Origin of the sequence: Klebsiella sp. I138, assembly GCF_051131765.1 — a bacterium.
Classification (GTDB): Bacteria; Pseudomonadota; Gammaproteobacteria; order Enterobacterales; family Enterobacteriaceae; genus Klebsiella.
Genome location: NZ_CP180447.1, coordinates 285466 through 400808 on the forward strand (window position 1 = coordinate 285466; position 115343 = coordinate 400808).

90 protein-coding genes, 1 tRNA gene and 3 pseudogenes (2 of these 94 only partly in view) are annotated in these 115343 nt (G+C 54.7%); 52 read left to right on the forward strand and 42 right to left on the reverse strand.

The window, feature by feature from the left end; all coding sequences use genetic code 11:
• From nrdB to ubiG, 3 genes are all read right to left on the reverse strand, one after another.
• On the reverse strand, positions 1-143 hold the beginning of the coding sequence (nrdB, locus tag ACMYSK_RS01335) for a class Ia ribonucleoside-diphosphate reductase subunit beta (protein ID WP_434639611.1). It extends 988 nt beyond the left edge of the window; 143 of the gene's 1131 nt are visible here — the first part of the coding sequence; its start codon is at positions 141-143; its stop codon lies off the left edge, out of view.
• A gap of 102 nt (positions 144-245) precedes the next feature.
• Positions 246-2531 (reverse strand): class 1a ribonucleoside-diphosphate reductase subunit alpha, encoded by a 2286-nt coding sequence (nrdA, locus tag ACMYSK_RS01340; protein ID WP_434639614.1) that lies wholly within the window; start codon positions 2529-2531, stop codon positions 246-248.
• A gap of 356 nt (positions 2532-2887) precedes the next feature.
• Positions 2888-3616: a bifunctional 2-polyprenyl-6-hydroxyphenol methylase/3-demethylubiquinol 3-O-methyltransferase UbiG gene (ubiG, locus tag ACMYSK_RS01345; RefSeq protein WP_434639617.1), complete on the reverse strand. Its 729-nt coding sequence runs from the start codon at positions 3614-3616 to the stop codon at positions 2888-2890.
• A 234-nt stretch (positions 3617-3850) separates the two neighbouring features.
• Here ubiG and gyrA point away from each other — a divergent pair, with 234 nt between their 5' ends.
• A complete protein-coding gene (gene gyrA, locus ACMYSK_RS01350; protein WP_434639618.1) occupies positions 3851-6490 on the forward strand; it encodes a DNA topoisomerase (ATP-hydrolyzing) subunit A in 2640 nt (879 codons plus the stop codon).
• Between the two features lie 168 nt (positions 6491-6658).
• Positions 6659-9511 carry a two-component system sensor histidine kinase RcsC gene (gene rcsC, locus ACMYSK_RS01355; RefSeq protein WP_434639621.1) on the forward strand — a complete coding sequence of 951 codons (2853 nt, stop codon included), beginning with the start codon at positions 6659-6661 and terminating at the stop codon, positions 9509-9511.
• An 81-nt stretch (positions 9512-9592) separates the two neighbouring features.
• Here rcsC and rcsB read toward each other — a convergent pair whose 3' ends face one another.
• The gene (gene rcsB, locus ACMYSK_RS01360) at positions 9593-10243 is read right to left on the reverse strand and encodes a response regulator transcription factor RcsB (RefSeq protein ID WP_002913007.1); all 651 of its coding nucleotides are present in this window, start codon (positions 10241-10243) and stop codon (positions 9593-9595) included.
• A 16-nt stretch (positions 10244-10259) separates the two neighbouring features.
• Positions 10260-12917, reverse strand: a complete 2658-nt coding sequence (gene rcsD / locus ACMYSK_RS01365) for a phosphotransferase RcsD (RefSeq protein ID WP_434639625.1) — start codon at positions 12915-12917, stop codon at positions 10260-10262.
• Positions 12918-13699: 782 nt separating this feature from the next.
• Between rcsD and ompK36 the strand changes: the two genes are divergently transcribed.
• The 6 genes from ompK36 to mgtE all read left to right on the forward strand — a co-directional run bounded on the left by ompK36 (position 13700) and on the right by mgtE (position 21034).
• Positions 13700-14791 (forward strand): porin OmpK36, encoded by a 1092-nt coding sequence (ompK36, locus tag ACMYSK_RS01370; RefSeq protein WP_434639627.1) that lies wholly within the window; start codon positions 13700-13702, stop codon positions 14789-14791.
• 104 nt (positions 14792-14895) lie between these two features.
• Positions 14896-15948: an FAD:protein FMN transferase ApbE gene (apbE, locus tag ACMYSK_RS01375; RefSeq protein ID WP_434639629.1), complete on the forward strand. Its 1053-nt coding sequence runs from the start codon at positions 14896-14898 to the stop codon at positions 15946-15948.
• Positions 15949-16020: 72 nt separating this feature from the next.
• Positions 16021-17085, forward strand: coding sequence for a bifunctional DNA-binding transcriptional regulator/O6-methylguanine-DNA methyltransferase Ada (ada, locus tag ACMYSK_RS01380; RefSeq protein ID WP_434639631.1), 1065 nt, complete (start codon positions 16021-16023; stop codon positions 17083-17085).
• Positions 17085-17741, forward strand: a complete 657-nt coding sequence (alkB, locus tag ACMYSK_RS01385; RefSeq protein WP_434643741.1) for a DNA oxidative demethylase AlkB — start codon at positions 17085-17087, stop codon at positions 17739-17741. Before ada ends, alkB begins: the two co-directional genes overlap by 1 nt.
• Before the next feature lie 69 nt (positions 17742-17810).
• Complete coding sequence (locus tag ACMYSK_RS01390) at positions 17811-19454, forward strand: multidrug ABC transporter permease/ATP-binding protein (protein ID WP_434639633.1); 1644 nt, start codon at positions 17811-17813, stop codon at positions 19452-19454.
• Between the two features lie 143 nt (positions 19455-19597).
• Positions 19598-21034 carry a magnesium transporter gene (gene mgtE, locus ACMYSK_RS01395; RefSeq protein WP_434639635.1) on the forward strand — a complete coding sequence of 479 codons (1437 nt, stop codon included), beginning with the start codon at positions 19598-19600 and terminating at the stop codon, positions 21032-21034.
• On the opposite strand, the gene ACMYSK_RS01400 is transcribed toward mgtE, so the two are convergent.
• The gene (locus ACMYSK_RS01400) at positions 20997-22244 is read right to left on the reverse strand and encodes a SulP family inorganic anion transporter (RefSeq protein WP_434639637.1); all 1248 of its coding nucleotides are present in this window, start codon (positions 22242-22244) and stop codon (positions 20997-20999) included. The genes mgtE and ACMYSK_RS01400 overlap by 38 nt on opposite strands.
• A 274-nt stretch (positions 22245-22518) precedes the next feature.
• On the opposite strand from ACMYSK_RS01400, the gene mqo reads away from it, so the two are divergent.
• Positions 22519-24150, forward strand: a complete 1632-nt coding sequence (mqo, locus tag ACMYSK_RS01405) for a malate dehydrogenase (quinone) (RefSeq protein WP_434639639.1) — start codon at positions 22519-22521, stop codon at positions 24148-24150.
• A 62-nt stretch (positions 24151-24212) separates the two neighbouring features.
• Here mqo and eco read toward each other — a convergent pair whose 3' ends face one another.
• The gene (gene eco / locus ACMYSK_RS01410) at positions 24213-24704 is read right to left on the reverse strand and encodes a serine protease inhibitor ecotin (protein WP_434639641.1); all 492 of its coding nucleotides are present in this window, start codon (positions 24702-24704) and stop codon (positions 24213-24215) included.
• A 368-nt stretch (positions 24705-25072) separates the two neighbouring features.
• Here eco and ACMYSK_RS01415 point away from each other — a divergent pair, with 368 nt between their 5' ends.
• Positions 25073-25495: a hypothetical protein gene (locus tag ACMYSK_RS01415; protein ID WP_434639643.1), complete on the forward strand. Its 423-nt coding sequence runs from the start codon at positions 25073-25075 to the stop codon at positions 25493-25495.
• A gap of 44 nt (positions 25496-25539) precedes the next feature.
• Here ACMYSK_RS01415 and ACMYSK_RS01420 read toward each other — a convergent pair whose 3' ends face one another.
• Entirely contained in the window at positions 25540-26649 is a 1110-nt protein-coding gene (locus tag ACMYSK_RS01420; protein ID WP_434639644.1) for an AI-2E family transporter, read from the reverse strand.
• A 553-nt stretch (positions 26650-27202) separates the two neighbouring features.
• On the opposite strand from ACMYSK_RS01420, the gene ACMYSK_RS01425 reads away from it, so the two are divergent.
• Together ACMYSK_RS01425 and ACMYSK_RS01430 are read left to right on the forward strand one after the other, a co-directional pair.
• Positions 27203-27523: a hypothetical protein gene (locus tag ACMYSK_RS01425; protein ID WP_434639646.1), complete on the forward strand. Its 321-nt coding sequence runs from the start codon at positions 27203-27205 to the stop codon at positions 27521-27523.
• Positions 27524-28122: 599 nt separating this feature from the next.
• Entirely contained in the window at positions 28123-28776 is a 654-nt protein-coding gene (locus ACMYSK_RS01430; protein ID WP_434639648.1) for a hypothetical protein, read from the forward strand.
• Between the two features lie 382 nt (positions 28777-29158).
• On the opposite strand, the gene ACMYSK_RS01435 is transcribed toward ACMYSK_RS01430, so the two are convergent.
• From ACMYSK_RS01435 to ACMYSK_RS01445, 3 genes are all read right to left on the reverse strand, one after another.
• Positions 29159-29235 (reverse strand) — tRNA-Pro (locus ACMYSK_RS01435).
• Positions 29236-29311: 76 nt separating this feature from the next.
• The gene (yejM, locus tag ACMYSK_RS01440; protein WP_434639650.1) at positions 29312-31072 is read right to left on the reverse strand and encodes an LPS biosynthesis-modulating metalloenzyme YejM; all 1761 of its coding nucleotides are present in this window, start codon (positions 31070-31072) and stop codon (positions 29312-29314) included.
• Between the two features lie 19 nt (positions 31073-31091).
• Positions 31092-31319 carry a YejL family protein gene (locus ACMYSK_RS01445; RefSeq protein ID WP_015583825.1) on the reverse strand — a complete coding sequence of 76 codons (228 nt, stop codon included), beginning with the start codon at positions 31317-31319 and terminating at the stop codon, positions 31092-31094.
• A gap of 189 nt (positions 31320-31508) precedes the next feature.
• Between ACMYSK_RS01445 and yejK the strand changes: the two genes are divergently transcribed.
• Positions 31509-32516 (forward strand): nucleoid-associated protein YejK, encoded by a 1008-nt coding sequence (yejK, locus tag ACMYSK_RS01450; RefSeq protein WP_434639652.1) that lies wholly within the window; start codon positions 31509-31511, stop codon positions 32514-32516.
• Between the two features lie 63 nt (positions 32517-32579).
• Here the strand turns inward: yejK and ACMYSK_RS01455 are convergent, their stop codons facing one another.
• Positions 32580-33344, reverse strand: a complete 765-nt coding sequence (locus ACMYSK_RS01455; protein ID WP_434639654.1) for a DeoR/GlpR family DNA-binding transcription regulator — start codon at positions 33342-33344, stop codon at positions 32580-32582.
• Between the two features lie 82 nt (positions 33345-33426).
• On the opposite strand from ACMYSK_RS01455, the gene ACMYSK_RS01460 reads away from it, so the two are divergent.
• Positions 33427-34026: an NUDIX domain-containing protein gene (locus ACMYSK_RS01460; protein ID WP_434639656.1), complete on the forward strand. Its 600-nt coding sequence runs from the start codon at positions 33427-33429 to the stop codon at positions 34024-34026.
• A gap of 17 nt (positions 34027-34043) precedes the next feature.
• Here ACMYSK_RS01460 and ACMYSK_RS01465 read toward each other — a convergent pair whose 3' ends face one another.
• The gene (locus tag ACMYSK_RS01465) at positions 34044-35357 is read right to left on the reverse strand and encodes a serine hydrolase domain-containing protein (protein WP_434639658.1); all 1314 of its coding nucleotides are present in this window, start codon (positions 35355-35357) and stop codon (positions 34044-34046) included.
• Positions 35358-35463: 106 nt separating this feature from the next.
• On the opposite strand from ACMYSK_RS01465, the gene ACMYSK_RS01470 reads away from it, so the two are divergent.
• On the forward strand, positions 35464-36354 hold the full coding sequence (locus ACMYSK_RS01470) for a LysR family transcriptional regulator (RefSeq protein WP_434639659.1): 891 nt from the start codon (positions 35464-35466) through the stop codon (positions 36352-36354).
• Between the two features lie 57 nt (positions 36355-36411).
• Here ACMYSK_RS01470 and rplY read toward each other — a convergent pair whose 3' ends face one another.
• Together rplY and ACMYSK_RS01480 are read right to left on the reverse strand one after the other, a co-directional pair.
• Positions 36412-36696, reverse strand: coding sequence for a 50S ribosomal protein L25 (gene rplY / locus ACMYSK_RS01475; RefSeq protein WP_434639661.1), 285 nt, complete (start codon positions 36694-36696; stop codon positions 36412-36414).
• A 137-nt stretch (positions 36697-36833) separates the two neighbouring features.
• On the reverse strand, positions 36834-38591 hold the full coding sequence (locus ACMYSK_RS01480; RefSeq protein ID WP_434639663.1) for a DEAD/DEAH box helicase: 1758 nt from the start codon (positions 38589-38591) through the stop codon (positions 36834-36836).
• Between the two features lie 147 nt (positions 38592-38738).
• Between ACMYSK_RS01480 and rsuA the strand changes: the two genes are divergently transcribed.
• The 3 genes from rsuA (at position 38739) to ACMYSK_RS01495 (ending at position 41328) form a co-directional block, all read left to right on the forward strand.
• A complete protein-coding gene (rsuA, locus tag ACMYSK_RS01485; RefSeq protein WP_434639664.1) occupies positions 38739-39458 on the forward strand; it encodes a 16S rRNA pseudouridine(516) synthase RsuA in 720 nt (239 codons plus the stop codon).
• Positions 39455-40651 carry a Bcr/CflA family multidrug efflux MFS transporter gene (locus ACMYSK_RS01490; protein ID WP_434639666.1) on the forward strand — a complete coding sequence of 399 codons (1197 nt, stop codon included), beginning with the start codon at positions 39455-39457 and terminating at the stop codon, positions 40649-40651. Before rsuA ends, ACMYSK_RS01490 begins: the two co-directional genes overlap by 4 nt.
• A gap of 332 nt (positions 40652-40983) precedes the next feature.
• Entirely contained in the window at positions 40984-41328 is a 345-nt protein-coding gene (locus ACMYSK_RS01495; RefSeq protein WP_434639668.1) for a YejG family protein, read from the forward strand.
• Positions 41329-41331: 3 nt separating this feature from the next.
• Here the strand turns inward: ACMYSK_RS01495 and yejF are convergent, their stop codons facing one another.
• The 9 genes from yejF to ACMYSK_RS01540 form a co-directional block, all read right to left on the reverse strand.
• Positions 41332-42921, reverse strand: coding sequence for a microcin C ABC transporter ATP-binding protein YejF (gene yejF / locus ACMYSK_RS01500; RefSeq protein ID WP_434639670.1), 1590 nt, complete (start codon positions 42919-42921; stop codon positions 41332-41334).
• A gap of 1 nt (position 42922) precedes the next feature.
• Positions 42923-43948 carry a microcin C ABC transporter permease gene (locus ACMYSK_RS01505; protein WP_434639672.1) on the reverse strand — a complete coding sequence of 342 codons (1026 nt, stop codon included), beginning with the start codon at positions 43946-43948 and terminating at the stop codon, positions 42923-42925.
• Positions 43948-45042 (reverse strand): microcin C ABC transporter permease YejB, encoded by a 1095-nt coding sequence (locus tag ACMYSK_RS01510; RefSeq protein ID WP_434639673.1) that lies wholly within the window; start codon positions 45040-45042, stop codon positions 43948-43950. Before ACMYSK_RS01510 ends, ACMYSK_RS01505 begins: the two co-directional genes overlap by 1 nt.
• Before the next feature lie 9 nt (positions 45043-45051).
• Positions 45052-46857, reverse strand: a complete 1806-nt coding sequence (locus ACMYSK_RS01515) for an extracellular solute-binding protein (protein ID WP_434639675.1) — start codon at positions 46855-46857, stop codon at positions 45052-45054.
• 42 nt (positions 46858-46899) lie between these two features.
• The gene (locus ACMYSK_RS01520) at positions 46900-48465 is read right to left on the reverse strand and encodes a cyclic di-GMP phosphodiesterase (RefSeq protein WP_434639677.1); all 1566 of its coding nucleotides are present in this window, start codon (positions 48463-48465) and stop codon (positions 46900-46902) included.
• Positions 48466-48649: 184 nt separating this feature from the next.
• Positions 48650-49222: a bifunctional murein DD-endopeptidase/murein LD-carboxypeptidase gene (mepS, locus tag ACMYSK_RS01525; protein ID WP_434639679.1), complete on the reverse strand. Its 573-nt coding sequence runs from the start codon at positions 49220-49222 to the stop codon at positions 48650-48652.
• Positions 49223-49648: 426 nt separating this feature from the next.
• Positions 49649-50356 (reverse strand): phosphatase PAP2 family protein, encoded by a 708-nt coding sequence (locus tag ACMYSK_RS01530; RefSeq protein WP_434639681.1) that lies wholly within the window; start codon positions 50354-50356, stop codon positions 49649-49651.
• A gap of 42 nt (positions 50357-50398) precedes the next feature.
• A complete protein-coding gene (locus tag ACMYSK_RS01535; protein ID WP_434639682.1) occupies positions 50399-51376 on the reverse strand; it encodes a CobW family GTP-binding protein in 978 nt (325 codons plus the stop codon).
• A gap of 121 nt (positions 51377-51497) precedes the next feature.
• The gene (locus ACMYSK_RS01540; protein WP_434639683.1) at positions 51498-52964 is read right to left on the reverse strand and encodes a mannitol dehydrogenase family protein; all 1467 of its coding nucleotides are present in this window, start codon (positions 52962-52964) and stop codon (positions 51498-51500) included.
• A gap of 206 nt (positions 52965-53170) precedes the next feature.
• Between ACMYSK_RS01540 and uxuA the strand changes: the two genes are divergently transcribed.
• A complete protein-coding gene (gene uxuA, locus ACMYSK_RS01545) occupies positions 53171-54361 on the forward strand; it encodes a mannonate dehydratase (RefSeq protein ID WP_434639685.1) in 1191 nt (396 codons plus the stop codon).
• Between the two features lie 109 nt (positions 54362-54470).
• Here uxuA and yeiP read toward each other — a convergent pair whose 3' ends face one another.
• A complete protein-coding gene (gene yeiP, locus ACMYSK_RS01550; RefSeq protein ID WP_039079953.1) occupies positions 54471-55043 on the reverse strand; it encodes an elongation factor P-like protein YeiP in 573 nt (190 codons plus the stop codon).
• Positions 55044-55192: 149 nt separating this feature from the next.
• Here yeiP and ACMYSK_RS01555 point away from each other — a divergent pair, with 149 nt between their 5' ends.
• Positions 55193-55447 (forward strand): YkgJ family cysteine cluster protein, encoded by a 255-nt coding sequence (locus ACMYSK_RS01555; RefSeq protein ID WP_434639687.1) that lies wholly within the window; start codon positions 55193-55195, stop codon positions 55445-55447.
• 89 nt (positions 55448-55536) lie between these two features.
• On the opposite strand, the gene betA is transcribed toward ACMYSK_RS01555, so the two are convergent.
• From betA to speB, 4 genes are all read right to left on the reverse strand, one after another.
• Positions 55537-57225 (reverse strand): choline dehydrogenase, encoded by a 1689-nt coding sequence (gene betA, locus ACMYSK_RS01560; protein ID WP_434639689.1) that lies wholly within the window; start codon positions 57223-57225, stop codon positions 55537-55539.
• 36 nt (positions 57226-57261) lie between these two features.
• The gene (locus tag ACMYSK_RS01565) at positions 57262-58770 is read right to left on the reverse strand and encodes a purine-cytosine permease family protein (RefSeq protein WP_434639690.1); all 1509 of its coding nucleotides are present in this window, start codon (positions 58768-58770) and stop codon (positions 57262-57264) included.
• 131 nt (positions 58771-58901) lie between these two features.
• Complete coding sequence (locus ACMYSK_RS01570; RefSeq protein WP_434639692.1) at positions 58902-60413, reverse strand: aldehyde dehydrogenase family protein; 1512 nt, start codon at positions 60411-60413, stop codon at positions 58902-58904.
• An 84-nt stretch (positions 60414-60497) separates the two neighbouring features.
• A complete protein-coding gene (speB, locus tag ACMYSK_RS01575; protein ID WP_434639693.1) occupies positions 60498-61475 on the reverse strand; it encodes an agmatinase in 978 nt (325 codons plus the stop codon).
• Positions 61476-61627: 152 nt separating this feature from the next.
• On the opposite strand from speB, the gene ACMYSK_RS01580 reads away from it, so the two are divergent.
• On the forward strand, positions 61628-62539 hold the full coding sequence (locus ACMYSK_RS01580; RefSeq protein ID WP_434639695.1) for a LysR family transcriptional regulator: 912 nt from the start codon (positions 61628-61630) through the stop codon (positions 62537-62539).
• Positions 62540-62766: 227 nt separating this feature from the next.
• Positions 62767-62946 (forward strand): annotated as a pseudogene (locus tag ACMYSK_RS01585) (YkgJ family cysteine cluster protein); the annotation flags it as partial.
• On the opposite strand, the gene setB reads toward ACMYSK_RS01585, so the two are convergent.
• Positions 62943-64124, reverse strand: a complete 1182-nt coding sequence (gene setB / locus ACMYSK_RS01590; RefSeq protein WP_434639697.1) for a sugar efflux transporter SetB — start codon at positions 64122-64124, stop codon at positions 62943-62945. The pseudogene ACMYSK_RS01585 and the gene setB overlap by 4 nt on opposite strands.
• A 331-nt stretch (positions 64125-64455) precedes the next feature.
• On the opposite strand from setB, the gene fruB reads away from it, so the two are divergent.
• From fruB to fruA, 3 genes are read left to right on the forward strand one after another with little or no spacing between them, the layout of a single operon-like run.
• The gene (fruB, locus tag ACMYSK_RS01595; protein WP_434639699.1) at positions 64456-65586 is read left to right on the forward strand and encodes a fused PTS fructose transporter subunit IIA/HPr protein; all 1131 of its coding nucleotides are present in this window, start codon (positions 64456-64458) and stop codon (positions 65584-65586) included.
• The gene (gene fruK / locus ACMYSK_RS01600; RefSeq protein WP_123755161.1) at positions 65587-66525 is read left to right on the forward strand and encodes a 1-phosphofructokinase; all 939 of its coding nucleotides are present in this window, start codon (positions 65587-65589) and stop codon (positions 66523-66525) included. It abuts the gene before it with no gap.
• 16 nt (positions 66526-66541) lie between these two features.
• Complete coding sequence (fruA, locus tag ACMYSK_RS01605) at positions 66542-68233, forward strand: PTS fructose transporter subunit IIBC (protein ID WP_434639701.1); 1692 nt, start codon at positions 66542-66544, stop codon at positions 68231-68233.
• 98 nt (positions 68234-68331) lie between these two features.
• Here the strand turns inward: fruA and nfo are convergent, their stop codons facing one another.
• Together nfo and ACMYSK_RS01615 are read right to left on the reverse strand one after the other, a co-directional pair.
• Positions 68332-69189, reverse strand: a complete 858-nt coding sequence (nfo, locus tag ACMYSK_RS01610) for a deoxyribonuclease IV (RefSeq protein WP_434639703.1) — start codon at positions 69187-69189, stop codon at positions 68332-68334.
• 93 nt (positions 69190-69282) lie between these two features.
• Positions 69283-70332 (reverse strand): YeiH family protein, encoded by a 1050-nt coding sequence (locus ACMYSK_RS01615; RefSeq protein WP_434639705.1) that lies wholly within the window; start codon positions 70330-70332, stop codon positions 69283-69285.
• Positions 70333-70614: 282 nt separating this feature from the next.
• On the opposite strand from ACMYSK_RS01615, the gene yieE reads away from it, so the two are divergent.
• The 4 genes from yieE to ACMYSK_RS01635 all read left to right on the forward strand — a co-directional run bounded on the left by yieE (position 70615) and on the right by ACMYSK_RS01635 (position 77337).
• Positions 70615-71481, forward strand: a complete 867-nt coding sequence (yieE, locus tag ACMYSK_RS01620) for a DNA-binding transcriptional regulator YeiE (RefSeq protein WP_434639707.1) — start codon at positions 70615-70617, stop codon at positions 71479-71481.
• Between the two features lie 191 nt (positions 71482-71672).
• A complete protein-coding gene (gene lysP / locus ACMYSK_RS01625; RefSeq protein WP_434639709.1) occupies positions 71673-73142 on the forward strand; it encodes a lysine-specific permease in 1470 nt (489 codons plus the stop codon).
• Between the two features lie 312 nt (positions 73143-73454).
• Positions 73455-75428 (forward strand): catecholate siderophore receptor CirA, encoded by a 1974-nt coding sequence (gene cirA / locus ACMYSK_RS01630; RefSeq protein ID WP_434639711.1) that lies wholly within the window; start codon positions 73455-73457, stop codon positions 75426-75428.
• Between the two features lie 385 nt (positions 75429-75813).
• A complete protein-coding gene (locus ACMYSK_RS01635) occupies positions 75814-77337 on the forward strand; it encodes an EAL domain-containing protein (protein ID WP_434639713.1) in 1524 nt (507 codons plus the stop codon).
• An 81-nt stretch (positions 77338-77418) separates the two neighbouring features.
• Here the strand turns inward: ACMYSK_RS01635 and fghA are convergent, their stop codons facing one another.
• Positions 77419-78255 carry an S-formylglutathione hydrolase gene (fghA, locus tag ACMYSK_RS01640; protein ID WP_434639715.1) on the reverse strand — a complete coding sequence of 279 codons (837 nt, stop codon included), beginning with the start codon at positions 78253-78255 and terminating at the stop codon, positions 77419-77421.
• Between the two features lie 368 nt (positions 78256-78623).
• Between fghA and folE the strand changes: the two genes are divergently transcribed.
• The 6 genes from folE (at position 78624) to mglC (ending at position 85662) form a co-directional block, all read left to right on the forward strand.
• The gene (gene folE / locus ACMYSK_RS01645) at positions 78624-79292 is read left to right on the forward strand and encodes a GTP cyclohydrolase I FolE (RefSeq protein ID WP_434583854.1); all 669 of its coding nucleotides are present in this window, start codon (positions 78624-78626) and stop codon (positions 79290-79292) included.
• Between the two features lie 17 nt (positions 79293-79309).
• On the forward strand, positions 79310-80467 hold the full coding sequence (gene yeiB, locus ACMYSK_RS01650) for a DUF418 domain-containing protein YeiB (RefSeq protein ID WP_434639717.1): 1158 nt from the start codon (positions 79310-79312) through the stop codon (positions 80465-80467).
• A 155-nt stretch (positions 80468-80622) separates the two neighbouring features.
• Entirely contained in the window at positions 80623-81645 is a 1023-nt protein-coding gene (gene galS / locus ACMYSK_RS01655; RefSeq protein WP_434639719.1) for an HTH-type transcriptional regulator GalS, read from the forward strand.
• 293 nt (positions 81646-81938) lie between these two features.
• Entirely contained in the window at positions 81939-82937 is a 999-nt protein-coding gene (mglB, locus tag ACMYSK_RS01660) for a galactose/glucose ABC transporter substrate-binding protein MglB (protein WP_434639721.1), read from the forward strand.
• 178 nt (positions 82938-83115) lie between these two features.
• On the forward strand, positions 83116-84636 hold the full coding sequence (gene mglA / locus ACMYSK_RS01665) for a galactose/methyl galactoside ABC transporter ATP-binding protein MglA (RefSeq protein WP_434639723.1): 1521 nt from the start codon (positions 83116-83118) through the stop codon (positions 84634-84636).
• Between the two features lie 15 nt (positions 84637-84651).
• Entirely contained in the window at positions 84652-85662 is a 1011-nt protein-coding gene (gene mglC / locus ACMYSK_RS01670; protein WP_434639725.1) for a galactose/methyl galactoside ABC transporter permease MglC, read from the forward strand.
• 86 nt (positions 85663-85748) lie between these two features.
• On the opposite strand, the gene sanA is transcribed toward mglC, so the two are convergent.
• The 5 genes from sanA to ACMYSK_RS01695 form a co-directional block, all read right to left on the reverse strand.
• Positions 85749-86462 carry an outer membrane permeability protein SanA gene (gene sanA / locus ACMYSK_RS01675; RefSeq protein WP_434639727.1) on the reverse strand — a complete coding sequence of 238 codons (714 nt, stop codon included), beginning with the start codon at positions 86460-86462 and terminating at the stop codon, positions 85749-85751.
• A 124-nt stretch (positions 86463-86586) separates the two neighbouring features.
• Positions 86587-87471 carry a cytidine deaminase gene (cdd, locus tag ACMYSK_RS01680; RefSeq protein WP_434639729.1) on the reverse strand — a complete coding sequence of 295 codons (885 nt, stop codon included), beginning with the start codon at positions 87469-87471 and terminating at the stop codon, positions 86587-86589.
• 127 nt (positions 87472-87598) lie between these two features.
• Positions 87599-88294 carry a CidB/LrgB family autolysis modulator gene (locus ACMYSK_RS01685; protein WP_434639730.1) on the reverse strand — a complete coding sequence of 232 codons (696 nt, stop codon included), beginning with the start codon at positions 88292-88294 and terminating at the stop codon, positions 87599-87601.
• Positions 88284-88691 carry a CidA/LrgA family protein gene (locus ACMYSK_RS01690; protein ID WP_434639732.1) on the reverse strand — a complete coding sequence of 136 codons (408 nt, stop codon included), beginning with the start codon at positions 88689-88691 and terminating at the stop codon, positions 88284-88286. Before ACMYSK_RS01690 ends, ACMYSK_RS01685 begins: the two co-directional genes overlap by 11 nt.
• A 127-nt stretch (positions 88692-88818) precedes the next feature.
• Complete coding sequence (locus ACMYSK_RS01695; RefSeq protein ID WP_434639733.1) at positions 88819-89730, reverse strand: LysR substrate-binding domain-containing protein; 912 nt, start codon at positions 89728-89730, stop codon at positions 88819-88821.
• Positions 89731-89855: 125 nt separating this feature from the next.
• On the opposite strand from ACMYSK_RS01695, the gene mhbT reads away from it, so the two are divergent.
• The 10 genes and pseudogenes from mhbT to ACMYSK_RS01745 all read left to right on the forward strand — a co-directional run bounded on the left by mhbT (position 89856) and on the right by ACMYSK_RS01745 (position 102165).
• Positions 89856-91214 (forward strand): 3-hydroxybenzoate transporter MhbT, encoded by a 1359-nt coding sequence (gene mhbT / locus ACMYSK_RS01700; RefSeq protein WP_434639735.1) that lies wholly within the window; start codon positions 89856-89858, stop codon positions 91212-91214.
• 11 nt (positions 91215-91225) lie between these two features.
• Positions 91226-92263, forward strand: coding sequence for a gentisate 1,2-dioxygenase (gtdA, locus tag ACMYSK_RS01705; RefSeq protein WP_434639737.1), 1038 nt, complete (start codon positions 91226-91228; stop codon positions 92261-92263).
• A gap of 17 nt (positions 92264-92280) precedes the next feature.
• Positions 92281-92979: a fumarylacetoacetate hydrolase family protein gene (locus ACMYSK_RS01710; RefSeq protein ID WP_434639739.1), complete on the forward strand. Its 699-nt coding sequence runs from the start codon at positions 92281-92283 to the stop codon at positions 92977-92979.
• An 8-nt stretch (positions 92980-92987) separates the two neighbouring features.
• On the forward strand, positions 92988-93632 hold the full coding sequence (maiA, locus tag ACMYSK_RS01715) for a maleylacetoacetate isomerase (protein WP_434639741.1): 645 nt from the start codon (positions 92988-92990) through the stop codon (positions 93630-93632).
• Positions 93633-93642: 10 nt separating this feature from the next.
• Positions 93643-94835, forward strand: a pseudogene (locus tag ACMYSK_RS01720) (3-hydroxybenzoate 6-monooxygenase).
• Positions 94836-94929: 94 nt separating this feature from the next.
• Complete coding sequence (dusC, locus tag ACMYSK_RS01725; RefSeq protein ID WP_434639743.1) at positions 94930-95862, forward strand: tRNA dihydrouridine(16) synthase DusC; 933 nt, start codon at positions 94930-94932, stop codon at positions 95860-95862.
• A gap of 353 nt (positions 95863-96215) precedes the next feature.
• A complete protein-coding gene (locus tag ACMYSK_RS01730) occupies positions 96216-97580 on the forward strand; it encodes a carbohydrate porin (RefSeq protein ID WP_434639747.1) in 1365 nt (454 codons plus the stop codon).
• A gap of 177 nt (positions 97581-97757) precedes the next feature.
• Complete coding sequence (gene bglG, locus ACMYSK_RS01735; protein WP_434639749.1) at positions 97758-98591, forward strand: transcriptional antiterminator BglG; 834 nt, start codon at positions 97758-97760, stop codon at positions 98589-98591.
• Between the two features lie 194 nt (positions 98592-98785).
• Positions 98786-100755, forward strand: a pseudogene (bglF, locus tag ACMYSK_RS01740) (PTS beta-glucoside transporter subunit IIABC).
• A gap of 15 nt (positions 100756-100770) precedes the next feature.
• Positions 100771-102165, forward strand: a complete 1395-nt coding sequence (locus tag ACMYSK_RS01745) for a glycoside hydrolase family 1 protein (protein ID WP_434639750.1) — start codon at positions 100771-100773, stop codon at positions 102163-102165.
• A 71-nt stretch (positions 102166-102236) separates the two neighbouring features.
• On the opposite strand, the gene ACMYSK_RS01750 is transcribed toward ACMYSK_RS01745, so the two are convergent.
• On the reverse strand, positions 102237-102971 hold the full coding sequence (locus ACMYSK_RS01750; protein ID WP_434639752.1) for a class I SAM-dependent methyltransferase: 735 nt from the start codon (positions 102969-102971) through the stop codon (positions 102237-102239).
• A 123-nt stretch (positions 102972-103094) separates the two neighbouring features.
• Here ACMYSK_RS01750 and mdtQ point away from each other — a divergent pair, with 123 nt between their 5' ends.
• Positions 103095-104540, forward strand: a complete 1446-nt coding sequence (mdtQ, locus tag ACMYSK_RS01755) for a multidrug resistance outer membrane protein MdtQ (protein ID WP_434639753.1) — start codon at positions 103095-103097, stop codon at positions 104538-104540.
• 62 nt (positions 104541-104602) lie between these two features.
• On the opposite strand, the gene ACMYSK_RS01760 is transcribed toward mdtQ, so the two are convergent.
• Positions 104603-105172, reverse strand: a complete 570-nt coding sequence (locus ACMYSK_RS01760; RefSeq protein WP_434639755.1) for a DedA family protein — start codon at positions 105170-105172, stop codon at positions 104603-104605.
• 373 nt (positions 105173-105545) lie between these two features.
• Between ACMYSK_RS01760 and ACMYSK_RS01765 the strand changes: the two genes are divergently transcribed.
• Both ACMYSK_RS01765 and pbpG read left to right on the forward strand, forming a co-directional pair.
• The gene (locus tag ACMYSK_RS01765) at positions 105546-106133 is read left to right on the forward strand and encodes a Yip1 family protein (RefSeq protein ID WP_434639756.1); all 588 of its coding nucleotides are present in this window, start codon (positions 105546-105548) and stop codon (positions 106131-106133) included.
• Between the two features lie 234 nt (positions 106134-106367).
• Positions 106368-107315 (forward strand): D-alanyl-D-alanine endopeptidase, encoded by a 948-nt coding sequence (gene pbpG / locus ACMYSK_RS01770; protein WP_015583849.1) that lies wholly within the window; start codon positions 106368-106370, stop codon positions 107313-107315.
• Between the two features lie 40 nt (positions 107316-107355).
• Here the strand turns inward: pbpG and ACMYSK_RS01775 are convergent, their stop codons facing one another.
• A complete protein-coding gene (locus ACMYSK_RS01775) occupies positions 107356-107910 on the reverse strand; it encodes a GNAT family N-acetyltransferase (RefSeq protein ID WP_434639758.1) in 555 nt (184 codons plus the stop codon).
• An 85-nt stretch (positions 107911-107995) separates the two neighbouring features.
• Entirely contained in the window at positions 107996-109741 is a 1746-nt protein-coding gene (gene dld / locus ACMYSK_RS01780) for a D-lactate dehydrogenase (RefSeq protein ID WP_434639759.1), read from the reverse strand.
• A 194-nt stretch (positions 109742-109935) separates the two neighbouring features.
• On the opposite strand from dld, the gene bglX reads away from it, so the two are divergent.
• The 4 genes from bglX to ACMYSK_RS01800 all read left to right on the forward strand — a co-directional run.
• The gene (gene bglX, locus ACMYSK_RS01785) at positions 109936-112233 is read left to right on the forward strand and encodes a beta-glucosidase BglX (protein ID WP_434639760.1); all 2298 of its coding nucleotides are present in this window, start codon (positions 109936-109938) and stop codon (positions 112231-112233) included.
• A 201-nt stretch (positions 112234-112434) separates the two neighbouring features.
• The gene (gene osmF / locus ACMYSK_RS01790) at positions 112435-113352 is read left to right on the forward strand and encodes a glycine betaine ABC transporter substrate-binding protein OsmF (protein WP_434639762.1); all 918 of its coding nucleotides are present in this window, start codon (positions 112435-112437) and stop codon (positions 113350-113352) included.
• A gap of 7 nt (positions 113353-113359) precedes the next feature.
• Complete coding sequence (locus tag ACMYSK_RS01795) at positions 113360-114517, forward strand: ABC transporter permease (protein ID WP_434639763.1); 1158 nt, start codon at positions 113360-113362, stop codon at positions 114515-114517.
• Positions 114510-115343 carry the 5' portion of an ABC transporter ATP-binding protein gene (locus ACMYSK_RS01800; RefSeq protein ID WP_434639765.1) on the forward strand. The gene runs 114 nt beyond the window's last position, so only the first 834 of its 948 coding nucleotides appear in the window; the start codon lies at positions 114510-114512; the stop codon falls past the right edge of the window. The genes ACMYSK_RS01795 and ACMYSK_RS01800 overlap by 8 nt, the downstream gene beginning before the upstream one ends.

Here is a 115343-nt window from a genome sequence, read left to right on the forward strand (position 1 = left end):
AAGAAAGAGAGCTGCTTTTCGATCAGCTTTTCGAAGATGTCATATTTTTGCTGATCGTAGCGGGCAACGTTAACCGGTTGGCCAAAAAACATCGGCTCAAGCAGCTGATTGTTTTTTGTCTGTGAAAAAGTGGTATAGGCCATTGCAGAGAGTCCTGTTGAGATTTTATTGCCCGGCGGCACAGCGCTTACCGGGACTACAAAACCGTAGGCCGGGTAAGCAAAGCGCCACCCGGCAAAAAAAACTTAAATCTTACATGCACCGCTTTCGCAGCCGTCGTCCTGGATGGACGGCGCCAGATCGTCCTGGGCATCTTCCGCGCCATCACGGGTGTTGTGATAGTACAGAGTTTTTACGCCGAATTTATAGGCATTGAGCAAGTCTTTCAGCAACTGCTGCATTGGCACTTTACCTGACGGGAAACGCGTCGGGTCATAGTTGGTGTTGGCCGAAATCGACTGGTCGATAAACTTCTGCATGACGCCAACCAGCTGGAGGTAGCCGTCATTGTTCGGCATTTCCCACAGCAGCTCGTAGTTACCCTGCAGTTTTTCGTAGTCCGGTACGACCTGACGCAAAATACCGTCTTTCGAGGCTTTAATGCTGACATGACCGCGCGGCGGCTCAATACCGTTGGTGGCGTTAGAGATCTGCGATGAGGTCTCAGACGGCATCAGAGCAGAGAGCGTAGAGTTGCGCAGGCCGTGCGTCTTAATCGACTCACGCAGCCCTTCCCAATCGTAATGCAGCGGTTCGTTGACGATAGCATCGAGATCTTTTTTATAGGTATCGATCGGCAGGACGCCCTGCGCATAGGTAGTTTCGTTGAACCACGGGCACGCGCCCTGTTCAATCGCCAGCTGGTTTGAGGCTTTCAGCAGGTAGTACTGAATGGCCTCAAAGGTTTTATGCGTCAGGTTGTTGGCGCTGCCGTCAGAGTAGCGTTTACCGTGCTTCGCCAGGTAGTAGGCGAAGTTGATCACGCCAATACCCAGCGTACGACGGCCCATTGCGCCGCGTTTAGCCGCCAGAATCGGGTAGTCCTGATAATCCAGCAGCGCATCCAGCGCGCGAACCGCCAGGACCGCCAGTTCTTCCAGTTCGTCGAGGCTCTCAATGGCACCAAGGTTAAAGGCGGACAGCGTACAGAGCGCAATTTCGCCGTTTTCGTCGTTGACGTCATCCAGCGGTTTGGTCGGCAGGGCGATTTCCAGACACAGGTTGGACTGGCGAACCGGTGCCACAACCGGGTCAAACGGGCTATGGGTGTTGCAGTGGTCAACGTTCTGGATGTAGATACGCCCGGTAGAGGCGCGTTCCTGCATCATCAGGGAGAACAGCTCAACCGCTTTGATCCGCTGTTTGCGAATGCTGTCGTCTTTTTCGTACTGGGTGTACAGGCGCTCAAATTCGTCCTGGTTGGCGAAGAAGGCATCGTACAGCCCTGGAACGTCTGATGGGCTGAACAGGGTGATGTCTTCACCTTTCAGCAGACGGGTGTACATCAGTTTGTTGATTTGTACGCCGTAGTCCATGTGACGAACGCGGTTGGCGTCGGTGCCACGGTTGTTTTTCAACACCAGCAGGCTTTCAACTTCCAGATGCCACATCGGGTAAAACAGCGTGGCTGCACCGCCGCGCACGCCGCCCTGTGAGCAGGACTTCACCGCCGTCTGGAAGTGCTTATAGAACGGGATACAGCCGGTGTGGAATGCTTCACCACCGCGGATTGGGCTGCCCAGCGCACGGATGCGGCCGGCGTTAATCCCGATGCCTGCGCGCTGGGAAACGTATTTCACGATGGCGCTGGAGGTGGCGTTGATGGAGTCGAGGCTATCGCCGCACTCGATCAGCACGCAGGAGCTGAACTGGCGGGTTGGGGTGCGCACGCCGGACATAATCGGCGTCGGCAGCGAGATTTTAAACGTGGAGACGGCATCATAAAAACGCTTGATGTAGTCCAGACGTGTCTCACGCGGGTAGTTTGAGAACAGGCACGCGGCAACCAGGATGTAGAGGAACTGGGCGCTCTCATAAATTTCACCGGTCACACGGTTCTGTACCAGATATTTGCCTTCCAGCTGCTTAACGGCGGCATAGGAGAAGCTCATATCGCGATCGTGGACAATGAACGAGTCCATCTGCTTGAACTCTTCTTCCGTGTAGTCTTCCAGCAGATGAGTATCGTATTTGCCGTTTTTAACCATTCTGGTGACGTGATCGTACAGCGCTGGCGGTTCAAACTGGCCGTAGGCTTTTTTACGCAGATGGAAGATGGCCAGGCGCGCGGCGAGATACTGGTAATCCGGCGCATCGCGGGAGATCAGGTCCGCGGCAGCCTTAATGATTGTTTCGTGGATATCGGCAGTTTTGATGCCGTCGTAGAACTGAATGTGGGAGCGCAGTTCTACCTGAGAAATCGAAACGTTATTCAGTCCTTCTGCCGCCCAATCCAGTACGCGATGGATTTTATCGAGATTGATGCGCTCGGTGCTACCGTCACGCTTTGTCACCAGCAGACTCTGATTCATGTGGATTATACCTGTCCGTGAGAGAAAATATCCCCCGCTTATCCACAGAACGTCGTTGTGACTAACTCTGTGGATAAATACTATATGTAGGGGGTTGTAGATAAAAAGAACGCTATATGGTGAGTATTTTAGTAAGGATTCTTTTGAGTACAAGGGTTGATTTTGACGTTAACTTGAGGTTGCGGAAGCGTAATGATCGCGAAGTCCACGTCGCATAAGGCCTGGCGGAGATGTCAATAAACTGGAAAATAAAAATGAAAATTTGATCGAGTGCTGATTTCTTCGACGGATGTAAAAATTACGCGGCTTGATGCCGCGCAATCATCAGATAATCCTCATACGAAAAACAGCTGACGTTAAGCGTTTTTTGCCGTTGTATGTAACATGTAGTTAACATCTACGCCCGGCGCCAGCTTGAAGGTATTCGTCAGCGGATTGTAGTGCAGGCCGATAATATGCTGCTCTTTCAGCGTTGTCTGATCAACCCAGCCGATAAGCTCCGCCGGCTTGATGAATTTTTTCACATCATGGGTCCCTTTTGGCACCATCTTCATCACGTACTCAGCGCCAACTACCGCCATCAGCCACGCTTTACCGTTGCGGTTAATGGTGGAGAAGAACACCTGGCCGCCGGGTTTCACCAGACGGGCACAGGCGTGAACTACCGATTGCGGGTCCGGCACGTGTTCCAGCATCTCCATGCAGGTCACCACATCGTACTGCCCGGCGTGCTTCGCCGCGTGCTCTTCTACCGTCTCCTGGACATACTCCACCTGCACGCCGCTTTCCAGCGCGTGCAGTTTCGCCACCTGCAGCGGTTCAAAGCCCATATCGAGCCCGGTTACCGTAGCGCCTTCGCGCGCCATGCTCTCGGCAAGGATGCCGCCGCCGCAGCCAACGTCGAGTACCTTTTTACCAAACAGGCCACCGGAGCGCTCCGCAATATAGCCAAGACGCAGCGGATTGATGCGATGTAAGGGTTTAAACTCGCCCTCTAAGTCCCACCAGCGCGAGGCGACGGCTTCAAATTTAGCAATTTCATTATGATCAACGTTGTGGGCCACCGGCTGTTTTTCGGCATTCATGGGCGCTTTGACTCCTTTTCTGTTCAGACCGGCGAGTATATCAGCAGACCGGCATGAATAAACCGTCTATGCCCGTCGCCTTTCGCGCTAACCCGATTACGCTTATCGGGACGCCGGTATTTTCCGCCACGATGCAACGCGAAATTCATTGGGTATAGATTTACCCGTATCACCGTGGCTGTGTTATAATTTGCGACCTTTGAATCCGGGATACAGTAGAGGGATAGCGGTTAGATGAGCGACCTTGCGAGAGAAATTACACCGGTCAACATTGAGGAAGAGCTTAAGAGCTCGTATCTGGATTATGCGATGTCGGTCATTGTTGGCCGTGCGCTTCCGGATGTCCGAGATGGCCTGAAACCGGTACACCGTCGCGTACTTTACGCCATGAACGTATTGGGCAATGACTGGAACAAAGCCTATAAAAAATCCGCCCGTGTCGTGGGTGACGTAATCGGTAAATACCACCCTCATGGTGATACCGCCGTTTATGACACCATTGTACGTATGGCGCAGCCATTCTCCTTACGTTATATGCTGGTCGATGGCCAGGGTAACTTCGGTTCTGTCGATGGCGACTCCGCCGCAGCGATGCGTTATACGGAAATCCGTATGTCGAAAATCGCTCACGAGCTGATGGCCGACCTCGAAAAAGAGACGGTTGATTTCGTTGATAACTATGACGGCACGGAGAGAATCCCTGACGTCATGCCGACGAAAATCCCTAACCTGCTGGTAAACGGTTCGTCCGGTATTGCCGTCGGGATGGCAACCAACATTCCGCCGCATAACCTGACGGAAGTGATTAACGGCTGCCTGGCTTATATCGACGATGAGGACATCTCCGTCGAAGGTCTGATGGAACATATCCCAGGTCCTGACTTCCCGACCGCCGCCATTATTAATGGCCGTCGCGGCATTGAGGAAGCCTACCGCACCGGCCGTGGCAAAATTTATATTCGCGCCCGCGCTGAGGTAGAAACCGACGCTAAAACCGGCCGCGAAACCATCATCGTGCATGAAATTCCTTATCAGGTGAACAAAGCTCGCCTGATCGAGAAAATGGCCGAGCTGGTGAAAGAGAAGCGTCTGGAAGGGATCAGCGCGCTGCGTGATGAGTCTGATAAAGACGGCATGCGCATCGTTATTGAGATCAAGCGTGATGCGGTGGGTGAAGTGGTTCTTAACAACCTCTACTCGCTGACTCAGCTGCAGACCTCTTTCGGCATTAACATGGTTGCTCTGCACCATGGTCAGCCGAAGATCATGAACCTGAAAGATATTCTTTCTGCGTTTGTGCGTCACCGCCGTGAGGTAGTGACCCGCCGGACTATTTTCGAGCTGCGTAAAGCCCGCGACCGTGCGCATATCCTTGAAGCTCTGGCGATTGCGCTGGCCAACATCGACCCGATCATTGAACTTATCCGCCGCGCGCCAACGCCTGCGGAAGCGAAAGCCGGGCTGGTTTCCAGACCCTGGGATCTGGGCAACGTGGCGCCGATGCTGGAACGCGCCGGTGATGATGCCGCTCGTCCGGAGTGGTTGGATCCAGAGTTCGGCGTACGCGACGGTCAATACTATCTGACCGAACAGCAGGCCCAGGCTATCCTGGATCTGCGTTTGCAGAAGCTGACCGGCCTTGAGCATGAAAAACTGCTCGACGAGTACAAAGAGCTGCTGGAACAGATTGCTGAGCTGCTGCATATCCTCGGCAGCGCCGATCGCCTGATGGAAGTGATCCGTGAAGAACTGGAAGCCATGCGCGAGCAGTTTGGCGACCAGCGTCGTACCGAAATCACCGCCAACACCGCAGATATCAACATCGAAGATCTGATCAACCAGGAAGATGTGGTGGTCACCCTGTCTCATCAGGGCTATGTGAAGTATCAGCCGCTGACCGACTATGAAGCACAGCGTCGTGGTGGCAAAGGTAAATCAGCCGCACGTATTAAAGAAGAAGACTTTATTGACCGCCTGCTGGTGGCCAATACCCATGACACGATCCTCTGCTTCTCCAGCCGTGGTCGCCTGTACTGGATGAAGGTCTATCAGCTGCCGGAAGCAAGCCGCGGTGCTCGTGGGCGTCCAATCGTCAACCTGCTGCCGCTGGAAGCCAACGAACGCATCACGGCGATTCTGCCGGTACGCGAATACGAAGAAGGTGTGAACGTCTTTATGGCAACCGCGAGCGGTACCGTGAAGAAAACCGCGCTGACCGAGTTCAGCCGTCCGCGTTCGGCGGGTATTATTGCCGTTAACCTGAACGAAGGCGATGAGCTGATTGGCGTTGACCTGACTAACGGTAACGATGAAGCGATGCTGTTCTCGGCCGCCGGTAAAGTGGTGCGCTTTAAAGAGAGCGCGGTCCGTGCCATGGGCCGTACCGCAACCGGCGTTCGCGGCATCAAGCTGGCGGGTGAAGATAAAGTGGTTTCGCTGATCATTCCTCGCGGCGAAGGCGCTATTCTGACCGTCACGCAGAATGGCTACGGTAAACGTACGGCGGCGGAAGAGTATCCGACCAAGTCCCGTGCGACGCAGGGTGTTATCTCCATCAAGGTCACCGAGCGTAACGGTTCCGTCGTCGGCGCCGTGCAGGTTGATGATTGCGATCAGATTATGATGATCACCGATGCCGGTACGCTGGTTCGTACTCGCGTGTCGGAAGTCAGCATCGTCGGTCGTAACACTCAGGGCGTTATTCTGATCCGTACCGCGGAAGATGAAAACGTCGTGGGTCTGCAGCGCGTTGCTGAGCCGGTTGATGACGAAGAGCTGGATGCCATCGACGGCAGCGTAGCGGAAGGCGACGACGAGATCGCGCCGGAAACTGACGCAGACGCGGATGATGACATTGCCGAAGATGACGAATAATCTGCGGTAGCTCGACGAAAAGGGCCGGGATATCTCCCGGCCTTTTTTATTGGTCCGCGTATCTGCCTACGCTGTGTGAAATCCAGAGAGTATAACGTTGCGACGAAACGTGTTTACCGCTACCTTAACCCCATTCTGTTGAGTCCCTGACGGCCGAGTATCGCCACATTGAAATATCTTGCCTCTTTTCATACCACGCTAAAGGTTTCACGCTACCTGTTCAGAGCGCTGGCGGTACTGCTCTGGATGCTGATCGCTTTCGTCTCCGTGTTCTATATCGTCAATGCGCTGCACGACAGAGAGTCAGAAATTCGCCAGGAGTTTAACCTCAACGCCGACCAGGCGCAGCGCTACATCCAGCGGACTGCGGATGTGATTAAAGAGCTGAAATACGTCGCGGGGAACCGTACTGCCAGCGGGGGCGAGGGAGGGGATTCTCCGGTTCCGAATGGCAACATCGCCGTTCCTGATTTCGAGCCGCTGTATCCTGATTCCGATTGCGGGACGATGAGCACCACCTGGCGTAATTCTCTACAGTCGCTGGCGTGGTTTATGCGCTACTGGCGGGATAACTTTTCCGCGGCGTACGATCTCAACCGCATCTTTCTCATCGGCAGCGATAATTTATGTATGGCTAACTTTGGCCTGCGCGAAATGCCGCTGGAGCGCGATCAGGCGCTGAAAGTGCTGCACCAGCGCATCGAACAGTATCGCGATGCGCCGCAAAACGAACGCGGGAGCAACCTGTTCTGGATAAGCCAGGGCGTGCGTCCGGGCGTGGGATATTTTTATGCGCTGACGCCGGTGTATATGGCAAACCGCCTGCAGGCGATGCTGGGGATTGAGCAGACCATTCGTATGGAGAGCTTCTTTACGCCCGGCAGTCTGCCGATGAGCGTCACGATCCTCGATGATAACGGTCAGCCGCTCATTTCTCTTGCCGGGCAGGACAATAAAATAAAAAGCGAAGCCCGCTGGATGCAGGAGCGTATCTGGTTTGGCTATACCGCCGGTTTCCGCGAGCTGGCGTTGAAGAAGAGCCTCCCGCCGTCGTCGCTCAGCATTGTGTACTCAGTCTCGGTCGATCAGGTGCTCGAGCGCATCCGAATGCTGATTATCAACGCGATTGTGCTGAATATTCTGACCGGGGTGATTCTGTTCGCGCTGGCGCGGATGTATGAGCGGCGGATCTTTATCCCGGCGGAAAATGATGCCCAGCGGCTGGAAGAGCACGAACAATTCAACCGCAAGATAGTCGCGTCGGCTCCGGTCGGGATTTGCATCCTGCGTACCCTCGATGGCACCAATATTCTGAGTAACGAACTGGCGCACAACTACCTCAACATGCTGACCCATGAAGACAGGCAGCGCTTAACGCAGATTATTTGCGGCCAACAGGTCAACTTTGTGGATGTCTTGACCAGTAATAACACTAACCTGCAAATCAGCTTCGTGCATTCGCGCTATCGCAATGAAAACGTCGCCATTTGCGTGCTGGTGGACGTCAGCGCTCGCGTCAAAATGGAAGAATCATTGCAGGAAATGGCCCAGGCCGCAGAGCAGGCCAGCCAGTCAAAATCGATGTTCCTCGCGACCGTCAGCCATGAACTGCGCACGCCGCTGTACGGCATAATTGGCAACCTTGATTTATTGCAAACCAAAGAGCTACCCAAGGGCGTCGACAGGCTGGTCACGGCGATGAATAACTCGTCGAGCCTGCTGCTGAAGATTATCAGCGATATTCTTGATTTCTCGAAAATCGAATCCGAGCAGTTGAAAATCGAGCCCGGTGAGTTCTCACCCCGTGAGGTGATGAACCATATCTCCGCCAACTATTTGCCGCTGGTGGTGCGTAAGCAGCTGGGGCTTTACTGCTTTATTGAGCCTGATGTTCCGCAACTGATGACCGGCGACCCAATGCGGTTGCAGCAGGTTATTTCTAACCTGTTGAGCAACGCTATCAAATTTACCGACACCGGCTGTATTGTCCTGCACGTGCAGTGCGCGGGAGATTACCTGCAGATTAGCGTGCGTGATACCGGCGAAGGGATCCCGGCAAAAGAGGTGGTGCGCCTGTTTGACCCGTTCTTCCAGGTCGGGACCGGCGTGCAGCGCAACTTCCAGGGCACCGGTCTGGGGCTGGCGATATGTGAAAAGCTCATCAGTATGATGGATGGCGATATTGCCGTCGAAACCGAGCCGGGAATGGGCAGCCGTTTCACCATTCGTATTCCGCTGTATGGCGTGCAAAACCGGTCGCCGCTGGCGATCGATGGTCTGGCGGACAAATGCTGCTGGCTGGCCATTCGCAATACTTCCCTGGCGCTGTTTGTTGAATCGCTGCTCAATTATCACGGGCTTCGCACGCAAATCTATGACGGACGCCAGCCGGGGGAAGATGATATTTTGCTGACGGATGATGAACCGGATATCCGCTGGCAGGGGAGTGCAGCGGTGATTTTCTGCCGCCGGCATATCGGTATTCCGCTGGAACGCGCGCCTGGGGAATGGATCCACAGCGTGACGACGCCGCACGAGCTGTTGCCGCTGCTGGGACGTATTTTCCGTATTGCGGTAACGGCCACCGAACACGGACCTGCGCTCGCCGCTCCGGAAACCCAGGTCGCCAGCAATGACGATATGATGATCCTGGTGGTGGACGATCATCCGATTAACCGTCGACTGCTGGCGGACCAGCTCGGCTCGCTGGGATATCAGTGCGTGACGGCAAACGATGGGGTTGATGCGCTGACCGTGCTAAGCAAACAGCATATCGATATTGTGCTGAGCGATGTCAACATGCCGAATATGGATGGCTACCGCCTGACCCAGCGCATTCGCGAGCTGGGCATGACCCTGCCGGTTATCGGGGTGACCGCCAACGCCCTGGCGGAGGAGAAACAGCGCTGTCTGGAATCGGGGATGGATAACTGTCTGTCTAAGCCGGTGACTCTCGATATTATCAAACAGACGCTGGCGGTATACGCTGCGCGAGTGCGCAAAGAAAGAGAATCGAGCTGAGGATGAGCAGCGGCGCGGGCGCGTCGGCTGCTTTACTTGCCCGGATAAGGCGCGCTGGCGCCGTCACCCGGGCAGGAGGCGTTACTCTTTGTCGGTGGCGCTAAGAGAAACGGAAGACAGATAGTTCAGCAGGGCGATATCATTTTCCACGCCGAGCTTCATCATCGCCGATTTCTTTTGGCTGCTGATGGTTTTAATGCTGCGGTTCAGCTTTTTGGCAATTTCGGTTACCAGGAAGCCTTCGGCGAACAGGCGGAGAACTTCGCTCTCTTTCGGCGAAAGGCGCTTATCTCCGTAACCGCTGGCGCTGATTTTTTCCAGCAAACGCGAAACGCTTTCCGGCGTGAATTTTTTGCCTTTTTGCAGCGCTGCCAGCGCTTTAGGCAGGTCGGTCGGCGCGCCTTGTTTCAGCACGATCCCTTCGATATCGAGATCCAGTACGGCGCTGAGGATCGCCGGGTTGTTGTTCATCGTCAGAACGATAATCGACAGATCCGGGAAATGGCGTTTGATATATTTGATCAAGGTGATCCCGTCGCCGTATTTGTCGCCAGGCATCGACAGGTCAGTAATCAAAACGTGTGCGTCTAACTTCGGAAGATTATTGATAAGTGCCGTTGAATCTTCAAATTCGCCGACCACGTTGACCCATTCGATTTGCTCAAGAGATTTGCGAATACCGAACAGTACGATCGGGTGGTCATCGGCAATAATTACGTTCATAGTGTTCATGTATTAGGCTACCTTGCTACAGCAAGCTCTTGACGTAAACGTCAATGTCGCTGATATATTTTTCTATGCCTTGCGCATCTTTCTCGCGAATCAGATGCTCAAGCGTTTCACATAACTGTTTGCCGGGTATCAGATTAAGCATAGCAAATGCCCCTTTGAGGCGGTGCGCTGTCTGCGCCAGCGCAGCTAAATCGCTCGTTGCCAGTTCAGTATACAGCCTCTTAACATCATCCGGAACCGTGTCGGCAAATAGTGCGTAATAGCCGCTGGCATGGAGTTCGGCGTTACTTTCGCTTCCCGGAGAGGCGGATTGCCCCTCTTCCTGCGCCAGCTGCTGTTCAATCAGTTGCAGAATGGCTTCCTGCATGGCTGTGCTGATATTAAAATTGACACGCAGCTGGCCTGGGCCAATTTTGCGTATCCCAACCTCATCATCGCTTAAAAGCAAGCCCGAAGCAGTAAGATTAGACGGATTATCCGTTAAAAAGAGATCGTATTCTTGACTTGTCAGCCTTTCGTCCGGGGTGATACAGCTTGCTCCCCAGCTTTCAAGCTGGCGTACGACAATTCGGCGCACCTCATTGGCGGTAATATCCAGCATCACCACGACATCATCCAGCAGATGCTCGCCGGAGTCGCTCTCTTCTTCGCTGGCCGGCATCTTGAGATGCAGTGAATAGCGGGTTCCCAGCGATTCGCGCGCTTTAATGTTCATCTGGCCGCCAAGCTTGCGCGTCAGGCGATCGCAGAGCCAGAAGGTGAGGGCGTTGGCGTTGCCGTACAGGTCGGACTGGGTCTCATTCAGGTACGGGAAGTGCATATTATCAATTTCGTTTCCGGAAACGCCGTTGCCGGTATCCAGAATGCGGAAGGTCAGCCGATCGTCTGCGGACTCATCTTTACTCACTTCAAGCGTAATTTTGCCAAGTTGCGTCGTGGTGACCGAATATTGAATGAGCAACAGCAGCGTACGGCGCAGCGCATCACGATCGCCATAACGTTGCTCATTGGCCGGTAGCGCATTATTGATAAGCAGCTGCAGACCTTTGCGCTTAATGATTGGCAGCACCTCGGGCACCACTTCATCAATAAGCTCCTGAATGGAGAACAGCCCCGGACTGCTTTTCCAGCTGTCGCTCTCCAGCAGGTTCGCCAGCTGAATTTCATCAATCAGATGCACCAGTTGGTCCGCATGCTGTGCAAGCTGGAGACTCTGGGCAATCCCAATGGCAGCCGCTTCTTCCGCCAGGCTCTGCGCCGGTTGCTTTAAGGCGCTGCCGATATGCTGCATAAACGCGACGCGTCCCTGCTGGTTTTTTTCATACAGACGCTGAGCCTGCTTCAGCTTTTTACTGACCAGCACCTCCCGGTCCTGATCGCGAATAATGAAGATCTGCGTCCGGGGCGCGACCTGGCTGCGATACTGGCGAATTTCATACAGCTCGTTATTGACCGTCGCTTGAATAACGCCCTGATGCTGATCCGCCATGTTGGTGATGTTCTGCAGGTTCAGGTGCGGCAGGAGATGATCGGCAATCGGGTTGCTGATGATCGTGCGGTTGGCTTCCTGATCGTGGACCAGCAGTCCCAGCGGCAACAGCGAGACTATCTCTTCGTTAATCGCGCGCAGGGTACGCAATTCACCGCTGGCGGCAGAAGAGACGGCGGTACCGGTCTGACGGTTGCGGCCATTGTAATGACGGAAGGTGGTGAAACCGAACAGCGTCAAAGCCAGCAGACCGATAATCAGCAGCAGCGGCAGGAGAACATTCTGCAGGGATTCCAGCAGCAGCGAACCGGTCGGTACGACCCACACCAGGCGCATACCGGTGGTGTTGATACCGGTGGTGATTTCAATTCGTGTGCCGTTAAAATCGATATTAACGCTATCGGCCGCTTCTTTTTCCGGACTGGCGGCCGCGCTCTGCGCCGGGTCGGGTTCAACACGGAAATTATCCAGCGCCATGCCCGGCGGGATGAGATCGTTAATCGGCAGATCGAAGGCAACAACGGTCGGCAGGTGGCCCGGCTGGTTAAAGGTGGTGCGCAGGGTGAAATAGTGGCCATTTTGCCAGGAGAGGTGGCGTAGAGACGAAAAGGTTTCTCTCTCGTCCAGGGTGTTTGCCTGCAGCAACATTTCTGCACGGCGGGATTCCACTACGCTGGTAATCGCTGACTCTTTAAAACTGGATGACAGGTCTTTCAACGGCAGCGTAGACACCAGGATCAGACTGTTATCCAGACCATTCAGATAGTACATCGACCACGGGATAGTTTCCGCGCCCCACAGGATGTCGAGGTAGCTGGACATTTTTTGCGTCATTTCCAGGGTGGCGCTGTCGTGAGATCCAAAAATGAGCGCTTCGGTTTTCCGTCGCGGTTTTTCCAGATAGTAAACATCCTGCTTCAGGCGTGTCTCTTGCAGGCCATCTCCGGCCGTACTGGAAGGGGTTGCGGCGATATTGTCGTAAATCTGCCAGGTTGCGTAGCGCCAGGTATCGATGCGTTTATGTAACGCATGGCTCACATCAATAACCTGATAGCTTTTATCTTTCAGCCACGTATTGACCGCGCTTTGAATCATGACACCCATCGTCGCCAGCAGGACGATGACCATTAAAATGAAGAAGCGGGTGATGCTGCCTGGCATCAGGGAGAATTTTTTCTGGGTCATCGTGTGACGGAGCGGCTCATCAAGGTTTGTAAGCAGGGCATCGCCCCAGGTAGCTGCTAGCAGAGTAAATACGCTGAACAGTATAAAGGCTAATTTATCAAATCCATACTACAGATTGCGGTTCAGTAATTTTTTAATCGTGAGAATTATCTTAAAGCGGTCGGGAGTAATAAGTCTCAATAAGATGTACAGCAATATGGTGCTTGTACAATTATTTACCTGTTTCTGGTAATAAATAGCACTAAATAACAAGAAATTACCCAGATAAGCCTTTCCTTACCCGCGAGGTGATTGATTAATAACCGTTATTTTTTTCCGTAGATAACACAGGATATTTAAAGTTATGTAAAGAAGGGTAAAAAAAAACCGAATGCGAGGCATCCGGTTGAAATAGGGGTAAACAGACATTCAGAACTGAATGACGGTAATAAATAAAGTTAATGATGATAGCGAGAGTTATTCTAGTCGCCGGGGTGGATTTTGTTTTGTCATTCAGTGCTATACATGAAACAACGTGTAACTGCATGAAGTTTAATGGGAAAATTTATTTTCTTGATTATTGGTGCTTATTTTTATGATTTTCTTAGTCTAAGAAAAGTTCCCCTGTATTTACAAATTGAAACATCTTGTGCGCAATTTGAAACACCTTAGAAGTTTTCGTATCATATTCTTGTTGGATTATTCTGCATTTTACAGCACAATGAATATAGCCGACTGATTAGAAGGGTAATCAGTAAGCAGTGGCATAATAAAAGGCATATAACAAACAGAGGGTTAATAACATGAAAGTTAAAGTACTGTCCCTCCTGGTACCGGCTCTGCTGGTAGCAGGCGCAGCGAATGCGGCTGAAATTTATAACAAAGATGGCAACAAATTAGACCTGTACGGTAAAATCGACGGTCTGCACTATTTCTCTGACGACAAGAGCGTTGACGGCGACCAGACCTACATGCGTCTTGGCGTTAAAGGCGAAACTCAGATCAATGACCAGCTGACCGGTTACGGCCAGTGGGAATACAACGTTCAGGCGAACAACACTGAAAGCTCAAGCGATCAGGCATGGACTCGTCTGGCATTTGCTGGTCTGAAATTTGGCGACGCGGGCTCTTTCGACTACGGTCGTAACTACGGCGTTGTTTACGACGTAACTTCCTGGACCGACGTTCTGCCGGAATTCGGCGGCGACACCTACGGTTCTGACAACTTCCTGCAGTCCCGTGCTAACGGCGTTGCAACCTACCGTAACTCTGACTTCTTCGGTCTGGTTGACGGCCTGAACTTTGCTCTGCAGTACCAGGGTAAAAACGGCAGCGTCAGCGGCGAAGGCGCGACCAACAACGGTCGTGGCGCTCTGAAACAGAACGGCGACGGTTTCGGTACTTCCGTAACTTATGACATCTTTGATGGCATCAGCGCTGGTTTCGCATACGCTAACTCCAAGCGTACCGACGATCAGAACGCACTGGTTCTGGGTGAAGGCGACCACGCTGAAACCTATACCGGCGGCCTGAAATACGACGCGAACAACGTCTACCTGGCAACTCAGTACACCCAGACCTACAACGCAACTCGCGCTGGCAATCTGGGCTTTGCTAACAAAGCACAGAACTTCGAAGTGGTTGCTCAGTACCAGTTCGACTTCGGTCTGCGTCCGTCCGTTGCTTACCTGCAGTCTAAAGGTAAGGACATGGGTAACTACGGCGACCAGGATATCCTGAAATACGTTGACCTGGGTGCGACCTACTACTTCAACAAAAACATGTCCACCTACGTTGATTACAAAATCAACCTGCTGGACGACAACAGCTTCACCCGTAACGCCGGTATCTCTACCGACGACGTGGTTGCACTGGGCCTGGTTTACCAGTTCTAAGTTGCACGAAGTTGATGAAAAAGGCGCCTCTGGCGCCTTTTTTTTATGCCCGGTTTAACCTTGCTGGTGTAATCTTGCTGCCTTAGCAAGAGGAACCTGATTTTATGGATATCACTTTTTTCCGCACCGCGCTGTTCAGCGTCTGCGTACTGCTTTCCGGCTGCGATTCAGCCACTACTCCCACCGTGTCAAAAAGTGCAGCGACCGTGCTGGACGGCAAGACGATGGGCACCTTCTGGCGGGTCAGCGTCATTGGCATTGATGAAAACAAAGCTCAGGCGTTGCGACAAAAAGTCCAGACGCAGCTGGATGCCGACGATCGCCTGCTGTCCACCTGGAAGAACGACTCTGCACTTATGCGCTTTAACCATGCCACCACGACAGACCCGTGGCCGGTTAGCGAAGCGATGGCCGATATTATCACTCTGTCGCTGCGTATCGGCGCAAAAACCGACGGTGCCATGGATATCACGGTAGGTCCGCTGGTGAACCTGTGGGGGTTTGGCCCCGACAAGCAGCCGGTAAAAATGCCGGATCCGCAGCAGATCGCCGCCGCGAAAGCACGCACGGGGTTACAGCATCTGACGGTCATCAATCATGCCGATCGACAATATCTGCAAAAAGACATTCCGGATCTGTTTGTCGATCTCTCCACCGTCGGCGAAGGTTACGCCGCCGATCATCTGGCTCGCTTGATGGAGCAGGAAGGGATCTCGCGCTATCTGGTTTCGGTCGGCGGCGCGCTGGTCAGCCGGGGGATGAATGCTGACGGGCAGCCGTGGCGGGTGGCGATTCAGAAACCCACCGATCGTGAAAATGCCGTGCAGGCGATCGTTGATATCAACGGGCACGGGATCAGTACCTCCGGCAGCTACCGCAACTATTATGAGCTGGACGGTAAGCGCATTTCGCACGTTATCGACCCGCAAACCGGCCGACCCATCGATCACAAGCTGGTTTCGGTCACGGTGATCGCACCGACGGCACTTGAGGCGGACGGCTGGGATACCGGTCTGATGGTGCTGGGGCCGGAGAAAGCGCAGGAAGTCGTGCGTAAGCAGGGGCTGGCGGTCTACATGATCGTCAAAGAAGGCGACGGGTTTAAAACCTGGATGTCGCCGCAGTTCCGCACTTTTCTGGTTGGCGAAAAGAATTAAACAGCAAGATTTCGGATTTTTTTCATCGGGCGCTGATTCAGACTGGCGATACACTTAAAGCAGGAGCCCGTTATGAAACCGATCATTACCGATACCGACGATCGCCGCTGGCAGGCGGTGTGCGATCGTGATGCGAGAGCCGATGGCCAGTTTGTTTTCGCCGTACTGACCACCGGTATCTGCTGCCGCCCGTCATGCCGTTCGCGGCGTGCGCTGCGGGAGAACGTCCGTTTTTACCCCAGCGTTGAGGCGGCTCTCGGCGACGGCTTTCGTCCCTGTAAGCGCTGCCAGCCGGATAAAAACGACCCGCAGCAGCAGAAAGTCGACAAAGTGACCCGAGCCTGCCGCCTGCTGGAGCAAGAATCACCCGTGACTCTTGAGGCGTTGGCGCAGGAGCTGGCGGTCAGCCCTTTTCATTTTCATCGTGTATTCAAATCCGTCACCGGAATGACGCCCAAAGCCTGGCAGCAGGCGTGGCGTGCGCGGCGCTTACGCGAGGCGCTGGGGCAGGGGGAAAAAGTGACCCCCGCGGTATTGGCGGCCGGCTTCCCCGGAGGCAGCAGCTATTATCGTCAGGCAGATGCTGCTCTGGGTATGACCGCCAGCCAGTTTCGTCGCGGCGGAGAGGATACCGACATTATCTATACCTTCGGTGATTGTGCGATTGGGCGTTGTCTGGTCGCAGAAAGCGAGCGCGGCGTCTGCGCCGTTTTACCGGGGGAAGAGGATGCGGCGCTGCGCGATGAGTTATCGCGTCTTTTTCCTCACGCGCGACTTCTGCCGGGCGATGCGCATTTCTGCCAGCGGGTGGCGCACGTTTTTGCCCATCTGGACGACCCTCGCCAGGCCGTTAACCTGCCGCTGGATGTGCGCGGCACCGCGTTTCAGCTGCGCGTCTGGCAGGCGCTGCGCCAGATCCCGGCCGGAGAAACCCGTAGCTATCGCCAGGTCGCGCAGAGTATAGGCCAACCGCGTGCGGTCAGAGCGGTAGCAGGCGCCTGTGCGGCCAATAAGCTGGCGATTGTTATCCCCTGTCATCGGGTGGTTCGCGAGGGTGGGGCACTCTCAGGCTATCGTTGGGGAACGGCTCGCAAAGCGCAACTGCTGGCCCGGGAAGCGCAAACAGAGGAGAAATGATGCTCGATTTATTCGCCGATACGCCTCCCTGGCAGGAGTCGCTGGCACCGGGCGCCACCATTCTGCGGCGCTTCGCGTACGCGCGCGCGGCGGCGTTGCTACAGGCGATGAAGGCCGTCGCCAGCCATTCGCCGTTTCGTCAAATGGTGACGCCAGGAGGCTACACCATGTCGGTGGCGATGACCAACTGCGGCAGACTTGGCTGGACCACCGATATGCACGGCTACCTCTATGCGCCCGACGACCCGCTAACCGCCCAGCGCTGGCCGCCGATGCCGGCGATATTCAGTGAACTGGCAGCGGAGGCCGCGCTGGTCTGCGGCTATCCCGGTTTTAGTCCCGATGCCTGTCTGATTAACCGCTACCAGCCCGGAGCAAAGCTCTCTCTGCATCAGGATAAAGATGAACGCGACCTGCGGGCGCCGATTGTGTCGGTATCGCTGGGGCTGCCCGCCGTGTTTCAGTTTGGCGGCCTGCGGCGTAACGACCCGCTGCGGCGTGTGCTGCTTGAACATGGCGATGTGGTGGTGTGGGGGGGCGAGTCGCGTCTGTTTTACCATGGAATTCAAGCGCTGAAAGAGGGGGAGCATCCGCTGACCGGCGCCTGCCGTTACAATCTCACTTTTCGTCTGACTGGCTACAACGAACAAAAATAAGAATTATTCTTGATGTCATCGGCGAGCAGTTTAAACTGCTGGCTGTTTTGCTTGCCCGGATTGTGTGTTATGGAACTCCTCCTGCTTGTTTGGCGCCAGTATCGCTGGCCGTTTATCTCCGTCATTGCCCTGAGCCTGCTCAGCGCGGCGCTGGGAATCGGGCTTATTGCCTTTATTAATCTGCGCCTGATGACCGTGGTCGATACGTCGTTGACGGTGCTGCCGGAGTTTCTTGGTTTATTACTGCTGCTGATGGTGGTGACGCTGGGTTCCCAGCTGGCCCTGACCGCGCTTGGACACCATTTTGTCTTCCGCCTGCGCGGCGAATTTATCAAACGCATCCTTGATACCCAAATCGAAAAGGTCGAGAAGATCGGCAGTGCCTCGCTGCTTGCTGCGTTAAGCAGCGACGTACGCAATATTACGATTGCGTTTGTGCGCCTGCCGGAGCTGGTGCAGGGTATTATCCTGACTTTTGGATCTGCCGCTTACCTGGCCTGGCTGTCGGGAAAAATGATGATGGTCACCGCGCTGTGGATGGCGCTCACCATCTGGGGCGGGTTTGTGCTGGTCGCTCGCGTCTATAAGCATATGGCGACGCTGCGGGAAACCGAAGACAAGCTGTACCATGATTACCAGACGGTGCTGGAAGGGCGTAAAGAGCTGACCCTCAACCGGGAACGCGCAGAATACGTGTTTAACCAGCTTTATCTGCCGGATGCCCGCGAGTACCGTCATCACATTATCCGCGCCGATACGTTCCATCTCAGTGCGGTGAACTGGTCGAATATTATGATGCTGGGGGCCATCGGGCTGGTGTTCTGGATGGCAAACGGCCTCGGCTGGGCAAACACGGCGGTGGCGGCAACCTACTCGCTGACCTTGCTATTCCTGCGCACGCCGCTGCTTTCAGCGGTCGGCGCGCTGCCTACGTTGCTCAGCGCCCAGGTGGCGTTTAACAAGCTGAAGACGTTCTCCCTGGCGCCGTATCGCGCCGAATTCCCGCAGCCGGAGCCGCATCCACACTGGCAGACCCTGGAGCTGCGCGACGTCTGCTTCCACTATCCGGACAATACCTTTGCGGTGGGGCCGATTAACCTGACCCTGCAGCGTGGCGAGCTGGTCTTTCTGATCGGCGGCAATGGAAGCGGTAAATCGACACTGGCGATGCTGCTGACCGGGCTGTATCAGCCGGCTTGCGGGCAGATTCTTCTCGATGGCCAGGCCCTTGCGGCGGACAAGCCCGAAGATTACCGTAAGCTTTTCTCCGCGGTCTTTACCGATGTCTGGCTGTTTGACCAGCTGCTGGGACCGGATGGAAAAGCGGCCGACCCCGCGCTGGTCGGGCAGTGGATGGACTACCTGCAGATGGCGCATAAGCTGCGGCTGGATAACGGCAAGATTGTGGATTTGAAACTGTCGAAAGGGCAGAAAAAGCGCGTCGCGCTGCTGTTGGCGCTGGCGGAAGAGCGGGATATCATTCTGCTGGATGAGTGGGCGGCGGACCAGGATCCCCACTTCCGGCGTGAGTTTTACCAGGTGCTGCTACCGCTGATGCAGCAGATGGGGAAAACCGTCTTCGCCATCAGCCACGACGATCACTACTTCCAGCATGCTGACCGTCTGCTGGAAATGCGCAGCGGGCAGTTGACAGAGCTGACGGGAGAAGAGCGTGAGCTGGCTAGCCGTGATGCGGTAGCCCGCACCGCCTGATTAAATGCGCCTCCTGGCGAACAAGAGGCGCGGTTGTTGAATTTTCCGTCATCTGAACAGGGTGACGGTTATTTTTTCTCCCTCCCCGCGCTATGCTTATGGCACCTGGCCTGACATATATTCTCAAAAGGATTGCCTGACCGATGTCCGTTTTGCATAAAAAAAGCGCCAGATTACGTGATGAAGAGCGTGCTCGCCTCATCTGGCTGCTGACCACCGATAAAGCCGTGACCTCGGCGCTGACAGGCAAATTAACCCTCGCTGAACGCTATGACGACGGCACGCTGGCGGACGATCTGGCGGAAGTCGAAGTGCTGGTCTCCCATCTGCCGCCGCCGGATCTCGCCGATGCCCTGGAAGCGTTGCCTAACGACGGGCGTAATGCGCTCTGGCAGCTGGTAAGCAGCGACAAACGTGGCGAGGTGCTGCTGGAGGCGTCAGAGAACGTCTGGGGCGACCTCATCGATAAGATGAGCGACCACGAGGTACTGGACGCGCTGCAAACCCTGGATATCGACGAACAGGTCTATCTGGTTCAGCACCTGCCGCGAAACCTGACCGGCCGTTTACTGGCGACGATGCCGCCGGAAAAACGCGCACGCGTGCGCCAGATGATGCGCTATGCCGACAATACCGTCGGGGCGATCATGGAGTTTGAAGTCATTGTCGTGCGCCCGGAAATGACCCTGGCGGCGGTACAGCGCTACCTGCGGCGGCTGGGTAAAATGCCGGAGAACACCGATAAGCTGTTTGTCACCACCCGCAATAAGCTCCTGCTGGGCGAACTGGAGCTGCAAACGATCCTGCTTAATGATGCGCAAAAGCGGGTTGGCGATGTGATGGAAGGGGATCCGGTAACCTTCCAGCCGCACGAAGAGGCGGAAAAGGTAGCGCGGACCTTTGAACGTGACGACTTGCTCAGTGCCGCGGTCATTGATGCCGAAGGGAAGCTTATGGGGCGCCTGACCATCGATGAGATCGTTGACGTCGTTTATGAGGAGACGGACAGCGACCTGCGCGGTATGGGCGGCCTGAGCAGCGAAGAGGACGTTTTTGCGCCGGTCAGTAAAGCGGTAAAAACCCGCTGGGCGTGGCTGGCGGTGAATCTGTGTACCGCCTTCATCGCTTCGCGGGTGATTGACGGGTTTGAACACACCATCTCGCAGCTGGTGGCGCTTGCCTCATTAATGCCGATTGTCGCCGGGATCGGCGGGAATACCGGTAATCAGACGATCACGATGATCGTGCGCGCCATGGCGCTACAGCACATTCAACCCGGCAGCTTTTCGTTTTTGATTATGCGTGAAATGGGCGTTGCGCTGATTAACGGCCTGGTATGGGGTGGGATCATGGGGGCGATCACCTGGTGGTTGTACCAGGACCCGCAGCTGGGCGGCGTGATGACGCTGGCGATGATGCTGAATCTGCTGATGGCGGCGATGATGGGCGTGATTATCCCGATGGTCATGGTCAAACTGGGCCGCGACCCGGCGGTCGGCTCAAGCGTAATGATCACCGCTATCACCGACACCGGTGGTTTCTTTATTTTTCTGGGTCTGGCGACGATATTTCTGATGTAACCGGCGGTCTGCTGCGCAGGCGACGGGGAATCAGCACCAGCAGCACGAGACCGGTCAGTACGCCAATCGCCAGATTGCCGGTCCCGACCGTCGCCCCGACGGTCGCCAGCATTACCAGCGTTTCCGGCCACGGATGACGCGTCACTTCCGCCGGGCGAATGCTATGCCAGCTGAAGGTCTTTGCCGCCACAATCACCATGACTCCGGCCAGCACCACCATGGGAATTTTCGCCATGACTTCGCTCAGGCCGGTTACCAGCAGCAGCAGTACGAGGCCCGCCGCAACGGTTGAGACGCGGCTACGGCCTTTGCCCATTTCGACGTTAACGATGGTCTGACCGATCATCGCGCAGCCGGCGATACCACCGTAGAGTCCGGCCAGAATATTGGCGATGCCCAGCCCGGCGCTCTCGCGCGCTTTGTTCGATGGCGTATGGGTCAGGTCATCCACCAGTTTCGCCGTCAGCAATGATTCCATCAGGCCAACGAAAGCGATGCTCAGCGCACAGGGCCAGATAATGCGCAGCGTATGCAGATCGAGCGGAACCAGCAGAGCAGTGAATCCCGGTAATCCGCCGCCCATCGTGCCTTCATCTCCGACGGTAGGCAGCACCTGGCCGGTGGTGACGGTAAACAGCGTCAGCAGGACAATGGCTATCAGCGGCGAAGGGACGGCTTTAATATAGCGCGGGCCCCACAGCACGATCAGCAACGTCAGCGCAAACAGGGCGAGAATCAGCGGCTGTTTGCTCCAGAAATGGGGTACCTGGGCAAAGAAGATCAAGATCCCCAGCGCGTTTACAAAACCGGTCATCACCGCTTGCGGAATAAATCGCATCAGCCGGGCCATGCCGCACAATCCAAACAAAATTTGAATAATACCAGCCAAAATGACAGCGGGCAGGATGTATCCCACGCCGTGCTGGTGCACCATTGGCCCAATGACCAGCGCAACCGACCCGGCCGCAGCGGTGACCATGGCCGGTCTGCCGCCGAGAACTGACATCGTCAGGCACAGCACAACGGAGGCTATCAGGCTGACCTTCGGGTCAACTCCGGCAATCACAGAAAAGGAGATAACCTCTGGAATCAGGGCCAGCGCGGTGAGTACGCCCGCCAGGGTTTCCCGGGTCAGCAGCGACGGCGAGCGTAATACGTGGCGAAGAGCGCCATTTGAAGAGGTCGGGACGTGGTTTGTGGCCTGATGCATAAGCGTTTCGCTGGTAGATAAAAGCCGGCGCCACGAGCCTGAGCTTGTGTGCGGTCTGTCACAAAACAGGGGATGATAGCGCGTGAACGTGACATATACCAGTACAAAATATGATTTACCGTACACATTTATTAAACATTTTTATAACAGATCTCAAAACTCAACTTAAATTTTAAACAATATTTAATTTTTTGATCTTCAGTGTTACCTTGATTCTCGATAATCGTTTCACCTGCGCTAAATATAAAAGCGAGTAAAGTAAGGCTCAAATTCGATGAAGAAAAAGATGGCCGTACCCAGCTCACCGGCGGTTGGTTCAAATACACCTCGGACCAACACCCGCCATGAGCAAGAGACGGATGTATTGTTGATTGGCGGCGGCATCATGAGCGCCACGTTGGGAACCTGGCTTCAGGAACTTGAGCCAGACTGGTCTATTACCATGGTCGAGCAGATGTCCAGCGTAGCTGAAGAGAGCTCGAACGGCTGGAACAATGCGGGTACCGGTCATGCGGCATTGATGGAGCTGAACTACACGCCACAAACCGCCAGCGGGATTAACATCGACAAAGCGGTCGATATCAATGAATCCTTCCAGATCTCCCGGCAATTCTGGGCCCACCAGGTGACACGCGGCATACTCAGTAAGCCGAAATCGTTTATTAACAGCGTACCGCACATGAGTTTCGTGTGGGGCGAAGACAATGTGAATTTCCTGCGCGCGCGCTATGCGGCGTTGCAGCAGAGCGAGCTGTTCCGTGGGATCCGCTATTCGGAAGATCATCAGCAGATTAAAGCCTGGGCGCCGCTGGTGATGGAAGGACGCGATCCGCAGCAAAAAGTGGCCGCTACCCGAACCGAAGTCGGGACCGACGTCAACTACGGTGAGATCACCCGTCAGCTGATTGCCGGCCTGCAGACCCATGATAATTTCTCCCTCCAGCTTGGTACCGTCGTACGTCGTTTTAAGCGCAACGCGGACAATAGCTGGACCGTGACTCTGGCCGATGCCGATAACCGTCGCCAGAAGCGCGTGATTAAAGCCAAATTTATCTTTATTGGCGCCGGTGGCGCCGCGCTGACGCTGCTGCAGGAAACCGGCATTCCGCAGGCGAAAGAGTACGCTGGCTTCCCGGTGGGCGGTCAGTTCCTGGTGTGTGAAAATCCGGAGGTGGTTAACCACCATCTGGCAAAAGTTTACGGTCAGGCTGAAGTGGGCGCGCCGCCGATGTCGGTGCCGCATATCGACACGCGGATTATCGATGGCAAGCGCGTAGTGCTGTTCGGGCCGTTCGCCACCTTCTCAACGCGCTTCCTGAAAAACGGTTCTTTGTGGGACCTGCTGGCATCAACCAATACCTCGAATATTCTGCCGATGCTGAATGTCGGTCTGGATAACTTCGATCTGGTGAAATACCTGATTAGCCAGGTGATGCAAAAAGATAACGATCGCCACGAGGCGCTGCGCGAATACTATCCTGAAGCGAATAAAGAAGACTGGCGCTTGTGGCAGGCCGGCCAGCGCGTGCAGATTATCAAACGTAGCGGGAAGAAGGGCGTGTTGCGCCTGGGCACCGAGGTGGTCAGCGATGATGAAGGTACCGTTGCTGCGCTGCTGGGGGCTTCTCCAGGGGCGTCTACGGCGGCGCCAATCATGCTGCAACTGATGGAAAAGGTCTTTAAAGAGAAGGTTCAGTCAGCGGCCTGGCAGGCGAAACTGAAAGAGATCGTTCCATCATACGGCCTGCGCCTCGATGGGAATCCAGCGGCGATTGAACAGGCGCTGGCGTGGACCAGTGAGGTTCTGCAGCTACACTATGAGCCGATTGCGGTGGTGGATGATGTCCCTGCGGCGGAGCTGAAGCCTCTGTCCGGCGATAAACCGATGGCGGATATCGCACTGTAAATAAAAAATCCGGCGACATTTGCCGCCGGATTTTTACCGTTCACGCCTGCCGGGATAGGCGCTTAGCGCTCGACGGCATTGCCGATAGTTTCATCTGCTTTCCAGATGCGATATTTCACTTCGACGTTATCAGGCGTGTAAACCACGATAGGCAGCTTGCTGTTATAGCGCAGCATGGCATCATCGCCTAACCCCGCCATGACAAACTTACGCTCTTTTTTGCCGTCCGGGCAGGCCATCATGGTTGAAACCGGTGAGGTCACTTTGTCAAACACGTAATAATTGTAGCCCCAGCCTTCCAGGGTTTTGCTTTCCAGATGGCCGCCGAGGCGATGGCGGTTGCAGTCAACTTCAAGCGTCTGGCCAATCATCAGTTCAACTTTAAATGCGTATTCGTCCTGCTGCTGTGGCAGCTGAATCACCTGACGCTTCATGCCTTTTTCCGCCTTCGGATAAGGTGCAACCTTTTCCAGAGGCTGTTCAGCGGCCAGCGAGCTGGTGGAAACACAGGCAACGGCCAGCAGAGAAACAGCAAGCGTAGAGAATTTCTTCACGATTCATCATCCTTTGTTATCGATCTTTAACGCCAAAAGACTAACACTCTTTTGCTGAATGGTAAGAATTATTTACCAACATTTTCATATATTCTGGGCGGATAAGCTGGATATTTAATATGGATTGCAAGCATTCACTCTATGCTATCTTCCTTTGAGCATAAGGTTCTGCAACCTTTTTTGATGATTTTTGGCGACTGACAGAAATCAGCTGCCCGGTATTGATAATTATCAATAAGCGAAGAAGTTTTCATATGAGTTTATTTCAGTCGAACAGAACAATGCTCCCGAATTAGAATGATTCATCAGGGAAATTAATTGAAACGGAATGGTTATTAATTGTGAATCAATCATATGAGTGATGATAGATGAAAGTAAATAAAATCGTGCTGGTCATGGTTCTGGGGGCCGCATCGGTTCTTGCCGGATGTACCTCTGAGGCGCAACGTCTGGCTAATTGTGAAGCCAAAGGGATTTCTAAAGACACCTGCTACTTAGCAGAACAAAATAAGCAGGCTGCCCTTAACGCCACCTATGAGAAACAGGCCATGGAGAATGCGGCCAACGCGGTCCAGCATGCGCAAAGCGCCCGGGAAATAACGAAACATTTCGCCGGGATGACGATCAAAGTGACCAGTGGTGGGATGACCGTTGACGGCAAACCGGCTGCGGTGCTTGAGAAAGCGGAAAAGGCCACGGTTTATCAGCAAGGGCTGTATAACTTTATTGTTTACCACACCGGAAAAGTTGCGGTCACCGAAAACGGCGTCTTTAAAGGATATGCCAAATAACAGGTGATGCCAGTGAAGGGGGGAAACGACGTTCCCCCCGATGCTTATTCATCGCGACTGATTTTTCCTTCTTCGATGAACTCTTCATCTATTTCGTCAGTATTGCCGGCGTGCTCGCGCCCCGATAGCAGATTCCAGCAGGCGATAAACAGGGCGGCGATCAGCGGGCCGATGACAAAGCCATTAATACCGTAAATCTCCATGCCCCCCAGGGTGGCTATCAGGATCATATAGTCCGGCATTTTGGTGTCTTTACCCACCAATAGCGGGCGCAAAATATTATCCACCAGGCCTATGACAATCACGAAGAAGCCGACGATGAACGCCCCTTGCCAGAGCTGATCGGTGGCAAACAGGAAGATGGCTGCTGGTATCCAGACAATGGCGGAACCTATCGCCGGAATAAGCGACAAAAACGCCATGATGGCGCCCCATAAAATGCTGCCATCGATACCGGCGACCGAAAAAGCAATACCGCCAAGTATCCCCTGTGCAAGGGCGACGGCGACGGTACCTTTTACGGTTGCTCGTGATACCGCTGCAAATTTGGCAAACAGGTGCTGCTTAACGTAGTTAGACAGCGGTAACGCTTCAAGGATCAGCATCACCAGGTAGGGACCATCTTTGAGCAGGAAAAACAGCAGGTAAAGCATAATGCCAAAACTGACGGTAAAGCCGAAGGTTCCTTTACCAATCATAAATGCGCTGCCGGCCAGATATTGCCCGCCCTTCAGGGCCACGTCAGAGAGCTGTTTCTGAATCTGCTCGGCGCTATCAAGGTTATGCTCGGAGAGAAAGCTTCTGGCCCATCCTGGCAGGTGGGCAAACAGGTTTGCCACCACCGTAGGAAACTGGGTGTCATTATGCTGTAGCCTCGTATAAACCAGGTTCAGCTCTATCGCCAGCGATGAAATGATAATGGCCAGCGGGGTGAAGACAATCAGGCAGATAATCGCCACCGTTAACAGCGACGCCAGACCGTTGCGCTCGCCAAGGCGGGTGCGCAATTTGTTCTTCACCGGATTGAAAATGACCGACAGAATCGCCGCCCACAGAATTGCTGAATAATAGGGGGAAAGAACATTAAAAAAGGCGAGGCTGACCACCAGCAAAATCAGGATAAAAAATCCCTTCGTAAGTCCATTAACTCTCATATTCATTGTTCCGGCTTATGACTGGTACAGTCAAATTGTAGTCTCTCTGGTTTAAACTCGACACCTGAGGGGCACGATCCCGGTGTAAACCTCTCCTGGAGGTTATGACGTAAATGACGGGCATAATCAACGGAGAAGAAATACGGTTATTGCTAAAAAGGTAGGTTTCTAGCTGAAGGGACAGACCTGTTTCGTCATACTCTGCTGTAACGTAGACCATGCCTATTGGTAAAGTCAGCACTTACTTAGCTGCTCTGGCCTGACAGAAAATGGCTATCATGGTCGCTGCGGGTAATTTTGTAGCACTCCCCTTGCACACGAATTAGAAACCTGCACTGCTTTTTCTGCGAGGCTGCGAATGAAGATGCAATGTCTTTATTCAGAAGATTATCAGAACATTCACCAGGTCACCTCCAGGAAAATGCTTTTTTTATGAAATAAGTAATACGTAATATAATAATTCATTGAAATACTTATATGTATGTTTTGTTTGCGGTATAGTATCTGAAATAACTTGAAAATTTAATTTTTAATAAATGTTTAGAGGTAAGTGATGAAGCGGTTAAAAATAATTTCTGTGTCATTAATGTTAATGACATTGGCTGGGTGTGCTACAAATATGTCAGAAAGAGCAGCACATGTTCAGGTGATATCCCAGGAACAAGCTCAGCAGTATAAATTTGTGTCGAATATAACCGGCTCTTCTACCTTAACTGGTGTTGCTCGTCATACGGGTTATCAAAATGCAATGAATGAAGTATTAGATAAGGCAGCAGAAAAGGGCGCTCAATATGTTGTCATAGATCCAGGCAGTGCGCCTTCCTATTGGGCAACCAGTGAAATAATAAGAGCAACTGCCTACAAAGACAAATAGAGTTACACCTCACTTTATCCAATCATTCTAATCCGGCAGGCATGATAAATGATCATGCCTGTTGTGATTTCTAGCTGCGGTTCACGATTTCAGCAATAAAATAATGGAAGGGTGTTTGATTTATCATTATTTATCAATTGGTTATGTTGGTTGTCATGATGGTGATGAGATTAAACCTTCAGAAACTGCAAATTTATTCTAACAGTAATTTAAATTAGCCTGCTATTTATTAAGGGTTGTTAAAGGTTGGGGCTTAATGTTTTTATATGAAAAACAATCATACATTATCTAAGATTAATGATTTAGGACATGCGGTTCTCGTATGATATTTTTCTTATTTATCGATGTGCGTAATAATCCTGCCCGAGAGGTTAAATCTAATTTCTTGTTTTAACTGTTCATTAACGAAAGTCAGCTATGTGGTTTATGGGAACTATAGCAGCACTTGATAATAATAAATTATTTTTATTTTGTTAGTGAGATTGATTTGATGACATAAAAATCATGATTGTTGTTTTATTGTGATGAATAAGTAGCTCGTTTTTCTTATTGTAACATAATGAATTTCGAAACTTTAAATAATTTCAGAGATAAATAACATGAGTAAGTTTATTGCCATTGTTTTTGTGCTTTCAATGTTGACGGGGTGTGCGACTGAGAGAACGATTACACCAGTAATTGATTCATCTCCAAGGCCTGATATCCATTTAGAATATCCTCTTATGATGTCTGTTTTTGATGGGAGAACCAGCAATCGAGATGAAAATGCAACACAATCAATAAAAGAAAGTTTAACAAAAATTTATGGGAATAATATTCAGTGGATCTCTGACTTTGATAAAGTGCCAAATGGGCGGACGGCAGTAAGAATCAGGCTCATTGTATTAGGCGCTAATTTTGGCAGCCGAATTATAACTTCGTCAGGCTATGAGAGTGCGGTGTATTCGGCCCGCTCATCCGCGACAGATGGGTGGGGGACTGTTATGGGGGTTGCTGAGGGGAACACGGTTATCAACTCGTCAGCGGTAAGTACAGAAGGTTGGTGGAATGGAACTGCATGGGTTGATTTTGTCATTGAGGATAAAACAAGCCCACAGAAAATAGAGTTCACAGTCCCACTGGTTGCTGAGCATCAAGAAAACAATATGTGGGGATATGCTTCAGGAACTAAGGCGGCTGAAGTCGCATGGAATTCTGTGTCGGCACAGTTACTGCGTGCAATTGATGCTGTTTTACACAAAGAAAGCCAGTAAAATCGCTTGGCTCAATGAAAGCCACAATACTGTTACACGCTGAAGATAAAACAACATCTCGTTTTCTTATTATGCTCGTTACGGAACAGAGTGTAGCGGTTTTACTTAAGTAGCCCAGGCCTGATGATGTCTTAACCATACAATGGGGAGACTTTACCTTACGGTATGGTTTTCTTAAAAGTATTAGGTAAGAACATCCAGCGACAAGAATATAGTCAAGTTAAGGGTAGGGTTCTACAAAGAGGTTACTAAAACCAGATTAGATACTTTGCATTACTATTATTGTCTTGTACCTCATGACAGGGTTTCACCCCACAGACTCCCCGTACGAAAAACAGGCATAAAAAAACCAGCCTTAAAAGGCTGGTTTTTCAGGGATTTTTGGTCGGCACGAGAGGATTTGAACCTCCGACCCCCGACACCCCATGACGGTGCGCTACCAGGCTGCGCTACGTGCCGACGCATGAAGGACAATATTACCCGTTCCCCGACCGAATGCAAGCCACGAACGACTGATTGATTCATAATTAATCAATCAGTTAGCGATAAATCGTTTTTCGTCCGTCAGGATCTGCAACAGCAGACTGAGCTGAGGTTTCCGGTTATCAATTTTCTTACCGTCGCTGTTCCAGGTGCTGTAGGTACCGTTGTGATTCAGCACCACGGTGACCTCGGTTGAGGTGACAGCCAGCGTGTCGCTGTTGGCTGCCGTCACCCAGGGCCGGCGACGTGCGGGGCTGAACAGGTCTTCACCCTGCGAATATTCGTTGGCCGGTGTGGAGACGTGCAGCAGGCGCTGCATCAGGGTCGTCATCACATCTTTGTTGTTAGTCAGCGTTGCGATGTTCTGCGCCGGAATTCCAGGCCAATGAATAACCAGCGGTACCTGCAGCCGATCCCGGGACCAGTCAAACTGACCGTGCTGCGGATTCAGCGGCATGCCGTGAGCACCGGTGATAATTACCACGGTATTGTCCAGTTTCCCGGCATCACGCAGGCTGCTCAGCACCCGGCCGATTTGGGTATCGACATCTCCTGCGGCACGGCTATAGCGGCGGGCAAAGTTTTGCTGCTGGCTATTCTCCAGCGTCGTGCCGTTCAGCGAAATCCATGAGAACCAGCGGTTTTCATCCTGAGCATAGCGATTGAGCCAGCCAATCCACTGGTTCGCCGTTTGTTCATCACTTTGCATTTTCTCGCTCGGCAGCGAGAAATCTGACAGTAGCGCCTGACGATAGAGCGGGCTGCTGAAGCCATCGGATGAGAACAGGCCCAGCTGATAACCCTGCTGATTAAAGGCGGTTATCAAGGCTGCCGGGATGCGGGCCGACAGCACGCCATCCATATAGCCCGGTGAAATCCCGTAGAACAGGCCAAACATACCGTTATCGGTGGTGTTGCCGGAACTCATGTGCTGGGTAAAGTTGACGTTCTCCTGCGCGAAACTGGCAAGTTCCGGCATGTTTTTCTCAAAACGCGAATAGTTCAGGTTATCGACGGTAATGAGCAGAACGTTGTAGCCAGCGCCCAGATCCCGGTAGCGCAGGGGGCTCAGCGGATACTCTACGGAGACGGCTTCCGGCGCGCCCTGTTCCACCAGACGACGCTGGTAATCCTGGGCATCAAGCAGGCCATGTTTCTCAAGGAAACGGCGGGCCGTCATCGGATAAGAAAGCGGCAGGTTTGCCCGTTGCATGGTGATCGGGCGATAGAAGTTCGCATCCGCCCAGATATAAACCAGGTGGCTGCTGATAAAAGAGAGAAAGAAAAGCCAGGCGACGGGACGCGCATAGCGGCGCCGGCGCGTCAGGCTGCGCAGCTTCTGCCAGCTCCAGGTCGCAAACAGCATTTCCAGCAAGAAAATAACCGGCACGCTGATAAACATCAGCTGCCAGTCGCGCGCCATCTCATTCTGATCGGGGTTGATCACCAGTTCCCAGACAATCGGGTTAAGATGCAGGTGGAAACGGGTAAAGACTTCGCTATCGATCAGCAATAGCGTCATACCCACGGTCGCCAGAATGACCGACAGGAAGCGCATCAATCTCTGCGATATGACGACAAAGGTCAGCGGGAAGAGAATCAGGACATAGCTGGTAAAGACCAGAAAACTGAAGTGACCCACGAGGCTGACATACGAGAAAATACGTCCGCCCAGAGTCGTGGGCCAGTCGGCGACAAAAAGATAGCGGCTGCCGAGCACCATGGCCAACAACATGTTGAACAGGGCGAACCAGTGCCCCCAGCTGACCATCTGGGAGATTTTTTCTCGGTAGGGCTGACGAAGAGTCACCATATACAGTTGTTGGTTATCCTTAGTGCGCCGGGTCGTCGTTGATTGAAGACTGCAGAGCCTGGGCAAAAGAACGGGCGATTGCCTGACGCTGCGCCGGCGCGACGCTACTATTGATCAGGTTGGTCACCATATTGCCTAGCACCATCAGTGAAAGGTCAACGGGGGCTTTGTGTGTTTCCAGCACGTTGGTCAGCTCGCTGAGCAGCTGTTCGACGTGTTCATCACTATAGCGGGATAATTGCGGCATAAACTCAAAATCTGTTTGTTCGTGAAAGGGCAACATATTACCGTAGCAGCAGCTTTTTTTCCGCATTTTTTCGCCACGGCGCAAAAGCGCGCAGGATCGCGAGTCTCAGGCGGTCGAAGAGTCACGCGGTGGTTGCGTCGCCGTCCCGGCGGTGGTTGAATACCGGCCGGTCTAAAAGGAGAGTTTAACATGAGTCTGGATATCGACCAGATTGCCCTGCATCAGTTAATTAAACGTGATGAACAAAACCTCGAGCTGGTGCTGCGCGATTCCTTACTGGAGCCGAATGCGACGGTCGTGGAAATGATGGCCGAGCTGCATCGTGTCTACAGCGCGAAAAACAAGGCCTACGGTCTGTTTAATGAAGAGAGCGAGCTGGCGCAAGCCCTACGCCTGCAGCGTCAGGGCGAAGAAGACTTTCTGCCGTTCAGCCGGGCGGCAACCGGTCGTCTGCGCGACGAGCTGGCGAAATATCCTTTCGCGGAAGGCGGTATCGTCCTGTTCTGCCAGTATCGCTATCTGGCGGTAGAGTATCTGCTGGTGGCGGTGCTGAATAACCTGAGCAGCATGCGTGTTAACGAAGATCTGGACATCAGCTCCACTCACTATCTCGATATTAATCATGCCGATATTGTGGCGCGCATCGATTTAACCGAATGGGAAACCAACCCGGAATCGACCCGCTACCTGACCTTCCTTAAGGGCCGGGTCGGGCGTAAAGTGGCCGATTTCTTTATGGACTTCCTGGGCGCCAGTGAAGGGCTGAATGCCAAAGCGCAGAACCGCGGCCTGTTACAGGCTATCGATGATTTCGCCTCCGATGCTCAGCTCGATAAATCAGAGCGGCAGAACGTGCGTCAGCAGGTTTATACCTATTGCAACGAGCAGCTGCAGGCGGGTGAAGAGATCGAGCTGGAGTCCTTATCAAAAGAGCTTGCCGGCGTCAGCGAGAAATCCTTCCAGGAATTTACGGCTGAACAAGGGTATGAACTGGAAGAGAGCTTCCCGGCGGACCGCAGTACGCTGCGCCAGTTAACCAAGTTTGCCGGCAGCGGCGGCGGGTTAACGATCAACTTCGATGCAATGCTGCTGGGCGAGCGGGTGTTCTGGGACCCGGCGACGGATACGCTGACCATCAAAGGTACGCCGCCTAATCTACGCGATCAGCTACAGCGCCGGACTTCCGGCGGTAGCTGATTCCCGGCCAGCCCCGGCGGCAGGCCGGGGTTGACGTTCGGCGATCGTGTTCACCCGGAGCGCCTACTCGGCGCGGACACGGATCGTCTCGACCCCGCACTGTGTCAGCTGCGCCTGTAGGGCGTCATCCAGTAAACCATCGACAATCAGCGTACTGGCAAGGCTTAACTCACCCACCGCAAAAGCCGATGCCGAATTCAGTTTCTCCTGCGACGCCATCACAATGGTTTCAGCGGCGCGTGCGGCGAGTGCCCGCTTGATGCCTGCTTCTTCATAATCGCCGGTGGTGAAACCGGCGCGGTAGTGCACTCCGGTAACCCCCATAAAAAACAGGTCAGCATTGATTCGTGCAATTCCCTCCAGCGCGGCGGCGCCGACGGTGACTACCGAATGTTTAAACAGTCGTCCCCCGATAAGAATGACTTCAATTAACGGCCGTTCGACCAGCGCAACGGCAATGCCGGGGCTATGGGTTACGATAGTGCAGGCCAAATCTGCAGGAAGACACTTGACCATTTCTTCGGTGGTGGTGCCGCCATCGATAATGATGACCTGACCCGGTTGGATCAGCGCTGCAGCCCGGCGGGCGACGGCTTGCTTCGAAACAATTTGCACGTTTTTTCTTGTTTCAATCGGCGCGATGGCCGCCGAAACCGGCAGGGCGCCACCGTGGACCCGCTGCAGTTTGCCTTCCGCCGCCAGCTCGCGTAAATCCCGGCGAATTGAGTCTTCAGAAACGCCAAATCGTTGACTTAGCTCCCCGGACATCACCTGTTTTTCGGCGGCGAGAATCTGCAAAATCTGCTGTTTACGTTGGCTAGCAAGCATACTTTTACCTTCACGTTTTGTCTTGTTTGTGCGTTATTTTGCATGTTATGGTGCCTGCTGTCACCTCATCAGGGGAAAAAACATGCACAATAATGCGCCGCACGTTCGCCATGTCCGCGAAACGCTGCTGTCCGACAACTGGTATACGTTGAAAAAATACACCTTTGAACTGCTGCGGCGCGATGGCCATTGGCAGGAACAGAGCCGCGAAGCCTACGATCGCGGAAACGGTGCCGTGATTCTGCTTTATAACCGGGTAAAACAAACCGTCGTGCTTATTCGCCAGTTTCGTTTTCCGGTGTGGATTAATGGCCATGATGGCTTTTTAATCGAGGCCGCCGCCGGGCTGCTGGATAATGCGTCACCGGAAGAGCGTATTATCGCCGAGGCGGAAGAAGAGACGGGCTTTCGCGTCACGAGTATTGAACCGGTTTTTACCGCCTATATGAGCCCGGGTTCGGTAACGGAAAAGCTCTACTTTTTCATCGCGGAATACTCGGCAGACGATCGGCGGAGCGAAGGGGGCGGACTGGCGGCAGAAGGGGAGGATATTGAAGTCCTGGAGTGGCCATTGGCCCGGGCGCTGCAGGCGATACGTGATGGCGAAATTGTGGATGCTAAAACCATCATGCTGCTGCAACACCTGGCCCTCAATATGTCGTCGCACCTTGCCGCGACGTAAGCAAGGTGCGATAACACCTAGTGCAGTTTGCGGGCGATGGCGCTGTACATCAGCGCCGCTTCCAGCGGCTGGGCGTTAAATGACGGTTCGGCCTGCGGCCAGGTCGACCACTGCACAATCACCAGATGTTCCGCGCGGTTAACCATGATCACCTGACCATAGATACCCAGCGCCCATAGTGAGCCTTTCAGGCCCTGCTGGGGGGCAGGTTCGACATGTTGCGCATTAGCTGGAATGGCGTTATTCCACCATTGATAGCCGTAAATGCCTTCCGGGTGCGCCGGGGAGACTGATTTCTGCGCGTGGGTCCAGGCCGAGGATTGGTCAAACCAGCCGTCAGGCACCCGTCGTTGTCCGTTGGCCAGGCGCCCATCCCGGGCAACAAATTCGCCAAAACGACCCCAGTCTTCCAGGGTGGCGTTAAAGCCGTGCGCCCCGACGTCATGCTTGCCCTGCTGATATGCGTGCCAGACGCCGTCGTGCGCCATTCCACCCGGCTGCCACAGGCTCTGCTCCAGCCAGGCGGCAAGCGGCATACCGGTCGCACGCTCCAGAACATCACCCAGCAGCCATGCGCCACCTGAAGAATAGGACCACCGTTCGCCGGCGGGATGCGTACGCTTCAAAGAGGCCACGATTTTGCGCACGCAGGCGTAGGCGCCCGGCTGGGCTTCACACTGGGTCAGCCGGGCGAAATGGGACTGTGGGTTGGTGTAATCTTCGTTCCACTCGACGCCGGAGGTGTGCTGAATCAGCTGCTTAAGCGTGACACCGTCCCAGGCGGTGCCTTTCAGATCGGGTTCATACTCGGTGACCAGGTCATCAAGCGAATGGATTTTACCCTGCTGAATCGCCACACCCACTAAGGTGGAAACCACCGCTTTACCCACCGATCGGGAGGTCCACAGCGTCGTGTCGGTATTGCCTGCGCCGAGGTATTTGTAGGCAATTTTGCCCTCTTTGAGCACCAGAAAACCGGTAACATTCTGGCGCTTCAGGTAATCCTGTAAGTGCCAGGTCTGGCCATTTACCGTATAGCTGGCGTCGGTGAGCGGCTTATCTGATGGTGATAACGGTACCGCGGTACCGTGGCGGAAAACATCGCCGGTATAGTTACGGTAGTCGTTGCGAAAGCCGATTACGCGGGCAGATTGATCCCAGTTGAGCATATCTTTTGTTGCAGGCAGAACGGGGTCCAAAGGCGTCGGGCAGACATCCAGCGCCACGCCGCCGCAGGTGTGAGGTGGCTGGGCCTGCGCCATGCTGATGGTAGGGAAAAGCGCCAGGGCTAACGCCAGGGCCAGGGGAGAGGTGTTTTTTATCTTTGTCATCAGAGTGTCCTTATTAGCCATAACAACCAGGCCTGCAGTATATAAATCCCCTTCGGCAGGCTAAAATCAGCCCATGGGGGATTTTCCCCCCAAAGGACAGAACAGAATGACAACGCTGCACTACTCATTTGCTCAGATTGAGGCGTTTGCCACCATCGCAGAGACGGGAAGTCTTTCCCGGGCGGCGATTCGCCTCGGGAAAGACCGTACCACGCTGCGCGATCTGCTGGATTATCTCGAGGATGCGCTGGGATATGCGCTGTTTCTGCGCGAAGGACGCAGCCTGGCGTTAACCCCCGAAGGGGAACAGCTTTTCCGCCAGGCGCATTTACTGCTGCGTCAGGCGCAGGCCTTTGAGTCATTTGCGCAGACGTTGCCGCATACGGCGGGACAGGCGCTGCGGGTGGTGTACGATCCGTTTGTGCCGCGACAGTTTCTCTGCGCGCTGACGGATCATCTTGCCCGGTACTCGCTGCGGATCAGTTGCTGGAGCGCATCACGGCGGGAAGCGGAGCAGGCGCTGGCCGACGGGCAGGCCGATCTGGCCATTTGTCAGGCCAATAACCGTACTCTCGGTAGCGAAATGGAGTGGCGAGCGCTGGGAACCGTTGATCTGCGTTTTTATGCGGCAGAGCACCTGTTCGCTGACTCCGAAGCTCCGCTGACGCTACTCAATCTGTCGCTGGTTCCGCAGCTGGTTATGCATCGCCGTGCCGATGAGCAGATTGCCCGGCGGGTACAAATTTCGGGTCATACGCTGTACATGAATGAGAAGGCGTTACTGCGTCATGCGCTACAGCAAGGGCAGGGCTGGGGATTCTTACCGGACCATTTTCAGGCCGCTGGCTGGGAAGGGGTGAAGGAAATTGAGACGGAAGTGGGCAATCAGGGACTCAATGTCACGATGGTGATGCTCTGGCTACCGGGAATGAACAAACACCCGACGCTGGGTGGGGTGGTCGATTTTGCCCCTCAGCTGTGGGGGGACAGCGCATAACAAAACGCCCCGGGCCTTGCGGACCGGGGCGTTTGCCATACAACTTACTTTCGGCGATTAAGCGCGAACGAAGTCGATGTGAGACAGTTTTGGCTTGAACGGGTGACGCTGAACAGCCTGAACTTTCACTTTCTCTTCTTTGCCATCGATAACGAGGGTCAGAACTTCATCGTAGAATTCAGCTTTGCTCTGAATGTTCCACAGTTTGTCCTGGTCCAGCTCAATTGCTACCGGAGTAGCTTCGCCGCCATAAATGATGGCCGGGAATTTGTTAGCTGCACGCAGGCGGCGGCTCGCACCCTTACCCTGCTCTTTACGTACTTCTGCGTCGATAGTAAACATTGATGTCTCTCTATATTTAAATCCTGCTACAGGCGACCCAGCAGCAGGCAGATGATCTGCTTTGCGAATGCAAAAGCGGGCGGCATTATATCCACCAATGGCGCTAACGGCAATGAAAACCTCAGTCGCAGGGGCGATTAACGCAGTTCATTGGCCCGGCGAAAACGTCCCTGATAGTCGAAGATTTTTTCCCTTACCTGCCAGTATTGTCCTTTCATGCGCGCGACGACAAAGTCCGGGTGGCGCAGCAGCGGCAGCTGGGCAACAATATCGGCAGGGGTTATCCAGCGCAGCGGAACACCCGGCGTACGGGTATGCGGGCGGATAAACAGCTGCTCAAACGCGGTTCGCTGGGCGGGTGTCTGCAGGCGGAAGCGCTCGCTGACATCGGCACCATCCTCGTCGTAATAGGTAATTTTCAGCCACGGGCCTTTGTCATCGGCCCCGTGCTGCAAATCCATGCCGCTACAGCGTAGCACCAGCGCGTCTTTAAGCTTCAGCGCCGCCTTCAGCATATCATCAGGGTCGACCAGAATCGTGTCGCACTCGCGGCAGCGGCGGGCGGCGATATCATTTTCCGCATTGCACTGCGGGCAGTTTTTAAAACGAAAGCGGAAATCGCACTGTTCACGATGGCCGTCGTCATCTTCAAACCAGCCCTGGCAGCGACGGCCAAAATGTTCAATCAATGTGCCATCGGCGGTCGTCTTGCCCCAGAACGTATTGGCGAAGCCGCAGGCCGGGCAGAATACCTGTACCGGCACGTTATCGCTCTTGCCCTTCGGCGCGCCGACCTCTGGTGCATAGAGATCGTGAGAATTTCCGGCATAGTCAAGAATCAGGCAATCTGTTTTGCCCGGCGCGAGGCGCAGGCCGCGGCCAACAATTTGCTGATACAGGCTGACGGATTCGGTAGGGCGCAGGATAGCGATCAGATCGACATGCGGGGCATCAAACCCGGTGGTGAGGACCGCCACGTTAACCAGATAGCGATACTGCTGCGCCTTAAAGGCGTCGATGATGCGATCGCGCTGGGGACCCGGTGTTTCACCGGTAATGAGCTCCGCGTCGCCCGCGGGCAGCAGGCCGGTAATTTCCCGCGCGTGCTCTACCGTGGAGGCGAAAATCATCACCCCTTTACGCGTCTGGGCGAATTCAACGATCTGGCTAATAATATGCGGCGTAATGCGCTGCTGCTTTTTTAGCTCAAGGTTCAGGTCGGATTCACTAAACAGACCGTTGCTCTGGGGCTGAAGGCGGCTGAAATCGTACTGTACCACTGGCATATCCAGCCGTTCCGGGGGCGTCAGATACCCGTGCTTAATCATATAGCGCAGCGGCAGTTCGTAAATACAGTCGCGAAACAGCGCCTTTTCGTCGCCGCGAACCATGCCATGGTAATGAAACTGGTAGATCCAGCCCTTGCCGAGGCGGAACGGGGTGGCGGTCAGCCCAAGCAACCGCAGCTGCGGGTTAACCTGCTGTAAATGGCTGATAATCTGCTGATACTGGCTGTCGTCGTCATCGCTGATGCGATGGCACTCATCGATAATCAGCAGTGAAAACTCAGCCTGAAACTGTTCAAGGTTACGGGCTACCGACTGCACGCTGCCAAAGACGACTTTGCCGTGGCTCTCTTTGCGTTTCAGGCCAGCTGCGAAGATATCCGCCTCCAGCCCAAGCGCACAATATTTGGCGTGGTTTTGCGCAACCAGCTCCTTGACGTGGGCCAGCACCAGTACGCGACCGCGCGCCAGGCGCGCCAGTTCGGCGATGACAAGGCTTTTGCCGGCGCCGGTGGGCAGGACAATCGCGGCAGGTTCATGATGGCGGCGAAACCAGGCGAGCGTGGCGTCAACGGCCTCTTTTTGATAGGGGCGTAATGTAAAAGTCATGGATATACTGGCGTTAATTAACTCGCAAATAGTATGCCACGAATCTTTTCCCTTGAGTGGCGTTAAGAGCCCGTTATACTAGCCAGTGAACTTCTTCTTTTTCGGGTGTTTGCCCGCTCCAGCATTATTACAGGCTAAAAAAATCTCATGCGACTTGATAAGTTTATCGCTCAGCAACTTGGCGTCAGTAGGGCTATTGCCGGACGTGAAATCCGCAGCAGCCGCGTTCTCGTGGACGGCGACATCGTCAAAGATGCTTCGTTTAAGCTCCAGCCAGAGCACGACGTGGAGTATGACGGCAATACGCTGACCCAGCAGAACGGCCCGCGCTACTTTATGCTCAACAAGCCGCAGGGTTACGTATGCTCCACGGACGATCCGGATCATCCGACGGTTCTCTATTTCCTGGATGTCCCGGTGGCGCACAAGCTGCATGCCGCAGGCCGACTGGATATCGACACGACCGGTCTGGTACTGATGACCGATGACGGGCAGTGGTCGCACCGGATTACCTCTCCGCGTCACCACTGTGAGAAAACCTATCTGGTGACGCTGGAAAACCCGGTGGATGAGCAAACTGCCGGACAGTTTGCTAACGGCGTTCAGCTGCACAATGAAAAAGAGTTAACGAAACCTGCGCGCCTTGAAGTGCTGACGCCGACGGTAGTTCGCCTGACGATCAGCGAAGGGCGCTATCATCAGGTGAAACGCATGTTCGCGGCGGTGGGTAACCACGTGGTTGGCCTGCATCGTGAACGTATTGGCGACATTATGCTGGATGAATCTCTGGAGCCCGGCGAGTATCGCCCGCTGACGGAAGACGAGATTGCCAGCGTTGGCCTCCAGCATGCACGGAGTAAAACGTGACGGCAAAGCAGAATTCTTCACTGGGGATTGTGTTTATTCTTGGCCTGCTGGCCATGTTGATGCCATTGTCGATTGATATGTATCTTCCGGCGCTGCCGGTGATCTCGGCGCAGTTTAATGTGCCGGACGGCAGTGCGCAGATGACGCTCAGTACCTATATTCTGGGCTTCGCTTTCGGTCAGCTACTGTATGGCCCGATGGCGGACAGCATTGGCCGTAAGCCGGTTATCCTCGGGGGAACGCTGATTTTTGCGGCGGCTGCGGTGGCCTGCGCGCTATCGCAGACCATCGAGATGCTGATTACCATGCGTTTCTTCCACGGCCTGGCGGCCGCGGCCGCGAGCGTGGTCATCAACGCCCTGATGCGCGACATCTATCCGAAAGAAGAGTTTTCGCGAATGATGTCGTTTGTCATGCTGGTCACTACTATCGCGCCGCTGGTTGCGCCGATGGTGGGCGGTGCCGTGCTGGTGTGGTTCAGCTGGCACGCGATCTTCTGGATTCTCGCGCTGGCAGCACTGTTGGCCTCTGCGATGATCGCTTTTTTCATCAGCGAAACGCTGCCGGTTGAACGGCGGCAAAAATTTCGCATGCGCACCACGCTCGGTAACTTCGCGACCTTGTTCCGTCATAAGCGGGTGCTGAGCTATATGCTGGCGAGCGGCTTCAGCTTTGCCGGGATGTTCTCATTTCTGAGCGCCGGGCCGTTTGTTTACATCAATATTAACCACGTTTCGCCGCAGCACTTTGGCTACTATTTTGCGCTGAACATTGTCTTCTTGTTCATCATGACCATTATTAACAGCCGCTTTGTCCGGCGGGTCGGGGCGCTGAATATGTTCCGCGCCGGGCTGTGGATTCAGTTTGTGATGGCGGTATGGATGGTGGTCTGTGCGCTGCTGGATGTTGGATTCTGGGCGCTGGTAGTCGGCGTTGCGGCATTTGTCGGCTGCGTATCAATGGTCTCCTCCAACGCGATGGCGGTGATTCTGGATGAGTTTCCGCATATGGCAGGCACCGCCTCTTCCCTGGCGGGGACGTTCCGCTTTGGCATCGGGGCGGTTATTGGCGCGCTACTGTCAATGGCCACTTTTACCACCGCCTGGCCGATGCTTATTTCGATCGCCTTTTGCGCCAGCAGCTCCATTCTGTTCTACCTCTACGCCAGTCGGCGGCGAAAAATCATTCAGTAAAATTCCTTCCAGAGGGGCGATTTCCGCCCCTTTTTTGATGCACATCAACCGCGATGGGCTTCATGGTTCTGTAATTTGTTTCTTTTATGTAAAATCAATTAGTGTAAAAAGTCGCATTGTTGCGATAAAAAAGTTGTTTTGGATCACAGAAACGGGTACATATAGCCCCGATCTGTTTCCGTAGCGAAACTATAAAGTTCTGGATTATAAGTCGTTAACCCTGGCGCGATGCGGGTGTAAACGTTTTCTATGCTGATGCAGGACTATTTGTCAACAGTGTGTTAATATTGATGTAAATTTATTGTGAAGCATTTTGCTTCCGGGGAAACTAAGTGAATACACAGCAACTCTCTATCGTACACCGTCTGCCGCAGAGCTATCGCTGGCTGGCCGGTTTTGCGGGTTCAAGAGTTGAACCGATTCCGCAAAACGGCGTACAGGGTGAAAATAGCCTCGTGGCGCTGAAGCTGCTCAGCCCGGATGGTGAGAAAGCATGGCCGGTTATGCATAAGCTCAGCCAGGCGCTCAGCGACATCGAAGTCGATAGTTCTATCGTTGAGTGTGAGGGTGAACCGTGCCTGTTCGTTAATCTGCAGGACGAGTTTGCGGCAACCTGTCGACTGAAAAACTTTGGCGTGGCGATTGCCGAACCTTTCTCTGGTCACAACCCATTCTGACCGTCAGCCCAGCGCCAGAAGCTGACGGGTATACTCCTGCTGTGGAGCGGTAAACACGCGCTCGCACTCTCCCTGTTCGACGACTTCCCCCTGTCGTAGCACCATCACCTGATGACATAACGTTCGCACCACGCGTAAATCATGGCTGATAAAAATATAGGCCAGCCGGTGTTTTTGCTGTAACGCTTTCAGCAGGGTCAGAATTTGCGCCTGTACCGTCTTGTCCAGCGATGACGTGGGTTCATCAAGCACGATGAGCTGAGGCTTCACAATCAGCGCCCTGGCAATCGCAATACGCTGGCGCTGGCCGCCGGAAAACTCGGCAGGATAGCGATGGCGCGTTTGCGGGTCCAGCCCCACCTCCTGCATCACCTGTATCACCGCCTGTTCACGCTCAGCCGGCGTTAACGTTGGCTGGTGAACACGCAGCCCTTCCTCAATAATCTGCAACACGTTCAGCCGGGGATTCAGCGATGAATTGGGGTCCTGGAAGACTATCTGCATCCGCTGGCGCAGCGGTAGCATTTGCCGACGACTCCGTCCCTGTAACGCTTCACCCGCAAAAGCGATTGCCCCCGCGGAGGCAATCAGGCGCAACAGCGCCAGCCCGGTGGTGCTTTTTCCCGAACCGGATTCGCCCACCAGACCCAGCGTTTCGCCCGCGCGCAGCTGGAAATTCAGCGCATTGACCACCCGATTATGATCGACCACCCGGCGAAGGATCCCTTTGCGAATCGGGAAGGCGACGCTCAGATCGGCAGCCTTAAGCAGCAGCGGAGCATCGGCGGGCAGCGGTACCGGGCTACCGGAGGGCTCGCTGTCCAGCAGACGACGGGTATAAGGGTGTTCAGGGGCTGCGAAAAGCGTGCGACAGTCGTTTTGCTCGACGCAGCGACCGTTTTGCATCACCGCCACGCGATCGGCGAGCCGGCGGACAATGCTTAAGTTATGGGTAATAAACAGTAGCCCCATATTCAGCTCGTTTTTCAGCTCGCGGAGCAGTTGCAGGATGTGTGCCTGTACGGTGACATCCAGTGCGGTAGTCGGTTCGTCGGCAATCAGCAGCTCTGGGCGGGTAAGCAGCGCCATAGCAATCATGATGCGCTGGCGCTCGCCGCCGGAGAACTGATGCGGGTAGTCCGCCAACCGGCGCACCGCCTGACGGATACCGACCCGCTCCAGGCAGTTAAGCATCTCGCCGCGAGCGGCCTCTTTGCGCATGCCTCGATGTAAAGACAGCACTTCATAGAGCTGCTTTTCGAGGGTATGCAGGGGATTGAGCGAGACCATCGGTTCCTGAAAAATCATCGCGATACGGTTACCGCGCACTTTACTCAGCGTGCGCTCATCGGCATGAAGCAGCGACTGGCCGTGAAAGCGGATGTCTCCGCCAGGGTAACTGACCGGCGGCGAGGGCAGCAGGCGCAGCACCGAGAGCGCGGTGACGCTTTTACCAGAGCCGGATTCACCCACCAGCGCCAGGGTTTCGCCGGCGGCAATGTGCAGGGACAGCGCGTTAACGACGGTGTGCGTTTTCCCCTGCTGACCAAAGGCGATGGAGAGGTTGTCTATCTCTAACAGAGGTTGCGTCATGTCATATCGCCTTAGCGGGATCGAAGGCGTCGCGTACCGCTTCACCAATGAAAATTAACAGCGATAGCAGTACGGCGACCGATAAAAAGGCGGCGATGCCCAGCCACGGCGCCTGCAGATTGTTTTTCCCCTGCAGCAGCAGTTCACCCAGCGAGGGGGAGCCTAACGGCAGGCCGAAGCCGAGAAAATCCAGTGAAGTCAGGGTGGTAATTGAACTGCACAGAATAAACGGCAAGAACGTCAGGGTCGCGACCATGGCGTTGGGCAGCATATGGCGGAAAATAATATGGCGGTCGTTGACCCCCAGCGCCTGGGCGGCGCGAATGTAGTCATAGTTGCGGGTACGCAGGAATTCCGCGCGTACCACCCCGACCAGTGCCATCCAGCCGAACAATACGGTAATCACCAGCAGCCACCAGAAGCCTGGCTGGACGACGCTTGAGAGCAAGATAATCAGAAACAGAGTTGGCATGCCTGACCACACTTCGATAAATCGCTGTCCCCACAGGTCAATCTTACCGCCGTAGTAACCCTGAACCGCCCCCGCCAGCACGCCCAGCACGCTGGAGAAAAAGGTCAGCAGCAGGCCAAACAGAATCGATATCCGCGTGCCGTATAAAATACGGGCCAGCACATCACCGCCGTTGGCGTCGGAACCCAGCCAGTTTTTCGTTGACGGCGGTGAAGGGAAGGGCGTTTGGGTGGCGAAGTCAATGGTGGTAGCGCCAAAACGGATCGGCGCCCACAGCACCCAGCCGTTATCATCCAGCTGCTTTTGCAGCCACGGATCCTGGTAGTCGGCGGCGGTAGCAAACGGACCGCCAAACGTTGTCTCGCTGTAATTTTTCAACGCCGGAACGTACAGGCTGCCGCGATACTGCACCAGCAGCGGTCGGTCGTTGGCAATCAGTTCGGCGCACAGGCTGGCCACGAAAAGAATCAGAAACAGCCATAGCGACAGGTAGCCGCGGCGATTGTGGCGAAAGCGCGCCCAGCGGGCCTGATTAACGGGACTCATAAAAGACATCAGCGGCCCTCAAAATCGATACGGGGATCGACCAGCGTGTAGCAGATATCGCTGACAATATTCAGCAGCAGGCCGATCAGCGTAAAAATATACAACGTGCCGAACATGACCGGGTAATCACGGGAAACGGTGGCTTCATAACCCAACAGCCCCAGGCCGTTGAGAGAAAACATCACCTCAATCAGCAGCGATCCGGTGAAAAACATACTGATAAACATCGCCGGGAAACCGGCTATCACCAGCAGCATGGCATTGCGGAATACGTGGCCCCACAAAATTTGCTTTTCGCTTACCCCTTTGGCGCGGGCGGTCACGACGTACTGCTTACGGATCTCATCAAGAAAACTGTTTTTAGTCAGCATCGTAAGCGCGGCAAAGCCACCAATGACCGTCGCCAGCACCGGCAGCGTAATATGCCAGAGGTAGTCGAGGACCTTCTGATACCACGTCAGGCTATCGAAGTTGGCCGACACCAGCCCGCGCAGTGGAAACAGATCCAGATAGCTGCCTCCGGCAAAGAGAACGATCAGGATAATGGCGAACAGGAAGGCCGGGATGGCGTAGCCAATAATCATCAGCGTACTGCTCCAGGTATCGAACTGGCTGCCGTTATTGACGGCTTTGCGGATGCCGAGCGGTATCGAAACCAGATAGATAATCAGGGTGCTCCAGAGCCCCAGGGTGATGGAGACCGGCATGCTGTTTTTGATCAACTGCAAGACCGACGCGCTGCGGAAAAGGCTGTCGCCAAAATCGAAGCGTAGATAATCCCCGAGCATTTTCAGATAGCGCTCGTGGAGCGGCTTATCAAACCCGTAGCGGTGGGTTATCTCGGCAATCACCTCCGGATCGAGACCGCGCCCACCGCGATAATGACCTTCGCTGATGTTACCAACGCCGGTACGCGCATGGCTGGCGGCCATGCCGCTTTCTCCGGCGCCCGGCAAGCCGCCGCGATTGCCAAATTCAATGGCGGCAATCGCCTGATCGACCGGGCCGCCCGGGGCAATCTGGACAATAAAAAAGTTGATCGTAATGATCGCCCACAGCGTGGGGATTATCAGCAACAACCGGCGGAACAGGTATGCGCCCATCGTGATTCCTTACCGTCTGTCCGCGGGCAATTTTGCCGCTTTGTTCACGTCATACCACCAGGTATCAAAACCGGATGAGTAAACAGGGCGGATTGATGGGAAGGAGAATTTATCCCAGTAGGCCGTTCTGTCCTGTGCCATATACCACATCGGCAGCATGTAATAGTTCCAGGTGAGCACCCGGTCTAACGCGCGACCCAGAGGCAGTAGCTTTTGCTTGTTACCCTGCCAGCGGATGATCTGCGCGATCAGGTTGTCTACCACCGGGCTTTGAACTCCCGGAGCGTTATAGCTGGAGTGAATATACGACGACGACCAGGCAATTTGCAGGTCAGTTCCTGGCCACGGCGTTGCACGCCAGACGATGGGCATCATGTCGTAATCCCGGCTGCGTCGACGGTTACTGTACTGCGAATTATCGACCTGACGAATATCCATCGTAATGCCGAGGCGCTGGAGATGATGCTGGAACGGCAGTACCCAGCGATCGTTGCCCCCGGAGGGCAGCAGCAGTTCAAAGCGCAGCGGCTTACCGGTGACGGCGTTGACCCGGCGCTGGTTTTTCAGCACCCAGCCCGCTTGATTAAGCAGCGCATCTGCCTGCAGCAGATTTGCCCGGTCAAAGCCATCACCGCCGGAGCGCGGTGGTTGGTAAACGGCGGTGAAAACCTCCGGCGGCAGCTCGTTTTTCATCGGCGTCAGCAGCGCGAGCTCTGCTGCATCAGGCGCCTGTCGCGCGGCATATTCGGTATTCTGGAAATAGCTGTCAGCCCGGCTGTATGAGCCATAGAACAGCGCCTTATTCATCCATTCGAAATCGAAGGCAAGGGTAATGGCTTCCCGGACCCGGCGGTCGTTAAACACCGGTCGCTGGATGTTAAATGCCAGCCATTGGGTATCCTGCGCCGAAGTATTCTGGTACTCATCTTTGACGATATAGCCATGGGTAAAATTACGTCCGACGTAGCGAGTCGCCCAGTTCTTGGCTATCGTCTCTTCTCGCCGGTCTACGGCGCCGGCCTTAAAGGCTTCAAAGGCAACATTATCATCCAGATAATAGTCGTAGCGCAGAGTGTCGAAATTCCAGCGCCCGCGGTTCACCGGCAGGTCTGCCGCCCAATAGTCTTTAACCCGTGAATAGATAATGTACTGGCCCATTCGCCAGTCGGTAATCCGATAGGGGCCGCTGGCCAGCGGCGGGGTGGAGAGCGGGTCGCTGAGCTTATGGTTGCGCCAGAATGCCTCCGGCATCACCGGCAGGGAGAGCAGGCTCAGCATATTCTCTTTACCGGGCTGCGCCAGCGTGATGCGTACGGTAAGCGGCGCAACGGCCTCGACGGTCGTCCCCTTGTAGAACAAACGGAACTGCGGCACCCCTTCGGTCATAAATTTATGGAACGTGAAGGCGACGTCGCTGGCGGTAATCGGGCTGCCATCATGGAAGCGCGCGCGTGGATTGAGGGTTATCTCCATCCACGAGAAATCATCGGCGTAGCGCGTGCGCTCGGCAATGAGGGGATAATAACTGCCCGGTTCGTCATCGGAGGTGGTGAACAACGTGTCGTACAGGGCGTCGGTACGGACTCCCGGGTTACCGCGTAGCGCATAGCGATTGAAGTTGTCGAAGGTGCCAATGGTGGCGATGACGATCCCCCCGCCTTTCGGGGCCTGGGGATTGGCATAATCGAAATGGTCAAAGCCGACGCGGTATTTCGTTTCGCCAATGATGGCAAAGGTGCTGCTTTCTTGAATACTTTGCGCCTGACTATTCAGGCTCAGTAAGGTCAGCAATAGCAGGCCGAGGCGCGCAAACATAGCCAGGTGAGCTCCTCTGTGGGCAGGCATCATAAAGGACCGTTACCGGGCGGAAAAATAGTGAGCCGGTTCGTCATGTGCCGCGATCAGCGTTTCCAGCGGCAGCGGACGGCTCAGCCAGTAGCCCTGCAGGTAGTCTACGCCGTGTTTGCGTAGCCATTCCGCCTGTTCTGGTGTTTCAACGCCTTCTGCAACGGTCATCAGCTTCAGGCGATGGCTGAGCGTTAGCACCGCGTCGAGCACCGGAGAGGTGACGGTTTCGGTCCCGATGGCCTGCACAAAGCCGCGATCGATCTTAAGATAGTCAAAGTTATAGCGCTCCAGGTAGATAAGCGCGCTATGTCCGGTACCAAAATCGTCAATCGCAATTTCAAACCCCTGCTCGTGCAGCCAGTCGAAGATAGCCAGCGATTTGTTTTTGTCGATCATCGCGCGCTCGGTAATTTCGAGAACCAGGTTGAAGTGGCCACTCGGCATGGCGGCGGCGAACTGCTGAAGGTCATGCTGAAAACTGTCAGCATGCAGATGGGCCGGCGAGATATTCAGACCTAGCTTGCTGCCAGCGGGCAGAATTTTTTGTAGGGCCGGTGCATCGCGGGCAATCAGAGACAATAGATGATGAGTGAGCGGCACGATCATTTGCTGGGTTTCGGCCAGGTTAATAAACACGTCGGGGGGGATTTCACCGGCCACCGGATGTCGCCAGCGCATCAGGACTTCGATACCGCTAATACGCAGGGTATCGGATTTGACTACCGGCTGATAGACAACATAGAACTGATGGTTCTTTATCCCCTGCAGGATAGCTTTACGCGGGTCAGATTTTAGCGCCAGCACGTAGTAGCCGATCAGCCCGCCCAGCAGGCCGCACACCACCCCCAGCAGCAGCGCAAACTGCGTATTCTCCGACAGCCAGCTGTTGGCATAAAGATACACCTTCAGCGGCACGCCTTTGATTTGTAACTGGCGAATGGGTTCGGAGGGCATGCTTTGCAGGTCAACGAGGCTGTTAGTCAGGGTGGAAAGGGCGGTATCGTTGACGACCAGCGCAATACTGCTGAAATCGTTCTGCCGGGCGGAGTAGAGAATATAGGGCGTCAGGTTGGTATTGATTGAGACAAAAATCCCATCATCGCCGTCGCCGTGCGGGTTGCGTACCCACATAGCCAAAGCCGCGCTCTTGGGCATCATTGGCGTCCCGGGCAGGAGCCGCATATCGACCGTTTTGCGTGTATCAAGATGTGGGATGAGACGTATCAGCGGAGTATTCATTGGGCCAGTGGCGGAGGAGCAAAAGACGACACCATTTTTCACCAGCAAAAACGCGCGCACGTTCGGACTAAAGGCCGCCCTTGCGGTCAGACCTGACGCAATGTTTTCACATTGCTGATCGACCAGCGGTTGCAGATCGGCGATGGTTTTATCAAGGTCGCGAAAGTAATCAGTCAGGTAAATGTTGACGTTGTCGATGATGCTGTCAAAGCGTTCAGACCGGCTGTGGTAAATTGCCATAAACTGAATGCTACCGGCCAGCAGGGCGACGATCACTCCGATGAGTATGCTGGTCAGCCAAATATTACGCCGGGGGGACAGATAACGGGTAAGCATAGGCTATAGTCGGTCCGTGTTAATGAGTCGCGCCAATGGATTGATAGAAAACGTTTTCTCTATCTCCACTACAAGACATAGCTTATATTGCGGCATTCATATGTAAATAGACAAAAAAAAACACTGCCGCAGCAGTGTTTTTTTGTTCCTGATGTCAGCCAAGGGAAACCGACAGCAGGAAGGATTACGAGCGGCTCAGAACTCGTCGCGCTTCGTTATAGCGCTTTTTCCAGTACGGCTCGTTCATGCTGGAGATGGTCACACCACTGCTGGTGGAAGCATGGACGAACTGATCGTTGCCGATATAAATACCGACGTGGCGACCGGTGGAACCTGCACGGAACAGCACTAAGTCACCGGTACGCAGTTGAGAGCGTGAAATGGACTTGCCGGAATCCTGCTGCTCAGACGTTGAGCGCGGCAGTTCCAGGCCAAACTGTTCACGGAAGGTACGCTGCACGAATGCAGAACAATCAATCCCTTTCCGGGTGCTGCCGCCGAGGCGGTAACGCACGCCTTTCCAGCTAGCATACTGGTCCATCAAACGAGACTTAACGTCCAGATTGTTGACCATTTTTTCAAATTCATCCTGAGAGGCTTGCAGTGATGATAAATCGCCACTACCCACAGCATGCGTCTCAGAATGCATATTCTTTGCGGTACTACTTGTCGAACTACAGGCAGAAAGCAAAACTGCCACTGCAATCGCGGGTACAACCCGCAAGATATATCTCAAAATCGGCTGAGATTTGACCATGTTGTTTGTTTTCCCTTGTTGTCCTTAACGACAATGTCGTTATAAAAAATGCCAAACGTGTTAGAGCCTAAATACCTACCGGCAATGAGACAAATCCTTAAACCTAAATTTGTGGGATACCGCACAAATTTATTTTTGAGCCAGATTGACGTTGCTGGAAAGGCAAAACGAGAACGAGGTTACCCTATCAACCGTGGGATGGCGAGCGGTTTTGCGAGATTTCTTATAAGAATTTGTACGTCTAAAAGTGAATCATCGGGAAAGCGTAAAATAGCGTCATTTATGGGTGAAAAATACGCAATTTGTTCATTTGTAAGATGATTAATGTGACAGGAGTATGACCTGGACGATAAAAATATAGACAAATATAAAAAGGGACCGAGAACGATCCCTTATGGGTACGGTTAATAATATGTAATGAGGCGATTAATTTTTACCCATATCGCCCGGAAGCGATCGACTAAACCAGGCAATTAACGTGTCGCTTAATGGCGTCAACAATACCCAGGGGATGCCAATGAGCACCGCGGTTAATGAACCAACGGCAATATCGGTAAACCAGTGCGCACCAATCATGACCCGTGGGAAGGCGAAAACAACAAAAATGGCCAACGCAATAGCAAATGCCCGACGGCCAAAATAGCGCCACATGAAGGTTGCAAAAATCAGCAGCATCATCCCGTGGTCGCCTGGAAAACTGTCTTTTGAGGCATCTTTGGTCGGGAAAGAGACGACATCGCTCACCTTAACAATCTCGCTAAATGAGAGTGAAGGACTGGCGCGTTTAACCGGCATCAGATGCTGTGCCAGCTGATTAATCACTACCGCGAAGAGCAGCATGACCAGGCCGATAATAACGATTCGACGACGGCCGGCGCTTTGTTCTTTCAGCCAGAAGCTCAACATCAGGCAGCCCATCGCCAGCAAAGAGCAGGCATCGAAAGCGCGGTTATTGATGATGGCTAACAGCCAGGCGTAGGCATGACTCTTGCCCACGCCGTGGTTAAAGAAGTGGAAAATGGCGGAATCCAGCGGCAGCCAGAATCCATGATCCGTGGGCAAATACCACGAAAAAAAGAGTGCAAAACCCGCGGCGTTAAGCAGCAGGATCAGAGGAATTCGGTTTTTAATCATAGCGGTTGCGAGTTGTGTCAAACGGCGGGAAACATACCCGCCTTAGTTTAAACGAAGTTTCAACAAAGAGGCTTGTAGCGCATTCCAGTCCGCCTCGGATTCCGTGATCAGCTCAATGCGGCTGTCAGGAGGCGCAACGTTTTGGGTTTCAATATGCAGATCAAGCCCCTGGCGATTGATACGTACCAGGCCTTCCGCAATACGCATCACGCCTTTTACGCGGGCAACTGGCGCCAGGCGAGCCCACTCAAGCAGGCCGATGGTATCAAATGTCGTATCGGCATCAAAAATCCAGCCGCAGGCCTGGTAGCCCTGGCCGCTGTTCAGGCTCCGACGCCAGCGCTGGTGGTCCGGCAGACTGAGGGCGGCCAGGCCTTTTTTCTGCCCGTGACTATGAGCATGCCCGGCACTGTCCGGCAGTGGGGCAAAATTAAGGCGCGGTAAGTCCAGCAGCGCCGGGTCGATGTTCCCTTGCGTTGCCGTGACGTGCAGACGTTCCCCGGCATGTTCCTGCCACCAGGCGCTAAAGGCCTGTTCGCTTTCAACCGTCATTCTGTCCGCTTTATTACTAACAATGACGTCGGCAGCAGCCAGCTGATCGCGAAAGTTGTCATTCGCCATCACTTTACTGTCCAGCAGCTGGCGTGGGTCCAGCACGCACAGCGTAGCGCGCAGATCGATCCACGGTTCGTAGACGGCGGCGGTCAGAATATCGAGAATTTGTTTGGGATGGCCGAGCCCGGTAGGCTCAATCAACAGACGATCCGGTTTTCCCTGGCGCAACAGGGTATTCAACCCAACCTGCATCGGCAGGCCGTTGACACAGCACATGCAGCCGCCGGGGATCTCTTTGAGCAGCGCGCCGCTATCGGCCAGCAAAGCACCGTCGATACCGACTTCGCCAAACTCATTAACCAGTACGGCCCATTTTTCATCTGCAGGCTTATGGGCCAGCAGATGAAGAATCGAGGTCGTTTTACCGCTGCCGAGAAACCCCGTGATCAAGTTTGTTTTGGTCACATTTTCTCCAGGAAACAAATGTAATGTTGTAACAGTTGTGACTATCCTGACGAAAAAAAGGGGAAAAGAGAAGGGTTACGGCGGACAGAAAAGACATCTGTCCGCTAAAAAGCAGAAATTGTTAAATCTCCGGTACGTTGGCGATGGCCTGGCGGGCCCCCACGGCACAAAGCTGATCCCAGGCCGCGGTAACATTGGCTACAAACTGCGCATTGTGCGGGAGATCGCGACCAAAGATTTCTTCCAGTGAAAGCAGGGCTGCGACGCGTTCTTCTTCGCGGCTGCCGGCAACCAGGGCCTGAATCTTCTCACTCAGCGGATCGCGGATATCGATGACATTGCCGGCATCGTCTGTGCCGCTGACGTAGCGCATCCAGCCCGCAACGCCGAGCGCCAGCAGCGGCCAGCGGCTTCCGCGTTCAAGATGTACGCGAATGCCGTCAAGCATGCGTTGAGGAAGCTTTTGGCTGCCGTCCATGGCTATTTGCCAGGTGCGGTGTTTTAACGCCGGATTGCTAAAACGCGCGATCAGGCTGTCGGCATATTGCGGCAGATCGACGCCTTCGATGGTGAGCGTGGGGGCCTGTTCATCGAGCATCAGCCGCCGGGCAGCACTGCGCAGAATCTCATCCTGCATGCAGTCGCTGATATGCGCATTGCCGGCAAGGTAGCCGAGATATGCCAGGAAGGAGTGGCTGCCGTTGAGCATCCGCAGCTTCATCTGCTCCCAAGGCAGCACATTATCGGTCATCTGGACGCCGGCCGTTTCCCATGCCGGGCGGCCTGCCACGAAATTATCTTCAATCACCCATTGAATAAAGGGTTCGCAGCTGATGGCGCAGGGGTCTTCCACGCCAAGTGCGGCGCTGATTTCAGCCAGCGACTCATCGGTGGCGGCCGGTACGATACGGTCAACCATGGTGCCTGGAAAACTGACGTGTTCGGCAATCCACTGTGCCAGTTCAGGATCGCGTTTTTCCGCCATACCCAGCACGGCATTTTTAACCACGTGACCGTTGTCAGGAATATTATCGCAGGAGAGCACGGTAAACGGCGGCAGGCCGCGTGCGCGGCGGCGAGCCAGGGCCTCGACCAGAATGCCCGGCACCGACTGCGGCAGCGCCGGGTTTTCCAGATCGTGAATGATGCGCGGCTGGGTCAGATCCAGTGAGCCGGTTGCAGGGTCGATGCAGTAGCCTTTCTCGGTGATGGTGAGCGAGACAATGGCCACCTGCGGTTCGCAAAATTTTTCGATGATCGCGGGAAGAGAGTCCAGCTTTGCATTCAGACATTCGTGGACGGCGCCAACGACAATCGGCTGGTTACCCTGCGCGCCTTTTTCCAGCACGGTGAACAGGTGGTCCTGCTGACGAAGCTGGCTCATCAGCCGGTCGCCGCTGAACAGACTGATTTCGCAGATCCCCCAGTCTCCGCCGCGGGTATTCAGCACCCGATCGGTCAACAGGGCCTGGTGTGCGCGATGAAACGCGCCGAAGCCAAAGTGCACGATACGCGAACGCAGCTGGCGGCGATCGTACTGAGGAAGCTGCACGCCTTCTGGCAGCGTAGCGGTAGCAATAGTTGTCATTCTTCACACACCTGATTAACCAATGTTTAACAATGCCAGTGTAAAGTTATATGACAGCAAATTAAATTGGTGAGCCGTATTTATACGCTTAGTGTGAGCTGGATCAATCAATCTGGCGGGATAAATTGATCCTTCACGGGAAGCCTGTATGGTAGTCATCATTGATGTTCGCATTATTGGTATAACAACTTTGAGAGGGCATAGCGATGGAACAAACCTGGCGTTGGTATGGACCGAACGATCCGGTATCGCTTGATGATGTACGGCAGGCAGGCGCGACGGGCGTAGTCACCGCACTGCACCATATTCCCAACGGTCAAATCTGGCCTGTTGAAGAAATTAAACAACGTCAGGCGTTGCTGGCAGAAAAAGGGCTGACGTGGTCGGTCGTTGAAAGCATTCCGGTGCATGAAGAGATCAAGACCCATAGCGGGCAGTGTGCGACCTGGATTGCCAACTATCAGCAAAGCATCCGTAACCTGGCAGCCTGCGGGATTGACACCGTTTGCTACAACTTCATGCCGATTCTCGACTGGACGCGTACCGATCTGGAATACCTGTTGCCGGACGGTTCGAAGGCATTACGTTTCGATCAAATCGCCTTCGCGGCGTTTGAGCTGCATATCCTGAAGCGTCCCGGCGCCGAGGCAGATTACAGCGAAGAAGAGCAGCGCCAGGCGCAGGCCTGTTTCACGGCGATGAGCGAAGCGGACATTGATAAGCTGACTCGCAACATCATCGCGGGTTTGCCGGGGGCAGAAGAGGGCTATACCCTCGACCAGTTCCGCGCACGCCTGGCGGAATATGACCAGATTAATAAAGCCCAGCTGCGTGACAATATGGCCGTCTTCCTGCGCGCTATCGTGCCGGTATGTGAAGAAGTGGGCGTGCGCCTGGCGGTTCACCCGGACGATCCGCCGCGCCCAATCCTCGGCCTGCCGCGAATCGTTTCGACTATCGAAGATATGCAGTGGCTGAAAGAGACCGTAGATAGCATAAACAACGGCTTTACGATGTGTACCGGTTCTTACGGCGTGCGTGCCGATAACGACCTGGTGAAAATGGTGGAAACGTTCGGTGACCGGATTCACTTCACCCATCTGCGTTCCACCTGTCGTGAAGAGAACCCAAAAACGTTCCACGAAGCGGCGCACCTGACCGGCGACGTTAATATGGTGGCGGTGGTCGATGCGATTCTGAACGAAGAGCTGCGCCGTAAGCATTCGGGCGATCTGCGTCCGATTCCGTTCCGTCCGGACCATGGTCACCAGATGCTGGACGATCTGCGTAAAAAAACCAACCCGGGATATTCGGCGATCGGTCGTCTGAAAGGGATGGCGGAAGTGCGCGGCGTGGAGCTGGCGCTGAAGATGACGAAGTATCCTGAACTGCTGTAAATTTGGCGGTGAGAACGTAAAAAGGACAGCCTGGGGCTGTCCTTTTTTGTTTTCTTGCGCTGCACGCTATGGATAAGGCGTTTTCAGCCTTATCCAGCATCAAGCGTTATTAGTCTGCGCGGCCCATATAGCGGCTTTCTTCGATATGGATACGAATCTTCTCGCCGGTGGTCAGATATTCCGGAACCTGAATCACCAGACCGGTGCTCATGGTCGCTGGTTTGGTACGGGAGCTGGCCGATGCGCCTTTAATGCCCGGTGCAGTTTCAACGATCTCCAGGTCCACGGTCTGTGGCAGTTCCAGCGCCAGCAGCTGGCCATCCCAGGTCAGAACCTGCATGTCAGGCATGCCACCTTCCGGGATAAACAGCAGCTCTTCTTCAATCTGCTCTTTGGTAAAGGTGTATGGCGTGTAATCTTCTTTATCCATAAATACGTACTCGTTGCCGTCAACATAGGAGAAGTCAACGAAACGGCGGGTCAGCGTCACGGTATCAACGATATCGTCGCCCTTGAAGCGCTCTTCCACTTTCAGGCCGGTACGCACATCAGAGAAACGCATTTTGTACAGCGTTGCTGCGCCACGGGCGCTCGGTGACTGAATATCAATATTTTTTACAATCAGCAGCTTGCCGTTGTAATTCAGCACCATACCTTTTTTAATTTCATTCGCTCTTGGCATTGCAGTAATCCTGTCACTTAACGATTCAAAAAATATCGCGTAAAACTACTCGTGCCGCGCCTTTCAGGCAAGCGGAATTCGCGAGTTTTGCTATCTCTGGGCAAAACGTTTAGGCTGAGCCGTGAACCGCAATATCAAGAGAGTCATGTATGGAATGTCGTATCGATTGCGGTGCCTGCTGTATTGCCCCTTCTATTTCATCCCCGATCCCAGGAATGCCTAACGGCAAGCCCGCTAACACGCGCTGTATCCAGCTTTCAGACAATAATCTGTGCAACATCTTTACGTCGCCGCTCAGACCGAAAGTGTGCGCGAGCCTGCAGCCGGTTCTGGAGATGTGTTCGACGAATCGTGATGCGGCTATGACCTATCTTATCCAACTGGAGTCCAGTACAGCACCATAAGTATTTGTCGTACATCTATCCAGCCCGCCTCACAAGAATGGACAATGCCACCACCATCCCTGGCGGCGGCTTGCCTGCAACAAACGGTCTCAGACGGCAACGTCGCGACGAGGGATGCTGGTACGCTGTTGAATTTCCCAGTTGGCGGCAAGGCCGACTTGCACATCAGACGGTGCCAGCATCGCACGGCCACGAATCAAATCCGCCGCGCGTTCTGCCAGCATAATCGTCGGTGCGTTCAGGTTGCCGTTAGGTTCGGTCGGGAACACCGATGAATCCACTACCCGCACACCTTGCAGGCCATGAACACGCAGTTCAGAATCGACCACCGCAAGGCTGTCTTCACCCATCTTGCAAGAACCACACGGGTGCATGGTACTTTCCATATTGGCACGCACAAAAGCATCGATCTCTGCGTCTGTTTTCACATTCGGACCAGGGGCCAGTTCCTCTCCACGGAAGCTGTCCATTGCTTGCTGGCCAATTACCTCACGCGTCAGGCGCACACACCGGCGGAAGCCTTCACGGTCTTCTTCGCGCTCCAGATAGTTAAAACGGATTTCCGGATGCTGATACGGGTCGGCGGAACGGACACGCACATAGCCGCGGCTTTTGGGTTTATTGGGGCCAGTCAGCACCATAAAACCGTGCCCTTTGAACGGTTTGTCGCCGTCATAGCGCATTGCCGCAGGCAGGAAGTGGAACTGGATATCCGGCCAGCGTAACCCTTTAGCTGAGCGGATAAACCCGCCGGCTTCAAAATGGTTGCTTGCCCCTAAACCGTCTTTGAACAATAACCAGCGCAGGCCAATCATTGCCTTAGAGAACAGCCCCATTTTACTGTTGAGTGACACCGGCTCTTTACATTCGAACTGGATGTAAATTTCGGCGTGATCTTGCAAGTTTTCCCCCACGCCGGGTAAGTCGTGTTTCACCTCAATGCCAGCTTTACGCAGCACGTTGGCCGGGCCGATACCGGAACGCTGAAGCAGGTGAGGGGAACCGATAGGACCAGAGGAGACTATCACCTCACGGGCGCAGTGCACGATGTGGACGACCCCGTTTTGCTCATATTCAACCCCCACCACACGCTTGCCTTCGAGCACCAGTTTACGGCTCATGGCATTGGTGATGACGCTCAGGTTTGGACGTTCCATTGCCGGGCGCAAATAGGCGTTTGCCGTCGACCAGCGCACGCCATTTTTGACCGTCATATGCATGGCGCCAAAACCTTCTTGCATATAGCCGTTGGTATCTTCGGTTTTTATGTAACCTGCCTGTGCGCCTGCTTCTACCCAGGCCCCATACAGTGGGTTTTGCATATTGTTGCCGTTGTTGGTGCTAAGCGGACCTTCTGAGCCCCGGTAGTCATCACCACCAAACTTGAAGTTCTCCGCTTTACGGAAATACGGCAAACAGTTGCGGTAACCCCAGTTTTTCGCCCCTAATGACTCCCATTCATCGAAGTCATAAGCATGTCCGCGGATGTAAACCAGGCCGTTTATTGACGACGACCCACCCAGCACTTTGCCGCGAGGGCAGTGCAGGCGGCGGCCATCCAGATACGGCTCGGGTTCGGTTTCATAGTGCCAGTTATATTTTTTGGTGTTCATCGGTAGCGAGAACGCGCTCGGCATTTGAATGATGATGCTCTTATCACTCCCGCCGAATTCAATTACCAATACCTTGACGCCAGGGTCTTCCGTCAGACGGTTTGCCAGTACACAGCCTGCGGACCCGGCACCGACGATGATGTAATCATATCGTTTGGTAGACATAATATTTTTGCTCCATTTTGGTTCTGGACAATCGTCTCAGGCTCGTTTTTTCGTCCCGGTGGTGTACTCCGGCATATTGGCTTCGATATGTGCAATGACCGTCTCTTCATGATGCAAATTGAGCGAGCGGCAGGCTATGTAGTAGGTGATGCTTGAGACAATAAGCCCGACAAGCCACGCCAAATCTACACTGCCCATCGCCCTGGCAATCGGGCCGATGAACACTTCCCGGCTACCATCGAAGATGCAGAAGAAGGGGATCATCGCCACAAAGCCGACAAAGTAAGACAGCAAGCCGCGCGCCCCCCAACGGCCATAAATGTTGTCGTGCGGCAAGAAGAAATGTGGAATGGCATAGCGGCCACGGCGCACGAAGAAATAGTCGGTAAGGTTGACCGCCGTCCACGGCACCAGAAAGTAAAGCATCACCACCAGGTAGATGTTGAGTACCGACAAACCAGATCCCGAGTTGTAGATGCTCATCGCCACGCCCAGTTGCAAAAACACCACGAAGATAATCGCCACCACGCGTGCTTTAGCCGTCGGTTCTATCTTCTTAAAGGAGTCAACACTGGTGATGGTGGTGAGTTTGGCGCTGTAGATGTTCATCGCGATAACGGGTAGGAAAGCCAGTATAGTGATGGCGACCACTACCGTACCCAGATGCGGCGCGAAGCCCGCACCCACCGCGTTAAGGGCGACCAGCACATTGGTGGCCTGCAGATGGGCCGCCAACCAGCCACCGACCGAAATCATCCATGCACCCGACAGCGATGCCCCTAAAAACACCGCTGCGATGAGCTTGCCACTAGAGGTATTTTTCGGCAGGTAGCGTGAATAATCAGAAACATACGGTGCATAGGCAATGTTATAACTGGCTGCTGCCGCAAACTGGGCAATAAAACCGGTCCAGTTAAAGCCTAACCGCGATCCCTGAACGGCTCCTTCTATCGCTGGCGCGTCATGCACCCAGCCCATCAGCACCGCAAGGGTGACCAGACCGTACAACGGCAGCGACAAATACAGTGACCATTTAAAGGTTTTGTGCATCCAGTCGTGGCCGAGAATAGCCAGAATGGTGGCAGGCACCGTTACTGCGAGTGCGACTTGTATCGGGTCCCAACTGAACAGGGCTTTTAGCCCCTGCATCATCAGCACCAGGTTGACAATATTAAAGCCTGCAAACACAAACAGCGTGGCAATTAATACCAGCACTACCCCCCGGTAACCAAACTGGGCGCGTGACTGAATCATCTGCGGCAGCCCGAGATGCGGCCCTTGTGAACCATGGAAGGCCATGAACAATGTGCCGAACATGATACCCAGCGTTCCGCCGATGGTGGTCCAAATCGAATCAAGCCCGACACTCGGCCCGACAAAGCCTATGGTCATGGTAAAGAAGGTAAAGTTGCCGACAAACCAGAAAGGCCCCTGGCTTGAGAGTTTATCGGTGCGTTCATGTTCTGGCACAAAATCTATTGAGCGTCCTTCGATAGTGCTTTGCTCGCTGTAGCTCCCTTTCGCGGCTGTAGATTGAGTTTGCATGGTGTACCCCATGAGCAAAAAGGGTGAAGCAATAAAATTTATCAAGCCAGCCACTGGCCTGTTCGTGTTCATTTCGCAACGGTTCCCCAGGCGAGCAGCATCATGCTGAAAGCCTGGGCGGGCGTGTGGCATTACGACGGCAGCGTTATCCAGACGGTTTTGGTTTCCATCAGGTAGTCGAGTTGTTCAGGCCCGAGGTCCTTACCAAAACCAGACTCTTTGTAGCCACCAAACGGTAGGGCTGGGTCGATGGTACTGTGCGCGTTCACATACACTGAACCGGCTTTGAGCTTTGGAATCAGAGTGTGTACACCGGCAAGGTCGTTGGAATAAATGGCGGCGGCCAGACCATAGGGTGAATCGTTGGCAAGGGTAATGGCTTCCTCGACGGTATCGAACGGTGCGGTTACCAGCACCGGGCCGAAGATCTCTTCCTGGACAATGCGCATTTCATTGCGGCAGTGGGCAAAGATGGTTGGCTCAACAAAGAAACCGTTTCCTTCCCGGGGGCGGCCACCGTAGTACAGCGTCGCGCCTTCGTTAATGCCCGCTTCAATGTAGGACAGCACGGTGTCTTTTTGTCTGGCGGATACCAGCGGGCTGATGAAGCACTCCTCGTCCAAACCCGGTGCTATTTTTAGCGTCGCGGTGTAGTCGGCAAGCGCGGCCAGAAACTTGTCATAAATACTGCGGTGAATATAGGCGCGCGTACCGGCATCGCACACCTGACCTGAGTTAAAAAACACGCCGTTGGCAACAGCCTGGGCTGCTGCCGGGATGTCTGCATCTTCTAACACCAGAACCGGAGATTTACCGCCCAGCTCAAGGGTGACACGCTTGATGTTTTCAACCGCAGTCTGCCCGACGGCTCGGCCAACAGGGGTTGAACCGGTGAAGGTGACTTTATCGATACCTGGGTGGCGGGTCATAGCCGCACCAATCACGCTGCCGTAACCGGTGATGATATTAACCACGCCGTCCGGGATACCCGCTTCCTGGACCAATTCGGCAAAGCGCAATGTTGAGAGCGAAGTAAGCTCCGCAGGTTTAATCACCGCGGTACAGCCGACCGCCAATGCTGCCGCCAGTTTCCATGCCATGGTCTGGAGCGGGAAATTCCACGGCACAATGGCAGCCACTACGCCAAGCGGTTCTTTACGGGTATAGGCCAGATAATTGCCTGGCAGCGATGGCTCGACGGTGCGGCCATGCAGTTTAGAAGCCCAGCCTGCAAAATAGCGGAAGGTATCAATGGTGCCCTGGATATCAACAGCACGCGCCTGGGCTGCCGATTTACCCATATCGATGGACTCAATTTCAGCCAGTTCATCGGCGTTGGCTTCAATCAGGTCAGCCAGACGGTGCATCAGGCGCTCACGCTCAAGAGGCTTCAGGCCACGCCACTCACCGTGGTCAAACTGATGGCGGGCGGCGGCTACCGCGCGGTCAAGATCGGCGGTGGTTGCAAGTGGAATAGTGGTGAGCACGCCTTGCGTGGACGGCTCGATAACCGCACTCACTTCACCGGTGCTGCCCGTTACCCACTGGCCGCCAATGAACATTTTCTGTGGTTTAGTCAAAAAGCGCCGAGTTGTTTCGGAGATACCGTATTGGTCGAGATACTGTTGTACTGTTGCGTCCATTTGCATGTCCTCTCTTTTTTAAACCCGAATTTTGCCCCCCGGGTTTGGGGGAGAAGGGTGATGGCAACACCACACCGAATTTAGTTAGCGATATCGGGCTTGTTTACGCTCATGGAAAATGAAACCAATGCTGTTCATCAGTAGCTGGGCGGCAAGGATCGAGGTCACGCCCGTTGGATCATAAGCCGGAGCGACTTCCACCAAATCCATACCGATAATGTTGCCGCCACTGCGTTTAGCGAGAGCCTGAATGATTTCCAGCACCTCGTAATACTGGAAGCCGCCATGACTTGGTGTGCCTGTGCCCGGGGCGATAGAGGGGTCGAAACCGTCAATATCAATGGTCAGGTAGTAGTTACAGCCCCCTGGAATTTGTTCGAGTACACCCTCAGTGCCTAAGCGGCGTACATCACGCACTGACAGAATGCTGGAGCCCGCTGCACGTGCTGAGTCATAGTCGCTGCGGTTAGATGAAGAGACGTTACGAATGCCCAACTGGGTCATGCCGACGATATGGTCCATTTCTGAGGCGCGGCGTAACGGGCTGCCATGGCCATAGCGCACACCGTGACGTTCATCGACAAAATCAAGGTGGGCATCGAAGTGGACAATGTGAACCGGACCCAGACCTTCGTAGGCTTTGATGACCGGGGCGTGTATTGAATGATCGCCACCCAAAACAATCGGCATAGCACCGGAGGCAAGTATTTTACGCACTGCCAGTTCAATATTGGCGTTGCTGCTCACCATATCGGTATGGACGATATCCGCATCACCCACATCAACCATGCGCACCTGGTCTTCAGTCAGGTAGAGCACATCATCTTCATGGTCATAAGCACCGGCATGGCCGAATGAAAATAGCGTAGACGCTTCACGAATACTGCGTGGTCCAAAACGGGCACCAGAGCGCCATTGGGTGCCCATATCATTGGGTGCGCCGAGAATAGCGACATCAGCATCTATTTCTTCCCAATTAAGGCAAACCGGCGATTTGGCAAAAGTACAATGCCCGACGAATGGCAAATTTAATCGCCCTGTCTCATAGTTATTGTTTCCCATGTTTTCCCCATTCACTGTGGATATTCTGATGCGACCTGGCACATGTTTATTTGCCATGACATTGACTATGGACAACAATTTGAGGGATAAAAATAGAAAATATCAGATGTTCATATCGGTAATTCCGAAGCAATTCGTGAAGGGAGCAAAGCGTGAATCAACTGCACAATATTGATCTTAAGTTGCTGAGAATTTTCATGACAATTGTGAACTGCAACGGTTTTTCAGCCGCGCAGGCCGCATTAAATGTTAGCCAATCCACCATCAGCGAACAGATGACCAGTCTTGAAACGCGACTTGGCGTCAAATTGTGCGAAAGAGGGCGCAGCGGTTTTCGTCTTACCGAATACGGAGCGGCTACTTACGAGGCGGCACAACGCCTGCTGCTGGCGGTGGACACGTTCTGCATGGATACCTCAGCGCTTAAGCAGCATATTTCAGGCAGGCTTTATCTGGGCATTATTGATAATACGGTTACCGACAGTGGCAGCGTGCTGTCACGCGCGTTGCGTGGGTTTGTCTCGCATGGCCACGATGTGCAGCTGGATATTTACATTGGCACCCCCGCAGAGCTTGAAGCCCGTGTGCTGGATGGGCGCTTACATATCGCAATAGGCCATTTCCCGTTTGAGGTAGCCGGGTTGTCATATACCCATATCTATGACGAGCCTGATGGCCTGTATTGCAGCTGTTATCATCCCTTGTTTAATAACTTACCCAGTGGTGAAGTGCTTATTGAAACTATCCGTGATAGTCAAATAGTGGCACGGAGTTTCTTGCAACAGCGCGATTTGCAATTGCTTAAATCAGGCAGTGCGGCGGCAACGGTGGATAATGTTGAGGCGCAGGCTATTTTAATTCTGACCGGTGCTTATATCGGTTTCTTGCCAACGCATTACGCCCGCCAATGGGTGGATACGGGCCAGATGCAACAAATTGTGCCGGAACAATTTGGTTCGAAATGGCCTTTTTCTTCGGTAACCAAGCGCACAACCACACAACCTGCCGTGCTGCGCGTGTTTATGGAAGCGTTGATGAGTCATGTACAGCATATTTCGGTTTGATAGTTGAATTACCACAGATAATTTAGATGTTTACTTTTATGAGTATTTTTCCGTTGAATGTGGATATATCAGAATCATGAAATGCAGTTGTTTCATAGATGAAAAATACACATGTGAGTACAGTTTGTGACTTATTGAGGATGATGACTTTGGGGGATAGGAAAATAAGATATGCCTGATGCTGACTGCAGGGGTATAAATTTAAAACCATGAATAATTGTATATCTGGCAAGCCCGCTAATACGCGCTGCATCCAGCTTTCAGCCAATAATCTGTGCAACATCTTTACGGCGCCGCTCAGACTGAAAGTTTGCGCGAGCCTGCATCCGATTCTGGAGATGTGTTCGACGAATCGTGATGCGGCTATGACCGGTCTTATCCGGCTGGAAGCGAGTACCGCGTCTTAAACGTCCTTTATGCGCCACAGGCAAATCATTGAGGCGGCACCCATGCCGAGTGCAATCCAGAAAACCGCGTGATAGCTCCAGATTTCAGCGACGACGCCCGCCAGCGAACCGGCGATAATCCAGCCGACGCGCGTTGTATTGGTATAGAGCGTGGTGGCGGCCCCGGCCTGGCCTGGCATCAGGTCCTGGAAATAGAGCATGCCTATACCCGCCAGGATACCGATGAAAATGGCGTTCAGCGCCTGCATCGCCAGCAGTAATACTGGCGTATGCACCAGCAGCATCCCCACGTAAAACAAGATTCCTGCCACCGCAGCAATACGCATCAAAAACCGCTTTCCAAAGCGCCTGGCGTAATAACCGGCAATCAGCATCGTCGGGATTTCCAGCCCGGCGGCGGTCCCCATCATCAACCCGGCCAGCTTCTCTGACAAATGCAGTTCATTAATGATATAGAGCGGCATATTAATAATGTACAGGCTATTGATACCCCACATTAATGTGCAAACGCTGAACAGCAGTAGCGCATCGCGACGATGGGTTCGCGGCGCTTCCAGATGACCCACGACAGCCTGTTTCTCTTTGCGCATGCTGGGCAGAAAGAACCAGACCATCGCCCCGCAGACGACGAAGGCAATCGCGGCGCAGAGATACATCACGGTAAAACCGAAGCCCATCGCCAGCGCGTAGGCCAGCGGCGGGCCGATGACCCATGCCAGCGAAACCTGGGCGCGTAGAATGGAGCTGAACATGACGGCTTCGCGGCCGGTTTTATCGGCATGCTCGCGCGCAAGGGCGAACATCTGTGGGTTAGCGGTAGAGCCGAAGCTGCTGAGGAAGACCCCGACGAACAACAGGATAAAGTAGTTGCGATTCCAGGCAAACAGCAGGCAGGCCAGGACCCCGAGCAGGCAACAAAAGACGATCAGCTGTTTACGATCGCCCTGGCGGTCCGAACGTCCGGCCAGAAACTGACTGACCAAAATACCGATGACCGCGCTGCCGGTAAAAAAGAAACCGACCATCGCCGGGCGTACATGCACTTCATTGGTCAAGAACAGGCTCAGCGTCGGCGTTTGCAACGCGCCGGCGATGCCTGTCAGGAAGGCGACGATCAGGAAAGCAGAAGAGGTTAAATCGAACCCGCGTCGAGGGAGGGCGGTGCTACTGTTTTGCATGTGCGGTTATCTGTAATTGTTAGAGCAGCGGAGTTTACGCCGGCACTCAGAAAATGAACAGTAGTATGGTATGAAAAATTAAAAAGCAGTTTCAAATTAAGATGTTCAGCAAAAAGCTGACGCCAGGCTGAATGTGGAGAGTGAGCTTCAGCAAAAATGTGCTGCACCTCTAATTTCTGTTATCAGGATGATAACAGATCTTGCGCAGTGGATAAGAAAGGTACAGACTCATTGAAACGTTTCAGCGTCATCGGGAGTTTATCCATCAGGAAGATGACGCTTTTTTTCTCAAAGTAGCTGAAACGATTCAATTCAGCAGGAGAGGAGAACCATGTTCCAGTTATCTGTGCAGGATATTCATCCCGGCCAGCAGGCCGGTAATAAAGAAGAGGCGATTCGTCAGGTTGCCGCAGCGCTGGTCAGCGCGGGCAACGTGGCGGAAGGCTACCTTAACGGGATGCTGGCTCGCGAGCAGCAGACCTCCACATTCCTTGGCAACGGCATTGCTATCCCGCACGGGACGACCGATACGCGTGACCAGGTGCTGAAGACCGGCGTTCAGGTTTATCAATTTCCACAGGGCGTTACCTGGGGAGAAGGGCAGACCGCGTACGTGGCTATCGGCATTGCCGCCAGCTCGGATGAACATCTGGGGCTGCTGCGTCAGCTGACCCACGTCCTGAGCGATGACTCGGTGGCTGAACAACTCAAGTCAGCAACCACGGCGGAAGAACTGCGAGCCCTGCTGATGGGCGAAAAGCAGAGCGAAGCGCTGAAGCTGGATAATGACACTCTGAGTCTGGATATTGCTGCCAGCGACCTGCTGACCTTGCAGGCGCTAAACGCCGCACGTCTGAAGGAAGCCGGTGCCGTTGACGCTTCCTTTGTCAGCCGCGCGATCAATGATACGCCGCTGAACCTTGGGCAGGGTATCTGGCTGAACGACAGCGCGGAAGGTAATCTGCGCAGCGCGATTGCGGTTAGTCGCGCCGCGAATGCCTTCACTACCGATGAGCAGCCGGTATCACTGCTGATCACCGTCGCGATGGCGGATGAACAGCCTACCGCGGTACTGAGTCGCCTGAGTAATCTGCTGATTGATAAAAAAGCTGACCGTCTGCTGAAGTCTGATGGCGCAACCTTGCTGGCTCTGTTGACCAGCGATGATGCCATCGCCGACGACGTGCTGAGCGCTGAGTATGTGGTGCGCAATGAGCACGGGCTGCATGCGCGTCCGGGCACGATGCTGGTGAACACCATTAAACAATTTTCCAGCGACATTACCGTCACTAACCTCGACGGTTCCGGCAAGCCGGCCAATGGCCGCAGCCTGATGAAAGTCGTGGCGCTGGGTGTGAAGAAAGGTCACCGTCTGCGCTTTACCGCGCAGGGTGAAGATGCGCAACAAGCGCTGGATGCGATTGGCGAAGCGATCGCCGCAGGCCTTGGGGAGGGCGCATAAATGAGCAGACGTGTAGCGACAATTACTTTAAACCCGGCATATGACCTGGTGGGTTTCACGCCGGAAATTGAACGCGGCGAAGTGAACCTGGTACGGACTACCGGCCTGCATGCGGCAGGTAAAGGTATCAACGTGGCAAAAGTGCTGAAAGATCTCGGCATTGACGTCACCGTTGGGGGATTTCTTGGCAAAGATAACCAGGATGGTTTTCAGCAGTTGTTCAGCGAGCTGGGGATTGCCAACCGCTTCCAGGTCGTGCAGGGCCGTACGCGCATCAACGTTAAGCTGACGGAAAAAGATGGCGAAGTGACCGATTTCAACTTCTCCGGTTTTGAAGTGACCCCGGCCGACTGGGAACGCTTCGTTAATGACTCCCTGAGCTGGCTGGGCCAGTTCGATATGGTGTGCGTCAGCGGCAGTCTGCCGTCAGGCGTTAGCCCGGAAGCCTTTACTGACTGGATGGTTCGCCTGCGTAGTCAGTGTCCGTGCATTATCTTTGATAGTAGCCGTGAAGCGCTGGTTGCTGGTCTGAAAGCCGCGCCGTGGCTGGTGAAACCAAACCGTCGCGAGCTGGAGATTTGGGCTGGCCGTAAGCTGCCTGATATGAAAGACGTGATTGACGCGGCGCATGCGCTGCGCGAGCAGGGGATCGCCCATGTGGTTATCTCCCTGGGAGAAGAAGGCGCGCTGTGGGTTAACGCCTCTGGCGAATGGATTGCAAAACCGCCTTCAGTCGAAGTGGTCAGCACCGTAGGCGCCGGAGATTCCATGGTTGGTGGCCTGATCTACGGCCTGCTGATGCGCGAATCCAGCGAACATACGCTGCGCCTGGCTACCGCCGTGGCCGCACTGGCGGTCAGCCAGAGCAATGTTGGGATTACCGATCGTACCCAGTTGGCCGCCATGATGGCGCGTGTCGACTTAAAACCCTTTAATTAACAGCAGGAGAGGCATAATGAAAACGCTGCTGATTATTGATGCCGGACTTGGACAGGCGCGCGCCTATATGGCGAAAACCCTGCTGGGTACCGCAGCGCATAAAGCGCATCTTGAACTGACAGACAACCCGAACGATGCTGAACTGGCGATCGTTCTCGGCGCCACCCTGCCGGCTGATAGCGCGCTGAACGGTAAACAGGTGTACCTCGGCGATATTAATCGCGCCGTTGCCCACCCGGAACTGTTCCTGAGCGAAGCGAAAGGCCATGCGACGGCGTACGCTGCGCCGGCTGCTGCTGCGCTGCCGGCCGCGACCGGTGGTGCCAAACGTATCGTGGCGATTACGGCATGTCCTACCGGCGTCGCACATACCTTTATGGCGGCTGAAGCCATTGAAACCGAAGCCAAAAAACGTGGCTGGTGGGTGAAAGTTGAAACCCGCGGTTCCGTTGGTGCCGGCAATGCAATCACCCCGGAAGAAGTTGCTCAGGCGGATCTGGTGATTGTGGCGGCCGACATTGAAGTGGACCTGGCAAAATTTGCCGGTAAGCCGATGTATCGTACCACCACCGGTCTGGCGCTGAAGAAAACCACGCAGGAGCTGGATAAAGCCGTTGCGGAAGCAAAACCGTACCAGCCTTCCGGACAGGGCAGCCAGCAGGCTGACTCTGCGAAGAAAGAGGGCGGTGGAGCTTATCGTCACCTGCTGACCGGTGTTTCTTACATGCTGCCGATGGTTGTTGCCGGTGGTCTGTGTATTGCGCTCTCCTTCGCCTTTGGGATTAAAGCCTTTGAAGTGAAAGGGACGCTGGCAGCCGCGCTGATGCAAATCGGTGGTGGTTCAGCCTTTGCGCTGATGGTACCGGTGCTGGCGGGCTTTATTGCCTTCTCCATCGCGGATCGTCCAGGTCTGACGCCGGGTCTTATTGGCGGTATGCTGGCCGTCAGCGGAGGTTCCGGCTTTATCGGCGGGATCATCGCCGGTTTCCTTGCCGGCTACGTTGCCAAACTGATTAGCACGAAATTAAAACTGCCGCCAAGCATGGAAGCGCTGAAACCGATTCTGATCATTCCGCTGGTTTCCAGCCTGATCGTCGGTCTGGCCATGATCTACCTGATCGGTAAACCGGTTGCCGGCATCCTGGAAGGTCTGACCCACTGGCTGCAAACGATGGGAACGGCGAATGCCGTGCTGCTGGGGGCAATCCTCGGTGCAATGATGTGTACCGATATGGGCGGCCCGGTGAACAAAGCGGCCTATGCCTTTGGCGTTGGTCTGCTGAGTACCCAGACCTACGCACCGATGGCGGCGATTATGGCGGCCGGTATGGTGCCACCGCTGGCGATGGGTATCGCTACGCTGGTCGCTCGCAACAAGTTTGATAAAGGCCAACGGGAAGGGGGCAAAGCGGCGCTGGTTCTGGGTCTGTGCTTTATCTCTGAAGGGGCGATTCCGTTTGCTGCCCGCGACCCGATGCGCGTCCTGCCATGCTGTATCGTGGGTGGCGCGGTGACCGGGGCTATCTCCATGGCTATTGGGGCGAAACTGATGGCGCCGCACGGCGGTCTGTTTGTCCTGCTGATTCCAGGCGCAATTACGCCTGTCCTGGGTTACCTGCTGGCGATTGTCGCCGGTACCCTGGTGGCCGGTCTCTCCTACGCGGTGTTGAAACGCCCGGAAGGACAGACGGTAGAAAAAGCTGCCTGAGTTATCCTCAGCTAACCATTTACTTAGCTAAACAAAAGGGCCGATTATTCGGCCCTTTTTCTCTTTCTGTGTCGCGGTACATTCCGCGCAGTCCGGCGTCAGGCTGAAGCTTCTTCCGTTTGCTGCGCTCGCAGCCAGGCTATCTCTTCACCCCAGATATCCGGGTTGATGGTTTCCAGAATCAGCGGGATGCCGTCGAAACGGCTGTCTTGCATAATCCAGCGGAAAGCATCGTGGCCGATATTGCCTTCGCCCAGGCTGTGGTGGCGGTCAACGCGGCTGCCGAAGGTGCTTTTGGCATCGTTGAGGTGCATGCCGCGCAGGTAGCGGAAACCGACAATCCGTTCGAAATCGGCGAAGGTTTTCTCACACTCCTCCGGGCTGCGCAGATCATAACCGGCCGCGAAGGCGTGGCAGGTATCAATGCATACGCCGACGCGGGATTTATCTTCGACGCCGTCGATGATGGCGGCCAGGTGCTCAAACTTGAAACCGAGGTTGCTGCCCTGGCCGGCGGTATTTTCAATGACCGCAGTCACGCCTTCGGTTTTGGCCAGCGCGATATTAATAGACTCGGCGATACGCGCCAGGCACTCATCTTCCGGGATCTGCTGGAGATGGCTGCCGGGATGGAAATTGAGCAGCGTCAGTCCGAGCTGCTGACAGCGGCTCAGTTCATCAATAAAGGCCTCGCGAGATTTTTCCAGCGCGTCCTCAACCGGGTGGCCAAGGTTTATCAGATAGCTGTCGTGCGGCAGGATTTGTCCAGGACCAAAGCGGTATTTTTCGCAGGCGGCTTTGAATTCAGCAATCGTCTCGTCGCTCAGCGGGGCGGCTCGCCATTGACGCTGGTTCTTGGTAAACAGCGCGAAGGCGGTGGCGTCGATTTCGGCGGCGCGAATGGCAGCATTGGCCAGTCCGCCGGAGGCGCTGACGTGCGCTCCAATGTATTTCATAAAAAAACTCCAGTTAAGCCGCTGGGGGCAGGGTAATGATAGCGGCTTAACTGCAGAGTTACATCAATGAATGCGTACGTTCGACCAACCCGGTTATGCCATCAGGCTGTGAATGGCCAGGTTGATAGCGCCGCCGCCGACAATCAGCCAGACGAACAGCATCAAGGCCATCAGCAGCGGTTTGGCACCGGCTTTTTTCAGCGCGCTGACGTGAGTAGTCAGTCCCAGTGCGGCCATCGCCATCGCCAGCAGTACGGTATCGAGCGTCACCAGCATATCGACGACTGATTTTGGCAGCAGGTGGAAGGAGTTAAACACTGCGACCAGGATGAAGAAGATGGCAAACCACGGAATGGTGATTTTGCTTTTCTCTCCCTGGCCCTCAGGCGCCAGCTGTTTGACGCGAGCGGCCAGAAACAGCAGGAACGGAGCCAGCATCATGACGCGCAGCATTTTCGCGATCACCGCGGCGTTTTCCGCATCCGGGCTGATGGCATGCCCGGCAGCCACTACCTGTGCAACTTCGTGCATGGTGGAACCCATATAGATGCCATAGGCTTCCGGGGTGAACCAGTGGGCCAGCATCGGGTACATGGCCGGGTAGAGGAAGATAGCCAGGGTACCGAAAATTACCACCGTAGCCACCGCGACGGTGACTTTACTGGCTTCCGCTTTGACCACGGGTTCGGTGGCCAGAATCGCGGCGGCGCCGCAGATGCTGCTACCGGCACCGATCAGCCAACTGGTATGTTTGTCCAGACCGAAGACCTTCTGCCCAAGGAAGCAGGCGATAAAAAAGGTGCTGGTCAGCGTCAGGACGTCAATGGTGATACCGCTAACGCCGACATCGGCGATTTGGGCGAACGTCAGGCGAAAACCGTATAAAATAATGCCGAGTCGTAACAGATACTGTTTGGCAAAGATTACGCCGCCGTCACAGGACTGCCACAGTTTAGGGTAAATGGTGTTCCCGATGACCATACCGAATAAGATGGCCAGCGTCAGCGCGCTGAAGCCGGCACCGGCAATAGCAGAAAAGCTGCCGGCCCAGAGTGCCGCGCCGGTCAGAACGGCGGTCAGCGCGAGTCCCGGGATAAAATGCCACAAGGTGCGATGTTTTGTCGGTAAAGTGAGTGCTGTCATAACCTTCTCCTTTGTCTGTGTAAAGATTACGACGTGCTGGTATAAATATAAAATTGATTATATATTTATAATCAATCGGAATAAGTGGTAAACCCGGCGTACTTCAAGTTGCACGTGTGTTGGCTGCGCGCACGCTTCTCAGTCACTTACTTCAGTAAGCTCCTGGGACTCGCTCTTTTGCCGCCTCCTGCAGCTCGAAATTTTTCGCGTTTTTGGTGACATTCCCACGATCGGCGGGTTGTCGGAGAGCCACGCTGCATATAAATGAAGGCAGGATGAGTTATGCATATCACGCTACGGCAGCTGGAAGTTTTTGCTGAAGTGCTTAAGAGCGGTTCAACGACTCAGGCGTCACAAATGCTGGCGCTTTCGCAATCGGCGGTCAGTGCCGCGCTAACCGATCTGGAAGGGCAGCTGGGCGTACAGCTGTTTGACCGCGTCGGCAAGCGGCTGGTGGTGAACGAGCACGGTCGGCTGCTGTATCCGCGTGCGCTGGCGCTGCTGGAACGTGCGGTAGAGATTGAGCAGCTGTTTCGCGGCGATAACGGCGCGATTCGCGTGTATGCCAGCAGCACCATCGGTAACTATATTCTGCCGGAAATTATCGCCCACTATCGCCGTGATTTTCCCGACTTGCCGCTGGAGCTGAGCGTGGGTAATAGCCAGGACGTTATCAATGCGGTGGCCGACCTGCGCGTGGATATCGGGCTTATCGAAGGGCCATGCCATGCGGCAGATATTATCGCCGAGCCGTGGCTGGAAGATGAACTCGTGGTGTTCGCTGCGCCGAATTCGCCGCTGCTGGAAGGTGAGGTGACGCTGCAACGGCTGGCGGAAGCCCCGTGGATCCTGCGTGAACACGGCTCCGGCACGCGCGAAATTGTCGACTATCTGCTGCTGTCGCACCTGCCGGCGTTTCATTTGGGCATGGAGCTTGGCAATTCAGAAGCCATTAAACATGCCGTGCGCCACGGCCTGGGCATCAGCTGCCTCTCCCGGCGGGTGATTGCCGAGCAGCTAGAGGTGGGGTCGCTGGTTGAACTGGCGGTACCGTTGCCTGAACTGACCCGCACCTTGTGGCGGATTCATCATCGGCAAAAACATATTTCCAAGGCTTTACAGCGTTTTCTGCGCTATTGCCAGGTGTAAGTCACCGGCGATAAGCAGTGGTATTATCATGATAGATCAGGAGATTATGACTGGCATTTCCGGGGATTAGTGCTTTACTAATAATCCATTGTCGATCATGAAGCTCTCTTATAACTTCGCATTTGTACCGGATGGAACCCGGATCGTCTGCTACAATCGCGCCTCGTTTTTTGGATGGATAGCATTTTCACATGGTTTCGGATACTAAAACCACAGAAGCGCCCGGCTTACGCCGTGAACTGAAGGCGCGCCACTTGACCATGATCGCTATTGGCGGTTCCATCGGTACAGGTCTTTTCGTTGCATCTGGTGCAACTATTTCTCAGGCAGGCCCTGGCGGGGCACTGCTTTCCTATATTCTGATCGGTCTGATGGTGTATTTCCTGATGACCAGCCTGGGTGAACTGGCGGCATACATGCCGGTATCCGGTTCCTTTGCGACCTACGGTCAGAACTATGTTGAAGAGGGCTTTGGCTTCGCGCTGGGCTGGAACTACTGGTACAACTGGGCAGTTACCATCGCCGTTGACCTCGTGGCATCGCAGCTGGTGATGAGCTACTGGTTCCCGGATACCCCTGGCTGGATCTGGAGCGCACTGTTCCTCGGCATTATGTTCCTGCTGAACTGGATCTCCGTGAAGGGCTTCGGCGAAGCGGAATACTGGTTCTCGTTGATCAAAGTGACTACCGTCATCATCTTTATCGTCGTTGGCGTGATGATGATTGTCGGTATCTTCAAGGGTGCACAGCCGGTGGGCTGGAGTAACTGGACTACCGGTGATGCGCCATTTGCCGGGGGCTTTGCGGCGATGATCGGCGTGGCGATGATTGTCGGCTTCTCCTTCCAGGGCACCGAACTTATCGGGATTGCGGCGGGTGAATCCGAAGATCCGGAGAAGAACATTCCGCGCGCGGTACGGCAGGTGTTCTGGCGTATCCTGCTGTTCTATGTGTTCGCGATTCTGATTATCAGTCTGATCATTCCGTATACCGATCCCAGCCTGCTGCGTAACGACGTGAAAGATATTTCCGTCAGTCCGTTCACCCTGGTCTTCCAGCACGCGGGCCTGCTGTCTGCGGCGGCGATCATGAACGCGGTTATCCTGACGGCGGTACTGTCTGCGGGTAACTCGGGAATGTATGCATCAACGCGTATGCTCTATACCCTGGCCTGCGATGGTAAAGCGCCGCGTATCTTCTCGAAGCTGTCTCGTGGCGGCGTGCCGCGTAATGCGCTGTACGCAACGACGGTGATTGCCGCACTGTGCTTCCTGAGCTCGATGTTTGGTAATCAGACCGTTTATCTGTGGTTGCTGAACACGTCCGGGATGACCGGTTTTATCGCCTGGCTGGGGATTGCCATCAGCCACTATCGTTTCCGTCGCGGCTATGTGCTGCAAGGCCACGATCTGAACGACCTGCCGTATCGTTCGGGATTCTTCCCGCTGGGACCAATCTTCGCCTTCGTACTGTGTCTGATTATTACGTTGGGCCAGAACTATGAAGCGTTCCTGAAAGATACCATTGACTGGGGCGGCGTCGCGGCAACCTATATCGGTATCCCGCTGTTCCTGGTGATTTGGTTCGGTTATAAGCTGGCGAAAGGGACCCGTTTCGTGCGCTACAGCGAAATGAAGTTCCCGCAGCGTTTCAAAGGCTGACGCTCAAAACCGATACTCATCGCTTGCATAAAACCCTCTTTTTAAGAGGGTTTTTTTATATCTGCGTTTCTTACAAATTGATACAGTTCTCCATAATTTTATTGATAATCGAAATCATTATCTTTATCATCCTCATCAAATTCAGGATGAAGCCAATCCCCATATCTTGCGGGTCGTGAAGAACCGGCAAGGGGCGACCAGCCACGTCAACTGTAAAAAAAGACCGCGCGTACCGCCTATGAGCGGTGTGCCGACAGTTCGTGTTAATTGCACCTTTTGTTTGATTCGTTATAGACCTCATGGAGATATGGAATGTTCAGGTTAAACCCTTTTGTCCGGGCGGGATTGTGCGCATCCGTCGTATCACTGGCGTTCCCGGCATTAGCCGAAGTCAATGAAGAAACGCTGGTTGTCACCGCCGCGGCAACTGAACAGAGCGTAAAAGATGCCCCGGCCAGTATCAGCGTCATCACCCAGCAAGATTTACAACGCCGCCCGGTTCAGAACCTGAAAGATGTCCTGCGCGATGTGCCTGGCGTACAGCTCACCAACGAAGGCGACAACCGTAAGGGCGTCAGTATTCGCGGCCTCGACAGCAGCTATACGCTGATTCTGGTCGATGGCAAACGCGTCAACTCACGTAACGCCGTCTTCCGCCATAACGATTTCGATTTAAACTGGGTCCCGGTCGATGCCATCGAGCGCATCGAAGTGGTTCGCGGGCCGATGTCCTCTCTTTATGGTTCCGATGCCCTCGGCGGCGTGGTGAACATCATTACCAAAAAGGTCGGCCAGAAATGGACCGGTACCCTGAGTGCTGATACCACGATTCAGGAGCATCGCGATCGCGGTGATACCTATAACGGTCAGTTCTTTACCAGCGGCCCGCTGATTGACGGGGTGCTGGGAATGAAAGCCTACGGCAACCTGGCAAAACGCGCGAAAGACGATCAGCAGTCCTCCAGCAACGCCGCCGGTGAAACGCCGCGCATTGAAGGCTTTACCAGCCGCGATGGTAACGTTGAGTTTGCGTGGACGCCGACCGATAACCAGGACATCACCGCCGGCTATGGCTTCGATCGCCAGGATCGTGACTCCGACTCCCTCGACCGCAACCGCCTGGAACGTCAGAACTACTCCCTCAGCCATAACGGGCGCTGGGACGTGGGTAACAGTGAACTGAAGTTTTACGGTGAAAAGGTTGATAACAAAAATCCGGGCCAGGACGGCACCATCACCTCAGAAAGCAATTCCGTAGACGGGAAATACGTGCTGCCGCTGGGGATGATCAACCAGCTGGTGACCTTCGGTGGGGAATGGCGCCACGATAAGCTGAAAGATCCTGTTAACCTGAGCAGCGGGGGGAAATCCACCTCCGCCAGCCAGTACGCGCTGTTTGTTGAGGATGAGTGGCGAATTTTCGAACCGCTGGCGCTGACCACCGGTATTCGTATGGACGACCATCAAACCTACGGCGATCACTGGAGCCCGCGTGCTTACCTGGTCTATAACGCAACCGACACGGTTACCGTGAAAGGCGGCTGGGCAACGGCCTTTAAAGCGCCGTCGCTGTTGCAGCTGAACCCGGACTGGACGACCAACTCCTGCCGCGGCTCGTGCAGTATTATCGGTAACCCGGACCTGAAGCCGGAAACCAGCGAAAGCTTCGAGCTTGGCCTGTACTACCGCGGCGAAGAAGGTCTGCTGGAAGGCGTGGAAGGGAGTGTGACCACCTTCCAGAATAACGTCGACGATATGATCGATATTCTGCGGACCTCCAGCGCCAGTGAAGCGCCGGGCTATCCTAACTTTGTCGGCTGGAAAACGGTCAACGGCAAACGCGTGCCGGTCTTCCGCTACTTCAACGTGAATAAAGCGCGTATCAAAGGGGTGGAGACCGAGGTCAAAGTGCCGTTCGGCGACGAGTGGAAGCTGACGATGAACTACACCTATAACGACGGTCGCGATCTCAGTAACGGGGGCGATAAGCCGCTGCAATCTCTGCCGTTCCATACTGCGAACGGAACGCTGGACTGGAAGCCGCTGGATGACTGGTCCTTCTATGTCACCGCGAACTATACCGGCGAGCAGCGTGCGGTCAGCGCTACCTCGAAAACGCCGGGTGGTTACACCATGTTTGATATCGGTGCCGCATGGCAGGTGACGAAGAGCGTGAAGCTGCGTTCAGGCGTCCTGAACGTGGGTGATAAAGATCTGAGCCGCGATGACTATAGCTATACCGAAGAAGGGCGCCGCTACTTTATGGCGGTGGACTACCGCTTCTGATTGAGGCCGAAGGAGGGCGGACGGCAAGCGCTGGCCGCCCTTGCTAATAGCCTCGGCAATCGTCCTGAATGCAAAGGCGAGTTTTTATTTTTACGGCGGCATCTCATTGTATTAACGCCGCCATCGCACAACCATGCGCGGCGCAAAATGGCGTATACCCTATAGGGAGAGATGCTCCCATTCTGTACTGGGATGGATGACTTCCTCCGGTATGTTCAGAACTGAAATGCGACGGTGAGTGGTAAAGCCGCCGGTTATTTCCGCTGGTGTCCAGAACACGTTAGGGGGCAGGGCTAAAATTGAGAACATGACTGGCGTCATGTTGATCAATGGGGAGCAGGTCGACGTTATTCATTAATCGAATCTCCATTGACCGAGAACAATAATGCGCAATGTCATACTTCCCGCTTTCGTCGCCGTGTTTTTTTTCGTTATCGGCGTGTCTATTTTAAATATGCAGCTGTGGTATTCGGCAAGAATAAGTAGTGCGAACGGAGCCCAGCATGCGGCAAGAAGGATTAATGCCATTCTGGAGGAAGCCCGCCTGGCGACAAAAACCGCGCTGGATGTGGCGAGCAAAGGCTGCTCACCGGAAGGTCAGTTTCAGCTTGGGACCGAGGCGGCGCTCAAACCACACCTCAGAACGATTTTGATTATTAAAGACGATAAAATATGGTGCTCCTCGCTGCCGGGGAACCGGGTGCTTCTTTTGCGTTTAAACAGTATCCCGGACGCCACGCTAATGCTGATCCAGGCGAAGAACACCGTGAATGGTCGGCCGATTCTGGCCTATCAAACTCACTTTCCGAGTGGGAAAACCGTTATCAGCATCAGCGATGTTCATATTCGTGACGCGCTCAGCAGTAATATGCAAAATACTCACTTTGCTTTAGTGGTGGGCGACCGGACTATCGGAACGTCAGGCGATGTCAGAAACACGGACTTAAGCAGCAGTACCACCGGTTATTTTCAGTCTGCCGAATTTATGTTTGGTATTGAATACAATCTTCCGGCGTTTTTTAGTGTTAAGCGAATGATTAATCAAGGGGCCGGTTTGCTGATCTTTATTCTGTTTGTCGCATGCGCCCTGGCCTGGCTGCTGTTGAAATATGCAAACAAATACACGACGCCAGAGGATAACTTACGTAAAGCGATTGAGAATGGTGAAATTGTTCCTTTTTACCAGCCGGTCGTTAATGGCCGAACCGGCGCGATATATGGCGTTGAGGTTTTGGCAAGATGGAAGCACCCGCAGCTTGGACTGATTTCGCCGGCAACGTTTATCCCGCTTGCAGAACGCACGGGGCTGATTATACCGTTGACGCAAAGTCTGATGGCACAGGTGGTGTCGCAGATGAACAAAATCGTCAGCAAGCTGCCCGATGGTTTTCATATCGGCATCAACTTCAGCGCCTCACATATCAGCTCGCCACAGTTTATGGATGACTGCCTGAAATACCGGGAAGGTTTCCACAACCAAAACTTAACCCTGGTACTTGAAGTGACCGAACGCGAGCCGCTACACGTTGATGAGCAGCTGATCGCCAACCTCAATACCTTACACGCTCGCGGCTTTTCTATTGCGCTGGATGATTTCGGCACCGGGTATTCCGGGCTGTCTTATCTTCATGATTTGAACATCGACTACATCAAGATCGATAAAAGCTTTGTTGGACGGGTGAATGGGCTTGATGAATCAACAAAGCTGCTGGACTGCGTGCTTGAAATGGCGAGCAAGCTCTCGTTACGGATTGTCGCTGAGGGCGTTGAAACGGTAGAGCAGCTGAATTACCTCAACCGGAAGAATGTCATCCTGCTGCAGGGCTATTATTTTTTTAAACCGGTTTCCTATATTGAGCTGATCAAGATTCTGCTGTCTAAAAATAAAGAAACGGTGGTTCTTGAATAGCGCATGGCACCGCGGGCGAAGGCCGTCTGAGCATGCGAAGAGAACGGTGCGCCAGCAACGGGGCGGCACACCGACAGGAAATCAGGCCAGCAGATAGCGGGCGTGAAAACGCAGATGATCTTCGATAAATGAAGCGATGAAATAGTAGCTGTGATCGTAGCCGGGTTGAATTCTCAGGGTTAACGGCCACGCCTTTTGCCGCGCGGTTTCAGCCAGCACCGCTGGCTGTAGCTGTAGCGCGAGGAACGTGTCGCTATCGCCCTGGTCGATAAGCGTCGGAATCGCGTCAGCGGGCTGGCTTGCCTGCATTAATGCACAGCTGTCCCACGCCTGCCAGGCCGACGCATCGGCGCCCAGATAGGCGGTGAAGGCTTTTTGTCCCCAGGGGACCTGCGTCGGGTTAACGATAGGCGCGAAGGCAGACACGCTGGTAAAGCGGCCCGGGTTTTTCAGCGCCATTATCAGCGCGCCGTGGCCGCCCATCGAGTGGCCGCTGATTGCCGTGCGCTCGCCGACGTTAAACTGCGAACGGATGAGCTGCGGTAGTTCGTCGCGCAGGTAGTCATACATGCGAAAATGCGCAGACCACGGTGCTTCGGTGGCGTTCAGATAAAAACCTGCACCTTTACCCAGATCCCAGCCGGCATCATCCGCGACGTCATCGCCGCGGGGGCTGGTATCCGGCATCACCAGAACAAGGCCCAGTTCTGCGGCCACACGCTGGGCGCCCGCTTTGGTGGTGAAGTTTTCATCATTGCAGGTCAGCCCCGACAGCCAGAAGAGAACCGGCGGCGGCGTTTCGTCACGTAAGGGAGGTAAAAAGATACTGAACGTCATTGAACAGTTCAGAGTACTGGAGTCGTGCCGCCAGCGCTGCTGTCGACCTTCATAACAGCGATGCTCTTCAAGCAATTCCATGCAGGGCTCCTCAGGAAGGTAAATGCGGGTGTCAGGCCATAATACAGATATTTCATGCACCCGTGAGCAACTTTCACTTTCTCCTTTAAGGAACATATTGCATCATTAATGCAACTTTTAACCAACATGCCCGATGCTGCCTGCGCGCCCGAAACGGTGCGATGCTGTCCGGCGGTAAGCGGTGTAATGAACGGCGGGCATCGCGGGTTTGATAAGCGGTACTAGGCCCGTCGCGAGGGATCGATAGCTAACGCAAATTTCAATAATTATCGTTTCGGCTACTGGATTATGTGCGCCACCTCACGCACAATGAACGCAAACTTTGCCCGCAGAAGAGCAAAGAGCGCCACACCTGCAGGAGAACCTAAATGTCAGCACTGAGTAAAGAAGCCATACTCGTTCATGAAGCGCTGGTCGCTCGTGGGCTGGAGACGCCGCTGCGTCCGCCAGTACAAGAAATTGATAATGAAACTCGCAAGCGTTTGATTGCCGGACACATGACCGAGATTATGCAACTGCTGAATCTTGATCTAACTGATGACAGCCTGGTGGAAACCCCGCGACGCATTGCGAAAATGTACGTCGACGAGATTTTTTCCGGACTGGATTATGCCAGGTTCCCGAAAATCACCGTTATCGAAAACAAGATGCAGGTTGATGAAATGGTGACCGTACGTGACATCACCTTGACCAGCACCTGTGAACATCACTTTGTCACTATCGATGGTAAAGCGACGGTCGCTTATATCCCGAAAGATTCGGTGATTGGCCTGTCGAAAATCAACCGTATCGTGCAGTTCTTCTCCCAGCGCCCGCAGGTGCAGGAGCGACTGACTCAGCAGATTTTAACGGCGCTGCAAACGCTGCTGGGCACCAGTAACGTTGCGGTCTCCATTGATGCAGTACACTACTGTGTGAAAGCGCGCGGCATTCGTGATGCCACCAGTGCGACAACGACGACTTCTTTGGGTGGCCTGTTTAAATCCAGCCAGAATACTCGCCAGGAGTTCCTGCGCGCCGTACGTCACCACAACTAAAAAACGGAGCAGGGCAGATGGAGCGAAATGTCACGCTGGACTTTGTGCGCGGCGTTGCCATCCTGGGTATCCTGCTTCTGAATATCAGCGCCTTCGGCTTGCCGAAGGCCGCTTACCTCAACCCGGCATGGTCCGGGAGCATCTCCCTCACTGACGCCTGGACCTGGGCGATTCTCGACCTGTTTGCTCAGGTCAAATTCCTGACGTTATTTGCCCTGCTGTTTGGTGCCGGCCTGCAGATGCTGTTGCCTCGCGGCAAGCGCTGGATCCAGTCGCGGCTGACGTTACTGGCGCTGCTGGGCTTTATCCACGGTCTTTTTTTCTGGGATGGCGATATTCTGCTGGCCTATGCGTTGGTGGGACTGGTGGCCTGGCGCATGGTGCGCGATGCCCATCACATCACCTCGCTGTTTAATACCGGCGTCATGCTGTACGTGGTCGGCGTTGCGGTCCTCGTGCTGCTTGGCGTCATTACTGGCGACGCGCCGAATCGTTCATGGGTACCCGATGCGGCGAATTTACAGTACGAGCAATACTGGAAGCTGAACGGTGGCATGGAGGCGGTGAGTAACCGTGTCGATATGCTCTCCGATAACCTGCTGGCGCTCGGTGCCCAGTACGGCTGGCAGCTGGCGGGAATGATGCTGATGGGCGCGGCGCTGATGCGCTGCGGCTGGTTAAAGGGGCAGTTTAGCCTCAGCCACTATCGCCGCACCGGCGCGCTGCTGATTGTCGCCGGCATGGCGATTAATCTGCCGGCTATTTTTGCCCAGTGGTATCTCGGGTGGGATCCTCGCTGGTGTGCGTTCCTGTTACAAGCCCCGCGCGAGCTGGGTGCACCGTTGCAAACGATCGGCTATGCCTCGCTGGCATGGGGCTTCTGGCCACAGCTGTGCAGGCTGCGGCTGGTGGGCGCCATCGCCTGCGTCGGGCGGATGGCGCTGACTAACTACCTTTTACAAACGCTTATCTGCACCACCCTTTTTTACCGCTTTGGCCTGTTTATGAAGTTTGACCGCCTGCAGCTGTTAGCCTTCGTTGTTCCGGTCTGGGCGGTGAATATAACCTTTTCGCTGCTTTGGCTGCGTCATTTCCGTCAGGGACCGGTGGAATGGCTGTGGCGTCAACTCACCCTGCGTGCGTCAGGGACCTCACTAAAAAACACATCCAGATAACGATCTCGATCACAATCATTAACAAAACGGATGTAACCGTTTCCAGGCTTGTGACATCACTCACGTAGCGTGCGGCACGTCGCTGCCAGAATAGCCACCTTGCTGAACACAGGAGGTGGGTGTGACGTATTGCAATTCTCTTAAGGGCGGTAAGCATGATCACCATTCGTGATGTCGCCCGTCAGGCGGGTGTTTCCGTGGCAACCGTCTCGCGCGTGCTGAATAACAGTGCGCTGGTGAGCCCGGATACGCGGGAAAATGTAATGAAAGCGGTAACGCAACTGGGCTACCGGCCGAATGCCAATGCACAGGCGCTGGCGACGCAGGTCAGTGACACCATTGGCGTTGTGGTGATGGATGTCTCGGATGCCTTTTTCGGTGCGCTGGTGAAAGCGGTGGATACCGTCGCTCAACAGCATCAGAAATATGTGCTGATCGGCAACAGCTATCATGAAGCTGAAAAAGAACGTCATGCCATTGAGGTGTTGATTCGCCAGCGCTGTTCTGCCCTGATCGTTCACTCCAAAGCGCTCAGCGATGAAGAACTTGGCGACTTTATGGAGCATATTCCGGGGATGGTGCTGATTAACCGCATTGTGCCCGGTTTTGCCCATCGCTGCGTGGGGCTGGATAACGTCAGCGGGGCGCTGATGGCGACGCGGATGCTGCTGAACCACGGCCATCAGCGGATAGGCTATCTCTCTTCAAATCACGGCATTGAAGATGACGATATGCGCCGGGAAGGGTGGCTTAAGGCGTTACAGGAGCAAAACATTATTGCGCCGGAGAGCTGGATTGGCTCGGGCAGCCCGGATATGCAGGGGGGCGAGGCGGCCATGGTCGAGCTACTGGGGCGCAATTTAGGCCTGACCGCGGTCTTTGCTTACAACGACAGCATGGCGGCCGGGGCGCTGACGACGCTCAAAGATAACGGCATTGCGGTACCGCAGCATTTATCGCTCATCGGCTTCGATGATATCCCTATTTCTCGCTACACCGACCCACAGCTGACAACCGTGCGCTATCCTGTTATGTCAATGGCGAAGCTGGCAACGGAGCTGGCACTGCTGGGAGCGGCGGGCAAACTGGATCATGATGCGCGTCATTGCTTTATGCCAACCCTGGTGCGCCGTCATTCGGTGATGCCGCGGCAAATTGCGGGGCCGATCACTAACTGATGATGTGCCTTATGTAACCGCTTTCAATCTGTGAGTAAATTCACAGTATATTAACATTCAACTGATTATGATGGCCACGTTTACCAGTCTGAACCACTCTATCACGGTGATTAATCATTTTTACCGTAGGAATAAGGCGCTAAACGCGTAATAAAGTCGTATTTCTGGAGCGTTACCCTACACGGAAGACAGAATTTACAGTCGTGAACGTTGTTGCGCGGTAACGTTAATTTAACAAATGCCTGCCAGCTATTTTCACACCAACGACCCTGCATAATAAAACCGGAGATTCCATGAATAAGAAGGTGTTAACCCTGTCTGCTGTTATGGCTAGCATGTTATTTGGCGCAGCGGCACACGCAGCTGATACCCGCATCGGCGTAACCATTTATAAATATGACGACAACTTTATGTCGGTTGTGCGTAAGGCTATCGAGAAAGACGGCAAATCAGCGCCAGACGTTCAGCTGCTGATGAATGACTCGCAGAATGACCAGTCCAAACAGAACGACCAGATTGACGTTCTGCTGGCAAAAGGGGTGAAGGCGCTGGCGATTAACCTGGTGGACCCGGCAGCTGCGGGCACCGTTATCGACAAAGCGCGCGGCCAGAACGTGCCGGTGGTGTTCTTCAACAAAGAACCGTCCCGCAAGGCGCTGGACAGCTATGACAAAGCCTTCTACGTCGGTACTGACTCCAAAGAATCCGGGATTATTCAGGGCGACCTGATTGCCAAACACTGGAAAGCGAACCCGAACTGGGATCTGAACAAAGACGGCCAGATTCAATACGTTCTGCTGAAAGGCGAGCCGGGTCATCCGGATGCTGAAGCACGTACCACCTACGTGATTAAAGAGCTGAATGACAAAGGTCTGAAGACTCAGCAGCTGCAGATGGACACCGCAATGTGGGATACCGCTCAGGCGAAAGATAAAATGGACGCCTGGCTGTCTGGTCCAAACGCTAACAAAATTGAAGTGGTTATCGCCAACAACGATGCGATGGCAATGGGCGCAGTTGAAGCACTGAAGGCCCACAATAAGAGCAGCATTCCGGTATTTGGCGTAGATGCCCTGCCTGAAGCTCTGGCGCTGGTTAAATCTGGGGCGATGGCGGGTACCGTGCTGAACGATGCCAATAACCAGGCGAAAGCGACCTTCGATCTGGCGAAAAACCTGGCAGCAGGTAAAGAACCCGCGGCGGGTACTAACTGGAAGATTGAGAATAAGATCGTCCGCGTACCTTACGTTGGCGTAGATAAAGACAATCTGAGCCAGTTTATCGGCAAATAATTATTGAGTTACGGGCGTGGGTTTTTATCCGGAATGCGTCAGGTTGTGATACCGCTTAGGTTGAAACAATCTGATTTATCCCGGGGATTCGCGCCCCATTATTCCTGATACAGAACCAGACCCTGAATACGACACTTATGTGTAATTAGGGTGTGTATGAACGCAGCCAGGTATAACTATGGTCAGCAATAATAGCGAACGGTCAGGCGAATTCTTGTTGGAAATGAGCAATATCAACAAATCGTTTCCTGGCGTCAAGGCACTCGATAATGTCAATCTGAAAGTCCGTCCTCATTCTATTCATGCATTAATGGGAGAGAACGGTGCGGGAAAATCAACATTATTAAAATGTCTTTTTGGAATCTATCAAAAGGATTCTGGAAGTATTCTTTTTCAGGGGAAAGAGATCGATTTCCATTCGGCGAAAGAAGCGCTGGAAAACGGTATTTCAATGGTTCATCAGGAATTAAACCTGGTATTGCAACGTTCGGTGATGGACAACATGTGGCTGGGACGTTATCCCACCAAAGGGGTGTTTGTCGATCAGGAAAAAATGTATCGCGATACCAAAGGGATATTCGACGAACTGGATATTGATATCGATCCGCGCGCCCGCGTCGGGACCTTATCGGTATCACAGATGCAGATGATTGAAATTGCTAAGGCATTCTCGTATAACGCGAAAATCGTTATTATGGATGAGCCCACGTCATCGTTGACGGAAAAAGAAGTCAATCATCTCTTTAAGATCATCCGTAAGCTAAAAGAACGCGGCTGCGGGATTGTTTATATCTCCCACAAGATGGAAGAGATTTTCCAGCTGTGTGACGAAATTACCATTCTGCGCGATGGCCAGTGGATTGCTACCCAGCCGCTGGAAGGCCTGGATATGGACAAGATCATCTCCATGATGGTAGGGCGCTCCTTGACCCAGCGCTTCCCGGAAAAGCACAACACGCCGGGTGAAACCATTCTGGAAGTGCGTAACTTGACGTCACTGCGTCAGCCATCGATTCGCGATATCTCCTTCGATCTGCGTAAAGGGGAAATTCTCGGTATCGCCGGGCTGGTGGGGGCGAAACGTACCGATATTGTGGAGACACTTTTCGGTATCCGCGAAAAATCAGGTGGCACGATTACGCTGCATGGCAAGAAGATCAATAACCATAGTGCGAATGAAGCCATTAACCATGGTTTTGCTTTAGTGACCGAAGAGCGCCGTTCTACCGGGATTTATGCTTATCTGGATATCGGCTTTAACTCGCTGATCTCCAATATTAAGAAATATAAAAACAAGGTGGGGCTGCTGGATACTTCCCGCATGAAAAGCGATACCCAGTGGGTTATTGACTCGATGCGTGTGAAAACCCCCGGCCAGCATACGCAAATTGGTTCGCTGTCCGGTGGTAACCAGCAGAAGGTTATTATTGGTCGCTGGCTATTAACCCAGCCGGAAATTCTGATGCTTGACGAACCTACGCGCGGGATTGACGTGGGCGCGAAATTCGAAATTTATCAGCTGATTGCTGAACTGGCGAAGAAAAATAAAGGCATTATCATTATTTCCTCCGAGATGCCGGAGCTGCTGGGTATTACCGACCGTATTCTGGTAATGAGCAACGGGCTTGTTGCCGGAATTGTTGAGACAAAAACCACTACGCAGAACGAAATTTTACGTCTTGCGTCGTTGCATCTTTAAGAGCAGGGGCTTCTCATGAGTGCGTTAAATAAAAAAAGTTTTCTCACGTACCTGAAAGAGGGTGGGATCTACGTTGTTCTTTTGGTTTTGCTGGCCATTATTATTTTCCAGGACCCGACGTTCTTAAGTTTGCTGAACCTGAGTAACATCCTGACCCAGTCATCGGTACGTATTATTATCGCCCTCGGCGTCGCCGGGCTGATTGTTACCCAGGGTACCGACCTTTCTGCCGGCCGTCAGGTTGGGCTGGCGGCGGTCATCGCCGCGACCATGCTGCAGGCGGTCGACAATGCCAACAAGGTGTTCCCGGATATGGCCACTATGCCTATTCCGCTGGTGATCCTGCTGGTTTGTGCGATTGGTGCAGTCATCGGTCTGATTAACGGGATCATTATCGCTTATCTGAACGTGACACCGTTTATCACCACGCTCGGCACGATGATCATCGTGTACGGTATCAACTCCCTGTATTACGATTTTGTCGGCGCATCGCCAATTTCCGGCTTTGATAGCCACTTCTCGCAGTTTGCCCAAGGGTTTATTGCGCTGGGGACGTTCCGCCTGTCGTACATTACTTTCTACGCGTTGATTGCGGTCTTCTTCGTGTGGATTTTGTGGAATAAAACCCGCTTTGGTAAAAACATTTTTGCCATCGGCGGTAACCCGGAAGCGGCCAAAGTTTCTGGGGTTAACGTGGCGCTGAACCTGCTGATGATTTACGCCCTGTCCGGCGTGTTCTATGCCTTTGGTGGGCTGCTGGAAGCTGGTCGTATTGGCTCGGCGACAAACAACCTCGGCTTTATGTATGAACTGGATGCGATTGCGGCCTGCGTCGTCGGCGGCGTGTCGTTCAGCGGCGGTGTCGGTACGGTGCTTGGGGTTGTGACCGGGGTTATTATCTTCACCGTCATCAACTACGGCCTGACCTATATCGGCGTTAACCCGTACTGGCAGTACATTATTAAAGGGGCGATTATTATCTTCGCCGTCGCGCTGGATTCACTGAAGTACGCGCGCAAAAAATAAGCGTTCGTGGTTATCCCGCCCGCGCCATTCGCGCGGGCTTTTTTTTATGCGTTGTGGCAAGTGCGACAACACCGAGATACGGCCCGTCACTTACTTTTTTGCAGTTCCAGCAGCTGCTCCGGCGACACGGCCGGATAGGACTGCGCTCCCTCTGGCACTTCCTGCAATGCCGGAATCGGAATAAGTGGCCCTAAAAAGCGTGGCTCGCGTTTGAAAACGTAGAGATCTGCCAGCGCGCCAAACCGGGCGCCAAACTCACGTAAGCGCACGTTCCACATATCCTTCGGCGAAGGCACCGCATAGCATTGCGCCTGAATGCCCATATGCAGGGCGATAAACAGTGCCCGTTCGCAGTGGAAGCGCTGGGTAATGATAATAAAGTCGTTAGTGTCGAAAACCTTCCGGGTGCGCACGATAGAATCGAGGGTGCGGAATCCAGCGTAATCCAGCACGATATCGGCAGGATCAACGCCGCCTTTGATTAAATCCCGGCGCATGGTCATCGGTTCATTGTAGCTTTGCAGCGCATTATCGCCGCTCAGTAACAGATAGTTCACCTTCCCGCTGTTGTAAGCGTTCAGCGCTCCCTGAATACGGTAGCGGTAATACTGATTAATGACTCCGGTGCGATAGTACTTGGCGGTACCGAGTACCACCCCAACCTGGCGGTAGGGCAGATCCTGTAGCTCGTCATAGATATAGGGGGCGGTTTTCCAGCTCATCCAACGGTCAAGACCCAGCACGGTCAACAGCAGCAGGCCGAACAGGACTAACAGGCTGTATAACACACGCTTTAACATTCACCAGACTCATATGAACAATGGAGCTATCAGGCTACTTTACCCGCCGGGCAAGAGCAAGAAACCATCGTTTAATTGCGGGGATTTTCAACAATGCGGGCGAGAGGCCCGCATTACGAGCAGATTAACCGAGCAGGACGCGATCGATATTCTGACAGCCCAGCGCTTTCAGCGTTGCAACAGTCGCATCCCACTGAATCAACGCCGCATCGGCTTTTTCAGCCAGCATTGCACGCTGAATGTCCGGATAGTCATATCCGTTGAGGCTCATCAGGTTCAGCGCACCCTGCAGCGGTGGCAACGTCGGGTTAAACGCAGCGTTTTCTGCATAGCTACCGGCGAAAATGGTGCCGTCTTTGAGCTCCAGCGCCACGCCGGAAGGGGAATTGCTGTACGGCATGTGGCTGCGGTTGGCTGCCTGAATGGCCGCCTGCGTCAGGACATCGCCGGTCAGCGGGAAACCATGATCCTGCTCATCCATCAGCAGCGTTTTGATCTCCAGGTCTTTTGGACCGAAGGCATCTGGCAGATAGTGCTGTAGCGAATGCGCTTCACGGCCCGGCAGATGAATACGCAGCACCTGGCTACTGTTCAGCTCATTCATAAACTGACGACAGTGGCCACAGGGGGTGTAGTTAACGGTAATGGCACGCAGCGACTTTTCACCGCGCAGCCAGGCGTGGCTGATGGCGCTTTGTTCGGCGTGTACGGTTTGCTGCATGGTGGCACCGAGGAATTCCATGTTGCCACCAAAATACCAGGTGCCGCTGATGCCGCGGGCGATGGCGCCAACGTTAAAGTGGGAAAGATCGGCACGCGCACAGGCCGCCGCAAGCGGCAGCAGCGCAAAGGCCAGCGCGTCTTCATCGAGTCCTGTTGCGTTTCGCAGCGCAGCGACCTGACCTGCATCCAGTAAGGCCGGGAAGTGCGGGTCGAGAAGCATCGGGGCGATAGCCGCTTGCAGATCTGCCGCCAGAAGGGGAAGAGCAGCTTGAAAACGTGGATGCATGGCGTTGCCTCTTAACAATGTAATGGGAATCTAGTGTACGGGCGGGGATGGCCCGTATATGTGATTAATATCTCATTGTTTATGCAACATGTTTATGTTGCATTGATAAGTGTGATGTATGTCACATTTATCCCACTACAGCCAGGATCACCGGGAATAAAAAGGGCGCAACCAGCGAGGTAATAATCCCGCACAGCACCAGCGCCAGAGAGCTGAAGGCTCCCTCCTGATAGTCCAGTTCCGCGCAGCGGGCGGTGCCCAGGGCGTGCGATGCGGTCCCCATCGACAGGCCGCGTGAGGCTTTGGTGCGAATACGCATCAGGTTGAGCAGGGTGTGGCCGAAGACCGCGCCGAGAATCCCCACGAAAATGACACATACCGCGCTGATGGCTGGAATACCGCCAATGCTACCGCTGACCGCCATTGCGATCGGCGTGGTGACCGATTTCGGCATAATCGACGCGGCGATTTGCGGCGTGGCCCCGAGCAGCAGTGCGACGGTGGTGCCGGTTACCATCGCGACGACGCTGCCGATAAAGCAGATCGTAATGATCGATTTCCAGCGGGCGCGGATCTGGTGCAGCTGCTCATATAGCGGAAAGGCTAGCGCCACGACCGCCGGCTGCAGCAAATCGTTGAGAATTTTACTGCCCTGAAAATAGCGATCGTAGGAGATACCGCTGATCAGTAAGAAAGGGATGATCACGACCATAGCGACCAGCAGCGGGTTAAGCAGCGGAAATTTAAACCGTGCGGCCAGCTTACGGGCGAGGAAAAAAACAATCAGCGTCAGCGGCAAGGACCACCAGATTTCATGCATCATCTTTGACTTTCCCTTTTTGACCGATCACTTTGCGTTCGCCGTGAACCAGATGTGAGCTCCAGCTCACCACCAGGAAAACGACTAATGTACTGATTGTACAGGAGATCGCTACCGGGCCTAGCTGCGCACGCAGCAGATCCCAGTATTGCATAACGCCAACGCCGATGGGCACGAACAGCAGCGCCATGTAGCGAATCAACACGTTGCAGCCGGGGTTGACCCATTTTGGCGGCATAATCTGTAGCGCCAGAAGGACGAACAAAATCAGCATCCCGATTATGCTGCCGGGGATTGTAATGGGCAGCAGGGAAGCAATAAAAATCCCGACGTATAAACAGGCGTAGATCAGGACAAAAGCCCGCAGGTACTGCCAGATAATATTCAACGATTTACTCATGGTAATAACCCTTGATGAACCGAATTCATCATACAATTAAACCTTGAAATGTGCTACCGATCACATCATGAATTCTACGCATACCTTGAATAGAGTAATGGAACCTCTGAAGGTGCGGAATGCATGGTTATGAATTCTGCGTTAAATAATAGAGGAAACGGCTCAGGGCGTACGATGGGGCTTCGCTTTTTCGCCAGAACACCCCGACGCTACCTTTTTGTTCAATGCGCGGCAAATTAAGAATAACCAACTGATGCTGCGCGGCATAGCGCTGAGCCAGACGTAATGAAAGAATAGAAATCATATCGCTGCTTTGCAGTAAATTACTGGTGACATTCATGGAAGCCGACTCGATGGTATTTTCCGGTAGCATCACGCCGTTATCTGCCAGCGCATGGTCAATACTCAAGCGAATTGGCGTCCCGGTAGGCCAGACTATCCAGCGCCAGTGAGCGAGATCGGCCCAGCTCAGATGCGGCTCTTTGGCGAGCGGATGATCGGGACGGGCAACAAAACAGACCGGTTCGGTATACAGCACGCGATAGTGCAGCGGCAGTTCCAGCGCACGTCCGCCCACTCTTCCTACCACAACGTCCACCACTCCGGAGAGGAGATCGTTAAGCAGCGGAGTCATGACTTTTTCTTCAATATTCAGGTGCAGAGTCGGCATCTCTTTGAGCAGCGAAAGTATGGCCTGAGAAACGCAGTCGGTCGCCACCGGCGAACAGCCGATCATCAGGCTGCCTACCTGCCCACCTTCTTTAAAGCGTTCAATTTCGTATTGCGAGCGCGACATATCGTTAATCAAGCGCTGGGCATGTTGCAGCAGCAGTTTGCCGCCTTCAGAAGGGCGCAACCCCTTGCTATGGCGCTCAAACAGCAGGATGCCGACCTCTTCTTCAAATTGAGTCAGCCATTTTGATAGCGCGGGCTGGGTGATATTCATCATTTTCGCCACCTGAGTGAGATTACCCTGTTCCCCCAGCGCAACCAGCATCTGTAAATGGTGGAGCTTCAGTTTCTGCGTCCAGTTAGCCATCAGCAATAACCTCCAGGTTATGTCTTTGCCCGAAATGTCATTGTACATTTCATCGCCAAACTTACAAAATCGCAACATAAAAGAAATAAATACAACATCTCCTCTCCCTGCACCGAGGCACAACGATGACTCAACGACGTGAACTACAAACGCTGCTGAATGCCGCACCCATCGGTGCCCGGCAGTGGCGGGTAATTATCTGCTGTTTTCTGGTCGTCATGCTGGACGGCTTTGATACCGCGGCCATCGGTTTTATCGCTCCCGCCATCCGCGTTCACTGGCAGCTAAGCGCCAGCGAACTGGCGCCGCTGTTTGGTGCTGGCCTGCTGGGGTTAACTGCCGGGGCGCTGCTGTGCGGCCCGCTTTCTGACCGTTTTGGTCGTAAGCGGGTGATTGAGTTCTGCGTCGCACTTTTTGGCCTTTTCAGTCTGCTGTCGGCCTTTTCTCCCGACCTGGAGATGCTCGTTATTCTGCGCTTTTTGACCGGGTTAGGCCTTGGTGGAGCAATGCCGAATACCATTACGATGACTTCAGAATATCTGCCCGCTCGCCGTCGCGGCGCGCTGGTGACGCTGATGTTTTGCGGTTTCACTCTCGGCTCTGCGCTTGGTGGAGTCGTTAGCGCGCAGCTGGTGGCGGATATTGGCTGGCAGGGCATTCTCGCACTCGGCGGTATTTTGCCGCTGATGCTGGCCGCCGTGCTGCTGGTTATTCTCCCCGAATCTCCGCGCTGGCAGATACGCCATCGCAAACCGCAGGCGGTCATTGCGAAAACCGTAGGGGCAATTACCGGTGAGCGCTACACCGATACGGACTTCTGGCTCGATGAGCCTGCTACCGGCCAAAAAGGCAGTATTCAGCAGCTGTTTGTCGGCCGCCAGCTGCCGGTGACGCTGCTACTGTGGGTGGTGTTCTTTATGAGCCTGCTGATTATCTATCTGCTCTCCAGCTGGATGCCGACGCTGCTTAACCATCGCGGTATCGATCTCCAGCATGCTTCCTGGATAACCGCGGCCTTCCAGATAGGCGGTACGTTTGGCGCGCTGTTGCTGGGCGTGCTGATGGACCGCTTCAACCCTTATCGCGTGTTGGCATGGAGCTACTGTCTTGGCGCGGTCTGTATCGTGATGATCGGCCTGAGCGAGGACGGCCTGTGGTTAATGGCGCTGGCTATCTTTGGTACCGGCATTGGCGTCAGCGGTTCTCAGGTTGGCCTCAATGCCCTGACCGCCACTCTTTATCCGACCCAGAGCCGCGCGACCGGCGTGAGCTGGTCCAATGCCGTTGGCCGCTGCGGTGCCATCGTCGGGTCGCTCTCTGGCGGAATGATGATGGCGATGAATTTCTCTTTCGACACTCTGTTTTTTGTCATAGCCGCCCCGGCGGCAATCAGCGCCGTTATGTTGATGCTGCTGACGCGGGTGGTTCGCACTCCGATTACCGTACCTGACGCGCTGCCTTCCGCCGGCATCGTGAATAAATAAGGAGAAACTAAATGTCTCAATCCTCGATGGAAAAAAACGAAGGTCGCCAGCAGTTTTACCAGCATATCTCTGGCCAAAATCTCACCCCGCTGTGGGAGTCTTTGCACCACCTGGTACCGACAACGCCGAACCCCAATTGCGCAACGGCGTACTGGAATTATCAAGAGATACGCCCGCTGTTGCTGGAAAGTGGCCAGTTGATTGGTGCCAAAGAGGCGGTTCGCCGGGTGTTGGTGCTGGAGAATCCGGCCCTGCGCGGCCACTCCTCCATTACCTCCTCGCTGTACGCTGGCCTGCAGCTGATCATGCCCGGCGAGGTGGCGCCTGGCCATCGTCACAATCAGTCGGCGCTGCGCTTTGTGGTAGAAGGCGAGGGCGCATTTACCGCCGTTGATGGCGAACGTACCCGGATGCAGCCCGGTGATTTCATCCTGACGCCGCAGTGGCGCTGGCACGATCACGGGAACCCTGGTGATGAACCGGTTATCTGGCTCGACGGACTTGATCTGCCGCTGGTTAACTATCTTGGCTGCGGTTTTGCCGAAGATTATCCGCAGGATCAGCAGCCGGTGACCCGCAAAGAGGGCGACTACTTGCCGCGCTATGCCGCTAACATGCTGCCGCTGCGCCACCAGGTGGGGAACTCCTCGCCGATATTCAACTATCGCTATGACCGCAGCCGCGAAGCACTCCATGACCTGACGCGCATGGGCGATGCTGACGAATGGGACGGCTACAAGATGCGCTATGTCAACCCGGTCACCGGTGGCTACCCGATGCCATCGATGGGTGCCTTCCTGCAGCTGCTGCTAAAAGGATTTCACTCGCGGGTGGCGAAAACGACCGATAGCACCATTTACCACGTTGTGGAAGGCCACGGGCAGGTGACCGTCGGCGAGCAAATCTTCACTTTCCAGGCAAAAGATATCTTCGTGGTGCCGACCTGGCACGGCGTCTCATTTACTGCCGCCGAAGACACCGTGTTATTCAGTTTCTCGGATCGCCCTGTTCAGGAAGCGCTCGGCCTGTTTCGCGAAGCTCGTTATTAATCATAAGGAAACCGATCATGACTCAATATGTTTTTGCACCCCAGGCCCCGGTTAGCATTCCTGTTGTCGGCAGCGACGAGCAATTTCCCGTCCGCCGTGTTTATTGCGTGGGGCGCAACTATGCCGCCCACGCCCGAGAAATGGGCTTTGATCCGGATCGCGAACCGCCGTTCTTCTTCTGCAAGCCTGCTGATGCGGTGGTTCCGGTTGCCGCGGGTACCACGTTGGATCTGCCTTACCCGGCCCAGACCGATAACTACCATTACGAAATTGAGCTGGTGGTCGCCATTGGAAAACGCGGCAGCAATATTCCGCTGGAGCAGGCCCATGAGTACATCTGGGGCTATGCAACCGGCCTGGATATGACCCGTCGCGACCGCCAGATGGAGATGCGCCAGATGGGACGTCCGTGGGAAATTGGCAAGGCGTTTGACCTTTCGGCGCCGATTGCCCCCCTGCATAAAGCGCAGGCTACGGAAGTTAATCAGGCGGAGATCTGGCTACAGGTAAACGGAGAAGATCGGCAGCGCAGCGATATTCAGCATCTGATCTGGTCAGTCAATGAAACGATCGGCTACCTCTCGGGCTTCTTTGAACTGCACCCCGGAGACCTGATTTTTACCGGCACGCCGGAAGGGGTTGGCCCGGTGGTCAAAGGGGATGTGATGAGCGGTAACGTCGAGGGGCTGACCCCCATCTCCGTACGTGTGGTATGAGGTGAGAGATGAAGCTGTACAGTTTTTTTAATAGCTCGGCATCGTATCGCGTGCGGATTGCATTGGCGCTAAAGGGCATTGATTACCAGAGCGTCGGCGTCAATATCCGCATCGGTCAGCAGCACGCGCTCGATTACCGGCGCCTGAATCCGGTGGGGCTGGTTCCGACGTTGATAACCGATGACGGGGAATCTCTGGGGCAGTCTCTGGCCATCGTTGACTGGCTTGACCGTCGCTATCCGCAGGTGCCGCTTTTGCCACAGGATGACCCGGCGCGAATGCGGATACTGGAGATTGCTTTTGCCATCTCATGTGACATTCATCCGGTTAATAACATGCGCGTTTTACGCTACCTGAGCGATGAACTGAAGGTGAGTGAAGAGGATAAGACGCGCTGGTACGCGCACTGGATCCAGCAAGGGTTAAGCGCGGTGGAGCAGCTGTTGCGTCAGGCGAAGTCCGGTTCGTTTTGCGTCGGCGATACGCCAACGCTGGCGGATTGTTGCCTGGTGCCGCAATGGGCTAACGCCCTGCGCATGGGCTGCGATCTTAGCCATTTTCCACGCTGCCAGGCCGTCTATGACGCCTGCACCCGGCTGCCGGCTTTTATTGCCGCTGCACCGGAAAATCAACAAGATAAAATTTCGGCCTGAGGGGAAACGTATGGCTAAAGTGACGCGAGCAATTATTGTCGGCGGTGGGATTGGCGGGGCTGCGACGGCGCTATCTCTGGCGCGCCAGGGAATCAAGGTTATGCTGCTGGAAAAAGCGCATGAGATTGGTGAAATCGGTGCCGGGATCCAACTGGGTCCGAACGCTTTCTCCGCGCTGGATAGTCTTGGCGTGGGGGAGGTAGCCCGTCAGCGTGCCGTTTTTACCGACCACATTACGATGATGGATGCGGTGAATGGCGAAGAGGTCGTACACATTGAAACCGGGCAGGCCTTTCGCGATCACTTTGGCGGTCCCTATGCGGTCATCCATCGCGTGGATATTCACGCTACCGTCTGGGAGGCGGCATTAACCCACCCTGGCGTGGAATACCGAACCTCAACCCAGGTGGTCGATATCCGTCAGAGCGCCGATGAAGTCACGGTATTTGACGAACGGGGGCAGAGCTGGACTGCTGACATTCTGATTGGCTGCGATGGCGTAAAATCGGTGGTTCGTCAGAGTCTGCTTGATGATTCGCCGCGGGTGACCGGGCACGTGGTCTATCGGGCGGTGATTGAGGCGGCCGATATGCCGGAGGATTTGCGGATTAATGCGCCGGTACTGTGGGCTGGCCCGCACTGCCATCTGGTGCATTACCCGCTGCGCGGCGGGAAGCAATATAACCTCGTGGTGACGTTTCACAGCCGGGAAAGCGAAGAGTGGGGCGTACGCGACGGCAGCAAAGAGGAGGTTCTCTCCTATTTCAAAGGCATTCATCCTCGCCGCGTCAGATGCTCGATAAGCCAACATCCTGGCGGCGCTGGTCGACGGCCGATCGTGAGCCGGTGGAAAAATGGGGTAATGATCGCATCACTCTGGTTGGCGATTCCGCTCACCCGGTTGCGCAGTATATGGCCCAGGGGGCGTGTATGGCGCTGGAGGATGCGGTGACGCTGGGGAAAGCGCTCCATCACTGCGACGGCGATGCCGCCCGCGCCTTCGCGCTGTACGAATCGGTGCGGATCCCGCGCACTGCCCGCATTGTCTGGTCTACGCGTGAGATGGGGCGGATCTACCACGCCGCAGGCGTCGAGCGTCAGGTGCGCAACCTGCTGTGGAAAGGTAAAACTCAGGACGAGTTTTATCGCGGTATTGAATGGCTCTACGGCTGGAAAGAAGATAACTGTTTGTCTCCTCGATAAGCCCGGCAGCCGGGCGAAGAGAAAGCGCATTGAGATCTTTCAACCGGCGCACAGAGGCGCTACCATAGCGCCTCTTTTTTTTCCGGGTAACAACATGCGTGTATTACTGGCGCCGATGGAAGGCGTGCTCGATTCGCTGGTGCGCGAGCTGCTGACCGAAGTGAACGATTACGATCTGTGCATCACCGAATTTCTACGGGTGGTGGATCAGCTGCTGCCGGTAAAATCGTTTTATAGACTGTGCCCGGAACTCCATCATCAAAGCCGCACGCCTTCCGGCACCCGCGTTCGGGTACAGCTGCTGGGACAGTATCCGCAATGGCTGGCCGAAAATGCCGCACGGGCGGTGGCGCTGGGCTCCTGGGGAGTCGATTTGAACTGCGGCTGCCCATCAAAGCTGGTGAACGGCAGCGGCGGGGGAGCAACATTGCTTAAAGACCCGGAGCTGATTTACCGCGGTGCAAAAGCCATGCGCGAAGCGGTACCGGATCATCTGCCGGTGACGGTAAAAATTCGCCTGGGCTGGGACAGCGGTGCGCGCCAGTTTGAAATAGCCGATGCGGTACAGCAGGCCGGGGCGACGGAGCTTGTCGTTCACGGCCGCACCAAAGAGGACGCTTATAAAGCGGAACGCATCAACTGGGCGGCGATTGGCGAAATTCGCCAGCGGCTGTCGATACCGGTTGTCGCTAACGGCGAGATCTGGGACTGGCAAAGTGCGCAGGATTGCCTGGCGGCCACCGGCTGTGACTCGGTGATGATTGGCCGCGGTGCGCTTAACGTGCCAAACTTAAGCCGGGTTATTAAATATAACGAGCCGCGTATGCCGTGGCCGCAGGTGGTTGAGCTACTGAAAAAATATACCCGTCTGGAAAAACAGGGTGATACCGGGCTGTATCATGTTGCGCGCATCAAACAGTGGCTCAGTTATTTACGTAAAGAATATACCGAAGCGCTGGTGGTATTTAATGAGATCCGCACGCTGAAAACATCCGCTGAAATTGCGGCGGCCATTGATCGCTATTAGACGAGATTGTTAAATCGCTCACACTTTATTACTTAGGGCGTTTCTGTTGTTGAGAATTTTCGCCATAGAGTGATATTGTAGGATTCTATTATTCAGGGTTGCTACTGATTACAGGCAAAACCTAAGCACTTCCGCCATTCGTGGCTGGAGTGCTTAGGTTTTTTTTTGTCTTTTATTCTTGAGGAATTAAATGGATAACTAAAACAATAGCTTATATCTATGCATGCGTCATCAATAAAGCAGTTTAATGACTGACGGGCAGGTATTGTCAAAATAAAAATGAAGATTAAAAACGGGCGATTTTATTGCCCGGGGCCAGCTATTACCTTGACTCAGTAACAATGGATATCGTTATGAATAACAATAAAATAAATCATCTTCTGTTGATGGTGACATTTTCGCTGTTGACACCCGGGGCATTCGCAGCGGAGACGGCAAAATGGAACGGTACGCTATTAGGCTTTGAGAATCCGCAACCAGGCTTACTCGGGGATATGCTAGGGATTCGCCCGATCCTCGAAGACAACGGATTTAATTATAATCTCGGCTACCTTAATGAAATGGGCTACAACGCGGGCGGCGGATATAACCATGACAAACAGCTGGCCTATATTGACCAGGTTGCTCTGACCTTTACTCAGGACCTCGAACGCTGGACCGGTATCCCGGATGCGCGCCTTGAGGGCAATATTGTTAACCGCAACCACGATGACAACCTGACCACCCAGCGACTCCAGGATCCGCGGGTTAATTTTAACGATCTGGCGCAGGAAAGCTGGGGCGGTCAATCCATTACCCGCCTCGGCTGGCTGACCTTTGCCCGTAGCTTTGATGACCGTCGGCTGACGTGGCGTATCGGGATGATGAATAAGGTGCAGACCTTCGACCAGATTATCCCCTGCGATTTCCAGCTGCTTTCACAGTGCGGCGGTAAGTCCGCCAACTCGATGACCTGGAACAACTGGAACGTCCATACCTGGGGAACCACCGTCGAATATAAGCTGACCCCGGCGCTGACGCTGAAGGGCGGCATTATGGAGCAAAACCCGGAGGCCTCTTCCCGCAGCCACGCGTGGAGCTGGTCGACAAAAGGCAGTAAAGGCATTCTGCTGCCGGTGGAGATTGAAGCGCGGCCGGTAATCAACGGCCTTTCCGGTGCGTATAACCTCGGCGTGCTCTACACCAACGCGCCGCAGAGCGATCTGTATACGGGAAAATCCGGCGGCCCCGGGGCCACCGACCCGCAAGGCTATGCGCAACACGATCGCACCTGGTTTTTGTATGCCGGGATGAACCAGCAGATAACTCGCCATGCCGACGATCCTGACCGCGGGATGAGCGTCTCGCTGAGCGGCAGCTATAGCGATCAGCGCAGCAACTACATCCATACCGCCGTGGCCGCATCCATGCGCTATCGAGGCCTGTTTGACGCCCGTCCGCAAGACTGGCTGGGCTTTGGCCTGACCTGGATGGATATGAGCAACCATTACGCGCGTAACCAGCAGTATATGAATGAGGTGAGCGGCGCTACGGACTACTATGCGGCAAACTACCAGCCGGTGGCGGGGCATTCGGTGAATGCCGAACTGTACTACCGCCTGCGGCCTGTTTCGTGGCTTGAGCTCCAGCCGGGCCTGCAGTACTGGCATCGCCCCGGCGGGGTAGCCGAGACTCAGGATGCCTGGGTTATCGAGTGGAAAACCGTGGTGACTTTCTGACGGTCTCTACGATGACGAGCGATTAGTCGCGATCTGTATCACGTTTTTTTGTTTCGTTAGTTGAGACAACAAAAGAAGTTGTTACAGTGCGGGAGTTGGATTGCTACTGCTTCGGCAGGCAAAACCTGATTTCCCGGCTTGTGTCGGGGGTCAGGTTTTTTTGTTTTTGGGGTTCATATGCAAATCGCCAAAGTTCTTAATAATAATGTGGTGGTTATTCTGGACGAGCAGCGACGCGAACAGGTGGTGATGGGGCGCGGGCTGGCCTTTCAAAAACGCGTCGGTGACGTTCTGGATGAAAGTAAAATTGAAAAGGTCTTCGCGCTGCAAAGCGATGAGCTGGTGGGCCGCCTGGGTGAGTTACTCAGTCAGATACCGCTTGACGTCATGACCACCTGCGACCGGATTATCGATCTGGCGCGTGGCAAACTGGGTAAGCTGCAGGAGAGTTTGTACATCACCCTGACCGACCACTGTCACTTTGCCATTGAACGGCAAAAAAATGGTATGGCGATCCGCAACGTCCTGCTGTGGGAAATTAAGCGGCTCTATCCGAAAGAGTTTGCGCTGGGGCAGGAAGCGCGCGCGATTATCGCCAGGCGGCTTGGTGTTGAGCTGGCCGAAGACGAAGCCGGGTTTATTGCGCTGCACCTTGTCACCGCGCAGCTCAACAGCGAAATGCCGGAAGTGATGCACGTCACCCGGGTGATGCAGGAAATCCTGCAACTGGTGAAGTATCAGCTGCAGCTGAATTATGACGAAGAGTCACTGAGCTACCAGCGCTTTGTCACCCATCTGAAGTTTTTCGCCCAGAGGATGCTGACGCGTACGGTGGTGGCAGATGATGACGTTACGTTGCATAGCGCAGTGAAAGATAACTACGCCAAAGCGTGGAAATGCGCGGAAACCGTCGCCGCTCATCTGCAGAAAAGCTATCAGCGGTCGCTGACGACGGAAGAAATTATGTTTCTCGCCATTCATATCGAGCGAGTGAGAAAAGAAGGGCGCTGATTCCCTTCTACCTAAACCCAACATAATTCGAGTTGCTTGTAGGCGGCACAGCCCTAACAAATCGGTATTAACCGATTTGAACGCTGCGCGCAGCGGCCCTGATAAGGGTGAGGCTCATGGATGAGCCGAATAAGGGGGCAGCCAACCCCCAGGCAACTTGAAGGATGAAGGGTATAAAACTGGATTGTTACTGCATAACGCAGGCAAAACCTGAGCGCGACGCCATCCGGCGTAGTTCTCGGGTTTTTTTTATTTTTACACTCAGTCACGGTTGCCTGCGGGCAGCTGAAGTAAGGAAAACAGCATGGAATATAAAGCACTTGCGCAGGATATTCTTAGCCGGGTTGGTGGCAAAGAGAATATTGTGAGTCTGGTTCACTGCGCCACACGGCTGCGCTTCAAACTCAAAGAGAACAAAAAGGCGGATGCGGAAGGACTGAAGGCGAACCCTGGCGTTATCATGGTGGTGGAAAGCGGCGGCCAGTTCCAGGTGGTCATTGGTAACCACGTCCATGATGTCTGGCAGGCTGTGCGTAATGAAGCGGGCCTGACGGACGACAGCGAACCGGTGGCAAGCTCCGGGGAAAAAACCTCGGTACTCGGTCAGGTGATTGATGTCGTTTCAGGGATCTTCACGCCGTTTATCGGCGTGCTGGCAGCATCGGGGATCCTGAAAGGGCTGTTGGCGCTGGCGGTGGTCTGCGGCTGGCTGACTACGCAGCAGGCGACCTATAAAATCTGGTTTGCCGCCAGCGACGCGTTGTTCTTTTTCTTCCCGCTGTTTCTGGGCTATACCGCAGGGAAAAAATTTGGTGGCAATCCGTTTATTACCATGGTGATCGGCGGGGCGCTGACCCATCCGCTGATGATTCAGGCTTTTGAAACCGGGCAACTTTCCGGGGCTGAGGCGGCGTATTTCCTGGGCATCCCGGTAACCTTTATCAACTACAGCGCCTCGGTAATCCCGATTATCCTTGCCTCCTGGGTGAGCTGCTGGCTGGAGCGTAAAAGTAACGCGCTGCTGCCTTCCTCAATGAAAAACTTCTTTACGCCACTGGTTTGCATCGCCGTGGTGGTTCCGCTGACCTTCCTGGCCATCGGGCCGGTGGCCACCTGGCTAAGTCAGCTGCTGGCCCACGGCTACCAGATTATCTACACGGTCGCCCCGTGGCTGGCAGGCGCGGCGATGGGCGCGCTTTGGCAGGTGTGCGTGATTTTTGGCCTGCACTGGGGGCTGATACCTTTGATGATTAATAACCTGACGGTGCTGGGGCAGGATTCGATGCTACCGATGCTGCTGCCTGCGGTGATGGGGCAGGTCGGGGCGGCGTTGGGGATCTTCCTGCGCACCCGCGATGCGCGGCAGAAAGTACTGGCGGGATCGGCGGTGTCTGCCGGGATCTTTGGCATCACCGAGCCGGCTATCTATGGTCTGAATCTCCCGCTGCGCCGCCCGTTTATCTTTGGCTGCGTGGCCGGTGCTATCGGCGGGGCCATCGTGGGGCTAAGCGACAGCCACGTCTACTCCTTCGGCTTTGCGAATATTTTCACCCTGGCGCAGATGATTCCGCCGCAGGGAATGGATGCCACCGTATGGGGCGGGGTGATTGGCATCGTCGCGGCGCTGGTTATCTCCTGTGCACTGACCTTTATTGCCGGCCTGCCGGCGAACCGGGCGGAAGCGGCGGGCGTTCCGCTCGCCCCGGTATCGGAAAACGATATCCTTGCCCCGATGTCCGGTACCGCGCTGGCGCTGGACCAGGTTCCGGATAGCACCTTCGCCAGCGGCCTGCTGGGGAAAGGCGTGGCGATCATTCCGGCCGTTGGCAAAGTGATCGCCCCTTTCTCCGGGGAAGTTGCATCATTATTCCAGACCAAACATGCGATTGGTCTGCTCAGCGATAGCGGTATTGAGTTGCTCATCCATGTTGGCATCGACACCGTGAAACTCGATGGCGTGCCGTTTACTGCACACGTCAAAGAAGGTGACAAGGTGAAGGCCGGTGATTTGCTGCTCGAATTTGACCGCCAGGCCATTCTGGACGCCGGCTATGACCTGGCGACCCCGATTATTATCAGCAACAGCGACGATTATCGTTCCGTAGACATCGTATCCACCAGCGTGGTCGATGCCGGGCAGCCGTTGTTGTCTGTCAGCCATTAATCACAGGAGAGAAAGATGAAAAAATTCCCGCAGACGTTTTTATGGGGCGGCGCAACCGCGGCAAACCAGGTGGAAGGCGCTTATCTGGAGGATGGTAAAGGATTATCAACGTCAGACGTACAGCCGCACGGCGTGTTTGGTGACGTCGTTGAGCGCGTACCGGGCGACAGCGGTATTAAAGATATTGCGATCGATTTTTACCATCGCTACCCGGAAGATATCAGTCTGTTTGCCGAAATGGGCTTCAACTGCCTGCGGGTGTCCATCGCCTGGACGCGTATTTTCCCCGATGGCGACAATGCCGAGCCAAATGAAGCCGGGCTGGCCTTTTATGACCGCCTGTTTGCGGAAATGGCGCAGCACAATATCACGCCGCTGGTGACGCTATCGCACTATGAAATGCCGTGGGCGCTGGTGAAAAATTACGGTGGCTGGGGCAGCCGCGAGGTCATTGGCTTTTTCGAACGCTATGCCCGGACGGTGTTCACCCGCTACAAAGAAAAGGTCAAACTGTGGCTGACCTTTAACGAAATCAATATGTCATTGCACGCCCCGATGACCGGTGTCGGTCTGCCGGAGGGCAGCAGTAAAGAGGCGGTTTATCAGGCTATTCATCATCAGCTGGTGGCGAGTGCGCTGGCGGTAAAAGCCTGCCATGAGATTGTGCCCGAGGGCAAAATCGGCAACATGCTGCTGGGGGGCCTGATGTATCCGCTTAGCTGCAAACCGGAAGATATCTTTGAAACCCTGCAACAGAACCGCAGCTGGCAGTTCTTCGGTGACGTGCAGTGCCGTGGTGACTATCCGGGCTATATGCTGCGCTATTTCCGCGACCAGGGGATGACGATTACGATCACCGATGCCGATCGCGCGGCGCTGAAAGAGACCGTGGATTTTATCTCTTTCAGTTATTACATGACCGGCTGCGTCACCGCCGACGAGGAGCTGAACAAAAAGGCGCGCGGAAATATTCTCAGCATGGTGCCAAACCCGCATCTGGCAAGCTCCGAGTGGGGCTGGCAGATCGATCCGCTGGGTCTGCGGACGCTGCTTAACGTGCTGTGGGATCGCTACCAGAAGCCGCTGTTTATCGTCGAAAATGGACTGGGGGCGAAAGATAAAGTCGAAGCCGACGGCAGCATTAATGACGACTACCGTATCAGCTATCTGAACGACCATCTGGTGCAGGCGCGGGAAGCCATTGAAGACGGCGTGGAGCTGCTGGGCTTTACCAGCTGGGGGCCAATCGACCTTGTCAGCGCCTCGAAGGCGGAGATGTCCAAACGTTACGGCTTTATCTATGTCGATCGCGATGACAGTGGGAACGGGAGCCTGGCACGAAGCAGGAAGAAAAGTTTCTTCTGGTACAAAGAGGTGATAGCCAGCAACGGCGGCAGTTTAAAAGCGTGATTGTCTGGCGGCGTTTGTCGGCGAGATAAGGCCGCCCAAGGCCCGGATAACGTCCGGGCCATTTTTACTTATTACGCCGGTTTTCGCGCGCGTAGCAGGAAGATCATCGGCCGCTCTTTTTCTTCATCCAGGGCCGGCTGGGCGGCGATTTGCTCTGCCGTCGGTCCCCACTCATCGAGATGTTCAATCACAAAACCGGCAGCAATAAGCAGGTTAATCCAGCTGGCCAGCTTACGGTGCTGTTTTTTCACTCCATCGGCAAACCAGTTGCTGATGCGTTCACCCTCTTGCTGATAATGGCTCACCGGCCAGATTTTCTGCCCGGCATCATCTTTCTGCCAGCCCTGGCGCAGCGGAGCGGTGTAGATGGGATGTTCGGCGGAAAAAACCAGCGTTCCGCCTGGCGTGAGTGCCTGATAAATCTCTGCGAACAGCGGGGCAACGTCAGGAAGATAGTGCAGGGCCAGCGAGCTGTAGACCAGTTCGCAGCTGCTGGCGGGCAGGGTGAGCGTCTGCAGGTCTTCGCAGCGGTAGTCAATGTTACCTTCCGGGTTCATGTCGCGTGCGCGCTCCAGCATCCGGCTGGAAATATCAAACCCGGTGACCTGCGCGGCGCCTTGCTCGCCTGCCCAGCGGCAGAACCAGCCGTAACCGCAGCCGAGGTCAACCACCCGCAGGCCGGGTAAAGACGGCAGCATGCGTTGAATTGCTGGCCACTCCGGCGCACCGTCGAGCCCTTTTACCGAACGGTCGAGAGTGGCATATCCTGCAAAAAAATCAGGATCATCGTAGATATTCTGGCTCATTATCACTCCATGAATTATTTGTTTATTTTTAATTATCCAGGTGTTTAGTCACACACTTTACTAAACGGCTAAATTTCATTTAACTTATTATAACCAACCTAATTGAGTTATCTGACCTGTCTAATGAATCTTACTCTGAGAAAAAGCGTATTGGCTGGGTTCCCCCTGGTCATCGCTCTGGCTGGCTGCGCGCCGTCCCATGATATCGGCAACCCGCCGCAGCAGCAGACACCTGCCTCTCGTGTGTCTATGGATCTGCCCGCCGCCGTTAAAAATGGCTGGCCGCAAAGCAACTGGTGGCAGGATTACCGCGACCCGCAGCTCAATAATCTGATTCAGCGTGCCCTGGCGAATGCGCCAGATATGCAAATTGCCGATCAGCGCATCAAGCTGGCGGAGGCTCAGGCGCGCATGTCGCAAGCCAATCTTGGGCCGGAGATGGATTTCTCTGCCAACGTTGAACGGCAGAAGATGTCGGCGGAAGGCCTGATGGGGCCGTTTGCAACGGATACCGACGGCAATACCGGGCCGTGGTATACCAACGGGACCTTTGGCCTGACGGCGGGCTGGGATCTGGACCTGTGGGGCAAAAACCGGGCACTAGTGAAGGCCCGCATTGGCGAGCTCAAAGCCCAGGTGGCGGAAGAGGCGCAAACCCGCGAGCTGCTGGCCAGCAGCGTGGCACGACTTTACTGGCAGTGGCAGACCGAAGCGGCGGTGAAAACCGTACTCCAGCAGGTTAAAAGCGAACAAAACAATATCGTCAGCGTGGACCAGGCGCTATACCAGCGCGGGATCACCAACTCGGCCGAAGGAGCTGAAAACGATATCAATGTCAGCAAAACAGACCAGCAGCTGGCGGACGTTGCGGGCAACATGAAAGAGATCGAAGCACGCCTGATGGCGCTGACCAACAGCCAGAGTCAGGCGCTGAATCTGCATCCGGTGAATCTCCCTGAAGTCAGCGCGCAGATGCCGACGGAGCTGGGGTATGAGCTGCTGGCTCGGCGCCCGGACCTGCAGGAAGCCCACTGGTATATTGAGGCCTCGCTGAGCGAAGTCGATGCGGCGAAAGCGGCATTCTATCCGGATATCAACCTGATGGCTTTCCTGCAGCAGGATGCGCTGCACTTAAGCGATCTGTTCCGCCACTCTGCGCAACAGATGGGGCTGTCAGCCGGCTTGACGCTGCCTATTTTTGATAGCGGCAGGCTGAACGCCAACCTCGATATTGCCAGCGCGCAGAATAATCTGTCGGTGGCCAGGTACAACAAAGCGGTTGTTGACGCGGTGAATCAGGTCGCGAAGACCGCCAGTCAGGTTGAGACCTTGATGGAGAAGAACCAGCAGCAGCAGCAGGTTGAAAAGGACGCCCAGCGGACGGTCAGTCTGGCTGAGGCTCGCATGAACGCGGGGATCCTACCCGGATCGCGCGTCAGTATGGCCAGGTTGCCCGCGCTTCAGGAGCGTATTACTGCGCTGCGCCTGCGCGGCCAGTGGCTCGATGCCAGCATTCAGCTGACCTCGGCGCTGGGCGGCGGCTATCACCAGACCACCAAATCAAGTTAACCTCTTAAGGGCACCCTCTGCACGGCCGGGCTCCCCGGTCGTCAGGCGGTGCCCGATCGCGGCTACTCTTTCTTTTTTGCCTCGCGGCGCCTGAACCACCAGTGCGCGGCTATCACCAGGACCACGATCAGAATAAGCCAGATCCAATGCTTCAGATGCGCATCAAGATGATGCAGCCATGGCCCAATCGCTTCCCCGCCCAGATAGCCCAGCGTCGTAAATAACAGCGCCCACACCAGTGCACCGAGGATGTTTAACGGCAGGAACACTTTCGGCGGCAGGCGGCTGGCGCCGATTAATAACGGGCCGATCACCCGGAAACCGTACATAAAGCGGGTCCCAATCACGAACAGATAGGGGCGGCGTTGAATCATGCGCTGCGCTTTGCGGATCCGCGCCTGATGGCGAGAAAAACGTTTCAGCAGCTTGCCGCCAAAGCGTCGGCCCAGCAGGTACAGCAGCTGATCGCCAATCATCCCGCCGAGGGCAACCGAAATAACCACCAAGGGAAATTTTAACAACCCCTGATGCGCCACCACGCCACCCAGCAGGGTGATGGTTTCGCCTTCCGCCATGCTGCCAATCACCAGCGCAGCGTAGCCATAATGGGAAATCAGATTATTGATATCCATACAAAAATAAACTCCCTTACCCTGATGCTCCCGCCATCTGTTCCGCGGCTGATCGTGCCGGTTGCACAGCGTGAAGAATCAACTGGGTCAATCATCAATAGGTTAATCATACACCCTGGGGCTTAAAACCAGGTTAAGCGCCTGTCCCATTGGGGCTATTTTGCGAGTTATGTTGAACCCGGGCAGTGCTCGAATTCTCACGTACTCCGCGTACGCTTCTGTTTCTCCCCGCTGTCCGTGTTCAAACTGCCTGCATTAATAACGCCTGCGGGAACAGGCGCTAAGCGCATTTTTATTGCTGTACATAAAATAATCTCGCAGGGTGAATTATACTTGAATCAGTGCTGTACGAAGCCGCGACAAGGGGGACGCTATGAACCATGTCTGGGGACTATTCTCTCATCCGAATCAAGAGATGAGCGTTATCAAGAGCGAAAACGAGACTATTTCGCACCACTATACGCACCATGTGCTGGTCATGGCGGCGGTTCCGGTTATCTGCGCCTTTATTGGCACCACGCAGCTTGGCTGGAACTTTGGCGATGGCACCGTGGTAAAACTTTCACTGTTTACTGGCCTCGCATTGGCGGTCGTGTTCTATGCCGTGATGTTGGGTGGGGTAGCGGTGATGGGGAGGATCATCTGGTGGATGGCCAGAAACTATCCGCAGCGCCCATCGCTTAAACGCTGCATGGTGTTTGCCGGGTATGTTGCTACGCCGCTGTTTCTGAGCGGGCTGGTGGCGCTTTATCCGCTGGTCTGGCTGTGTGCACTGGTGGGTACGGTTGCGCTGTTTTACACCGGCTACCTGCTGTATCTCGGTATCCCGACCTTCCTGAGTATTAATAAAGAAGAGGGGCTCAGCTTCGCCAGTTCCACCCTGGCTATCGGGGTTCTGGTGCTTGAAGTCCTGCTGGCGATAACCGTTATCTTGTGGGGATACGGCTACCGGCTGTTTTAACCTTTCAGGCACTAGTTTGGGCTGTACGATCTGAACGGTCGTCTGAATGGTTTAATCGCTTCACCTATTGCCGGCATAAATAGATATTTATGCCGGCAATGCAGCATTTCCTCACGATTCTTATTAGTCAGCTGCCGTTCTGCCGGGGTATGATAGGATTTGCCAGCGTTGCCTGTTTCCCGGCGACGCAGCGTACGTTAATAACGTGCAAGAATACTTTTCAGAATACTCACGATGCCGAAATTTCGAGTTTCTTTGCTCAGCCTGACGTTGCTCCTGGCTGTGCCTTTTGCGCCTCAGGCGATAGCAAAAACCCCCGTGGCCGCGACGGCCCTGCAGCCGGAAATTGCTTCCGGTAGTGCGATGATCGTTGACCTTGCCAGCAAAAAGATTATTTACCAGAGCCAGCCGGATCTGGTTCGCCCCATTGCGTCGATTACTAAGGTGATGACGGCTATGGTGGTCCTGGATGCGCATCTGCCGTTAGACGAGATGCTCACCGTTGATATCAGCCACACGCCAGAGATGAAAGGTATCTATTCGCGCGTGCGTCTGAACAGCCAAATCAGCCGTCGCAATATGCTGCTGCTGGCGCTGATGTCCTCTGAAAACCGTGCCGCTGCGAGCCTGGCCCACCACTATCCAGGCGGCTATGACGCTTTTATTCGCGCCATGAACGCCAAGGCCCAGGCGCTGGGTATGACTCATACCCGCTACGTTGAGCCAACGGGCCTGTCGATTCACAACGTGTCGACCGCGCGTGACCTGACGAAACTGCTGATGGCGACCGAGCAGTATCCGCTGATCGGCCAGTTGAGCACGACCAAAGAAGATACGGCCACCTTTGCCCATCCGGCCTATACGCTGCCGTTTCGCAATACCAACCACCTGGTCTATCGTGATAACTGGAATATCCAGCTGACCAAAACCGGCTTTACTAACGCCGCGGGCCACTGCCTGGTGATGCGTACGGTGATTAATCAGCGCCCGGTGGCGCTAGTGGTGATGGATGCGTTTGGGAAATATACCCACTTTGCGGACGCCAGCCGTCTGCGTACCTGGGTTGAGACCGGGAAGGTGATGCCGGTTCCTGCGTCCGCGCTGAGCTATAAAAAGCAGCGTGAAGCGCAGATGGCGGATGCGATGCTGAAAGGCGGCGCGCAGACCGCGCAAAACGATTAATGCCTCTCCCCCGACGCGTAAACGCGAGCGGGGGATTTTTTTATTCCGGAATCGTTAAGTCGCCTTCACCCAGCTGGCGCTGCATAATGAGCGTATCCCGCCAGTCACCCATCTTATACCCGACGCTGCGCAGCTGACCCGCCACGCTAAAGCCAAATTTTTTGTGAATGGCGAGCGAGCCGGCGTTGTTATGCCCGTCGCCGATAATCGCCAGCATCTGTCGCCACGGACCTTGTTCGCACTTTTCAATTAGCTGCGCAAGCAGGGCGCTGCCGATACCGCGCCCACCCATGCCTGATTCGACATAAATCGACTCTTCGAGGGTGTAGCGATAGGCCGGCCGGGGGCGGTAAAACGTCGCGTAGCAGTAGCCGACAATCGTCCCACGCCACAGCGCAACCAGCCAGGGCAGCCCGTTGTCGCGTACGGTTTTGATGCGCTTGCGCATTTCATCGACGGTCGGGGGAATATCTTCGAAGGAGGCGCGCCCGTTCAGCACGTGCCAGACGTACAGCGCCGCAATGGCGTGCGCGTCATCGGGCAGGGCTTCGCGGATTTCTAATTCAGCGCCGTGTAACATATCCGCTTCGGACATGATGGGACTCCTTAACCAGGTTTGCCGGAGAGGCGTTTCTCCGGCGTGCAGCGTAATACAGAATCCCGTAACGCGTCACCTCTGATTAATGCTCTTCGGTGACATCACTCTCGTTCGCCTGGCGCTCGCCCCAGTACTTCTGCTTACTGGTTTTACCGAGTCCCGGATTCATGCTGTTGGTTGGGTCATTCTGGCGATAGAACTGCTTTAAGCTGTCCGGCGCGGCGTAGAGATGCCCGACGTTATGCTCGGCGGGATACTGCGCGCCGCGCGCGTTGAGCAGGGCCAGCATTTGCTCTTTCAGGGCGTGGGCGTCGACGCCTTTCTTGACGATGTAATCCTGGTGGAAAACGTGGCACATGAAGTGGCCGTAGTAAAGTTTATAGACCAGCTGGCTGTCTATCTCGGGCGGCAGGTGCTCAAACCACTCGGTATCGTTACGACGCAGGGCGATATCCAGCGCCAGAATATCTTCCACTTCGTCGGCATGCACGGCCTGGTAACGGATGGCGGCACCCGCGGCGGCAAAGCGATGAAGGAACGCTTTGCTGCCTTCTTCCGGCGTGCAGGCGAAAAAATCCCCTTCGGCGGTGCGGAAGTATTCCGTCAACCACGTCTGAGCTTCTTCAATACCGTCACCCGCCATTTTCAGCAGCAGGTGATGTTCATATTTATCGCGCCATGTTTTCATTCGCGCCGGGAGGTGCGCCGGGAAAACGTGCCCAAGTTTTTGCATAAAGCGGTCGGTAAAGTGGGGCTTAAACAGTGACACTTTATCCAGCATGGCATCGGTACGGCCTTTCATGGTGAAGAAGAACGGCATTTTGTCGGTGCCGAGCTTATCGATCATCAGGAAGGTGTCTTTACCGTAGCGCTCGGCAATATCGTAGATATCGCGGTGCATATATTCACCCGCCACCGGCAGATGCTGAAACTCGGCCAGAATATGGCGGCGAATTTCCGTCAGCACCGCCGGGTTGTTGGTGCCGATATAAAAGACCTGCTGGCGTTTCTCCGCCGGGAAGGTGTCGAGGCGTGCGGCGAATACCGCCAGCTTGCCAGCGCAGCCGGACGATTCAAACAGACGGTCCGGGTCGGCATTGTAGCGCGCCGGGGTATCGGCATTGACATCGCGTACGCGGGAGACGTAATCGTGGTCATGGGCATGGCGGCCGTCGTGCAGGACATCCTCGTCTTTGATGCGATCGTCGTCGAGGCGGCTGAGGATCTGTTCCGGCGTAGTGCCGAGGTCAATGCCGAGGTGGTTAACCAGGCGCAGCTTGCCATTTTCGTCAATCTGGGCGAACAGCGACATTTCGGTATAGGCCGGGCCGCGCTGCACCAGCGAACCGCCGGAGTTGTTACAGATCCCGCCGATCACCGAGGCGCCGATACAGGAAGAACCGATAACCGAATGCGGCTCGCGGCCCAGTGGTTTCAGCGCTTTTTCCAGCGAGTAGAGCGTGGTGCCCGGGAACGCCAGCACCTGTTCACCGTTGTCCAGCAGATGTAGCTTATCGAGGCGCAGGGTGCTGATAATCACGATGTCGCGGTCATAGTCGTTGCCGCTTGGCGTAGATCCTTCGGTGAGTCCGGTATTCGCCGCCTGCATCAAAATGATTTTATCGGCGTCGACGCAGGCGCTCAGCACGCGCCACAGTTCCAGCAGGGTTCCGGGAAAGACCACCGCCAGCGCATCGCCCTGGCCGGAGCGGAAACCCTTACGGTAACGTTGGGTTTTTGCCGGATCGGTTAACAGATGGGAGGAGCCAACCAGTCTTGCCAGTTCCGCCAGAAAATCAGAATTATTCGATGTGTTTGCAGATGACATGATCCACTCCTTGTGGTGGTACCGAAAATATCGGGATTAAGCATAGCGCTTTGTATGACAATTTTGTGCACGAATGTGTCGAAAAATCAGAGAAGAACCTTAGCATTGTGCAGGCGTCTTGTTTATATATATGGCAAACTGCGGTTTTTATTATGTTTTGCCGTAATCCCGGCCTGAGAGAAAGAGAGATAAAAATGAAATGGCTCTGCACTATAGGCGTCGCCGTGAGTCTGGCGCTGCAACCCGCTCTGGCGGATGAACTGTTCGGCAATCACCCTTTAACGCCGCAGGCGCGCGATGCGTTTGTGAGTGAACTGCTTAAGAAGATGACCGTCGATGAAAAAATCGGCCAGTTAAGGCTTATCAGCGTCGGGCCGGATAACCCGAAAGAGGCAATCCGCGAGATGATCAAGGAAGGCCAGGTCGGGGCGATCTTCAACACCGTGACCCGTTCGGATATCCGGGCGATGCAGGACCAGGTCATGCAGCTCAGCCATTCAAAAATCCCGCTGTTTTTCGCCTATGACGTGATTCACGGCCAGCGGACGGTGTTCCCGATAAGCCTCGGTCTGGCTTCCTCCTTTAACCTGGAGGCGGTCAACACCGTGGGCCGCATTTCGGCATATGAGGCGGCAGACGACGGCCTCAACATGACCTGGGCGCCAATGGTCGACGTCTCCCGCGACCCACGCTGGGGTCGCGCCTCGGAAGGTTTCGGGGAAGACACCTTTTTGACGACCGTGATGGGACGGGCGATGGTTGAGTCGATGCAGGGTAAAAGCCCGGCGGACCGTTATTCGGTGATGACCAGCGTCAAGCACTTCGCCGCCTACGGTGCGGTAGAGGGCGGGAAAGAGTACAACACCGTCGATATGAGCCCGCAACGCCTGTTCAACGACTATATGCCGCCTTATAAAGCAGGGCTGGACGCCGGTAGCGGCGCGGTCATGGTGGCCCTTAACTCGCTAAACGGTACGCCTGCGACCTCCGATGCCTGGCTGTTAAAAGAGGTGCTGCGCGATGACTGGGGCTTTAAAGGTATCACCGTCTCCGACCATGGTGCGATCAAAGAGCTGATTAAACACGGCGTCGCCTCCGATCCGGAGGACGCGGTACGCGTAGCGCTGAAGTCGGGCATCAACATGAGTATGAGCGATGAGTACTACAGCAAATACCTGCCGGGGCTGGTCAAATCCGGCAAGGTGACGATGGCGGAGCTGGATGACGCCACGCGGCATGTGCTGAACGTCAAATATGATATGGGGCTGTTTAACGATCCGTACAGCCACCTTGGTCCTAAGGAGTCCGATCCGCAGGATACTAATGCCGAAAGCCGTCTGCATCGTAAAGAAGCCCGCGAGGTCGCGCAGCAAAGCCTGGTACTGCTGAAGAACCGTCTGGAGACGCTGCCGCTGAAAAAATCGGGGACCATTGCGGTTATCGGCCCGCTGGCCGACAGTAAACGTGACATGATGGGCAGCTGGTCGGCGGCAGGCGTGGCGGATCAGTCGGTAACGGTGCTGACCGGTCTTAAGGACGCGCTGGGCGACAAAGGTAAGGTGATTTATGCCCGCGGCGCGAACGTGACTAACGATCGGGGCATTGTGGATTTCCTCAATCTGTATGAAAAAGCGGTACAGGTTGACCCGCGCTCGCCGCAGGCGATGATCGACGAAGCGGTAGCGGCGGCAAAACAGTCCGACGTGGTGGTTGCTGTGGTGGGCGAGGCGCAGGGCATGGCCCATGAAGCCTCCAGCCGTACCGATATTACTCTGCCCCAGAGCCAGCGTGATTTGATTAGCGCGCTGAAGGCCACCGGCAAGCCGCTGGTGCTGGTGCTGATGAACGGTCGCCCGCTGGCGCTGGTGAAAGAAGATCAGCAGGCTGATGCCATCCTTGAGACCTGGTTTGCCGGGACCGAAGGCGGCAATGCTATTGCGGATGTGCTGTTCGGCGATGCCAATCCGTCCGGGAAACTGCCGATGTCGTTCCCGCGCTCGGTTGGCCAGATTCCGGTGTACTACAGCCATCTCAATACCGGTCGTCCGTACAATGCCGACAAACCGAACAAATACACTTCACGCTACTTTGATGAAGCGAATGGCCCGCTGTATCCGTTTGGCTACGGTCTGAGCTACACCACCTTTAGCGTCTCCGATGTGAAAATGTCGGCGCCGACCATGCAGCGAGACGGCAGCGTCACCGCCAGCGTGCAGGTAACCAACACCGGCAAGCGTGAAGGGGCGACGGTGATTCAGCTTTATCTGCAGGATGTTACCGCGTCGATGAGTCGCCCGGTGAAAATGCTGCGTGGCTTCAAGCGCGTGACGCTCAAGCCGGGAGAGACGCAAACCGTCACCTTCCCGATTGAAATTGATGCGCTGAAGTTCTGGAATCAGAAAATGAAATACGACGCTGAACCGGGCAAGTTCAACGTCTTTATTGGCGTCGACTCTGCTCGCGTGAAGCAGGGGGAATTCGAGCTGCTGTAATAGCAAAAGCGGCGGGTTACGTAGGCCGGGTAAGGCGTCAGTCGCCACCCGGCAGAAGCACGAGCTTCATGTTTTAAACCCGTTTGTCATCACTCTCAAAGGCCGAATATTCGGCCTTTTCTTTTTCCGCCTGCACTAAATGAACTACGCTTTTCTCTTAAGCTCCTGTTAATGGAGCGCAAATTAAAGAGGGACGCGGGGATGATAAAGGCAAGTGTTTGGTCAGGTGCGCTGGTGCTGGCAGCGCTGGTCAGCCTGCCGCTACAGGCGGCGGAACCGGTTAAAGTCGGCTCAAAAATTGACACCGAAGGGGCGCTGCTGGGCAATATTATTCTGCAGGTTCTGGAAAGTCATGGCGTGAAAACCATCAACAAGGTGCAGCTGGGGACCACTCCGGTGGTGCGCGGGGCGATTACGGCGGGTGAATTAGATATTTATCCGGAATATACCGGCAACGGCGCCTTCTTCTTTAAAGACGAAAACGATCCGGCGTGGAAAAACGCGCAGCAGGGTTATGAAAAGGTCAAAGCGCTTGATGCGGAAAAAAACAAGCTTATCTGGCTCACTCCCGCGCCGGCCAACAACACCTGGACCATTGCCGTGCGTCAGGATCTGGCGGATAAAAATCATCTGACCTCGCTGGCCGATCTCAGCGCCTGGCTGAAAAAAGGAGGGGTCTTTAAGCTTGCGGCCTCCGCCGAATTTATCGAGCGTCCGGATGCGCTTCCGGCCTTTGAAAAAGCCTACGGCTTTAAGCTCAATCAAAGCCAGCTGTTGTCTCTGGCGGGCGGTGATACTGCGGTGACTATCAAAGCGGCGGCGCAGCAGACCTCCGGTGTGAATGCGGCGATGGCCTACGGTACCGACGGGCCGGTGGCGGCGCTGGGGCTGCAAACGCTTAGCGATCCGCAGGGCGTACAGCCGATTTATGCCCCGACGCCGGTGGTGCGCGAAGCGGTGCTGAAAGCCTATCCGCAAATCGCGCAATGGCTACAGCCGGTCTTTGCCAGCCTGGATGAAAAAACGCTACAGCAGCTGAATGCCAGCATTGCCGTGGAAGGGCTGGATGCGAAGAAAGTTGCCGCAGATTATCTGCAGCAAAAAGGGCTGCTGAAGTAGATTATTCGTGGCTATTCGCTGTTATAACCGCGTATCGCTGCTGCTGGCCGGTTTACTGCTGCTGGTCGTTGCTCTGCCGTTCGTCAACTATGCGCCTAACCGTCTGCTGTCAGGGGAAGGGCGCTGGCTATGGCAGATTTTACCCTGGCTGACGGTCGTACAGGTCTGCGGGGCGCTGCTGCTGCTCCTCCTGTGCTGGCTGCCGGGGCGCAGACCGCTGCTGCTGAGCTTTCTTTTCGTGGATGTGCTGCTGGCGCTGCTGTTCTGGGGCGCGGGACAGGCGGCGGTGCAGCTGGCGCACAGCGGTTCGCCGCTGGCGCGCACCTCGCCGGGCAGCGGCCTGTGGCTGTCGCTGGCGCTGTGCCTACTGTTGGCCAGCGATGCCATCCGGCGGCTGAGCGCGCGGGCTATCTGGCGCTGGCTGCTCAATGTGCAAATCTGGCTGATTCCCTGCGTGCTGCTGGGCGGCGGGGCGCTGGATCAGCTCTCGTTGTTAAAAGAGTACGCCAATCGCCAGGACGTGTTTGATGCTGCGCTGCGCCAGCATTTAACTCTGTTGTTCGGGACGCTGCTGCCGGGGCTGCTGATTGGGCTGCCGATAGGCGTTGGTATCTGGCGGCAGCCCCGCTGGCAGGCGCCGGTTTTCACCTTCCTGAACGTCATCCAGACGATCCCTTCGGTTGCGCTCTTTGGCCTGCTTATCGCGCCGCTGGCGGGAGTGGCCCGCCATTTTCCCGGCCTGGCGGAATGGGGGATTTCCGGAACCGGGATGACGCCTGCGCTGATTGCGCTGGTGTTGTATGCCTTACTGGCGCTGGTTCGCGGAGTCGTGACCGGCCTGCAGCAGGTGCCGCGCGATGCGCTGGAGAGCGCGGGGGCGATGGGAATGAGCGGCGCTCAGCGTTTGTGGCACGTGCAGCTGCCGCTGGCGGTGCCGGTTTTGCTGCGCAGCCTGCGGGTAGTGAGCGTGCAAACCGTCGGCATGGCGGTGGTGGCGGCTCTGATTGGTGCCGGCGGGTTTGGGACACTGGTCTTTCAGGGACTGTTAAGCAGCGCTCTGGATCTGGTCCTGCTGGGGGTGATCCCGACGATTGCGCTGGCGGTGGTGGTCGATGCGCTGTTTGCGCTGTGGGGTGCGTTACTGAAAGGAGAGGCGGGTGATTGAATTTGATGGGGTAAGTAAATCCTTCGCCGGGCTGCCGGCGGTGAAAAACCTGAACCTGAACCTGCGTGAAGGCGCTTTCTCAGTGCTCATCGGGACCTCCGGGTCCGGAAAATCGACCACGCTGAAAATGATCAACCGGCTGGTTGAACATGACCGTGGCACGATCCGTTTTGCCGGGCAGGATATTCGTCAGCAGCCGGTGCTGGCACTGCGCCGACGGATGGGCTATGCCATTCAGTCTATCGGTCTGTTTCCGCACTGGACGGTCGCGCAGAACATCGCCACCGTCCCGCAGCTGCAAAAGTGGCCGCAGCAAAAAATCGCGTCGCGCGTTGACGAATTAATGGCGCTGCTGGGACTGGAACCGACGCTGCGGGCGCGCTATCCGCATCAGCTGTCCGGCGGGCAGCAGCAGCGCGTTGGCGTGGCGCGGGCGCTGGCGGCAAACCCGGAAGTCCTGCTGATGGATGAACCGTTTGGCGCCCTCGATCCGGTTACCCGGGAGGCACTCCAGCAGGAGATGATCCGTATCCACCGCCTGCTGGGTCGGACAATCGTACTGGTCACCCACGATATTGATGAAGCGCTGCGGCTGGCGGATCACCTGGTGCTGATGGACGGTGGTGAAGTCGTCCAGCAGGGAGCTCCGCTGCAGATGCTGCTCGACCCCAAAAATGCTTTCGTGCAGACTTTTTTTGGCCGCAGCGAGTTGGGCGTTCGGCTGCTGTCGCTGCGCGGCGTGGGCGACTACCTTCGGCGCAATGAACGGCTTGCCGGCGATACGCTAAACGTGGCAATGACCCTGCGCGAAGCGCTGTCGCAGTTT

Bases quoted from the DNA above. Each gene is read 5' to 3' on its own strand.
- nfo (WP_434639703.1), bottom strand. From the start codon at position 69,189: ATGAAATACATTGGAGCGCACGTCAGCGCCTCCGGCGGACTGGCCAAT.
- gyrA (WP_434639618.1), top strand. From the start codon at position 3,851: ATGAGCGACCTTGCGAGAGAAATTACACCGGTCAACATTGAGGAAGAG.
- sanA (WP_434639727.1), bottom strand. From the start codon at position 86,462: ATGTTAAAGCGTGTGTTATACAGCCTGTTAGTCCTGTTCGGCCTGCTG.
- rcsD (WP_434639625.1), bottom strand. From the start codon at position 12,917: ATGACCCAGAAAAAATTCTCCCTGATGCCAGGCAGCATCACCCGCTTC.
- ACMYSK_RS01530 (WP_434639681.1), bottom strand. From the start codon at position 50,356: ATGATTAAAAACCGAATTCCTCTGATCCTGCTGCTTAACGCCGCGGGT.
- setB (WP_434639697.1), bottom strand. From the start codon at position 64,124: ATGCAAAACAGTAGCACCGCCCTCCCTCGACGCGGGTTCGATTTAACC.
- ACMYSK_RS01565 (WP_434639690.1), bottom strand. From the start codon at position 58,770: ATGCAAACTCAATCTACAGCCGCGAAAGGGAGCTACAGCGAGCAAAGC.
- nrdA (WP_434639614.1), bottom strand. From the start codon at position 2,531: ATGAATCAGAGTCTGCTGGTGACAAAGCGTGACGGTAGCACCGAGCGC.
- gtdA (WP_434639737.1), top strand. From the start codon at position 91,226: ATGTCTCAATCCTCGATGGAAAAAAACGAAGGTCGCCAGCAGTTTTAC.
- ACMYSK_RS01415 (WP_434639643.1), top strand. From the start codon at position 25,073: ATGAAAGTAAATAAAATCGTGCTGGTCATGGTTCTGGGGGCCGCATCG.
- ACMYSK_RS01460 (WP_434639656.1), top strand. From the start codon at position 33,427: ATGCACAATAATGCGCCGCACGTTCGCCATGTCCGCGAAACGCTGCTG.
- yeiB (WP_434639717.1), top strand. From the start codon at position 79,310: ATGGAGCGAAATGTCACGCTGGACTTTGTGCGCGGCGTTGCCATCCTG.
- galS (WP_434639719.1), top strand. From the start codon at position 80,623: ATGATCACCATTCGTGATGTCGCCCGTCAGGCGGGTGTTTCCGTGGCA.
- ACMYSK_RS01760 (WP_434639755.1), bottom strand. From the start codon at position 105,172: ATGGATATCAATAATCTGATTTCCCATTATGGCTACGCTGCGCTGGTG.
- dusC (WP_434639743.1), top strand. From the start codon at position 94,930: ATGCGTGTATTACTGGCGCCGATGGAAGGCGTGCTCGATTCGCTGGTG.
- lysP (WP_434639709.1), top strand. From the start codon at position 71,673: ATGGTTTCGGATACTAAAACCACAGAAGCGCCCGGCTTACGCCGTGAA.
- mglC (WP_434639725.1), top strand. From the start codon at position 84,652: ATGAGTGCGTTAAATAAAAAAAGTTTTCTCACGTACCTGAAAGAGGGT.
- speB (WP_434639693.1), bottom strand. From the start codon at position 61,475: ATGGGAAACAATAACTATGAGACAGGGCGATTAAATTTGCCATTCGTC.
- ubiG (WP_434639617.1), bottom strand. From the start codon at position 3,616: ATGAATGCCGAAAAACAGCCGGTGGCCCACAACGTTGATCATAATGAA.
- cdd (WP_434639729.1), bottom strand. From the start codon at position 87,471: ATGCATCCACGTTTTCAAGCTGCTCTTCCCCTTCTGGCGGCAGATCTG.
- ACMYSK_RS01400 (WP_434639637.1), bottom strand. From the start codon at position 22,244: ATGCATCAGGCCACAAACCACGTCCCGACCTCTTCAAATGGCGCTCTT.
- rcsB (WP_002913007.1), bottom strand. From the start codon at position 10,243: ATGAACACTATGAACGTAATTATTGCCGATGACCACCCGATCGTACTG.
- ACMYSK_RS01445 (WP_015583825.1), bottom strand. From the start codon at position 31,319: ATGCCGCAATTATCCCGCTATAGTGATGAACACGTCGAACAGCTGCTC.
- dld (WP_434639759.1), bottom strand. From the start codon at position 109,741: ATGTCATCTGCAAACACATCGAATAATTCTGATTTTCTGGCGGAACTG.
- ACMYSK_RS01390 (WP_434639633.1), top strand. From the start codon at position 17,811: ATGGAACTCCTCCTGCTTGTTTGGCGCCAGTATCGCTGGCCGTTTATC.
- ACMYSK_RS01510 (WP_434639673.1), bottom strand. From the start codon at position 45,042: ATGGGCGCATACCTGTTCCGCCGGTTGTTGCTGATAATCCCCACGCTG.
- ACMYSK_RS01690 (WP_434639732.1), bottom strand. From the start codon at position 88,691: ATGAGTAAATCGTTGAATATTATCTGGCAGTACCTGCGGGCTTTTGTC.
- yieE (WP_434639707.1), top strand. From the start codon at position 70,615: ATGCATATCACGCTACGGCAGCTGGAAGTTTTTGCTGAAGTGCTTAAG.
- fruB (WP_434639699.1), top strand. From the start codon at position 64,456: ATGTTCCAGTTATCTGTGCAGGATATTCATCCCGGCCAGCAGGCCGGT.
- uxuA (WP_434639685.1), top strand. From the start codon at position 53,171: ATGGAACAAACCTGGCGTTGGTATGGACCGAACGATCCGGTATCGCTT.
- fghA (WP_434639715.1), bottom strand. From the start codon at position 78,255: ATGGAATTGCTTGAAGAGCATCGCTGTTATGAAGGTCGACAGCAGCGC.
- yeiP (WP_039079953.1), bottom strand. From the start codon at position 55,043: ATGCCAAGAGCGAATGAAATTAAAAAAGGTATGGTGCTGAATTACAAC.
- ACMYSK_RS01480 (WP_434639663.1), bottom strand. From the start codon at position 38,591: ATGACTTTTACATTACGCCCCTATCAAAAAGAGGCCGTTGACGCCACG.
- ACMYSK_RS01775 (WP_434639758.1), bottom strand. From the start codon at position 107,910: ATGTCCGAAGCGGATATGTTACACGGCGCTGAATTAGAAATCCGCGAA.
- ACMYSK_RS01710 (WP_434639739.1), top strand. From the start codon at position 92,281: ATGACTCAATATGTTTTTGCACCCCAGGCCCCGGTTAGCATTCCTGTT.
- ACMYSK_RS01555 (WP_434639687.1), top strand. From the start codon at position 55,193: ATGGAATGTCGTATCGATTGCGGTGCCTGCTGTATTGCCCCTTCTATT.
- mqo (WP_434639639.1), top strand. From the start codon at position 22,519: ATGAAGAAAAAGATGGCCGTACCCAGCTCACCGGCGGTTGGTTCAAAT.
- ACMYSK_RS01465 (WP_434639658.1), bottom strand. From the start codon at position 35,357: ATGACAAAGATAAAAAACACCTCTCCCCTGGCCCTGGCGTTAGCCCTG.
- mglA (WP_434639723.1), top strand. From the start codon at position 83,116: ATGGTCAGCAATAATAGCGAACGGTCAGGCGAATTCTTGTTGGAAATG.
- yejK (WP_434639652.1), top strand. From the start codon at position 31,509: ATGAGTCTGGATATCGACCAGATTGCCCTGCATCAGTTAATTAAACGT.
- ACMYSK_RS01750 (WP_434639752.1), bottom strand. From the start codon at position 102,971: ATGAGCCAGAATATCTACGATGATCCTGATTTTTTTGCAGGATATGCC.
- rplY (WP_434639661.1), bottom strand. From the start codon at position 36,696: ATGTTTACTATCGACGCAGAAGTACGTAAAGAGCAGGGTAAGGGTGCG.
- fruA (WP_434639701.1), top strand. From the start codon at position 66,542: ATGAAAACGCTGCTGATTATTGATGCCGGACTTGGACAGGCGCGCGCC.
- apbE (WP_434639629.1), top strand. From the start codon at position 14,896: ATGGATATCACTTTTTTCCGCACCGCGCTGTTCAGCGTCTGCGTACTG.
- ACMYSK_RS01505 (WP_434639672.1), bottom strand. From the start codon at position 43,948: ATGTCTTTTATGAGTCCCGTTAATCAGGCCCGCTGGGCGCGCTTTCGC.
- mglB (WP_434639721.1), top strand. From the start codon at position 81,939: ATGAATAAGAAGGTGTTAACCCTGTCTGCTGTTATGGCTAGCATGTTA.
- mgtE (WP_434639635.1), top strand. From the start codon at position 19,598: ATGTCCGTTTTGCATAAAAAAAGCGCCAGATTACGTGATGAAGAGCGT.
- ACMYSK_RS01540 (WP_434639683.1), bottom strand. From the start codon at position 52,964: ATGACAACTATTGCTACCGCTACGCTGCCAGAAGGCGTGCAGCTTCCT.
- ACMYSK_RS01730 (WP_434639747.1), top strand. From the start codon at position 96,216: ATGAATAACAATAAAATAAATCATCTTCTGTTGATGGTGACATTTTCG.
- ACMYSK_RS01765 (WP_434639756.1), top strand. From the start codon at position 105,546: ATGAACCATGTCTGGGGACTATTCTCTCATCCGAATCAAGAGATGAGC.
- ACMYSK_RS01695 (WP_434639733.1), bottom strand. From the start codon at position 89,730: ATGGCTAACTGGACGCAGAAACTGAAGCTCCACCATTTACAGATGCTG.
- ACMYSK_RS01515 (WP_434639675.1), bottom strand. From the start codon at position 46,857: ATGTTTGCGCGCCTCGGCCTGCTATTGCTGACCTTACTGAGCCTGAAT.
- ACMYSK_RS01430 (WP_434639648.1), top strand. From the start codon at position 28,123: ATGAGTAAGTTTATTGCCATTGTTTTTGTGCTTTCAATGTTGACGGGG.
- bglG (WP_434639749.1), top strand. From the start codon at position 97,758: ATGCAAATCGCCAAAGTTCTTAATAATAATGTGGTGGTTATTCTGGAC.
- mepS (WP_434639679.1), bottom strand. From the start codon at position 49,222: ATGGTCAAATCTCAGCCGATTTTGAGATATATCTTGCGGGTTGTACCC.
- cirA (WP_434639711.1), top strand. From the start codon at position 73,455: ATGTTCAGGTTAAACCCTTTTGTCCGGGCGGGATTGTGCGCATCCGTC.
- ACMYSK_RS01455 (WP_434639654.1), bottom strand. From the start codon at position 33,344: ATGCTTGCTAGCCAACGTAAACAGCAGATTTTGCAGATTCTCGCCGCC.
- yejF (WP_434639670.1), bottom strand. From the start codon at position 42,921: ATGACGCAACCTCTGTTAGAGATAGACAACCTCTCCATCGCCTTTGGT.
- bglX (WP_434639760.1), top strand. From the start codon at position 109,936: ATGAAATGGCTCTGCACTATAGGCGTCGCCGTGAGTCTGGCGCTGCAA.
- ACMYSK_RS01570 (WP_434639692.1), bottom strand. From the start codon at position 60,413: ATGGACGCAACAGTACAACAGTATCTCGACCAATACGGTATCTCCGAA.
- ACMYSK_RS01520 (WP_434639677.1), bottom strand. From the start codon at position 48,465: ATGCTTACCCGTTATCTGTCCCCCCGGCGTAATATTTGGCTGACCAGC.
- ACMYSK_RS01425 (WP_434639646.1), top strand. From the start codon at position 27,203: ATGAAGCGGTTAAAAATAATTTCTGTGTCATTAATGTTAATGACATTG.
- ACMYSK_RS01470 (WP_434639659.1), top strand. From the start codon at position 35,464: ATGACAACGCTGCACTACTCATTTGCTCAGATTGAGGCGTTTGCCACC.
- ompK36 (WP_434639627.1), top strand. From the start codon at position 13,700: ATGAAAGTTAAAGTACTGTCCCTCCTGGTACCGGCTCTGCTGGTAGCA.
- rsuA (WP_434639664.1), top strand. From the start codon at position 38,739: ATGCGACTTGATAAGTTTATCGCTCAGCAACTTGGCGTCAGTAGGGCT.
- ACMYSK_RS01745 (WP_434639750.1), top strand. From the start codon at position 100,771: ATGAAAAAATTCCCGCAGACGTTTTTATGGGGCGGCGCAACCGCGGCA.
- ACMYSK_RS01635 (WP_434639713.1), top strand. From the start codon at position 75,814: ATGCGCAATGTCATACTTCCCGCTTTCGTCGCCGTGTTTTTTTTCGTT.
- ACMYSK_RS01685 (WP_434639730.1), bottom strand. From the start codon at position 88,294: ATGATGCATGAAATCTGGTGGTCCTTGCCGCTGACGCTGATTGTTTTT.
- fruK (WP_123755161.1), top strand. From the start codon at position 65,587: ATGAGCAGACGTGTAGCGACAATTACTTTAAACCCGGCATATGACCTG.
- yejM (WP_434639650.1), bottom strand. From the start codon at position 31,072: ATGGTGACTCTTCGTCAGCCCTACCGAGAAAAAATCTCCCAGATGGTC.
- betA (WP_434639689.1), bottom strand. From the start codon at position 57,225: ATGTCTACCAAACGATATGATTACATCATCGTCGGTGCCGGGTCCGCA.
- ACMYSK_RS01615 (WP_434639705.1), bottom strand. From the start codon at position 70,332: ATGACAGCACTCACTTTACCGACAAAACATCGCACCTTGTGGCATTTT.
- maiA (WP_434639741.1), top strand. From the start codon at position 92,988: ATGAAGCTGTACAGTTTTTTTAATAGCTCGGCATCGTATCGCGTGCGG.
- osmF (WP_434639762.1), top strand. From the start codon at position 112,435: ATGATAAAGGCAAGTGTTTGGTCAGGTGCGCTGGTGCTGGCAGCGCTG.
- mhbT (WP_434639735.1), top strand. From the start codon at position 89,856: ATGACTCAACGACGTGAACTACAAACGCTGCTGAATGCCGCACCCATC.
- mdtQ (WP_434639753.1), top strand. From the start codon at position 103,095: ATGAATCTTACTCTGAGAAAAAGCGTATTGGCTGGGTTCCCCCTGGTC.
- ACMYSK_RS01420 (WP_434639644.1), bottom strand. From the start codon at position 26,649: ATGAGAGTTAATGGACTTACGAAGGGATTTTTTATCCTGATTTTGCTG.
- alkB (WP_434643741.1), top strand. From the start codon at position 17,085: ATGCTCGATTTATTCGCCGATACGCCTCCCTGGCAGGAGTCGCTGGCA.
- folE (WP_434583854.1), top strand. From the start codon at position 78,624: ATGTCAGCACTGAGTAAAGAAGCCATACTCGTTCATGAAGCGCTGGTC.
- ada (WP_434639631.1), top strand. From the start codon at position 16,021: ATGAAACCGATCATTACCGATACCGACGATCGCCGCTGGCAGGCGGTG.
- pbpG (WP_015583849.1), top strand. From the start codon at position 106,368: ATGCCGAAATTTCGAGTTTCTTTGCTCAGCCTGACGTTGCTCCTGGCT.